Source organism: Kocuria marina (genome assembly GCA_014652975.1).
Lineage (GTDB): Bacteria > Actinomycetota > Actinomycetes > Actinomycetales > Micrococcaceae > Kocuria > Kocuria marina.
The window spans coordinates 287,857-384,672 of the sequence record BMZV01000003.1; the positions used below are offsets into that span (position 1 = coordinate 287,857).

General features: G+C 69.2%; 81 protein-coding genes, 2 tRNA genes, 1 rRNA gene and 2 riboswitches (1 of these 86 only partly in view). Of the genes, 36 read left to right on the top strand and 48 right to left on the bottom strand.

Annotation, left to right across the window (positions count from 1 at the left end; genetic code table 11):
* The 3 genes from IE157_RS09080 to IE157_RS09090 form a co-directional block, all read right to left on the bottom strand.
* A protein-coding gene (locus IE157_RS09080) for a BMP family lipoprotein (RefSeq protein WP_064847178.1) crosses the window boundary here: on the bottom strand, window positions 1-1,024 show its 5' portion. The gene continues 68 nt to the left of window position 1, outside the view; 1,024 of the gene's 1,092 nt are visible here — the first part of the coding sequence; it begins with the start codon at window positions 1,022-1,024; its stop codon lies off the left edge, out of view.
* A gap of 165 nt (window positions 1,025-1,189) precedes the next feature.
* Window positions 1,190-2,449: an amidohydrolase gene (locus tag IE157_RS09085; RefSeq protein ID WP_052160783.1), complete on the bottom strand. Its 1,260-nt coding sequence runs from the start codon at window positions 2,447-2,449 to the stop codon at window positions 1,190-1,192.
* A gap of 58 nt (window positions 2,450-2,507) precedes the next feature.
* Window positions 2,508-3,623 (bottom strand): mannose-1-phosphate guanylyltransferase, encoded by a 1,116-nt coding sequence (locus tag IE157_RS09090; protein ID WP_064847179.1) that lies wholly within the window; start codon window positions 3,621-3,623, stop codon window positions 2,508-2,510.
* A 540-nt stretch (window positions 3,624-4,163) separates the two neighbouring features.
* Here IE157_RS09090 and sdhC point away from each other — a divergent pair.
* The 4 genes from sdhC to IE157_RS09110 all read left to right on the top strand — a co-directional run bounded on the left by sdhC (window position 4,164) and on the right by IE157_RS09110 (window position 7,671).
* Window positions 4,164-4,541 (top strand): succinate dehydrogenase, cytochrome b556 subunit, encoded by a 378-nt coding sequence (gene sdhC, locus IE157_RS09095; RefSeq protein ID WP_082943437.1) that lies wholly within the window; start codon window positions 4,164-4,166, stop codon window positions 4,539-4,541.
* Window positions 4,542-4,545: 4 nt separating this feature from the next.
* Window positions 4,546-5,031 (top strand): succinate dehydrogenase hydrophobic membrane anchor subunit, encoded by a 486-nt coding sequence (locus IE157_RS09100; RefSeq protein ID WP_035963740.1) that lies wholly within the window; start codon window positions 4,546-4,548, stop codon window positions 5,029-5,031.
* 106 nt (window positions 5,032-5,137) lie between these two features.
* Entirely contained in the window at window positions 5,138-6,889 is a 1,752-nt protein-coding gene (sdhA, locus tag IE157_RS09105; protein WP_064847180.1) for a succinate dehydrogenase flavoprotein subunit, read from the top strand.
* A complete protein-coding gene (locus IE157_RS09110; protein WP_064847181.1) occupies window positions 6,889-7,671 on the top strand; it encodes a succinate dehydrogenase iron-sulfur subunit in 783 nt (260 codons plus the stop codon). Before sdhA ends, IE157_RS09110 begins: the two co-directional genes overlap by 1 nt.
* Before the next feature lie 68 nt (window positions 7,672-7,739).
* On the opposite strand, the gene IE157_RS09115 is transcribed toward IE157_RS09110, so the two are convergent.
* The 5 genes from IE157_RS09115 to IE157_RS09135 form a co-directional block, all read right to left on the bottom strand.
* The gene (locus IE157_RS09115; RefSeq protein WP_156523455.1) at window positions 7,740-8,933 is read right to left on the bottom strand and encodes a YihY/virulence factor BrkB family protein; all 1,194 of its coding nucleotides are present in this window, start codon (window positions 8,931-8,933) and stop codon (window positions 7,740-7,742) included.
* Window positions 8,920-9,492, bottom strand: coding sequence for a 2'-5' RNA ligase family protein (locus IE157_RS09120; protein WP_064847182.1), 573 nt, complete (start codon window positions 9,490-9,492; stop codon window positions 8,920-8,922). The genes IE157_RS09115 and IE157_RS09120 overlap by 14 nt, the downstream gene beginning before the upstream one ends.
* Before the next feature lie 86 nt (window positions 9,493-9,578).
* Complete coding sequence (gene trpS, locus IE157_RS09125) at window positions 9,579-10,616, bottom strand: tryptophan--tRNA ligase (RefSeq protein WP_231885637.1); 1,038 nt, start codon at window positions 10,614-10,616, stop codon at window positions 9,579-9,581.
* 79 nt (window positions 10,617-10,695) lie between these two features.
* Window positions 10,696-11,535, bottom strand: coding sequence for an exodeoxyribonuclease III (locus IE157_RS09130; RefSeq protein WP_064847184.1), 840 nt, complete (start codon window positions 11,533-11,535; stop codon window positions 10,696-10,698).
* Between the two features lie 35 nt (window positions 11,536-11,570).
* Window positions 11,571-12,104 carry a hypothetical protein gene (locus IE157_RS09135; RefSeq protein WP_064847185.1) on the bottom strand — a complete coding sequence of 178 codons (534 nt, stop codon included), beginning with the start codon at window positions 12,102-12,104 and terminating at the stop codon, window positions 11,571-11,573.
* Window positions 12,105-12,224: 120 nt separating this feature from the next.
* Between IE157_RS09135 and IE157_RS09140 the strand changes: the two genes are divergently transcribed.
* Together IE157_RS09140 and IE157_RS12935 are read left to right on the top strand one after the other, a co-directional pair.
* Complete coding sequence (locus IE157_RS09140) at window positions 12,225-12,719, top strand: MFS transporter (RefSeq protein ID WP_064847186.1); 495 nt, start codon at window positions 12,225-12,227, stop codon at window positions 12,717-12,719.
* Window positions 12,692-12,874: a hypothetical protein gene (locus IE157_RS12935; RefSeq protein ID WP_064847187.1), complete on the top strand. Its 183-nt coding sequence runs from the start codon at window positions 12,692-12,694 to the stop codon at window positions 12,872-12,874. Before IE157_RS09140 ends, IE157_RS12935 begins: the two co-directional genes overlap by 28 nt.
* Before the next feature lie 156 nt (window positions 12,875-13,030).
* On the opposite strand, the gene IE157_RS09145 is transcribed toward IE157_RS12935, so the two are convergent.
* Together IE157_RS09145 and glyA are read right to left on the bottom strand one after the other, a co-directional pair.
* Window positions 13,031-13,918 (bottom strand): bifunctional methylenetetrahydrofolate dehydrogenase/methenyltetrahydrofolate cyclohydrolase, encoded by an 888-nt coding sequence (locus tag IE157_RS09145; RefSeq protein ID WP_064847188.1) that lies wholly within the window; start codon window positions 13,916-13,918, stop codon window positions 13,031-13,033.
* 1 nt (window position 13,919) lies between these two features.
* A complete protein-coding gene (gene glyA, locus IE157_RS09150) occupies window positions 13,920-15,206 on the bottom strand; it encodes a serine hydroxymethyltransferase (RefSeq protein WP_193519784.1) in 1,287 nt (428 codons plus the stop codon).
* A 306-nt stretch (window positions 15,207-15,512) separates the two neighbouring features.
* On the opposite strand from glyA, the gene IE157_RS09155 reads away from it, so the two are divergent.
* Together IE157_RS09155 and IE157_RS09160 are read left to right on the top strand one after the other, a co-directional pair.
* Window positions 15,513-18,869, top strand: coding sequence for a beta-phosphoglucomutase family hydrolase (locus IE157_RS09155; protein WP_064847190.1), 3,357 nt, complete (start codon window positions 15,513-15,515; stop codon window positions 18,867-18,869).
* 155 nt (window positions 18,870-19,024) lie between these two features.
* Entirely contained in the window at window positions 19,025-19,585 is a 561-nt protein-coding gene (locus IE157_RS09160) for a gamma carbonic anhydrase family protein (RefSeq protein ID WP_193519785.1), read from the top strand.
* 146 nt (window positions 19,586-19,731) lie between these two features.
* Here the strand turns inward: IE157_RS09160 and purH are convergent, their stop codons facing one another.
* Entirely contained in the window at window positions 19,732-21,342 is a 1,611-nt protein-coding gene (gene purH / locus IE157_RS09165) for a bifunctional phosphoribosylaminoimidazolecarboxamide formyltransferase/IMP cyclohydrolase (RefSeq protein ID WP_085107029.1), read from the bottom strand.
* Window positions 21,343-21,399: 57 nt separating this feature from the next.
* Entirely contained in the window at window positions 21,400-21,993 is a 594-nt protein-coding gene (gene purN, locus IE157_RS09170) for a phosphoribosylglycinamide formyltransferase (RefSeq protein ID WP_193519786.1), read from the bottom strand.
* A gap of 96 nt (window positions 21,994-22,089) precedes the next feature.
* Here purN and IE157_RS09175 point away from each other — a divergent pair, with 96 nt between their 5' ends.
* Window positions 22,090-22,809: a DUF308 domain-containing protein gene (locus IE157_RS09175; protein WP_193519787.1), complete on the top strand. Its 720-nt coding sequence runs from the start codon at window positions 22,090-22,092 to the stop codon at window positions 22,807-22,809.
* Window positions 22,810-22,919: 110 nt separating this feature from the next.
* Here the strand turns inward: IE157_RS09175 and IE157_RS09180 are convergent, their stop codons facing one another.
* Window positions 22,920-24,716 (bottom strand): cell division protein PerM, encoded by a 1,797-nt coding sequence (locus tag IE157_RS09180; RefSeq protein ID WP_318281411.1) that lies wholly within the window; start codon window positions 24,714-24,716, stop codon window positions 22,920-22,922.
* Between the two features lie 118 nt (window positions 24,717-24,834).
* On the opposite strand from IE157_RS09180, the gene IE157_RS09185 reads away from it, so the two are divergent.
* Both IE157_RS09185 and IE157_RS09190 read left to right on the top strand, forming a co-directional pair.
* Window positions 24,835-25,998, top strand: a complete 1,164-nt coding sequence (locus tag IE157_RS09185) for a glycosyltransferase family 4 protein (protein ID WP_318281412.1) — start codon at window positions 24,835-24,837, stop codon at window positions 25,996-25,998.
* 111 nt (window positions 25,999-26,109) lie between these two features.
* Window positions 26,110-26,252: riboswitch (SAM riboswitch) on the top strand.
* Window positions 26,253-26,272: 20 nt separating this feature from the next.
* A complete protein-coding gene (locus IE157_RS09190; protein ID WP_035963768.1) occupies window positions 26,273-26,551 on the top strand; it encodes a hypothetical protein in 279 nt (92 codons plus the stop codon).
* Between the two features lie 114 nt (window positions 26,552-26,665).
* Here the strand turns inward: IE157_RS09190 and IE157_RS09195 are convergent, their stop codons facing one another.
* Both IE157_RS09195 and IE157_RS09200 read right to left on the bottom strand, forming a co-directional pair.
* A complete protein-coding gene (locus IE157_RS09195; RefSeq protein WP_318281413.1) occupies window positions 26,666-27,316 on the bottom strand; it encodes a BCCT family transporter in 651 nt (216 codons plus the stop codon).
* A gap of 290 nt (window positions 27,317-27,606) precedes the next feature.
* The gene (locus IE157_RS09200; protein ID WP_318281414.1) at window positions 27,607-30,687 is read right to left on the bottom strand and encodes a hypothetical protein; all 3,081 of its coding nucleotides are present in this window, start codon (window positions 30,685-30,687) and stop codon (window positions 27,607-27,609) included.
* 227 nt (window positions 30,688-30,914) lie between these two features.
* Between IE157_RS09200 and IE157_RS09205 the strand changes: the two genes are divergently transcribed.
* The 5 genes from IE157_RS09205 to purU all read left to right on the top strand — a co-directional run bounded on the left by IE157_RS09205 (window position 30,915) and on the right by purU (window position 37,831).
* Window positions 30,915-33,908 (top strand): DEAD/DEAH box helicase, encoded by a 2,994-nt coding sequence (locus IE157_RS09205; protein ID WP_193519791.1) that lies wholly within the window; start codon window positions 30,915-30,917, stop codon window positions 33,906-33,908.
* A gap of 252 nt (window positions 33,909-34,160) precedes the next feature.
* Window positions 34,161-34,769, top strand: a complete 609-nt coding sequence (locus tag IE157_RS12940; RefSeq protein WP_318281415.1) for a hypothetical protein — start codon at window positions 34,161-34,163, stop codon at window positions 34,767-34,769.
* Window positions 34,766-34,897, top strand: coding sequence for a hypothetical protein (locus IE157_RS12945; protein WP_318281416.1), 132 nt, complete (start codon window positions 34,766-34,768; stop codon window positions 34,895-34,897). The genes IE157_RS12940 and IE157_RS12945 overlap by 4 nt, the downstream gene beginning before the upstream one ends.
* Window positions 34,898-35,111: 214 nt before the next feature.
* Window positions 35,112-36,272 (top strand): VIT1/CCC1 transporter family protein, encoded by a 1,161-nt coding sequence (locus IE157_RS09215; protein ID WP_193519793.1) that lies wholly within the window; start codon window positions 35,112-35,114, stop codon window positions 36,270-36,272.
* Window positions 36,273-36,958: 686 nt separating this feature from the next.
* A complete protein-coding gene (purU, locus tag IE157_RS09220; protein ID WP_193519794.1) occupies window positions 36,959-37,831 on the top strand; it encodes a formyltetrahydrofolate deformylase in 873 nt (290 codons plus the stop codon).
* Window positions 37,832-38,035: 204 nt separating this feature from the next.
* Here the strand turns inward: purU and sucD are convergent, their stop codons facing one another.
* Entirely contained in the window at window positions 38,036-38,953 is a 918-nt protein-coding gene (gene sucD / locus IE157_RS09225) for a succinate--CoA ligase subunit alpha (RefSeq protein WP_064847200.1), read from the bottom strand.
* A 32-nt stretch (window positions 38,954-38,985) separates the two neighbouring features.
* The gene (gene sucC / locus IE157_RS09230; RefSeq protein ID WP_064847201.1) at window positions 38,986-40,155 is read right to left on the bottom strand and encodes an ADP-forming succinate--CoA ligase subunit beta; all 1,170 of its coding nucleotides are present in this window, start codon (window positions 40,153-40,155) and stop codon (window positions 38,986-38,988) included.
* Window positions 40,156-40,376: 221 nt separating this feature from the next.
* Between sucC and IE157_RS12950 the strand changes: the two genes are divergently transcribed.
* Window positions 40,377-41,258, top strand: coding sequence for a hypothetical protein (locus tag IE157_RS12950; RefSeq protein ID WP_241247064.1), 882 nt, complete (start codon window positions 40,377-40,379; stop codon window positions 41,256-41,258).
* A gap of 218 nt (window positions 41,259-41,476) precedes the next feature.
* Here IE157_RS12950 and pcrA read toward each other — a convergent pair whose 3' ends face one another.
* Together pcrA and IE157_RS09245 are read right to left on the bottom strand one after the other, a co-directional pair.
* A complete protein-coding gene (gene pcrA, locus IE157_RS09240; RefSeq protein ID WP_193519795.1) occupies window positions 41,477-43,933 on the bottom strand; it encodes a DNA helicase PcrA in 2,457 nt (818 codons plus the stop codon).
* A 59-nt stretch (window positions 43,934-43,992) separates the two neighbouring features.
* Window positions 43,993-44,721, bottom strand: coding sequence for an NHL repeat-containing protein (locus IE157_RS09245; RefSeq protein ID WP_231885634.1), 729 nt, complete (start codon window positions 44,719-44,721; stop codon window positions 43,993-43,995).
* Between the two features lie 107 nt (window positions 44,722-44,828).
* Between IE157_RS09245 and IE157_RS09250 the strand changes: the two genes are divergently transcribed.
* Window positions 44,829-45,530, top strand: a complete 702-nt coding sequence (locus IE157_RS09250; RefSeq protein WP_193519796.1) for a hypothetical protein — start codon at window positions 44,829-44,831, stop codon at window positions 45,528-45,530.
* Between the two features lie 223 nt (window positions 45,531-45,753).
* Here the strand turns inward: IE157_RS09250 and IE157_RS09255 are convergent.
* A tRNA-Arg gene (locus tag IE157_RS09255) sits at window positions 45,754-45,826 on the bottom strand.
* A gap of 75 nt (window positions 45,827-45,901) precedes the next feature.
* On the opposite strand from IE157_RS09255, the gene IE157_RS09260 reads away from it, so the two are divergent.
* Complete coding sequence (locus IE157_RS09260; RefSeq protein WP_064847206.1) at window positions 45,902-46,783, top strand: DUF4031 domain-containing protein; 882 nt, start codon at window positions 45,902-45,904, stop codon at window positions 46,781-46,783.
* Between the two features lie 185 nt (window positions 46,784-46,968).
* Here IE157_RS09260 and IE157_RS09265 read toward each other — a convergent pair whose 3' ends face one another.
* The 4 genes from IE157_RS09265 to IE157_RS09280 all read right to left on the bottom strand — a co-directional run bounded on the left by IE157_RS09265 (window position 46,969) and on the right by IE157_RS09280 (window position 50,738).
* On the bottom strand, window positions 46,969-47,256 hold the full coding sequence (locus tag IE157_RS09265) for a hypothetical protein (protein ID WP_064847234.1): 288 nt from the start codon (window positions 47,254-47,256) through the stop codon (window positions 46,969-46,971).
* Window positions 47,257-47,526: 270 nt separating this feature from the next.
* Window positions 47,527-48,621: an NlpC/P60 family protein gene (locus IE157_RS09270; RefSeq protein ID WP_193519797.1), complete on the bottom strand. Its 1,095-nt coding sequence runs from the start codon at window positions 48,619-48,621 to the stop codon at window positions 47,527-47,529.
* A gap of 232 nt (window positions 48,622-48,853) precedes the next feature.
* Window positions 48,854-49,465: a C40 family peptidase gene (locus tag IE157_RS09275; RefSeq protein WP_193519798.1), complete on the bottom strand. Its 612-nt coding sequence runs from the start codon at window positions 49,463-49,465 to the stop codon at window positions 48,854-48,856.
* A 3-nt stretch (window positions 49,466-49,468) separates the two neighbouring features.
* A riboswitch (cyclic di-AMP (ydaO/yuaA leader) is annotated at window positions 49,469-49,627 on the bottom strand.
* A gap of 400 nt (window positions 49,628-50,027) precedes the next feature.
* Entirely contained in the window at window positions 50,028-50,738 is a 711-nt protein-coding gene (locus IE157_RS09280; RefSeq protein ID WP_193519799.1) for a metal-dependent transcriptional regulator, read from the bottom strand.
* Between the two features lie 206 nt (window positions 50,739-50,944).
* On the opposite strand from IE157_RS09280, the gene serC reads away from it, so the two are divergent.
* Window positions 50,945-52,063 (top strand): phosphoserine transaminase, encoded by a 1,119-nt coding sequence (gene serC, locus IE157_RS09285; protein ID WP_193519832.1) that lies wholly within the window; start codon window positions 50,945-50,947, stop codon window positions 52,061-52,063.
* Between the two features lie 6 nt (window positions 52,064-52,069).
* Here serC and IE157_RS09290 read toward each other — a convergent pair whose 3' ends face one another.
* From IE157_RS09290 to IE157_RS09300, 3 genes are read right to left on the bottom strand one after another with little or no spacing between them, the layout of a single operon-like run.
* A complete protein-coding gene (locus tag IE157_RS09290; protein ID WP_193519800.1) occupies window positions 52,070-53,317 on the bottom strand; it encodes an MFS transporter in 1,248 nt (415 codons plus the stop codon).
* Window positions 53,318-53,373: 56 nt separating this feature from the next.
* Window positions 53,374-53,934 (bottom strand): DUF3027 domain-containing protein, encoded by a 561-nt coding sequence (locus IE157_RS09295; RefSeq protein WP_318281417.1) that lies wholly within the window; start codon window positions 53,932-53,934, stop codon window positions 53,374-53,376.
* The gene (locus tag IE157_RS09300) at window positions 53,927-54,310 is read right to left on the bottom strand and encodes a cold-shock protein (protein WP_064847236.1); all 384 of its coding nucleotides are present in this window, start codon (window positions 54,308-54,310) and stop codon (window positions 53,927-53,929) included. The genes IE157_RS09295 and IE157_RS09300 overlap by 8 nt, the downstream gene beginning before the upstream one ends.
* Before the next feature lie 149 nt (window positions 54,311-54,459).
* Here IE157_RS09300 and IE157_RS09305 point away from each other — a divergent pair, with 149 nt between their 5' ends.
* The 4 genes from IE157_RS09305 (at window position 54,460) to IE157_RS09320 (ending at window position 57,389) form a co-directional block, all read left to right on the top strand.
* Window positions 54,460-54,717 (top strand): hypothetical protein, encoded by a 258-nt coding sequence (locus tag IE157_RS09305; protein ID WP_193519802.1) that lies wholly within the window; start codon window positions 54,460-54,462, stop codon window positions 54,715-54,717.
* A gap of 84 nt (window positions 54,718-54,801) precedes the next feature.
* Complete coding sequence (locus IE157_RS09310; protein ID WP_035963961.1) at window positions 54,802-55,515, top strand: response regulator transcription factor; 714 nt, start codon at window positions 54,802-54,804, stop codon at window positions 55,513-55,515.
* A 4-nt stretch (window positions 55,516-55,519) separates the two neighbouring features.
* Window positions 55,520-56,992, top strand: a complete 1,473-nt coding sequence (locus IE157_RS09315) for a sensor histidine kinase (protein WP_193519803.1) — start codon at window positions 55,520-55,522, stop codon at window positions 56,990-56,992.
* Between the two features lie 106 nt (window positions 56,993-57,098).
* Window positions 57,099-57,389 carry a WXG100 family type VII secretion target gene (locus tag IE157_RS09320; RefSeq protein ID WP_064847213.1) on the top strand — a complete coding sequence of 97 codons (291 nt, stop codon included), beginning with the start codon at window positions 57,099-57,101 and terminating at the stop codon, window positions 57,387-57,389.
* A gap of 8 nt (window positions 57,390-57,397) precedes the next feature.
* Here IE157_RS09320 and IE157_RS09325 read toward each other — a convergent pair whose 3' ends face one another.
* The 4 genes from IE157_RS09325 to IE157_RS09340 form a co-directional block, all read right to left on the bottom strand.
* The gene (locus IE157_RS09325) at window positions 57,398-58,339 is read right to left on the bottom strand and encodes an RNase H family protein (protein WP_193519804.1); all 942 of its coding nucleotides are present in this window, start codon (window positions 58,337-58,339) and stop codon (window positions 57,398-57,400) included.
* Window positions 58,340-58,578: 239 nt separating this feature from the next.
* Window positions 58,579-60,213: a chaperonin GroEL gene (gene groL, locus IE157_RS09330; RefSeq protein WP_064847215.1), complete on the bottom strand. Its 1,635-nt coding sequence runs from the start codon at window positions 60,211-60,213 to the stop codon at window positions 58,579-58,581.
* Between the two features lie 256 nt (window positions 60,214-60,469).
* Window positions 60,470-60,796: a hypothetical protein gene (locus IE157_RS12955; protein WP_241181032.1), complete on the bottom strand. Its 327-nt coding sequence runs from the start codon at window positions 60,794-60,796 to the stop codon at window positions 60,470-60,472.
* 151 nt (window positions 60,797-60,947) lie between these two features.
* Window positions 60,948-61,172, bottom strand: coding sequence for a DUF3263 domain-containing protein (locus IE157_RS09340; RefSeq protein ID WP_035963809.1), 225 nt, complete (start codon window positions 61,170-61,172; stop codon window positions 60,948-60,950).
* Between the two features lie 59 nt (window positions 61,173-61,231).
* Here IE157_RS09340 and IE157_RS09345 point away from each other — a divergent pair, with 59 nt between their 5' ends.
* Window positions 61,232-61,915: a uracil-DNA glycosylase gene (locus tag IE157_RS09345; RefSeq protein ID WP_082943443.1), complete on the top strand. Its 684-nt coding sequence runs from the start codon at window positions 61,232-61,234 to the stop codon at window positions 61,913-61,915.
* A gap of 19 nt (window positions 61,916-61,934) precedes the next feature.
* The gene (locus IE157_RS09350) at window positions 61,935-62,786 is read left to right on the top strand and encodes a siderophore-interacting protein (RefSeq protein WP_193519805.1); all 852 of its coding nucleotides are present in this window, start codon (window positions 61,935-61,937) and stop codon (window positions 62,784-62,786) included.
* A 4-nt stretch (window positions 62,787-62,790) separates the two neighbouring features.
* Here the strand turns inward: IE157_RS09350 and IE157_RS09355 are convergent, their stop codons facing one another.
* The 9 genes from IE157_RS09355 to IE157_RS09395 all read right to left on the bottom strand — a co-directional run bounded on the left by IE157_RS09355 (window position 62,791) and on the right by IE157_RS09395 (window position 75,774).
* A complete protein-coding gene (locus IE157_RS09355; RefSeq protein ID WP_193519806.1) occupies window positions 62,791-64,908 on the bottom strand; it encodes a threonine/serine exporter family protein in 2,118 nt (705 codons plus the stop codon).
* 148 nt (window positions 64,909-65,056) lie between these two features.
* Window positions 65,057-66,139 carry a lipid II:glycine glycyltransferase FemX gene (locus IE157_RS09360; RefSeq protein WP_193519807.1) on the bottom strand — a complete coding sequence of 361 codons (1,083 nt, stop codon included), beginning with the start codon at window positions 66,137-66,139 and terminating at the stop codon, window positions 65,057-65,059.
* A gap of 88 nt (window positions 66,140-66,227) precedes the next feature.
* A complete protein-coding gene (locus IE157_RS09365) occupies window positions 66,228-68,135 on the bottom strand; it encodes an FMN-binding glutamate synthase family protein (RefSeq protein WP_064847219.1) in 1,908 nt (635 codons plus the stop codon).
* Between the two features lie 124 nt (window positions 68,136-68,259).
* Window positions 68,260-68,541 carry an HPr family phosphocarrier protein gene (locus IE157_RS09370; protein ID WP_035963817.1) on the bottom strand — a complete coding sequence of 94 codons (282 nt, stop codon included), beginning with the start codon at window positions 68,539-68,541 and terminating at the stop codon, window positions 68,260-68,262.
* A gap of 47 nt (window positions 68,542-68,588) precedes the next feature.
* Entirely contained in the window at window positions 68,589-70,322 is a 1,734-nt protein-coding gene (gene ptsP, locus IE157_RS09375) for a phosphoenolpyruvate--protein phosphotransferase (RefSeq protein WP_064847220.1), read from the bottom strand.
* 6 nt (window positions 70,323-70,328) lie between these two features.
* Window positions 70,329-72,557: a PTS fructose transporter subunit IIABC gene (locus IE157_RS09380; protein ID WP_193519808.1), complete on the bottom strand. Its 2,229-nt coding sequence runs from the start codon at window positions 72,555-72,557 to the stop codon at window positions 70,329-70,331.
* Between the two features lie 34 nt (window positions 72,558-72,591).
* A complete protein-coding gene (locus IE157_RS09385) occupies window positions 72,592-73,629 on the bottom strand; it encodes a 1-phosphofructokinase family hexose kinase (RefSeq protein ID WP_193519809.1) in 1,038 nt (345 codons plus the stop codon).
* Window positions 73,626-74,417, bottom strand: coding sequence for a DeoR/GlpR family DNA-binding transcription regulator (locus tag IE157_RS09390; protein WP_064847222.1), 792 nt, complete (start codon window positions 74,415-74,417; stop codon window positions 73,626-73,628). The genes IE157_RS09385 and IE157_RS09390 overlap by 4 nt, the downstream gene beginning before the upstream one ends.
* Window positions 74,418-74,499: 82 nt before the next feature.
* Complete coding sequence (locus IE157_RS09395) at window positions 74,500-75,774, bottom strand: Nramp family divalent metal transporter (RefSeq protein WP_064847223.1); 1,275 nt, start codon at window positions 75,772-75,774, stop codon at window positions 74,500-74,502.
* Between the two features lie 186 nt (window positions 75,775-75,960).
* Here IE157_RS09395 and IE157_RS09400 point away from each other — a divergent pair, with 186 nt between their 5' ends.
* From IE157_RS09400 to IE157_RS09410, 3 genes are all read left to right on the top strand, one after another.
* On the top strand, window positions 75,961-77,706 hold the full coding sequence (locus tag IE157_RS09400) for an ABC transporter ATP-binding protein (RefSeq protein ID WP_193519810.1): 1,746 nt from the start codon (window positions 75,961-75,963) through the stop codon (window positions 77,704-77,706).
* The gene (locus IE157_RS09405) at window positions 77,703-79,622 is read left to right on the top strand and encodes an ABC transporter ATP-binding protein (protein ID WP_131333356.1); all 1,920 of its coding nucleotides are present in this window, start codon (window positions 77,703-77,705) and stop codon (window positions 79,620-79,622) included. The genes IE157_RS09400 and IE157_RS09405 overlap by 4 nt, the downstream gene beginning before the upstream one ends.
* Window positions 79,623-79,700: 78 nt before the next feature.
* Complete coding sequence (locus IE157_RS09410; protein ID WP_231885636.1) at window positions 79,701-80,303, top strand: TIGR03085 family metal-binding protein; 603 nt, start codon at window positions 79,701-79,703, stop codon at window positions 80,301-80,303.
* A gap of 105 nt (window positions 80,304-80,408) precedes the next feature.
* Here the strand turns inward: IE157_RS09410 and IE157_RS09415 are convergent, their stop codons facing one another.
* Complete coding sequence (locus IE157_RS09415; protein ID WP_193519811.1) at window positions 80,409-80,942, bottom strand: ferritin; 534 nt, start codon at window positions 80,940-80,942, stop codon at window positions 80,409-80,411.
* A gap of 125 nt (window positions 80,943-81,067) precedes the next feature.
* Between IE157_RS09415 and IE157_RS09420 the strand changes: the two genes are divergently transcribed.
* Window positions 81,068-81,141, top strand: a tRNA-Thr gene (locus IE157_RS09420).
* Window positions 81,142-81,240: 99 nt separating this feature from the next.
* Here the strand turns inward: IE157_RS09420 and IE157_RS09425 are convergent.
* The gene (locus IE157_RS09425) at window positions 81,241-82,116 is read right to left on the bottom strand and encodes a DsbA family protein (protein ID WP_131333358.1); all 876 of its coding nucleotides are present in this window, start codon (window positions 82,114-82,116) and stop codon (window positions 81,241-81,243) included.
* 247 nt (window positions 82,117-82,363) lie between these two features.
* On the opposite strand from IE157_RS09425, the gene IE157_RS09430 reads away from it, so the two are divergent.
* The 3 genes from IE157_RS09430 to IE157_RS09440 are packed head-to-tail and all read left to right on the top strand — an operon-like array spanning window position 82,364 to window position 85,980.
* The gene (locus IE157_RS09430; RefSeq protein WP_193519812.1) at window positions 82,364-83,908 is read left to right on the top strand and encodes an alpha,alpha-trehalose-phosphate synthase (UDP-forming); all 1,545 of its coding nucleotides are present in this window, start codon (window positions 82,364-82,366) and stop codon (window positions 83,906-83,908) included.
* Window positions 83,901-84,698, top strand: coding sequence for a trehalose-phosphatase (otsB, locus tag IE157_RS09435; RefSeq protein ID WP_318281419.1), 798 nt, complete (start codon window positions 83,901-83,903; stop codon window positions 84,696-84,698). Before IE157_RS09430 ends, otsB begins: the two co-directional genes overlap by 8 nt.
* 1 nt (window position 84,699) lies before the next feature.
* Window positions 84,700-85,980, top strand: a complete 1,281-nt coding sequence (locus tag IE157_RS09440; protein ID WP_098055877.1) for a DUF4032 domain-containing protein — start codon at window positions 84,700-84,702, stop codon at window positions 85,978-85,980.
* Here the strand turns inward: IE157_RS09440 and IE157_RS09445 are convergent.
* The 4 genes from IE157_RS09445 to IE157_RS09460 are packed head-to-tail and all read right to left on the bottom strand — an operon-like array spanning window position 85,977 to window position 90,657.
* The gene (locus IE157_RS09445) at window positions 85,977-86,597 is read right to left on the bottom strand and encodes a TetR/AcrR family transcriptional regulator (protein WP_064846614.1); all 621 of its coding nucleotides are present in this window, start codon (window positions 86,595-86,597) and stop codon (window positions 85,977-85,979) included. The two genes, IE157_RS09440 and IE157_RS09445, sit on opposite strands and share 4 nt — an antisense overlap.
* Window positions 86,598-86,599: 2 nt before the next feature.
* Window positions 86,600-87,415, bottom strand: coding sequence for a ferritin family protein (locus IE157_RS09450; RefSeq protein ID WP_064846613.1), 816 nt, complete (start codon window positions 87,413-87,415; stop codon window positions 86,600-86,602).
* Between the two features lie 3 nt (window positions 87,416-87,418).
* Complete coding sequence (locus IE157_RS09455) at window positions 87,419-89,677, bottom strand: HAD-IB family hydrolase (RefSeq protein WP_193519813.1); 2,259 nt, start codon at window positions 89,675-89,677, stop codon at window positions 87,419-87,421.
* Window positions 89,674-90,657, bottom strand: coding sequence for a hypothetical protein (locus tag IE157_RS09460; protein ID WP_193519814.1), 984 nt, complete (start codon window positions 90,655-90,657; stop codon window positions 89,674-89,676). Before IE157_RS09460 ends, IE157_RS09455 begins: the two co-directional genes overlap by 4 nt.
* A gap of 97 nt (window positions 90,658-90,754) precedes the next feature.
* Between IE157_RS09460 and IE157_RS09465 the strand changes: the two genes are divergently transcribed.
* From IE157_RS09465 to IE157_RS09475, 3 genes are read left to right on the top strand one after another with little or no spacing between them, the layout of a single operon-like run.
* Window positions 90,755-91,537, top strand: coding sequence for an SDR family NAD(P)-dependent oxidoreductase (locus IE157_RS09465; protein ID WP_193519815.1), 783 nt, complete (start codon window positions 90,755-90,757; stop codon window positions 91,535-91,537).
* 4 nt (window positions 91,538-91,541) lie between these two features.
* Window positions 91,542-92,405: a lysophospholipid acyltransferase family protein gene (locus tag IE157_RS09470; RefSeq protein WP_286737795.1), complete on the top strand. Its 864-nt coding sequence runs from the start codon at window positions 91,542-91,544 to the stop codon at window positions 92,403-92,405.
* 28 nt (window positions 92,406-92,433) lie between these two features.
* Window positions 92,434-94,110 (top strand): FAD-binding oxidoreductase, encoded by a 1,677-nt coding sequence (locus IE157_RS09475; RefSeq protein ID WP_193519816.1) that lies wholly within the window; start codon window positions 92,434-92,436, stop codon window positions 94,108-94,110.
* A gap of 59 nt (window positions 94,111-94,169) precedes the next feature.
* Here the strand turns inward: IE157_RS09475 and IE157_RS09480 are convergent, their stop codons facing one another.
* Entirely contained in the window at window positions 94,170-96,185 is a 2,016-nt protein-coding gene (locus IE157_RS09480) for an acetoacetate--CoA ligase (RefSeq protein ID WP_098055885.1), read from the bottom strand.
* A 328-nt stretch (window positions 96,186-96,513) separates the two neighbouring features.
* Window positions 96,514-96,630 (bottom strand): 5S ribosomal RNA (gene rrf / locus IE157_RS09485).
* Between the last annotated feature and the right edge of the window lie 186 nt (window positions 96,631-96,816).

Sequence of the window (96,816 nt, forward strand, 5' to 3'; positions counted from 1 at the left end):
GGACCTGCTTGTCGAGGTCCTCGCTGACCTCGTCCTGCTGGTCGTGGTAGGGGGCCAGGCCCACACCACCGTTCTCGAGCGTGCCCACGTACTGGGTGTTGTCGAAGTTGCCGTCCGCGGCCTGCGTCACGACGTCCTCGACCGAGGTGGACATCTCCTTGAGCACGGACGTGAGCAGGAACTCCTTGCCGGCGTCCAGGGTCTCGTAGCCGTCGGTGTCCGGCCAGATCAGCCGGACGTTCTTGCCGCTGCGGTTGGCCTCGGTCATGGCGTCCACGGTGCCCTGGGCCGCCTGGCCGGCGACGGGCAGGACCACGTCCGCGCCCTCGCCGATGAGGTTCTGCGTGACGGTCTTGGCCTTGGAAGAATCCTGGAACGAGCTCAGGAACGTGCCGTTCTGGGAGTCCTTGTTCCACCCGAGGACCTGCACGTCCGCCTTGTTCTTCTCGTTGTAGTACTTCACCCCGTCCGCGAAACCGTCCATGAACACGGTCACGGTGGGGATGTCCATGCCGCCGTACGTGGCGACCTTGCCCGTCTCGGACGTGCCCGCCGCGAGGTACCCGGCCAGGAACGCCGCCTGGGCGGTGTTGTAGACGATGGGCTTGACGTTGTCCGCCTTGATCGAGTTGTCGTCCACGATCGCGAAGTGCTTCTCCGGGTTGGCCGCGGCCACCTTCTTGGTGGTGTCCGCGAGCAGGAAGCCCACGGAGACCGTGAGGTTGCAGCCCTGCTGCGCCATGGAGGTCAGGTTGGGCTCGAACTCCGTCTCGGACTGGGACTCGGCCTGGCTGATCTGGATGCCCTTGTGCTCCTCGGCGGCCTTGAGGCCCTCATAGGAGCTCTGGTTGAAGGAACGGTCCTGGAAACCGCCGTCGTCGGAGACGATGCAGCCCTTGAAGTCGGAGGCCTGGGCGCTGCTGTCGCCGGCGTTGTCCGGGGCGGCACCGCAACCCGCCAGGACCAGGCCGGTGACCCCGGCCAGGCCAAGCGTCCCCAGGGTGCGCAAACGTCGAGTAGTCATGAGGTCCTCCGGTCGGACTGGGATCAGATGTGGGTCGTGACCCGGGAACACAGTGCACGGGTCACCGGCCCGTGCCCCCGGGCGGTGACCCGTGCAGTGAGCCGGGTCATAGGTCAGCTCAGTGTAGCCCCGGAAGTACCCAGCAGTACGCTCACCGCGGGCGTGTCAGGACTGCGGGGCGTCCGGCGTCGTCGTCGCGTCCGCGAGCTCGCGCACGCGCAAGCGGATGGCGCGCAACGCCGTGGAGGCCATGACCTGCACGCCGCAGCCGATCGCCTCCTCCTGAGGGGCGTAGTCGGACTGGTGCAGGTCGTAGGTTCGGCCGCCGGGAGCCCGGGTCCCCAGGCGCATCATGGCGCCGGGGACGTGCTGCAGGAACCACGCGAAGTCCTCCCCGCCCATGGACTGCTCCACCAGCAGGATGCTCTCCTCCCCCAGCTCCGCTCGCGCGGCGATCTCCAGCAGGGTGGTCTCGGTCTCGCCGTTGACCACCGGCGGCACACCCCGGATGTGCTCGAGGTCCACGTTCACGCCGTACGGTGCGGCCACCTGCTCCACGACCTCGTCCAGCATGTCCCCGGCGCGCGACCACGCGTCCGCGTCCAGGCAGCGCATGGTCCCGGACATGAAACCGGACATGGGGATCGCGTTGGGTGCCACACCTGCGTGGATCTGACCCCACACCACGGCCACCCCGGAGCGCACGTCCACGCGGCGGGAGAGCACCGCGGGCACGTTGATCGCGATCTGGCTCATCGCGTAGACCAGGTCCTCGGTCAGGTGCGGGCGGGACGTGTGCCCGCCGCGTCCGGACAGCTCGATCCGGATGGTGTCCGACGCCGAGGTGATCGCCCCGATGCGCGTGCCTACCTGGCCCACGTCCACCTTGGGTTCGCAGTGCAGGGCGAACATCCGCGGCACGCCGGCCAGCACGTCCTCCTTGATGATGGTCAGGGCGCCGCCGGGCAGTTTCTCCTCGGCCGGCTGGAAGACCACGCGCACGGTGCCCGCGAACGGGGACGAACGGTGCACGTCGGCGAGCACGCGGGCCACCCCGAGCATGACCGTGGTGTGGATGTCGTGACCGCACGCATGCATCACGCCCTCGTTGACGGACGCGTAGTCCAGGCCCGTGTCCTCGAGGATGGGCAGGGCGTCGATGTCCGCGCGCAGGCCCACCATCACGGGCCCGCGACCCACGTCCACGTAGCACCCGGTGCGTTCGAAGCGCACGGGGTGCAACCCGGCGGCCTCGAGGGCGTGCACGATCCGGTCCGTGGTGCGGTACTCCTCGTAGGACAGTTCCGGGTGCTTGTGGATGTCCCGGCGGAAGCGCACGAGGTCCGGGAGGTAGTGCGAGAGCAGGGGGCCGATGGCCGGGGGCAGTCCGATGTCGTCGGCGGACGGCAGAGGCAGATCCAACATGTGTGTCACAGTACCGCCGGGACCCCGCGCGGTGATTCAGCGCGGGCGGAGGCGGGGCTCACAGGACGTCCGTGTCGCCGTTGCGCTTGAGGGAGTCCACCGCGTTCTTGACCCGTTGCGCGTGCTCGGCCGTGGTGACCAGCAGGGCATCCGGGGTGTCCACGACCACGATGTCCGCCACGCCGATCAGCGCGATCAACCGCCCCGTGTCGGACACGACGATCCCGGAGGACTCGTCCGTGAGCACACGGTTGTTCTGGCCCAGGATGGACACTGGCGCGTCCGTGCGCGGGTCCACCTTGTTGAGCCGGTTGATCGCCGCGAAGTCCCCCACGTCCTCCCACGTGAAGTCCCCGGGGACCATGGCCACGTCCCCGGCCGCGGCGGCGGGTTCGGCCACGGCGTAGTCGATCGCGGTCTTGGTCAGGGTGGGCCACACCTCGTCCACGACGGCGTCCCGCTCGGGGGTCTCCCACGCGTCCGCGATTCGGTCCAGGCCCCGCGCGAGCTCGGGTTCGCTGCGGCGCAGGTAGGAGAGCATGAGACCCACGGGCGCCACGAACATGCCCGCGTTCCACGTGTACTTCCCGCTGGCCACGTAAGCGCGCGCGGTCTCCTCGTCCGGCTTCTCCACGAACTGCTCCACGGCGAGTGCGTGGGGTGCCTGATCGAGTCCCAGGGACTGCCCCGCCTTGATGTAGCCGAAGCCCGTGGCGGGCGACGACGGCGTGATCCCGATCGTGACGATGCGTCCGGTGTCCGCCGCCCGCACCGCTTCCTTGACGACCTCCTGGAACGCCGAGGCGGGCTCCACCACGTGGTCCGCCGCGAACGAACCGATGATCGCGGTGGGGTCGCGGCGCTCGATGAGCGTGCACGCGAGGCCGATCGCCGCCGCGGAGTCCTTGGGGGACGGCTCGAGCACGAGGTCGTCCGCCGTGAGCTCGGGCAGCTGTTCCTGCACCGCCCCGGCGTGGGAGCGCCCGGTCACGACCATGACCGGACCGGCGGACAGACCCGCGAGCCGGTCGAAGGTGGCCCGCAGCAGGGACGAGCCGGAGCCCGTGAGGTCCAGCAAGAACTTGGGGGCATCCGCACGGGACAGCGGCCACAGCCGTGAACCCACCCCGCCCGCGGGGATGAACGGATGGAAACGTTGCAATGGCGAAGTCACGACGGTCAGTGTACGGCCCCCTCCCCCGGCGGCCCTGGATGCGTCACCCGTGACATCCCGGGGTACGGGCCGCACACGGGCCGGGTGTGCCCACGCACGACGCGGCCGGCCGGCCCACGGGGACTTCCCGTGAGCCTTCGCGGGCCCGACCCCGCACCCGGGCGAGAGGTTCCCTCGAAGGCCCCGTGAGACGTCGCCGGCGGACCCTACGCACGGAGGTCGTGGGGCCGCTCGGGCGCGTATCACGGGCCGCTTGGGGGCCGCTTGACGGCCGCTCGAGGGGCGTTCGGACGGCGCACGGCCGGAGCCGATTCAGACACAGAACAATGCGCTAATTCCGCGCTATTCCGGGGGGCACACTTGCAGACACGTTGTCAGGAAATGTGCGGGGGGCTGGTATCTTTGACGAGAACTACCGAATCATCCATGACAGAGCCAGCCAGGGCTCCGCCATCGCCGTGCACTCGCGCGAGAACGCTGCCTTCTTCTTCGACCATTCTTCGGTGCGCACGACGACGAGCGACACAGGGAGGACATTCCGTGGCGAACTCAACCAGGGGCACCCTTTACCGCGGCCAGTACGGCATGTGGTCTTGGGTCGCCCACCGTATTACCGGCGTGGCCATCTTCTTCTTCTTGCTGGTCCACGTCCTCGACACCGCTCTCGTGCGTGTATCCCCCGAGGCCTATAACGCAGTGATGGCGACCTACAAGAACCCCGTGATGGGTCTCGGCGAGGCCGGCCTCGTGGCCGCGATCGTCTACCACGCCTTCAACGGCCTGCGCATCATCCTGATCGACTTCTGGAAGGGCGGGACCAAGAACCAGAAGGGTCTGCTCTGGGGCGTCATCGCCCTCTGGGTCATCGTGATGATCCCGTTCCTCATCCGTCACCTCTCAGTCGTTTTCGGGGGTTAATTCCGTGAGCACTCCTCTCAAGACCAAGATCAGCGTCCCCCGCAGCCGGGACCTTCAGGTGGACGGCGTGAAGTACAACCGCGCCGGTTCGTCCCGCAGCAGCTTCGAGATGATCGCATGGCTGTTCATGCGCATGTCGGGCGTGGTGCTGCTCGTGCTCGTGTTCGGTCACCTCTACGTCAACCTCATGGTGGGGGACGGCGTGCACGCGATCGACTTCGGGTTCGTGGGCGGCAAGTGGGCCAACCCGTTCTGGCAGGTCTGGGACCTGGTCATGCTGTGGCTGGCCATGCTCCACGGCACCAACGGTATCCGTACCATCATCGACGACTACGCCGATCGCAACACCACCCGCTTCTGGCTCAAGGTGCTGCTCTTCGTGGCCTCGGGCTTCGTGATCCTGCTGGGCACCATGGTGATCTTCACCTTCGAGCCGTGCCCCGCCGGTGCGGACCCCGCGCTGCTGGCGTCCTTCTGCCCCGGAGCGTGATCGCGGCCACGGCGGAGCCCCCGGCTCCGCCGTCGTGCGTCGTCGCGGCCCGAGCGGCCGGGACCCGATACTTCTCCCACTCACCCACATAGAAAGAACATCTGGTATGCAGGTTCACAAGTACGATGTGGTAATCGTCGGCGCCGGCGGCGCCGGCATGCGTGCCGCCATTGAATCCGGCCAGCGCGCCCGCACTGCCGTACTGACCAAGCTCTACCCCACGCGTTCCCACACCGGTGCGGCCCAGGGCGGCATGTGCGCCGCCCTCGCCAACGTCGAGGAGGACAACTGGGAGTGGCACACGTTCGACACCGTCAAGGGTGGCGACTACCTGGTGGACCAGGACGCCGCGGAGGTCATGGCCAAGGAGGCCATCGACGCGGTGCTGGACCTGGAGCACATGGGACTGCCCTTCAACCGCACCCCCGAGGGCAAGATCGACCAGCGTCGCTTCGGTGGACACACCCGCGACCACGGTAAGAACCCCGTCCGCCGCGCGTGCTATGCCGCGGACCGTACCGGTCACATGATCCTGCAGACCCTCTACCAGACGTGCATCAAGCACAACGTGGAGTTCTACAACGAGTACTACGTCCTGGACCTGATCATGGTGGACACCCCGGAGGGCCGCCGCCCCGCCGGTGTGGTCTCCTACGATCTCGCGACCGGCGAGCTGCACGTGTTCCAGTGCAAGTCCGTGATCTTCGCCTCCGGTGGCGCGGGCAAGGTCTTCAAGACCACGTCCAATGCCCACACCCTCACGGGCGACGGCATGGCGATCGCGTTCCGCAACGGCCTGCCCCTCGAGGACATGGAGTTCGTGCAGTTCCACCCCACGGGCCTGGCGGGCCTGGGCATCCTGGTCTCGGAGGCCGCCCGTGGTGAGGGTGGCATCCTGCGTAACTCCGAGGGTGAGCGTTTCATGGAGCGCTACGCCCCCACCATCAAGGACCTGGCCCCCCGTGACATCGTGGCCCGTTCCATGGCCAACGAGGTCCGTGAGGGCCGCGGTTGCGGCCCCAACAAGGACTACGTCCTGCTGGACCTGACCCACCTGGAGCCGGCGCACATCGACGCCAAGCTCCCGGACATCACCGAGTTCGCCCGCACCTACCTGGGTGTGGAGCCCTACACTGAGCCGGTGCCCGTGTTCCCCACCGCGCACTACTGCATGGGTGGCATCCCCACCGACATCAAGGGCGAGGTCTTCCAGGACTCCGAGAACACGGTTCCCGGTCTCTACGCCGCCGGTGAGGTCGCGTGCGTGTCCGTGCACGGCTCCAACCGTCTGGGCACCAACTCGCTGCTCGACATCAACGTGTTCGGCAAGCGCTCCGGAATCTACGCCGCGGAATACGCGCGGGACGCCGAGTTCCTGCCGATCCCCGACAACGCCACCGAGCGCACCGAGGCGCTGCTCAACAACGCGCGCAGCCCGCACGGTGACGAGAAGGTCGCGGCCATTCGCAAGGACCTGCAGGACACCATGGACGCCAACATGCAGGTGTTCCGCACGGCCGAGACCATCCAGACGGCCCTGGACGACATCGCCGCTCTGGAGGAGCGCTACTCCCACATCTCCATCCAGGACCAGGGCAAGCGGTTCAACCTGGACCTGCTGGAGGCCGTGGAGCTGGGTTTCCTGCTGCAGCTGGCCAAGGTGATGTCCGTGGCCGCCCTGCACCGCGAGGAGTCCCGCGGTGGTCACTTCCGCGAGGACTTCCCCAACCGAGACGATGAGAACTTCATGGTCCACTCCATGGTGTACGAGGACCCGTCGTCCCCCACCGCGGGAATCCGGCAGGAGACCAAGCCGGTGATCATGACCCGCTACGAGCCGATGGAGCGTAAGTACTGATGTCCACTGCAGCCACCGAGAACCAGACCCAGGACGCTCAGAAGCCCGGCGACAAGGGCGAGGAGTCGATCCCCACGTACGACGTGGTGCTCAAGGTCCGCCGCTATGATCCCGAGTTCAGCTCCGAGGCGCACTGGGACGAGTGGAACCTAACCATGTACGGCACCGACCGCGTGCTGGACGCCCTGCACAAGGTCAAGTGGGAGCTGGACGGTTCCCTGTCCTTCCGCCGCTCGTGCGCACACGGCGTGTGCGGCTCGGACGCCATGCGCATCAACGGCCGCAACCGGCTCGCGTGCAAGACCCTTCTCAAGGACCTGGACCTGTCCAAGCCCATCCTCGTGGAGCCCATCAAGGGCCTCCCGTGCGAGAAGGACCTGATCGTGGACATGGAACCGTTCTTCCAGTCCTACCGCGAGATCATGCCGTTCCTGGTGAACGAGGACCACACCCCCACCGGAGAACGCTTCCAGTCCCAGGAGGACCGCGCGCGCTTCGACGACACCACCAAGTGCATCCTCTGCGCCGCGTGCACGTCCTCGTGCCCGGTGTTCTGGACGGACGGGCAGTACTTCGGCCCGGCCGCGATCGTCAACGCGCACCGGTTCATCTTCGACTCGCGTGACCAGGCCGGTGACATGCGCCTGGAGATCCTCAACGATAAGGAAGGCGTGTGGCGCTGCCGTACCACCTTCAACTGCACCGAGGCGTGCCCCCGCGGCATCCAGGTGACCAAGGCCATCGCCGAGGTCAAGAAGGCGGTCTTCGCCTCCGCCTTGTGACCCCTCGTGGCACGACCGCGGCCCCGGGATCCCTCGTGGATCCCGGGGCCGCGGTCTTTCCCGGGCTTTCAGCTCTCCGACGACGACGCCGCGGGGCCACTACCTACCGCGGGGCTGCTGCCCGCCACCGGCCTGTCGAAGCGGACGGGAGTTGCGTGTCCGAGGCCCCGAGCGGCATCGGGCAGGGAGGTCGCCGCCACGACCGTGACGGCCCGGTCCTCGCGCTCCGGCTGGGCGCGGGCCCCTCGGATGTCCGCCTGCACGAGCGCGCCCACGGCGGCCGCGAGCAACAGAACCTGCCCGTAGAGGTTGAACCACAGCAGTACACCCACGAGCACCGCGAACGAGAGCAGATAGGGGTTGTCCGCGCTGCGGGCGATGATTTCGCTGCCGCCGTAGCGCAGCACCTGCGAGCCCAGGGCACCCGTGACGATGGTGGCCAGCAGGGCCTTGCGATGCAGTTTGAGCTGGGCGACTCCGCTCACCAGAGCCAGGCTCATCAGGATGTCCACGAGCAGACCCACGCCGAGCGTGACCGCGGACTTGGCCCCGCCGTCCAACCACGGCTGCAGGCGCGTGAGACCGAGCTGACCGAGCCACCCCAGCACCCCGTCCACGGCGCCGGACGCGAAGACGCTCACGGTCGCGGAGGCGAGCAGCAGGATCCCGATCACCACGAGCCACGCGAGATCGCGCGGTACGGCCGCCACGGGCACCCCGGGGGCGGGCGGCAGTTCGAACATCCGCCGCGTGGCCAGCCGGATACCGGCCACCCAGCGCCACGCGGTGAACAACAACACCGCGAGCGCCACGGTGGAGGCCACGGTGAAGGGCCCCGTGTTCTCGAGCAGGCTCAGCGGGATGACTCCCCCGTTACCGTCCCCCACGTCCAGGAGTCCGGGGATGTTCTGCACCAGACCCGCCACGAGCGTCTGCTGAAGCGGCGAGTCGGTTCCCAGGAACGTGGCGAGTGCTGCGAAGCAGATCACCAGCAGGGACGAGGACGCGAAGAGCAATTGGTACGCGAGCCCGGCGGACATGAGCGGCCCGCCGTGGAACATGTAGTGCGCCACCACGCGCACGGGGAACACCGACATGAACCGCGCGAAGAACCACGCACCCAGGGCGCCGGCCCGCCTGCCCAGGGGTGCCCCCTCGGCGGCGAGCTGTCGGCGTACTTCGCGCAGGCGCCGGTGTTCCGCGTGCAGTCCAGTGCGGTCCGTGAGGGCGGGGACCACCGGGGGCGGGTCAGTGTGCGTCACGGTCGTCCGTGCCGGCCCCGCCGAAGGGGAGGCGGTCCCGCACGTGCCACGCACCGTGTTCGTCCCCCTCGTAGAGGTCGATGTGGTCCACCAGGAAGGACGCGTGGTACGTGCGCAGCACGTGCTGGGCGCGGTCCAGCCCCTCCTCCGTGGTGCCGTGGGCCAGCGTCACGTGGGGGTGGAAGTCGAAGGGGGACGCGGACTCCAGGTGGTGCTCGCTCAGATCGCAGTGCAACTGCACGCATTGGTCGTGACCGCCCTCGATGCGCAGGTAGACCACCGGGGTCACGGGTCGGAACGTCCCCGTGCCGCGGATCTCCACGTGGAACGGTTGCCAGCGGTCGGCAACCTCCCGGATGTGGGACACGAGGTCCGCCCAGTCCTCCCCGCGCTCGGCGATCATGAGTGTGATGTGCGCGGGGACCGAGCCCGCTTGCGCGTCCCCGAAGGACGAACGCCAGTCCTGCAACTCCTGGCCCATGGGTTCGGGCAGCCGGATGACCACACCCGCGTACACCCGGCCCGGGCGCACGGTGGGGGAAGGATGTCCCTCGCTCACACGATCCTCCTCAGGTCGGCCCCGTCCAGACTATCCCACGGCGTCTGGCGCCACACGGCGTGCCGCACGGGGCCCCGCCCGGCGGCTCACGCGCCGGGGAGGAAGCCCATCCGCTCGTAGACGTCCGTGACCGTGCGGGCCGCGATCTCCCGGGCCTTGTGCGCGCCCCGGGCCAGCAGCCGGTCCAGCTCGGCGGGATCGTCGAGCAGTTCCTGGGCGCGCTTCTGGATGGGGTCCAGGGTCTGGGTGACCACCTCGGCCAGGTCCACCTTGAGGTGGCCGTACATCTTGCCCTCGTACTCGGCCACGAGGGTGTCCACCGGGGTGCCCGTGAGGGACGAGTAGATGGTCAGCAGGTTGGAGATCCCCGGCTTGGCCTGGCGGTCGAAGCGCACTTCGGTGCCGTCGTCCGTCACGGCGGACTTGATCTTCTTGGCGTTGGATTTCGCGGGATCCAGCAGGCGGATGAGCCCGGCATCCGACGGCGCGGACTTGGACATCTTGGCCGTGGGGTTCGCGAGGTCGTAGACCTTCGCGGAGTTCTCGAGAATCTTGGCGTCCGGGACCACGAACGTCTCACCGAACCGGGAGTTGAACCGCTGCGCGAGGTTGCGGGTCAGCTCGAGGTGCTGGCGCTGGTCCTCCCCCACCGGGACCTGGTTCGCCTGGTACACCAGGATGTCCGCGGCCATCAGCACGGGGTAGGTGAACAACCCCACCGTGGTGTTCTCCGCCCCCTGCTTGAGGGACTTGTCCTTGAACTGGGTCATCCGCGCGGCCTCCCCGTAACCGGTGATGCAGTTGAGCACCCATGACAACTGCGTGTGCTCCGGCACCTGGGACTGGATGAGCAGCGTGGAGCGCTCGGGGTCGATGCCCGCGGCGATGTACTGCGCGGCCGTGACCCGGGTGCGCTCGGACATCGTGGCCGGGTCCTGGCCCGCGGTGATCGAGTGCAGGTCCGCCACGAAGAACACGCAGTCGTTGTCGTCCTGCATGTCCACCCAGTTGCGCAGCGCTCCCACGTAGTTGCCCAGGTGCAGGGAGTCCGCGGAGGGCTGCACGCCCGACACCACGCGGGGTGTGGGGTTCGGGGCGGTGTTCTGTTCGGTCACGGTCGACATCTTCTTTCGGTTCTCGGTCATGGGAGGCGGGGAGGTGCGGTGCGGGCAGCGGCGTCGTCGTCCGCCGACGCACGGGACCTCACGAGAGGCGGTAGTCCACCACGAGCGGAGCGTGGTCGGAGAAGCGCGTGTCGTACGCGGCGGCCCGGTCCACGACGGCACTCCGGGCGGCCGCGGCGAGCCCGGGGGTGGCCATATGGTAGTCGATGCGCCACCCGGCGTCCGTGTCGAACGCCTTGCCGCGGTAGGACCACCACGTGTAGGGCCCAGGGACGTCCCCGGCGAGGCTGCGGGCCACGTCCACGTAGCCCACGTCCCCGAAGAACTTGTCGAAGTACGCCCGTTCCTGCGGCAGGAAGCCTGCGTTCTTGACGTTGCCCTTCCAGTTCTTGATGTCCCGCTCGGTGTGGCCCACGTTGAGGTCACCCACCACGAGGGCATGATCGCCGCGCTCGGCCAGTTGCGGCATGCGGGTGAGCATCGCGTCCAGGAAGCGGTACTTGTCGTCCTGGCGGGGTGTGTCCACCTCGCCGGAGTGGACGTACGCGGAGACCAGGGTCAGTGTGGTGCCGTCCGGCAGGCGGACGTCGTTCTCGATCCAGCGCCCGGAGTCGTCGAAGTACTCGTCCCCGATGCCCACGCGGGACTCGGTGGGAAGCAGGGCGCCGTCGAACGCGTCGCGGCGCGTAGCGATCGCGACGCCCGCGCGGCCCTTGGCGGCGGCCTCGGTGTGCCGCACGTCCCACACGTCCTCGTCGAGCAGCTCGCGCGTGATCTTGTCCGGCGCGCGCACCTCCTGCAGGCACAACAGGTCGACGCCGCGCGGGGCGAGCCAGTCCGCCATCCCGCGCCGGTACGCCGCTCGGATGCCGTTCACGTTCACCGTGGCAATGCGCACCGTCTGCTGGGAATCCGCCATGTGCCTGTGTCTCCTCGCTCGTTACGGGGTGGTTCTCAGTCCACCACCGTACCGCTCACGGGCTTCGAGGAGTCCTTGAGGCTGCGCAGCCCGTTGGCCGCGGTCATGTCGATGGTCTCCAGGGCCCGCTGGATCTGCTCAGGATCGGGCTCGGCGCCGGAGAGCTGTTCCTTCACGACCTTGGACTGCACCAGGATCACCTGCATGCCGTGGGCGAGCTTCTCGTCCCGCAGGGACTGACCCGCGCCGGCGGACGCGGAGGCGGCGGGAGCGCGGCCGTGCTGGGCCTGGAACTGCTCCTGCGCCTGGCGCACCTGCTCACGGCCGTACGCCGCGGCCTTGCGCACCATGCTCAGCGCCCACACCGCGAGCATGAGCCAGCCCAGGGCAATCCCCGCGAGGATCCAGCCGAGCAGGGAGTTGGAGTTGGCGGCCTGGATCAGGGCCACCGCGAAGATCACGGCCAGGACGGCCAGCCCGATCACCGTCCCCCACAGGGCGGTGCGTCCGGTGCGGGGAGCGTCCGGGGAGTCGGTGGCGCGGGTGTGTGCTGATCCGATCGACTGCATGAACCCATTGTCTCAAACCGCGCGGGGCGCACCGAATCGGGCCGGTCCCCGGGGACCCGACCCGCCGGCGTCGCCCGAGCCCCTTGGCACAACCGGGCCCCGAGGGGGTATCAAGAGAGGGTGAGCACATCTTCCGCGGACTCTCCGCGCTCCCCCGGGGACGACTCCCCCGCACTGGACCCCGCCGAACGACGCCGCATCCTGTGGGTCCTGCTCGTTCCCCTGTTCATGTCCCTCATCAGCGTCTCGATCGTGAACGTGGCCCTGAGTTCCATCCAGCAGGAGCTGGAGGCGAGTTCCTCGGCACTCCAGTGGGTGCTCACCGGGTACGCGCTCGCGTTCGGGGTGCTGCTCGTGGCCAGCGGCCGCGCGGGGGACGTGTTCGGCCGCCGGAAGCTGTTCATCGCGGGGATCGCGGTCTTCGCAGGGGCCTCGCTGTTGTGCGGTCTCGCGCCCAACACCACGGTGCTCAACATCGGCCGGGTGATCCAGGGCCTCGGATCCGGGATGCTCAACCCCCAGACGGTGGGCATGATCCAGGAGTACTTCCAGGGTCGGGAGCGCGCCAAGGCGTTCGGGCTGTTCGGTTGGGCACCGCGATCGGCACCGCCCTGATCACGGCGGTGACCTTCGGTGTGCTCGCCCGCGCCGACTGGGATGCCGCGTTCACGGCGAGCTTCGCGGTGATCACTGTGATCGTGCTGATCGCCATGGGGATCGGGATCGCGGACATGCGCCGACACACCCCCGAGGAGCCATCCCGGGGCTGAGCCCCGCGCACCTCGTTCCCGGCACGTGTTCGGACCGCGGACTCCCGGGCTTTACGGCCGCCCGCGTGCCGCACAGACCCCGGGGACGACGACGCCGCGCGGCCGGCTCGAACGAACGAGACGGCCGCGCGGCGTCGTGACCGGAAGGCTACGGGATCAGGCCGACTCGACGGCCCGTTCGCAGGACTCCACCACGTTGACGAGCAACATGGCCCGGGTCATGGGACCCACGCCCCCGGGGTTGGGCGACAGCCACGAGGCGCGCTCGGCGGCGGCCGGGTCGATGTCCCCCGTGAGCTTCTTCTTGCCGGTCTCCGTGTCCTCGACCCGGGAGACACCCACGTCGAGCAGGACGGCACCCTGCTTGATCTGGTCCGCCCCGATCATGTGCGGGCGCCCCGCCGCGGCCACCACGACGTCCGCTTGCGCGAGCAGCTCGGGCAGGTTGCGGGTGCCCGTGTGGGCCAGGGTCACGGTCGCGTTGATCTCCCGGCGGGTCAGCAACAAACCGATGGGCCGACCCACGGTCACACCGCGGCCGATCACCAGCACGTGGCGCCCCGCGAGGTCCACCCCGTGACGCGTGAGCAGCTCCACGATCCCGTGCGGCGTGCACGGCAGCGGGGACGTGATGGGCTCGTTGACGTTGAGCACCAGCCGCCCCAAGTTCGTGGGGTGCAACCCGTCGGCGTCCTTCGCGGGATCGATGCGCTCGAGCACGGCGTTGGTGTCCATGTGCGGCGGCAGGGGCAACTGCACGATGTACCCCGTGCACCGGGGATCGTCGTTGAGCTCGTCGATGACGCGCTCGAGCTCCTCCTGGGACGCGTCCGCGGGCAGTTCCTTACGGATCGAGGCGATCCCCACCTGCTCGCAGTCGCGGTGCTTGCCCGCCACGTACGAGTGCGAGGCGGGATCGTCGCCCACGATCACGGTTCCGAGACCGGGCACCACGTCCCGCTCGCGCAGTGCGGTCACGCGCTCGGTCAGTTCTTCCTTGATCCGGGCCGCGGTCGCCTTGCCGTCGAGGACCTGGGCCGTCATCTCACCACTCCTCGAGGCCGGGGTACAGCGGGAACTGCTCGGTCAGGGCGTCCACGCGCGAGCGCAGGGCGGAGACGTCCGCACCGGGCTTGAGGGCCTCGGCGATCACGTCCGCGACCTCCTCGAACTCGCCCGCGCCGAAACCGCGGGTCGCGAGCGCCGGGGTCCCGATACGCAGCCCGGACGTGGTCATGGGCGGGCGGGGGTCCCACGGCACCGCGTTGCGGTTGACCGTGATCCCCGCCTGGTGCAGCAGGTCCTCGGCCTGCTTGCCGTCCAGCTCGGAGTTGCGCAGGTCCACGAGGACCAGGTGCACGTCCGTGCCGCCGGTCAGCACGGACACACCGTGCTCCGCGAGATCCGGGGAGTTCAACCGCTCGGAGAGGATCTGCGCGCCCTCGATCGTGCGCTGCTGGCGCTCGCGGAACTCCTCGGTGGCGGCGATCTTGAACGCCACGGCCTTGGCCGCGATCGCGTGCATGAGGGGCCCGCCCTGCTGGCCGGGGAACACCGCGGAATCGACCTTCTTCTTGAGGTCCGCTTCCGCGAGGATCACACCGGAGCGCGGGCCCGCGAGGGTCTTGTGCACCGTGGAGGTGGTCACGTGCGCGTGGGGCACCGGGTTGGGGTGCAGCCCCGCGGCCACGAGACCCGCGAAGTGGGCCATGTCCACCCACAGCTTGGCATCCACCTCGTCCGCGATCGAGCGGAACGCCTCGAAGTCCAGCTGGCGCGAGTAGGCGGACCAGCCGGCCACGATCACGTTCGGCCGGGCCTGCAGTGCCTGCTCGCGCATCTTGTCCATGTCGATGCGGTAGGTGTCCGGGTCCACCTCGTACGCGGCGATGTTGTAGAGCTTGCCCGAGACATTGATCTTCATGCCGTGGGTCAGGTGCCCACCGTGGGCCAGGGACAGCCCCATGAGGGTGTCACCGGGCTGCATGAGCGCGGCCATCACGGCGGTGTTCGCCTGGGCGCCCGAGTGCGGCTGCACGTTCGCGTAATCCGCCCCGAACAGTTCGCACGCGCGGTCGCGAGCGAGGTTCTCCACGACGTCCACGTACTCGCAACCGCCGTAGTAGCGACGGCCGGGGTAGCCCTCCGCGTACTTGTTCGTGAGCACTGAGCCCTGCGCCTCAAGCACGGCGCGCGGCGCGAAGTTCTCCGACGCGATCATCTCGAGCGTGGAGCGCTGGCGCCCCAGTTCGTCCTCGATGGCCCGTGCGACGTCCGGGTCCACCTCCGACAGCGGTTGATTGGTCACAGGGTGTCCCAGGGATTCCGTCATGCTCCACCTTCTTTGTGCGCGGGAGGGTCCGCTCCAGCATATCCGCGCGCCGCGGTGTTGCGCCTCAGCACGGCGGGGGCACGAGCGCGGCGATGCTCGTAGAGTTTCTGGATCGTCCGGGCCCTCGGCGGGCGGCTCCCGCCAGGGGAGCGAATGCGGGTAGCATGTGTACCCGTACCGCGTGCGTACCCCCTGCGCGCGGCAGCCGTCACAGCGCAGCCGGGCTGCCGCTCTCGCTCAGCGAGCGCGAGCATTCGCATCGTCCCGCCCCACGTCCTGATCCTTCGTGTTAGGAGATCTCGCGCCGTGAACGTTCTTCCCACCGCCCCGTTCACCGCTTCCATGCCGCGCATCACCGACGGCCAGTCGCCGCCGGAACCCGTGGACGTGGTGCGCACCCCGTACGCCGCCGTGATCTTCGACATGGACGGTGTGGTGACCGACACCGCCGGGGTGCACGCCCGCGCGTGGCAGAAGCTCTTCGACCGGTTGCTGACCGATCCCCGCCTCGAGCCCGTAGCTCCGGCCACCGAGGTGGACCGGCGCCCGTTCGACATGGGCGGTGACTACCGCACGTACGTGGACGGACGACGTCGCGAGGACGGCGTCCGCGCGTTGCTCGCCGCCCGCGGGACCATGCTCCCCGAGGCCCAGAGCCACGAGGACCCGCAGCCGGGTGACTGGACCGTGCAGGGCCAGGCCGCCGCGAAGGACGGCTTCTTCCACGAGGAGCTGCGCGAGCACGGTGTGCGCGTGTTCACGGGCACCGTGGCCCTGATCGAGCGGCTGCGCGAGGGCGGTGTGCCCGTGGGGCTGGTGACCGCGAGCCGCAACAGCGCCGTGGTCCTCGAGGCCGCCGGGTTGCAGCACTTGTTCGACCGCATCGTGGACGGCAATTGGGCCGCCTCGCACGACCTGCCGGGCAAGCCCGCCCCGGACACCTTCCTCGAGTGCGCACGCCTGCTGGGCGTGGCCCCCGGCGAGAGCGTCGTCGTGGAGGACGCCGTGGCCGGCGTCCAGGCCGGTGCCGCCGGCGACTTCGGCCTGGTCGTGGGGATCAACCGGGACGGTGCCCGGGAACGGCTCTACCGCGCGGGCGCCCACGTGGTGCTCAACGACGTCGCCGAGCTGGACCTGGGCGCGCGCCGGGACGACCCGTGGGCGCTCGTGTTCGACGGTTTCGACCCCGCCACCGAGCCCCGCCGCGAGGCCCTGCTGACCCTGGCCAACGGCTACATGGGCGTGCGCGGCGCGGCCTGTGAGTTCGCCGCGAACACCGTCCACTACCCCGGAACCTACCTGGCTGGCGTGTTCAACCGGGTGCTCAGCCACATCAACGGCCGGGACGTGGAGCACGAGTCCATGGTCAACGTGCCCAACTGGCTGCACCTGGACCTGCGTTTCGCGGAGGGCCAGTGGTGGTCCGAGGGCGGAATGAAGCCCTCCGAGGAACGCGTGGAACTGGACCTGCGCCGCGGTCTGCTGACCCGCACGCTCGTGCTCACGGAAGCGGACGAGGACCCCGGCGCGGACCAACCCCCGCGCAGCCTGGAGATCACCCAGCGCCGCCTGGTGTCCCTGCGCTACCGCCACCTGGGCGCCCAGGAGACCCGGATCGTCTCGCGTGGATTCAGCGGGCGGTTGCACGTGCGCACCGGTGTGGACCCCGCCGTGACCAACAGCGGCGTGGCCGAGTACCGGGAACTCAACGCCCACCACCTCGCGCTACTCGAGTCCACGACCCTGCCGGACGAGCACGAGACCCTGCTGTCCCTCGTGCGCACCTCCCAGTCCAAAATCGAGATCGCGATGGCCCAGCGCACGCGCATCGAGTCCGAAACCCCCGTGCGCGAGCGCCGCGAGGTGCGCCCCGGCGGGATCGAGTTCCGCCGCTACACGGTGCAGATCGACCCGCACAACCCCGTGCTCGTGGACAGCACGACCGCGGTGGTCACGAGCCGCGACGCCGCGATCGGTTCCCCCCGCGAGGGAGCGCTCGCCGAGCTGAACCGCACGCCGTTCGGGGTGCGCAAGCTGCTGGCCTCTCACGAGATCGAGTGGGCCCGGTTGTGGGACCGCTACGAGGTCACCCTGGAGGCCGCGGAGGACACCCCCGAGCACGTGGCCACCCAGCTCGCAGTGCGCACCCACCTGTTCCACGCGGCCCAGACCCTGGCCCCCCACCTGTCCCTGCGGGACGCAGGCATCCCCGCCCGCGGTCTGCACGGTGAGGGCTACCGCGGCCACATCTTCTGGGACGAGCTGTTCATCCTGCCCGTGATCAACATGCGTCAGCCGCACGTGACCCGGTCCCTGCTCTCCTACCGGTGGCGGCGCCTGGCTATGGCCCAACAGCATGCCCGGGACTTCGGTCTCTACGGCGCGGCCTTCCCATGGCAGTCCGGTTCCGACGGGCGCGAGGAGACCCCGCCCGAGCTGTACAACCACCACTCCCGGCGCTGGCTGCCGGACAACTCGTGGCGCCAGTTCCACGTGGGCCTGGCGATCGCGTACAACGCGTGGGTGTACTACGAGTCCACCGGGGACATCGACTGGCTCTCCGGCCACGGGACCGAGCTGATCGTGGGAATCACCCGCCTGTTCGCGTCCCTCGCGGAGTACGACTCGCACGACGGCAAGTACCACATCTCCGGTGTCATGGGCCCCGACGAGTACCACGACGGCCCCGCGGGCCAGCACGGTGGCGGGCTCAAGGACAACGCCTACACCAACGTGCTCACGTCCTGGCTGTTCCGTCACTCGGCCCACATCTTCCACGACATGGTCGAGCACCAGCGCGAGGACCTGGAGTCCCGCTTCGAGATCTCCCCGCAGGAGGTCCAGAAGTGGCTCAAGATGGCCGAGAACATGTACGTCCCGTTCAACGCGGACGGCACGATCGCGCAGTTCGAGGGCTACGACGAACTCGCCGAACTGGACTGGGACTTCTACCGCACCAAGTACCGCAACATCGGCCGCCTGGACCTGTTGCTCGAGAACGAGGGCGACCTGACCAACAACTACAAGCTCTCCAAGCAGGCGGACACGATCATGCTCGTGTACCTGCTGGGCCCCGAGGGTTTGATCGAGGAACTCGCGCGCATGGGCTACACCACGGACCTGGACGCCATCCAGCGCACCGTGGACCACTACATCGCGCGCTCCTCCAACGGTTCGTCCCTGTCCCGCGTGGTCAATGCCGCGGTGCTCGCGTGGCTCGACCCGGACCGCTCGTGGGGTTCGTTCCAGGACGCGCTCATGATCGACATGGACGACACCCAGGGCGGCACAACGGGTGAGGGCATCCACCTGGGTGCCATGGCCGGTTCGGTGGACGTGATCACCCGCGCGTACGCCGGGCTGCGCGTGCGGGGCCAGTGGCTTGAGTTCCAGCCCGCCCTGCCCCGCGAGTTGGACGCCGTGGACTTCACGGTCCTGTACTGCGGTCAGGTCATCGAGGTCTCGCTGGACCACGACATCCTGGAGCTCGAGGCGAGCTCGGTCAAGGCGGATCCGGTCACGGTGCACGTCAACGGCGCCGAGTACGTGCTCAAGGGCGGGCAGAAGATCGCGGTGTCACTGCGCCACCGCGAGTCCCGGCGTCCCGAGAAGGCCATGGCCGCCCTGCGGCGCCGGTTCATCTCCGACGCCGGCGAAGGCTGAGCCCCGCCCCGAACCGTGGCCGTACGACAACGCCGCGCGGCTCGGGTGCGCCTGCTCACCGGGCGCACACCGGGCCGAGCCCCGGCCACGCGCCGGGCGAGTGGCGGCTACCGGCGGCGTCGTGACGAGCGCGAGCGCGCACTATGCTATGGCTCATGACACAGTTCTCCGAGCCCACGGGCGCCGACGCCGCCCGCGAACCCCTGATCCTGCCCTACGGTCAGCACCGGCCCTCCGTGGCCCGCTCCGCTTTCGTGGCACCCAACGCCACGATCGTGGGTGACGTGGTGGTGGGTGCCGGGGCGGGCATCTTCTACGGCGCCGTGGTGCGCGGTGACCGCTCCCCCCTGCGGATCGGGACGAACTCCAACCTGCAGGACAACGTCACGGTGCACTCGGACCCGGACCACCCCACGACCATCGGCGAGCGCGTGAGCGTGGGCCACAACGCGGTGATCCACGGGTGCGTCCTGGAGGACGACGTCCTCGTGGGGATGAACGCCACCGTGCTCAACGGCGCCGTGGTGGGCCGAGGGAGCCTGATCGCCGCCGGGACCGTGGTACTCGAGGGCGAACGCATCCCGCCCGGTTCCCTCGTGGCCGGGGTCCCGGGCAAGGTCCGGCGGGAGCTGTCCGTGGACGAGCAGCATGCCGTGAGTCGCAACGCCCAGAACTACATCGAGCTCTCCCGGGAACACCGCGCCATGTTCTCCTGAGCCCGCCTGGACAACCGCAACACACGACGACGCGCGGCCCCGGAAGCCCGGGACCGCGCGTCGTCGTACGCCGGGTGAAAACGCGGTAGCCCGGCGGGAGCGGCTCAGTGAGTGTCGCCCAGTGGATGCGGCTCGGTGGATGCCGCTCAGTGGAAGAAGTGCCGCGCCCCCGTGAGGTACATGGTCACGCCCGCGGCCTGGGCCGCCTCGATGACCTCCTCGTCACGGATGGAACCGCCCGGCTGCACCACGGCGCGCACGCCCGCGTCCAGGAGCACCTGCAACCCGTCCGCGAACGGGAAGAACGCGTCCGACGCCGCGACCGCACCGCGGGCACGTTCGGCGTGATCCTCGGCGAGCGTGTTCGCCCGCTCCACGGACAGGCGGCACGAGTCCACGCGGTTGACCTGGCCCATGCCGATGCCCACCGAGGCACCGTCGTTCGCGAGCAGGATCGCGTTGGACTTCACGGCTCGCAGGGAACGCCATGCGAACTCGAGGTCCGCCAGGGTCTTCTCGTCCGCGGCGTCACCCGAGACCAGGGTCCAGTCGGCAGGGTCGTCGCCCTCGGCGTCGAGGCGGTCGGCCTGCTGGAACAGTGCGCCGCCGGAGATCCCGCGGTACTCCAAGGGATCGCGGCCGAAGCCCTCGGGCAGCGCGAGCAGGCGGATGTTCTTCTTGGCCCCGAGGATCTCGAGCGCCTCCGGCTCGAACTCGGGGGCCACGACCACCTCGGTGAAGATGGGCTTGAGGTTGCGGGCCATGTCCGCCGTGACCGTGCGGTTGGCCGCCACGACACCGCCGTACGCGGAGAGCGGGTCGCACGCGTGGGCCTTGAGATGGGCGTCCGCAATGGGGTCCTGCGCGCCGGGGGTGGCCACGGCCACGCCGCACGGGTTGTTGTGCTTGACCACGGCCACGGCGGGCTCGTCGTAGTCGAATGCGGCGCGGACGGCGGCGTCCGCATCCACGTAGTTGTTGTAGGACATCGCCTTGCCGTGCAACTGCTCGGCCTGCGCGATCCCGGGCGCCGCGGCGTCGTTCGTGTAGAGCGCGGCCTTCTGGTGCGGGTTCTCGCCGTAGCGCAGGGACTCCGCGCGCTGCAGCGCGAGACCCGCGTACGGGGGCCAGAAGTTCGCCTCGGGGTCGTGGTCGAACTGCTGGGCGGTCCACGTGGCCACGGCGGTGTCGTAGGCCGCGGTGTGGGCGAACGCCGCCGCCGCGAGCTTCTGCCGGGCCGCGAGGTCGTAACCGCCCTCCTGGGCCGCGCGCACCACGTCCGGGTAACCGGCGGGATCCACGACCACGGAGACCGCGGCGTGGTTCTTGGCGGCCGCGCGCACCATGGACGGACCACCGATGTCGATCTGCTCCACCACGGCGTCCTGCTCCGCACCCGAGCGCACGGTGTCCTGGAACGGGTAGAGGTTCACGATCACCAGGTCGAACGGCTCGATCTCGAGCTCGGTGAGCTGATCCATGTGTTCCGGCTTGCGCCGGTCCGCGAGGATTCCCGAGTGCACGCGCGGGTGCAGGGTCTTGACCCGCCCGTCCAGGCACTCCTGGAACCCGGTGACCTCGGAGACCTCGGTCACGGGGACCCCCGCGCCGCGGATGGTCCCGGCGGTGGAACCGGTCGAGACGATGCTCACGCCGGCGTCGTGGAGCCCTCGCGCGAGCTCCTCCAGACCGGTCTTGTCGTACACGGAGATCAGTGCGCGCTTGAGCGGCACACGGTTCAGGTCGGCAGTGTTCACGAGCTCTCCAGTGGGGACGAGGGTACGGACGGTAGGCGGGCCGGAGCCCGGTTCAGTCTACGACCGGGGCAGATCGGGGTCGGTGCTCGTGACGTCCCAGCTCAGTTTCGCCAGCGCGTTGACGAGCAGGGTGCGCTCGGCGGATTTGATCCGCTCGTGCAGCACGGATTCGGTATCGTCCTCGGCCACGGGGACCGCGACCTGGGCCAGGATGGGTCCGGCGTCCACGTCCGCGACAACCTCGTGCACCGTGGCGCCCGTGACCTTCACGCCGTAGGCCAGGGCGTCCCGCACGGCATGGGCACCGGGGAAGGACGGCAACAAGGACGGGTGCGTGTTGATGATCCGGCTCGGGAACACGGACACGAACTCCGCGTCCACGATCCGCATGAACCCGGCGAACACCACGCGGTCGGGGTGGTAGGACGCCACGCGTCGTTGCAGCGCACGGTTCCACTGCTCCCGGTCCGGGTACTCGGACAGCGGCACCACGAAGGTGTCGATGCCCGCGGCGCGCGCCCGGTCCAGACCGGCGCACTCCAGGTCCGCACCCACGGCGGCGATATCCACCTCCACGTCCCCCTGGTGCAGGGCGTCGATCATCGCCTGCAAATTCGTACCGGAGCCCGAGACCAGAACCACTAAACGCATGGGCCCACTCTATCCAGCGAGGCTGCCTCGATGGCGCCGCGGCGGTGCCGCACCCGCGGCGCTGCTCGGTCCGTCGGCTCGCCTACAGTGGTGGGTATGCACGATTCCCGCCACCGGTGCACGCCGCCCCACGCCACGCACTCGATGGATTCGACCTCCGGCGGCTCCCCCTCCGGGGGTTCCCACTCAGGGGGACCGCACTCCGGCGGCCCGCAGCACCGTGGCCCGCACGCCGGCGACCCGCGCGGTGAGAAGCCCTCACCTCGCGGCCCCCAGTCCGGGGACCCCTCCGACGGCGACGGCGCTCGGCTCCGGTTCGCCGCGGTGGCCGCGGCCCTCGCGGTGCTCGCCTCCGCACTCGTGGTGGGTGACGTGTGGTCCACCGTAGCGGGGCTCGTACTCGCCATCGCCGGGATCGTGCTGGGCATCATCGCGCTCGCGCGCTCCCGCGGTTCGTCCTCACGGGTCCTGATCACGGTGCTCGCGGTGTTGGCCATCGTGTGGGGTGTGATCAATGCACTGGGCGGTGGCACCCGATTGCTCGTGTGGCCGGCCACCCAGGTCTACCAGGAATGCACCGAGCGAGCCCTCACGCTGTCCTCGACCAGCCGGTGCGAGCAACAGCTCAACGACAACGTGTGGAAGCACTTCTCCGGTGCGCCCCTCGAGACGGGTGCGCCGCAGGACGATCCGACGGCCACCGCCACGCCTGAGGCCTCCCTTGTCACGCCCACGCCGAGCGCCTCGAACCCTGCCCCTTCGGGGAGTGCTACACCGGGAGCGACCTCGCCGACCTCCGCCGGTCCCGGGTCCTGAGACGCCCGTTCCCAGCGAGTCCATTGCTATCGAGAGCGGTTCGTCATCGGCCCAGTCCCACGTCCTGGGACGCCCGAGCCCGTCGGCGCCAGGATCGGTTCATCGTCGTCTCAGTCCCGCTCGTCGTCGAGGGCGGCCAGCCGCGCGGCCTTGCGCTTCTCGGACCTGCGCTGCGCACGACGACGCTTGGTCTCCTCACGGCGGGACAGTCCCGGTTCGTCTGCCGATCGTCCCACGGCCGTGGACCCGCCGCGGGGCTGGGACTCCCGCTCGGGCTCGGCGGCAGCGCGCGACGCGCGGCCCCGGAACAGACCCCGGACACCCCGAGCCGTGACCTCGCCGTCCGGGACGGCCGCCCCGGATCCAGGACGGCCACCGGGTGCCGTGCGAGCATCCTGCCCGGCGCCGGGGCCGGAAGCCGAGCGGGAACCGTGCGCGGCGCCAGCGGCGGGCAGGGCGTCGTGGTGGGCCACAGCGGCGTCGTCCTCCGGGGCCGGGGAATCCGACTCGGGGAGCTCGTCCGCCTCGGCGCGGGAGCGGGAACGGTAGCCCTCGCGTTCGAGCCAGGGCCCGGCCAGGCACCCCACGGTGGCGCCCACCGCAAGTTCGGCACCGAGCCACAGGAACACGTGCCACGCGTGCGGGCCGATGTCCGTGAGCCTGCCGATGCCCAGCGAACCGCTGGAGAGCCACGCGAGCGCGGTCACGAGGCCCGCCCCCACCGCGGCCATGAACACCGCCGTGAGCACGGTGGAGAGCACGAACGTGATCCAGCGCAGAGGCAGGCGGATGGCCATCCAGTCGTCCAGGTGGTTCTCACCCTCGCGGCAGAACCACCACCCCGCGAGCAGACCCGCGAGCACGGGCAACCCCAGGACCGCAGGGGCGTACAGCCACGGGTCACCGGTGGGCAGCGCGGCGAGCGCCGGGAACTGCGGCAGCGGTCCCAGCGTGCTCTGGAACGGCGACACCAGGGTCCCGGTGCCCAGCGAGAAGCCGGCACCGGTGGCCCACGTGAGCGCCCACACGACCATGTTGGGCAGGTACCCGAACTGCAGTGCCGTCAGGGCGGTGTCCCCCGCAGCGCCGGTACCGAGGTCCTGGTAGACCGTGATCACGCGGTCCCAGTTCCACGCGAGCGCCACCACGAACAACAGGGCACCGGCCGCCACAGCGGTGACCGCGGCGAGGAAACCGGCGCGGATCACGGCCCACATGTAGGAACCGGCCCAGCGTGAGTGCTGGCTCGTGCGCTGCAACCAGGACGCGACGTCGGCCCCGAGCACCGCGGCGAGCGAGCGCGAAGCGCTCCACCCGCCCACGAGGGTGCCCAACCCGGCCGGGACCAGGGGCAACAGGGCGGCCGCCACGAGGTCCACCGAGACTTGTTCGGTGCGGCTGAGCCAGCCCACGAGGGCACCGAAGAGCGCGTACGCGAGCATCCCGGCGAAGAACGGGATCAGGAACTGACCGCGCCAGCACGCCCGGGCGATCCGGCGGCCCGCGATCACCGCGAGGCCGAACGGGATCAGCGTGAGCCCTAGAGGCACGAGCGTGACCGTCCCGCCACCGTCCAGCGACAGGCCCTGGATGGCTTGGATCGTGAGGGGCACGCAGTGCGCGAGCAACCAGACCTGACCGGCGAGCTGCAGGCTCCCGCCCGCGCCCAGGGTCGCGAAGCCCCCCGCAGCCCATACCGCACCCAAGAGCACGGTGCCCAGCAACAGGCCCACCACGGCCACCGCGAGCAGCTCGATCACGCCCTGCAGCGCGAGCGGCATGGGCAGTCCCGGGGAGTCGTCCGGTTCGGGGCGGGGCACGTCGGCGGCGCGCACGGGGGACGAACCGCGCGACGTGAAGCGGTCGCGTACGCCCGAGACCACGCCGGGCAGTGAGGGAAGTTTCATCACCGGACATCTTTTCACGTTCACCCGCGCACCACGGGCAGCGAAGTTAGCCCGGACTTCACCTGCGGGCCACCCCCGGGTGACTCCCCCGTGAGGCGCCGGGCCCACAGTGGGAACCGTGAGAATCGCATTGGTGGCCGAACAGTTCCTCCCCCACGTCAACGGTGTCACTCATTCGGTGATCCGCGTCCTGGAACACCTGCGGGATCACGGGCACGAGGCCATGGTGATCGCCCCCTCCTACGAGAAGACCCTGTTCCTGGGCTCGGTGGACCACGTGGACGGCGTGCGGATCGAGCGCATCCCGTCCCTGCCGCTCGCGGGCTATCCCGAGGTCCGCGTGGCGAGCTGCACCCTGAGTCGCATGCAGCGCATCCTGGCCCGTTTCGCGCCGGACGTGGTGCACGTGGCGTCCCCGTTCGTGCTGGGCTGGCAGGCCATCCAGGCCGCCAAGGGTCTGGGCCTGCCGTGCGTGGCCGTGTACCAGACGGACGTGCCCGGTTACGCCGCCCGGTACGGGGCGTCCGTGCTGGAGACCGCCATGTGGTCCCACGTGCGTGCGATGCACAATAGTGCGACCCTCACTCTCGCTCCCTCCACGGCGTCGATCAGCCAGCTCCACGAGCACGGCGTCCAGCGGGTGCACATGTGGCGCCGCGGAGTGGACACGAGCCGGTTCCGTCCCGCGCTGCGCGATCACGCGTGGCGCGAGCGCGTGGGCGGCGGCAAGCGACTCGTGGGATACGTGGGGCGGTTGGCCCCCGAGAAGCAGGTCGCGGACCTCGCCGCGATCGACGCCCTGCCGGACACCCGGCTCGTGATCATCGGTTCCGGTCCCGGGAAGGAGTCGCTGCGCTCGGTATTGCCCAACGCGCACTTCGAGGGCTTCCTCACGGGCACCGAACTCGCCACGGCCATGGCGTCGCTGGACGTGTTCGTGCACCCCGGTGAGCACGAGACGTTCTGCCAGACCATCCAGGAAGCCATGGCCTCGGGGGTCCCAGTGGTGGCCGTGGGCCGCGGCGGTCCCCTGGACCTCGTGGACTCCTCGCGTAACGGGTGGCTCTACGCCCCGGGTGACCTGGCCGGGTTGCGCGAGCGCGTCCGGGACCTCGCGGGCGACGACGCCAAACGCCTCGCCTTCGCGCGCACCGCCCACCAGTGCGTGCAGGAGCGCACGTGGGGTGCCGTGTGCGAGCAGTTGCTGGGCCACTACGCGCGCGCTCGCACGGTCACCTCCCGGATGCGCGGCACGCGCCGCAGCGACCTGCGCACCCCATGAGAACCGCCGCCGGGTGCCAGATGTTACTCAACAGAAGCTTGATTAAGTTTTGATGACATTCTCGGTCCGCGCCTGGCTAGTCCCCCGAATCCACGGATAGGCTCGAAGCAGCTTCACGAGATGCGCCCGCGCAACGACAAGGACGTCACCGCGCGCCCAGAGCTCCAACTCGGCGTACGCCAACCCTCGGTTCAGGGGTGGATTGGATGACGAAGCGGCCGGGGCCACACGTGTGGTTCCGGCAAGCGACCGGAAAAATCAGAGGCCCGACAACATGAACACGACAACCCAGAAATCCCACCCCGACACCCGCGAACAGTGGGTGGACGTCACCGTTCAGGCGGACCCCGCCCGGCACGTGGTGTCCATCACGGGATCGGACGGTCACGAGCACGAGTACTTCGCGGACGACGCCCGTGAGGTCGCACTCGCCGCACAGCACACACGGGGGCGCGGCCAGTGGTGCGCCAAGTACAGCAGACTCCTGGTCCCCGGGGCGTCCCGGGTGACCGGCGGGGTGTCCTTCTACAAGCTGGAGCCCTTGCCCGCGTAGTCCTCGCGAGCACGGTTCCCGCGACCGCGAACTCCACGGTCGGGTGTGGCCCGGGTCCGGACGGACCCGGGCCACACCCATGTTCTCAGCCTGCTCGGTTCTTGGCGGCCGTGCTCACCGGGCGGTCGCGTCCCGGTCCTGGGCGATCAGCTCGGCGGCGCGTTCACCGCTCATGAAGACCGTGATGTTCGGGTTCACCGTCACGAGCTCGGGCATCACCGAGGCGTCTGCCACGCGCAATCCGCTCACGCCCTTGACGATTGCATCCAGCAGGAACGCCGTGCGCCCGGTGATGAGCACGTACAGCATGAGCCCGATCGCCAGGATGATGTTCAGCTCGGAAAGCCGCCGGATGCCCTTGTCCACGCCCAAGATGGTCCCCAGCAGCGCCGCGGTGTCCACGGCGTCGCCGGCGACCCCGTAGATGCGGCGCCCGATCAGGGGATAGAGCGCGGAGCGGATGCTCAACGGCATGTCGAAGCGGTAGGCGAAGTAACCGAACGCCATGCCCATCAGGGCGTACATGGCCCACCCCGTGAACAGGTTGAACTGGGGTTTCGCGTGGTCCGGGCCCATCTTGATCGTGCCGTGCCTGCTGTCCTCGACCAGGATCACGAACACGATTACGAGAGCGGCCGTGAGGATGTAGAACCACCCCAGCCGGGAGGCAACCCACGCGACCACGCCGCCGATCACGGCGTCGGCGTGCTCGGGTGCCTCCGTGGCCCAGGCGGACAGCGAGACAAGCAGGGTTGCCGCGGCCACGAAGACCCGCCAGTAGACGGGCAACCGGGGTGGCGCAGAGCGAGGGGCCCGGACGGGGCGGGCGGATCCGCGACGGGCGACGAGCCCGGGCGTGGGTGACGGATGGACGAGGAATCGTGTGTGGTCACGTCGGGGATGCGGGTCGGACGTCGGACGACCCGGGGTTGAGGCGCCTTACTACCAGCCGTTAGTCATGGCACGCCACCTCACTGTAGGGGAGGGCCGCGCAGCAGCCGAATGCAGCCGCGCGGCCCCACGAGCACACCCCCCGTTCGCCCGGGGCGGCACTGTCAGCCCAGCAGCTTGGCCACGAGGGCGCTCGCGAACTCCTCGGAGACGTCCCCGTAGTTCAGGGAGAAGTCCTCGTCCACGAGCGTGGGCAGCAGCCCCGAGCACAGCACCGTGGCGCGCGCGTACAGCCCCGGCAGGGCGGCACCGATGGGCACGGAGAGCAACCGCAGCTCGGGATCGTAGCTGACCAACGCCGTGCCGGTGTCCCGCGCCGCGAGGTGCTTGCCGAGCCCCGAGGACACGGGACGGGCGTGACCCGAGACCACGTCCTCCGCGGTGCGGTAGACGTAGCGCGTCTTGTGGTGGTGGTTGATCCGATACAGCCCCGCCTGGTTGCGGTCGTCCGTGGCCTCCCACGTGGCGTCCGCGGGCACGAAGCGTTCCGCGACCCCGTTGTACTGCATCTCCTTCAGGGGCAGCCCGGCGACGACCGAGGACAACGGGGGCAGGGTGTCGAGCATGACGGGCCCGGCGTCGTAGACCACGTCGCACAGCCCCTCGGGCAGCAGCTTACTCAGCGCGTCGAGGTCCACATCCTGGAGCATGGTGGTCGCGTGGTCCTCCGGGGACAGCACCACGACCTCACCACCCTGGGCCCCGACCGCCTGCGTCACGGCGTCCTCTTGGTCGGTCTTCCACCCGCCCGTGAGCAGGATGGAGCCGTCCACGAGCTGGGTCAGGGCCGGGGAGCACACCTGCCAGCGGCGCACCGTCCAGTTCTCGTCCCGGATCACCTCCAGGAAACCGAGGGCCTGCAGGTGACCCACGAACCATTCCTCGAAGCGCTCGGAGTCCTCGAGCTGGCGCGCCACGATGGACAGGCTCGACCGCTTGCCGCCACCCAAGAACGTGAGGATGTCCTTGAACGGCGCCCAGGACCCCGGGTACTCGCCCTCGTCCGGGCCGATGAACTGCAGTGCCTCGACCGAACCCGTCTGACCCACCGCCGAGAGCTTGGTGAGCCGGCCGGGGTAGCGCTTGGTGAGCCCGCAGAACTTGCAGCGCCCGAACACCCACGGCGCCTTGGCCTTGGGATCCATGGGGGGCAGGATCACTTTGTGCTTGCCCGTGACCATGCAGGACACGTCCGGGGCCTCGGGCAGCTCGTTGCTGCGCTCGGGGAACATCTGCCCCTCGGCGGACTCCCACCCGGCGACCTCGGGCACGGGGACCTCGTCCACGGCGGCCTCGTGGGGGTCCATGTTGTCGAACGAGCCCTGGACGTACTCATCCGGGATCTCGTCCCGCGTTACCGCGGTGACGGGCCACAACGGTTCCTCCGCGACGTGGACCATCTCACCGTCGTAGCCCAGGGAACGTTGAGTGATGTAGTAGGAACTGTCCCGCACGCGGAACTCGAGGCGCTGCTTCACGGTGCGCCCGGAACGCAGCACTAGCGTGTAGTCGTTGGGCTTGAGGTGGCCGTCCTCGCGGGCCAGTTCCGTACCGCCCAGGCTCACCTGGAACGGTGGCACCCGGGGTGCGGTGAGCTTGGTGCTCATGAGCTTGAACGAGTGCGGGTTACGCCACTCGCACTCCACGGACAGGGGGTCGTCGCTGTCGGACGTGACGGTCAACTGCGGGGGCCGCAGGGCCGAGAACCGGTCCACGTCCCCGGGGATCCGCAGCCCGCCGGACAGGGTGATTGCGGGGACCAGGCGGGGTACAAGGGCCGAGAAGTTGTCGTTGACGGTCAGCGCGGGGTCACCGGCACGCAGCACCTGGACGTCGTCGAACAGCACCCAGCCCTCGCAGACCCCGTTCTCCCCCGGGCCCACCACGCGGTAGTCGGGAGAGGCCGAGTCGTCCAGGATCGCGCGGATCTGATCCACCCATTCAGGTTGATTGCGCACCATGATCCGGCACGGCCACGCCGCGGGGACGTGGTCCACGGAGATGAACGTGTCCGAGTACGCGTCCTTGGCGAAGACCACCACGGGCCGTGGATTACGCGTGAGGGTGAGCTCCCCCGCGGTGATCTGCAGCTGCCCGGACAGCAGCGTGTCACTCGTCATGCGGGCGTTGTACGCGGAGATCCCCAGGAACGCGTCCCCGATGTAGGACAGGAACATGGTGCGCGGGCCGACCGTGGTCGCGAGATCCACCTCCCGACCGGGCACCAGCCGCTTGGGCACCACGAAACCGAGTTCGTAGATGGGGTTGCCCACGTAGTCCGTGCCGTCCGTGAGGGACAACCCGGGGCTGCGCGAGCCCAGGTGCCGCGTGCCGCGGGCGGCGGCCGCGGCGGCGTCGTCCGGGGCGGACTCCCACGCGTCCAACTGGGCGAGCGCGACCTGCAACGCGGGATCGCGCGTGAGGGGGTTGGTCCAGATGCTGCGCAGGCTCTTGGACACATCGGTGTCCGCGATGTCGAGCCAGAAGTCGATGTAGATCCCGAGCTCCGCCGCGCTCATCCCCTGCGCCGTGGTCAGTTCGAGGTCCTCGAACATCTGGTGCAGTTGCCGCAGCTCGGACGGGCCGAACAGGGTCTGGGACAGAGCGAGGCCCACGGGACGGTGGTTCACGGCGTACGCGGACGGCAACCCGAGTTGGCCGTCGAAGGCCTCGAGCCAATAGCGCAGCGCGTCCCAGTAGGTCTCGGAGTCCTTGCGCACCGAGGTCTCGAGCGCCTTGACGTTGTCCTGGCCCGCTTGCAGCAACACCGCGAGCGGCAGGTAGAACGTGGACACGGACTTCTTGCCCGTGCGCGCCGCGAGCGCGGACATGTGCCGCCCGGCCAGGGCGAACAGGGCCAACAGCGCCACGATGGGCGGCGGGCCAATCCTGGTGAGGTCCTCGAGCTGGCGCCGGGACGTCCGGTACCACGCCTCGGTGAGCTTGTTGAACGCGTCGAACACGGACCGGCGGGAGCCGTCCGTCACGAGCAGCGGCGTCACGGAGTCGGCAAGCGCACGCAGCGTGGCCGGGCCGTCCAGGCCGAATTCCGAGCCGATCTGTTCGAGCATCTTCTCGTCCAGGTCCAGGTGGACCAGTTCCCCGGCCCTCCTGGGGCCGAAGAATGCCCGCGCCACGGCGTCGTTCCAGCGCAGGTACTCGACTTCCCGGGGTCCGGATGCCATTGCGTGGTCCCCCGTGTGGAAACCGGCAGCGTCAGCCACAAATCCTCCGTCTGCGCCGTGCGGCGCGCTCGAAACACGACAATCCCTGTCGATTATAAGTTCCCGCCCGTCGGCGGTTCACTGCCCGATCCCACCGCGCCCCCGGTTTGCACGACGACGACGCCGCTGCCCCGGCCCTCGCCCACCGGCGCCCGGCCGTGTCCGCACCGGGCGGTACGGTAGGGGCCATGGATGGTGCTGCGCAGTTCACGGACGCCCGCGGTCCGGGTGCCGCCCCGGACTGGCGCAGCGAACTCTCCCGGATCGTGCCCGGCACGAGTCCCGACAGGGTCGTGGCGGACCCGGAATCCGGACCCACCGTGGCCCTCGAACTGGACCTGGCCCGGGTGCAGAACCGCACACCGAAAGCGTGGCAGGAATCACCCCGGGAGACCCCGCTGAGTCTCACGGCCCGTCCGGTGCTGCGCGGACAGCGCCACGGGTGGGTGCACACCGGCATCGACTGGGGCAACCTGGCCTCCCACGCCCGCTCCGGACACCTGAGCGCGGAGCAACTGGACTGGTTCGAGGAGCTGCGAGCGCTCTCCGAGTCGCACCGCGGCAGTTACGCTGCGGACCGGCACCAGCTGCACATGGAGCGCTACACCTCTCCCCTGTTGTGGCCCATCCTGGGGCGCGCCCGGGGGCTCGGGATCCCGCTCGTCTCCAAGGGCACGGGAGCACCCGTGATCGTGGATCGCGACGGCCGGTTCGAGGTGCGCGTGGATCCCGGCGAGCACGGCGAGCTCGCCCTGCACCCCCAGCTCATCGTGGGCGAGAACGAGATCCCCCTGCGCTGGACCCGGATCATCGGCCAGCCAGGTCACGGCCTGTTCTACCCGGACGCGACCCCCGCGGCCCTGGACACCGCGGAGGACCTCAACCAGTTCCCGTTGCACCTGGTCGCCCTGGGCACCCGCCTCAATCAGCAGCAGCGCTCGTTCCTGGACCGCGCCGAATCCCTCACGGTCCCGCATGACGGTGTGGAGGAGTTCTTCGACACCTACTTCCCCCGGTTGCACCAGAGCATGCACGTGATCGCGGGCGAGGACTCCCTGGTGCTGCCCCAGGTCGCGGATCCGCAGTTCGTGCTCACCATCCACCACGACGACCTCACCGAACGCGTGGAGTGGGAGTGGGAGTACCAGAAGGGTCGCGAACGGATCCGGCTGCCCTTCCGCCCCCTGGACCCTCTCGGGGACGAGCCCGTGGCCCGCGAGTCCCGGTGGGAGTCCTCCATGGTCCAGGCCGTGCACCGCCGGATCCCCGAGTTGGACTTCAAACGCAGTTCGTACGCGGCGCAGGACGCCCTGACCCTGTTGCGGGTGTGGTTGCCGCTGCTGCGCAAGATCCCCGACCTGCGCATCGTGGAGACCGGCGGGAGTCCCGCCTACCGCGAGGTCACCGAACCCACCGAGATCACGGTGTCCACCGCGCCCACCGAACACCACGACTGGTTCGGCCTGGGTGTCACCATCAGGGTCGGTGAGCACTACCTCCCGTTCTCCCAGATCTTTCAAGCGCTCGACCGCGGCCAGGACGTGATGTTGCTGCCGGACGGTTCCTACTTCTCCCTGGACCGCCCCGAGTTCACGCGGCTGCGCACGCTCATCGCCGAGGCTCGCACCCTGCAGGAGGACAAGGACGCGCCGCTCGCGTTGAACCGCTACCAGGCGAGCCTGTGGGAGCAGTTTGAGGACCTCGCCACGGACACCCGCCAGGCCGAGCAGTGGCGCGAGGGCGTGCGCGCACTGACCCACCTGCACGAAATCCCCTCTCCCCCGGCCCCCGAGGCCCTACAGGCCAACCTGCGCCCCTACCAGTACGAGGGCTTCCGGTGGCTGAGCTTCCTGTGGGACCACGGACTGGGCGGGATCCTCGCGGACGACATGGGCCTGGGCAAGACCGTGCAGACCATTGCCGCGATCCTGCGCGCCACGGATCGGGACCCGCAGCTGCCGCCCCACCTGGTGATCGCACCCACCTCCGTGGTGGCCAACTGGTCCGCCGAGCTGCGCCGCTTCGCGCCCTCCTTGGACATCACCGTGCTCAACCACACCAAAGACTCCGTGGCCGACGCCGCCGCGCATTCCCATGTGGTGCTCACGTCCTATGCCCTGCTGCGTCTGGACGCGGAGGCCTACCGTTCGGTCGAGTGGACCGGGGTGATCATGGACGAGGCCCAGTTCGTCAAGAACCCCCGGACCAAGGCCTACCGCGCCGTGAAGAACCTGCGGGCACGCACGTGTCTCGCGATCACCGGCACCCCCATGGAGAACAGTCTTTCCGAACTGTGGTCGTTGCTCTCGCTCACCGCCCCCGGGCTGTTCCCGTCCAAGAAACGTTTCACCGAGCACTACCAGCGTCCCATCGAACGCGCCATGGACTCGGACGCCCTGGCCCGGCTGCGGGCCCGGATGCGCCCGTTCATGCTGCGCCGCACCAAGGCGGACGTGGACCTGCAGCTGCCACCCAAGCTCGAGCACGTCCTGCCCGTGGGGTTGAACCCCGAACACCGCAGTGCGTACGACCGCCGGCTGCAGCGTGAGCGCGCCAAGATCCTGGGCCTGCTGCGCAACTTCGACAAGAACCGGTTCACCATCTTCCAGTCGCTGACCACCCTGCGGATGTTGGCGCTGGACCCCGTCCTGGTGGACCCGGAGTCCAAGGCGCCATCCTCAAAGCTGGACGTCCTCTTCGACCAGCTGCCCCAGCTCGTTCAGGAGGGCCACCGCCCGCTCGTGTTCAGCCAGTTCACGAGTTTCCTCAAGATCGTGGCCCAGCGCCTCGACGACGCCGGGATCGCCTACAGCTACCTCGACGGCAGCACGCGGGACCGCGCGGGGGCGCTCGAGAAGTTCCGCAGCGGCCGCGCCCCCGTGTTCCTGGTGAGCCTCAAGGCCGGCGGTTTCGGCATCAACCTCACCGAGGCCGACTACTGCTACCTCCTGGACCCGTGGTGGAATCCCGCGGCGGAGAACCAGGCCGTGGACCGCACCCACCGGATCGGGCAGACCAAGAAGGTCATGGTCTACCGCATGGTCGCGCAGGGCACAATCGAGGAGAAGGTCATGGACCTCAAGGCCCGCAAGGCGGACCTGTTCGGGGCCGTGCTCGACGATGAACGGTTCTTCTCCGCCACGCTCGACGCCGAGGACATCCGCGCGCTGGTTGGTGTCTGAGCGAACCCCGGGGTCCGTTGAGTACCCTGCACGGTCCCGATCACGCCGACGGTCGAGCTCGGGCGCACGCGGGAACACCGCGCGGGGTCCTTTCCGTGGAAGTCACACTCCCCCCGGCCTGTCGACCCGGCACGGTCAGCGGGTTAGCGTGAGCACAGATCACGCTGGCCCCGGCGCACCCGCACCGCGTGCGCGGACCCCTGACCCGATCCGTGGGTGTTGCGTGATCACGGTGTTGGGAGGCACTCGAGCATGTCACACAGCAGGACGCCGCACGGCCACGGTCCGAGTACCGAGGTGGCACTGCGGCGCGCCGGGATCGGTGTTGTGCTGGCCCGGGTTGCCTCCCCCGTCCCCGATCCGCCGGTCTGTCCATGGTCCCGGCTGGAGTCCGTCCTCACCAGGGCCATCGCCGGGATGCTCTGGAACGACTTCCTCATGGTCGAGTACGACTCACCGGAGGGCACCCCGGACGTTCCCGCCGCGTGGGTGCGCACGGGACCCCGCGGGGTGCAGTGCGCCCTGCAGCGCGTCGCGGGCCGTTCCGCGGCCGCCACCCACGGACCCGCCGAGTTCACCGGGCCGTGGTGTCCCGCGGAGCGGCTGAGGTCGTGGGGGTGGGACGATCCCACCGTCCCTGGACGGCCGTGGACGTGCGGACCGTGCCTGCCGCGGGCGGCCGCGCGCAGCGTCCTCGCCGGCATGCGCAGTCACCGGGCGTGCGGGGACCCGTACGAGTTCCACTGGGGCGTGGGGTCGCTCCCCGCCCCGGAGATCACCGCGAGCCGCCTGCTCGCGCTACCCTCAGCAACTACGAGTTCTCCGACGCCGTGGGCGCCTACGTGGTCGCCGCCCTCGTGAGTCTCGTGCTGGGCGCGACCGGGCTGTTCGGCAAACTCCTGGCCGCCGTACCCAAACCCATCACCGCGGGGGTGCTCGCGGGGGTCCTGTTGCCGTTCGCGACGCGGGTGGCTCCGGCCGTCGCCTAGCGTCCCGGTACGCTGAGCGGCCCACGGGCTGGATGGCTCCGCGGGCTGACTGGCTCCGCGGTCGATGGCGCGCAGAGCGTATTGCGGCGCAAACAGCGTTCGGCGCGGGTTCAGGTGCGAGCCAGGCGCGAGGCGGGATCCACGGCCGACGGCGCGCGAGGTGCTTCGGAGCCCCGAAACCACCGCCGGTGACCCGCGCGTAAAATTCGGGTACATGCCCGAGCACCACAGCGTTTCCTCCACCGTTCCCGAGTCACCGGAACCCACTGCCGCCCAGATCCGCAGGTGGCGTCACTACCTCGCGGACGAACTCGCCGAGGCCGCCACGTACGAACACCTGGCCCGCCACAGCTCGGGCCGCCATGCCGAGATCTTGCAGAGCGTGGCCGAGGCGGAGGGCCGCCACGCCGAACACTGGCGTCGTCTGCTCGGACCCCACGCCGATCGTCCGGCGAGACCCGCCCTGCAAGCGCAACTGCTCATGTTCTTGGCCAAGCACGTGGGATCCGTCTTCGTCCTGGCGCTGCTGCAGCGCGCCGAGTCCCGCTCCCCGTACCGCGAGGACCCGGATGCCACGGACGCCATGGCGGCGGACGAGGCCGTCCACGAGGAGATCATCCGCGCGCTCGCAACCGATGGCCGCACGCGGTTGTCCGGCAACTTCCGGGCCGCCGTGTTCGGCGCCAACGACGGCCTGGTGTCCAACCTGGCCCTGGTGATGGGCGTGGGCGCCACGGGCACGTCCAGTTCCCTGGTGCTGTTCTCGGGCATCGCCGGACTGCTCGCGGGTGCCCTGTCCATGGGAGCGGGCGAATACGTCTCCGTGCGATCCCAGCGGGAACTGCTGGACGCCTCCCAACCCACCCAGGTGACCCTGCGCGTGGCGCCGGCGTTGGACCTGAACGCCAACGAGCTCACACTGATCTACCGGGCCCGGGGCATGAGCGAGAAGGCTGCAGAGCACCGGGCGGCCGAGCGACTCGGACACTTCGACTGCGACTGCGATCCATCGCTGTCGTTCCAAGACGAGAAGGCGCGTCGTGTGCTCAACACGGAACCGGGCGAGGAGCTTCCCGCCACGGACGACAACCAGGCCCTGGGCACCGATCTGGGGGCGGCGGCGTCGAGCTTCTGCTTCTTCGCGTCCGGGGCGATCATCCCGATCCTGCCCTACCTCTTCGGCCTGGGCGGCGGAGTGGCCATGGCCGTGGGAATGGCGCTCGTGGGCATCGCGTTGTTGATCACGGGCGGTTTCGTGGGGCTGCTCTCCGGCGCCTCCCCGTTCAGGCGGGGACTACGGCAGCTCGGGATTGGGTACGGGGCCGCGATCGCCACCTACCTTCTGGGGCTCGCATTCAACACGACGGTCTCGTGAGTACCGAACGACGACTGTTCTCCGTGGGCAGAAGTGTGATTTGTGCGACATAAAAGTGGTGCGTGTCCACAATCAGGAGGCATTACTTGTCCCCTCTACGGCCTACAAGTGCAGTGAATATTGTTGAGATATTCGCTCATTAGCATTTGTTAACCCTCGCTCACTAGGCGAAAAACCCTGTTATTGCAGGTCAGAGCGGCTTTAAGGGGTCAATTTCCGGCTGATTTACACGCATAAATCGGTGGGCCGATTGGCGCGAACCACACTTCATGAAATTTCACCGGCTCCGAGTCATCTGAGAAATTCCGATATTCTGGGGGCGTGGTTCTACGAACCACCGCAACGGGAGACTTCGCACAGGGAAATCGCCACACATGCACTGGGGGGTGCTCTGTGGTTGATGCTGTGCGTCGGTAGCCGCTCAGCCCACGGCTTGATCCCGTTGAGGCGTTATCGCCTGCCGGTGGCTGCGGGTTCTCTCACAGAGGCGCACCTCTCCCCGCGCCGGACGGGCTCCTACCGTCCGCTCCCGCGGCCACCGGTCGTTAACGCCCCTTCCGAGATCCGGACCATCCCGCGCGCTGTGTAGCCCGGGGCGATAAGATCGTCTGCGGCCCCGGACGGATGACATCCCGTGCTCCGGGGCCGCTCCGTTCCCCGTTCCGCGATCCCAGGAGTATCCCCTCATGTCGGCCCAGCAGCCCACGTCCGATGAACACGTCCTGACCGTCCACTGCCCCGAGGCCTACGGTCTCGTGAGCGCCGTGGCGTCGAACCTCACGGAGCAGGGTTGCGACATCTTCGACGTCAAGCATTTCTCGGACCGGCACAACGACGAATTCTTCATCCGCTGCCACACCATGAACGAACCGGGCACCGTGACCACTGAGTCCCTGATCGAGGGGTTCCGCCCGGTGGCCGAGAAGCACGACATGCGCTTCCGTCTGGTGGACGCCCGGCACAAAACCCGTGTGCTCGTCATGGTCTCCAAGATCTCGCACTGCCTCGTGAACCTGCTCCACCGAGCGCGCGTGGGCTCACTGCCCATCGAGATCGTGGGTGTGGTGTCCAATCACACGGACCTGCAACCCCTCGTGGACTTCTACGGTGTGCCGTTCCACCACGTGCCCGTCACCCGGCACACCAAGCCGCAGGCCGAGGCGCAACTGCTCGAGATCGCCGCGTCCTACGACACCGAACTCGTGGTGCTGGCCCGCTACATGCAGATCCTCTCGGACGAGCTCACACAACAGCTCGCGGGTCGGTGCATCAACATCCACCACTCGTTCCTGCCCTCCTTCAAGGGCGCCAAGCCGTACCACCAGGCCTACGAGCGCGGGGTCAAGATGGTCGGGGCCACCGCCCACTATGTCACCCCGGACCTGGACGAGGGTCCGATCATCGCGCAGCGCGTGATCCCGGTGGATCACGCGCACACCCCGGAGGACCTCGTGGCGGTGGGTTCCGAGGCGGAGACCCAGGCCCTGTCCCGCGCCGTGAAGTGGCACGCGGAGGGTCGCGTGGTGATCTCCGGCAATCGGACCATCGTCCTGGCCTGAGTCCTGACCCGAGTCACGGTCCTCATCGCGCGCCCGCATCCCGTCCGGCCGGCGCTCGACTCTCACCACGACGAACCGCGCCGCTGTCCCTCACCGGCTGACGCTCGCGTCCGAACGGCACCACGACGAACGACGCCGCTCCTCCACCGAGGTGGGCGAGCGGCGTCGTCGTGGATGCACCGGCGGCGAAGCGCCGGGAGGGGCTTACTTGCCCTCGAAGATCTCCCGCATGAGCTGCGCGGTCTCCGACGGGGTCTTGCCCACCTTCACACCGGCGGCCTCGAGGGCCTCCTTCTTGGCTTGGGCCGTGCCCGAGGAACCAGAGACGATGGCGCCGGCGTGGCCCATGGTCTTGCCCTCGGGAGCGGTGAAGCCCGCGACGTAGCCCACCACGGGCTTGGTCACGTTCGCCTTGATGAACTCCGCGGCGCGCTCCTCGGCGTCGCCGCCGATCTCACCGATCATCACGATGGCCTCGGTCTCGGGGTCCGCCTCGAAGGCCTCGAGGGCGTCGATGTGCGTGGTGCCGATGACCGGGTCACCGCCAATGCCGATGGCCGTGGTGAAGCCCAGGTCCCGCAGTTCGTACATCATTTGGTAGGTCAGCGTGCCGGACTTGGAGACCAGGCCCAGCTTGCCCTTGCCCGTGATGTTCGCGGGGGTGATCCCCAGCAGCGACTCCTCGGGGGAGATGATGCCCGGGCAATTGGGGCCGATGATCCGGGTCTTTGGCTTGCCGTCCGCGCCGGTGTTCGCCTTGGCGTGCGCCCAGAACTCGGCGGAGTCCTGCACGGGGATGCCCTCTGTGATGACCACCACGAGCGGGATCTCGGCGTCGATGGCCTCGATCACGGCGTCCTTACAGAAGGCCGGCGGTACGAACACGATCGACGCGTTCGCCCCGGTCTCCTGCACGGCCTCGCTCACGCTGCCGAACACGGGCAGTTCGACGGCGTTGCCGTCCTTGTCCTGGTGGTTCACCGTGGTGCCCGCCTTACGGGCGTTGACACCGCCGAGCACGTTCGTGCCGGCAGCGAGCATGCGCGCGGTGTGCTTGGTGCCCTCGCCGCCGGTGATGCCCTGAACGATGACCTTGGAGTCCTTGTTCAAAAAGATCGACATGTCTTCTTCCTGATAGCTGTTCGCGTGGGCGATTACTTGGCGGAGTGGGCCAGCTCGGCCGCCTTGTCGGCGCCGGAGTCCATGGTGTCCGCGGAGGTGACCAGCGGGTGGTTGGCCTCGCGCAGGATCTGGCGGCCCTCCTCCACGTTGTTGCCGTCCAGACGCACCACGATGGGCTTGGTGGCGGAGTCACCGAGGATGTCCAGCGCCTTCACGATGCCGTTGGCAACGGCGTCGCACGCGGTGATGCCACCGAAGACGTTGACGAACACGGACTTGACCTGCGGGTCATTGAGGATCACGTCCAGACCGGCGGCCATGACCTCGGCGGACGCGCCGCCTCCGATGTCCAGGAAGTTGGCGGGCTTCACGTTGCCGTGCTTCTCACCGGCGTAGGCCACGACGTCCAGGGTGGACATCACGAGACCGGCACCGTTGCCGATGATGCCCACCTCGCCGTCGAGTTTGACGTAGTTGAGGTCGTTCTCCTTGGCCTTCTCCTCGAGGGGGTCCGCGGAGGACTTGTCCGCGAGCGCCGCGTGGTCCTCGTGGCGGAACTCGGCGTTGTCGTCCAGGGAGACCTTGCCGTCCAGGGCGAGGATCTCGCCGTCGCCGGTCTTGACCAGCGGGTTGACCTCCACCAGGGTGGCGTCCTCCTTGGTGTAGACCTCACCGAGCTTGACGAGCACGGGGACGACCTTCTCGGCGGTCTCGGCGTCGAACTTGGCCTGCTCCACGATCTCGCGGGCCTTGGCCTCGGTGATGCCCTCCGCGGGGTTGACGTCCACGCGGGCCAGGGCGTCCGGGCGCTCCACGGCGAGCTGCTCGATCTCCATGCCCCCCTCGACCGAGCACATGGCCAGGTAGGAGCGGTTGGCGCGGTCCAACAGGACGGAGAAGTAGTATTCCTCGGCGATGTCCGCGCCCTGCGCGATCATCACGCGGTGCACGGTGTGGCCCTTGATGTCCATTCCCAGAATCTGCTGGGCGTACTCGTAGGCCTCGTCGGCGGACTTCGCGACCTTCACACCGCCGGCCTTGCCGCGGCCGCCCACCTTGACCTGTGCCTTGACGACGGTGACCCCGCCGATCTTCTCTGCTGCTGCCTTGGCTTCTTCTGGGGTAGTGGCGACGATGCCGGCCAGCACGGGAACGCCGTGCTTCTCGAACAGGTCGCGTGCCTGGTACTCAAACAGGTCCACGGATAAGTGTCCTTCTGCGTCGAGGTGTGTCGTTCCGCACCGGGAACCCCCGGTTGGAGCGACCTGATGTGGGGGGATGCAGCGCAGCACTGCGCTCACAGAGCCCTCGCGAGCATTTTAGGCCATGGGCCCTTGATTCGCGTCACACCCGGCCCCCGCGGACACCGCGGGACCGGGCCCGGGATTCCCGCCCGCACGGCAGCGGCTGGTTGACTGGGGGCATGCGACGCATCGGACTGCCGGAGATCTGGGACGCCCGCGAGGCGGACCCGGGGTTCATGGCCTCGTTGGCCACCTTCTCGTTCGTGGCACTCGGGCTGGAGTTGGTGGTCAGCGGGACGATCCTGACCCTCACGGGTTCGGTATCCACCTTCTATCCCCTGGGCTGGCAGGTCGTGGAATGGGTGGGTCTCGGGGCACTGTGGGTGCTGCTCGCGCGCGCCCTGGTGGCCTGGTCCCGGCGCCGCGGGGTCGATCCGCTGCCGAGCGAGGAAGCGGGCGCGGGGCGCGACGACGCGGTCGACGGCCGGGACGACGCCGCCTCGGGCACGTTCACCGCGAACAGGAGCAATACAGGCCGGGCCGCTGTGGGACGGGGTGCCGCGGGTCGGGACGACGCCGCCGCGGGCCGAGTCGGCGTCGACGGCGGGGTGGACCACCGCCGCTGGCGGGAGATCCTGTTGTGCTTCGTCCTGGCCGTGGTGCTCGCGATCGTGCTGCCCGCATTGATCGGGGCGCCGTGGGGTCTGGCCCCGCTGGACCGCTACCTGCAACTGTTCCACGTGTACGGGCCCCTCGGGTGGCTGGCGATGGTCGCGTGGGTCTGCTACCTGGTGGGCCGCAGTTTCCTAGTCGCGGGCCTGCTGGCGTACTCGCACCGTGCCATCCGGGAGGTCCTCACGTTCCAGGGGTCCCGGTGGGTCCCGTGGGGCGGTCTCGTGGCGGGCCTCACGATGGGGGCCGTGGCCTTCCTCGCCGGCGGCCAGGCGGCCGCCGTGACCACCCTGTTGAGCTGCGTGCTGCTGGGCGTGATCCACGTCCGCTCCGGCGAGTCCCTGCGCGTGACCACGCTGTTCACCGTGCTCGTGTTGATCTTCGTCTGAGCGATCACCGCCTCTACTGTCCCCATGCCGGGAGCAACCCTGATCGGTTGCGCTCCGATCCCGCCGGGCCACCCGAACGGTTCGAGCATCCGGGTGCGTCTCAGCACACCGGGCTGCACCGGGCCGCCAGATGGGTTCGCCAGGCAGGTTCGAGCCACCCGGTGCGTTTCGGCGCACCGGACGACACCGCGCGCGGCGGGGCCGCGGCGTCGTACCCCTTACGAGACCTTGGTCATGGGCGCGTAACGCAACAAGAGCCGCTTCTCCTCCGCACCGAAGCGCACCTTGGCGACCGTCTTGTCCCCGGAGCCCTCCATGGCGACCACGGAACCGCGGCCGAATGCCTTGTGCTCCACCGTGTCTCCCACGCTGAGGGAAGGAATCTCCCGCTGGGGCTGCACGCGCCCGGCGGAGGCCGGTGAGAGCCTGCGGAAACTTGCCCCGGATCCGGCGCCCGCACCCCACGAGGAACCGCGCAACGGATCGCGGGCCTGGAATCCGGCGTGCACGGGCGAACCCCATCCGCCCGCGGCACTGGCGCCCTCGCGCTTCCACTCGATCAACCGCGAAGGGATCTCGTCCAGGAACGGGCTCGCGGGATTGAATTGGGACTGCCCCCACATGGAGCGGGACTCGGCGCGCGTGAGGTACAGCCGTTTGCGCGCCCGGGTGATCCCCACGTACGCGAGGCGGCGTTCCTCCTCCATGCTCGAGGCGTCGGCGAAGCTGCGCTGGTGCGGGAAGATCCCGTGCTCCATGCCCGTGAGGAACACGACCGGGAACTCGAGCCCCTTGGCGGTGTGCAGGGTCATGAGCGTCACGACCCCCTGGGAACGCGCTTGCGCGACCTGCTCCGCGATCTGCTGGGCACTCGCGCCGCCCTCGGGTTCGGGCTGGGTGGGGATCTGGTCCGCGTCCGCCACGAGGGCCACGTGTTCCAGGAACTCCCCGAGGCCCGCGTCCGGGTGGTCCTTCTCGAACTCGCGCACCACGGCCACGAGCTCCGCGAGGTTCTCCACACGGGACTCGTCCTGCGGGTCGGTGGACGTGCGCAAGGCCTCGAGGTACCCGGACTGTTCGAGTACAGCCTCGAGAACCGCGGTCACCGAGGCGCCCTGAGCGAGTTCCGCGAGATCGTCCATGAGCTGGGAGAACTTCTTGATGGCGTTCGCCGAGCGAGTGGCCAGGGCGGGTGCCTCGTCCAAGCGGTGCATGGCCTCGGAGAAGGAGATGCCTTCGCGGTCGGCGAGCGCCGCGATCGAGCCCTGGGCGCGGTCCCCGATCCCTCGCTTGGGCTCGTTGATGATGCGCCGCACGGTGATGTCGTCCGCGGGGTTCGCGATCGCGCGCAGGTAGGATATGGCGTCCTTGATCTCCTTGCGCTCGTAGAAGCGGGTCCCGCCCACCACCTTGTAGGGCAGTCCTACGCGCATCAGGATCTCCTCGAGGGAGCGCGATTGTGCGTTGGTGCGGTAGAACACGGCGACGTCGCCGGGGCGGATCCCGTGCTCGTCCTGCAGCGTGTCGATCTCCTCCGCGATGAAGCGGGCCTCTTCGTGTTCGTTCTCAGCGGCGTACCCGATGATGGGGGCGCCATCGCCTTCCGCGGTCCACAGTTTCTTGTCCCGGCGGTCCGCGTTCTGGGAGATCACGGAGTTGGCCGCGGAGAGGATGTTCTGCGTGGAGCGGTAGTTCTGTTCCAGCAGGATGGTGCGCGCGGAGGGAAAGTCCCGCTCGAAGTCCGTGATGTTGCGGATGTCCGCGCCGCGGAACGCGTAGATGGACTGGTCCGAGTCCCCCACCACCGTGAGTTCGGCCGGCGGGATCCCGGAGTCATCCGGGTGGTTCTCGGAACCGCCTCCCACGAGTTCCCGCACGAGCGCGTACTGGGCGTGGTTGGTGTCCTGGTACTCGTCCACGAGCACGTGCCGGAAGCGGCGTCGGTAGTACTCGAGCACCTGAGGGAACGCGCGGAACATGTGCACGGTCTCGCCGATGAGGTCGTCGAAGTCCATGGCGTTGGCCGCGCGCAACCGCTGGGTGTAGCCCCGGTAGACCCGGGCCACGGCGGACTCGAACGGGTCCGAGGAACTCGCGCGGGCCAGGTAGGTCTCGTCGTCCACGAGCTCGTTCTTGAGGGCGGAGATCTTGTGCTGGATGGCCTTGGGCGCGAACCGCTTGGGGTCCAACTCATGCTGCTTGGCCACCTGGGTGATCAACCGCAGGGAGTCCGCGGAGTCGTAGATGGAGAAGTTGGTGGACAGCCCCACGGTCTTGGCCTCGCGGCGTAGGATCCGCACGCACAGCGAGTGGAACGTGGAGATCCACATGGAGCGCGCGGACTCCCCCACGAGATCCACGATCCGCTCCCGCATCTCCGCGGCGGCCTTGTTCGTGAACGTGATCGCGAGGATCTCCCCCCGGCGGGCGCGGCCCGTGGCCAGCAAGTAGGCGATCCGGTGCGTGAGGACCCTGGTCTTGCCGGAACCGGCACCGGCCACGATGAGCAGCGGGGAACCCGCGTGCTCCACGGCGGCGCGTTGGGGGTCGTTCAGTCCCTCCACGAGTTGAGCCCCGGATGCCGGGGTGGGCTGGGAGAACTCGTCCGAGTCGGGCGCGTTCGCCGAGCGCACCGAGGCCGCGGACAGGAGGGGATTGTCAGAGAGGAAGTCCATGGTGGCACCAGTTTAGCCAGCGGTGGGGACGCCCTCACCGGCCCGTGGACAACCCCGGATCACACGTAGCGCGGTTCCAACAGGTGGCGCCCGTTGGCGTCCTCGACCCACAGGTGCGAATCCGCGACGGTGACCCGCGCCGGGGCCTGCAGCACGACGTCTTCGTCGAGGTCGTCCCCGTCCTGGTCGGGCCCGCCGTAAATGGTGAAGACCTCCCCCGCGGAGGGGTCCAAATGGCGGATGGCGTCGTTGCCGGTGTCCGCGACCACCACGGAACCGTCGTAGAGGATCTGCAGGTCCTCGGGGCGGGCGAGCTTGGCGTCCGCCGCGGGGCCGTCCTGGTACCCGGCACCGTGGCGGCCGATGACCGTGACCACGTGGGGATCGCCGTCGGGCCGGTCCGTATCGATCGCAATGTAGCGCAGCGCGGAGGAATCCTTGTCCACGAGCCACAACTTGCCGTCACCGGCCTCGGTGATCGAGACCGTGGCCGCGAACTTGGCCTGAGCGATCTTCCCGTCCCGGCGGCCGGGCTCACCCGTGCCGCCGTACTCCTGGAGGGCGTCGGTGTACGGGTCCCAGCGGAACAACTGGTTCTTGTCCGGAACGGCGGCGATCACGGCGGAGAGCTTGTGGGACCACACGATGTCCGCGATCCGCGCGCCCTCCAGGACGGAGCAGTTGATCCTGCGCCGGACCGTGGTGTGATCGGCCTCGTACAGGGTGAGCTCCGTGCCGTCACCCGCGCTCATGAGCAGTCCGTCCGGCAGGCCGATGGAGAGTTCCATGACCATCACCACCCTTCCGCAGTGCCCGCGGGGCACCTGTTCACCACCTCGTCATCGAGCGTGGTACCCGTAGTCATTCACAGTACAACCCGGGGGATAATGGGGCCATGGGTATGACCAGAGCGCAGAAGGCCAGGAAGTACGGGGAGAACGCGGGCTCCGCGAAGGCGGGGTCCTCGCCCGCTCGTGCACCCCGAGTGCGCCCCGCGAGCGTCCACGAGATGCGCTCCGGTGAGCTCGCCGCGGAACCCACCAAGGCGTCGTCGGCCGGGATCCTGGTGGGCGTCGCGTTCTTCGTGGGTGCCGCGCTGTGGCTCTACTACCACCTGCTCGTGCTGCAGGGCGTCTCCGGAAACCTTGCCGGCGGCGTCACCGCGCCCGAACTCATGGCCGGCGGTTTCTCCCAGGGCCACCTCGCGGACTTCGCCCGCGGCCTGGGCGCGGACGGCCGCACCGAGTACGAGGGCGTGCACGCGACCACGGGGCTCTTCACTCCCCTTCTCATGTGCCTGGGCTGGCTGCTGTTCACCGGGCTCAACACCCCGCAGCGCGCCCGCAAATGGGTGTACTGGGCGGTCATCCTGGTCTACGCGGTGGTCTTCCTGGGGGGCAACACCGTGCTCGACGCCGCCGTGGCCGACCCCGCGGACGCGTCCGCCGTGGCACTCGCCTCGGGGCTCGTGATCGCGCGGTGGGTGTTGTTCGCTCTGCTCGTGCTGATCGCCGTGATCGTGGCGGTATCCGTGACGCGCCGCAAACTCGACGACTTCTCCGAGGGCAAGCTGCCGGGCCAGCGCCCGCGCGCCTGAGCTCGGGGATACACCCCTCGCGCTTCCCCACGCCGCGATTCAACTGAGCTGACGCAGGTCTCAGGGCCACGGGCTGCTTTTACTCCACTCATGCATCCCCGTTGATGTGCGGGGTCGGCCATTCTCACCGGGCGGGCGGGTTTCGCTGGGCGGGTCGGCCGGTTGTGGGAATGCACTGCGGGAATGACGACGTCCCGCCCGATATCAGGCGGGACGTCCTCGGTGCCCCCGATTGGATTCGAACCAACGACACCGGCTTTAGGAGAGCCGTGCTCTATCCCCTGAGCTACGGGGGCAACACTGCACCACTGTATCGGCGGCGCGTTCCCCCCGCGAGTTGAGAGCACATTGGAACAGCGCACAATGGAGCCATGACCGTCTACATCGATCCACCCCGATGGCCCGCGCACGGCACGGTGTTCTCGCACCTGATCTCCGACACCTCCCTGGCCGAGCTGCACGAGTTCGCCCGCGCCCTGGGGGTCTCGGAACGTGCCTTCGACCGCGACCACTACGACGTCCCCGCGCACCGCCACGCTGACGCTGTGGCCGCGGGTGCCCTCGCTGTAGACGGCAAGAAACTCGTCCGTGTCCTGATCCACAGTGGCCTGCGGGTCCCCGCACGACGCCGCCCGGCCAAGCTCGCGGTGACCCTCACGCGCCGCTGGGCGCACCACTTCCCCGAGCATCCCGACCTGGGTGCCAAGCTGCTGACCCGCTGGAGTGAACCGCACCGCGTTTACCACGGTCCTTCGCATCTGCTGAACGTGCTGGAAGGCATTGACCGGCTCACCCACGGCGCCCCGAGCGCGGAGCTCGTGCTCGCCGCGTGGTTCCACGATGCCGTGTATGACGGGCAAGCAGGTCAGGACGAACGGGACTCGGCCGAGCTGGCCCGGCAACGACTGTCAGGCCCGGAGTGGCCCGCGGCCATCGGGCGCCGCGTGGCGGAGCTCGTGCTCGTGACCGTGGACCACCGCCCGGATCCGAGCGACGTGGACGCCTGTCGACTCGTGGACGCGGACCTGTCCGTGCTGGGCGGCAGCGAGAACGAGTACGAGCGGTATCGGACCACGGTGCGCCGCGAGTACGCCCACGTCCCGGATGAGCAGTTCAGGGCGGGCCGCGCCGAGATCCTGCGCGGACTCTTGGAAAAAGACACGTTGTTCCACGATCCTCGTGCGGTGACGTTGTGGGAGGCCCGCGCCCGGGAGAACCTGGAACGGGAGATCACGCAGCTGATCACGGCCTGAGCCGACCTTCGAGGTCGATTGGAAGTAACGGGGACGGAGAGAACTCACCGCCGCGTGGAGCTCGGGGCCGGGCTGGACGGCCACGCGGACCCGTACGAATACCCAGCGACGTCGACCCGGCTCTCCGGTGGGTGGGTCTGCGACGAGGGCCGACAGCGGCGTGCCGGGTCCCCGGTGGGACGGGCTCAGCTGCGGCGATCGGCGACGTCGTCGCCCGGCGCTGCGGGCGAGGTGGGCTGGGCTGCCCGGGCGGCCGCGCGGCGTCGCCGGAAGACGACCGTGGCGACCACGAGGCCGATGATGATCCCCACGCCACCGAAAACCGACAACCACATGGCGGCGTGACCCACGAACGCGGCCACTATGAACCCCACGACGATCCCCGGGATGGCACCGGCAACCATGCCCACGGCGTAGTAGGTGAATTCCTGGTCCTGCGGGGTGCGTGCGGCGGTGGAGAGATCGGAGGGCATGGCGTCCATTCTACGGGCCGGGGCTGCGCGATCGCTGGGGCCGATCCGCGATCGACGCCTGCACGACGGGGATCGGGTGCTAGGAGGGCTGAGTGATCACCGCTGCCGGTCCACGTCCGGGTTCCGGGCACGAAAAAACGTACGGACCCTGCGGTCAACAGGGTCCGTACGTTCTCTATCGCTCTCATCGGGATCGGGTACACAACCGGTCCCGACTCGACACGAGGTGTGGCGCCGCGCGGATCAGCGCTGTGCCGAACTCGATCCGGTTCAGCCGACGCGGATGAACTCGGGGCCGGAGCCCACGTAGGCGCTGGTCTTCACGGTCTGGTTACCGTTCCAACCGCCGTGGATGGCCTGGCCGTTACCGGCGTAGATGGCCACGTGAGCCATGCCGGAACCGCCGTTGGCGTAGTAGGCGATGTCACCGGCGCGGGCCTGGTCCGCGGAGACCTGGGTGCCCAGCGACTTGTAGCTGGCCGGCCAGCCGTGGTGGTTGATGCCCACGGCCTTGAGGGAGTTGGTCACCAGCATGGTGCAGTCCTGGGTCACACCGATCTGAGCCTCGGCGGCACCCAGGATGGCCTGGCCCTTCGCGGAGCCGGACACGGAGGAGGCCTTGGCGGCGGGAGCAGCCTGAGCCTTCGCCTGGGTGTTGGACTGCGTGGTCACCTGGGTGGCGGCGGGAGCAGCCTCGGCCTTTGCCTGGGCGTTGGACTGCGTGGTCACCTGGGTGGCGGCCTGAGCCTGGGGGGCAGCCTGCGCCTTCGGGGCGGCCGGGGCCTGCGGAGCCTTGTAGGACGCGGGCTGGGCGGCAGCGGCACCCTGGGCGGGGGCGTAGTTCGGGATCACCGGGGAAGCCACAGCGGCGCGCTGCTCGGCGGCGGCCTCCTTGGCAACGGTCTGAGCGGTGGCGGGAGCGGCGTGGCGGCCCTGGGCCACCGGAGCCTGCTCGGCGACCGAGGTGACGTTCTCGGAAGCGGTCACGACGGTGGGGGCTGCACCCGGAACGGCGGGAGCCTGCAGCGGGGTCACGTCGGCCACGGGAGCGGCCTGGACCACGGAGGGCTGAGCGGGAGCCTGAGCGGCGGGCTGCGCCTTCTCGGTCTTCGCGGCCTTCTGCTCCTTGGCAGCGTTCTCCTGGGCCTTGTCGGCCTTGGCGGCGGGTTCCGCGGAGACGGTGTTGTCGGAGGCGGGGGCCTCGGACACAGCGGCGGCGGGGGCCTGCTCGGAGGCATTCTGCGTGGCCTGCACGGACACGGTGGTCGCGAGGGCCAGACCTGAGAAGGCTGCGACGGCGGCGACGGTGCGGGCCTTACCCGCGAAGAGGCCCTTGGCGGCGTGAGGAGCGGTTTCGTTCGACATTCGTGTGGTTTCCTAACACGTTCGTGTCCACCCAGGGCACGGAGGTGTGCGGTGACCGGCACATCCGTCAGGACGCAGCAGCGGTGCACGGATTTGGGCGGGAGATTACTTTCGGTTTTCAGGTGGTTCCGGCGCGGTGTGCCGACCGAGGTCCGGGGACCCGGCCAGCACACCCGACCGCAATGTGGCTCGGTGTGGACCGCGCATCATGCTCGGGCGCGGTGTCACCGGGTCACCGGAAGGTGTAGTAACCATCCAGCTGCATGGCATTCACGGAGTGAACCTGAGTGCCCTGCGAGGGATTGAGAGCGGAGATCATCTGGCCGTTGCCGATGTAGATCCCCACGTGGGAGCCGCCGTTCTGGGAGACCAGATCGCCGGGCTGCGGGTTGGAGGTGGGGGTGCCAGCGGCGAACTGGGCCCAGGTGGTGCGGGGCAGGTTGATGCCGTTCTGGGCGTAGACCCACTGGGTGAAGCCGGAGCAGTCCCAGGCTTTGAAGCCAACGCCGCCCCAGACGTACGCGCCGCCGATGCCCTGGTAGGCGGTGCCCACCAGACCACCCGTGGAGCGGTTCGACTGGGTGCTCACGCTGGCGGCGGACCCCACGGTGTTGGTGGTCTGCATGGTGTACGACGCGGTGTAGGCCTGCACCGAGGAGGTGGACGCCTGGTAGCCGTAGGACGCCGTGGAGCCCAGATCGATGAGACCGCTCGAGGCCTGCGCGGGGGCCGCGAGGCCGACCACGGCGGCACCAGCGACGACCGTACCGATAGCGGTGTTACGCACGAGGTGCGACTGCGTCTCGGCGCGGTGCCGGGCAGAGTTCTGCTTCATGAAAGACATGTGTGTTCCTCCCTGCGCCTACGAGGTGAGCTGTCGGGTTCGGATGGGAGACATCCGGCCGCACGCACCTAGGTGCCGTGCTGGCTTGACCCCAAGGACCCGTCGGATGGCAACGAGCCCGGAAGTGGTTCCCCCGCTTCTGCCATGCGGATGTTCTGTGTACGGGTCCCGGAGCGCATGGCAGAACTCGGCGAACGCTCGGGAGTGGCGATCCGACCAGTGATCGGCACGGGCATGACTGTACAGGATGGATAACGAAAATGTCACGTTTTGATTACAGCCGGTCACGCATCGGGCATCGGTCGCTATGAATCACCGCGAATTACCACGACCGTCGATATCAATCGGCCGCCTCAGCACGCCCGCCCGCTCGAAAGCCCACACCGCGGAAAAGCCTCCTGACCTGCGGTCATACAGGGCTCACCCAGTGAGCGAAGGTCGAAACCGCGCCGATCACCCGTGATTGTCCACACAGTCGGAAGATCACGGTCAACTTCTCGAAGATCACGGCGCGTCGCGTTCCGACGTCACCGGAAGCAACCGCGGAGAGACGCAGCGGCGATCAGGCCTCGGCGGCGGCCACCCGAATGGCGCGCGCGGTGGCGGAGTCCAGGTCCAGGGACACTCCCGAATCGACCCGGGTCACCACGACCCGGTTCTCGTCCCCGGGGTTGATCTCGGCCGTGACCCTGGAGCCCGTGAGGATGCCCGCGGAGCTGAGCATCTCGATGAGTTCCTGATCCGCCTGCACCACTTCCGGCAGCAACCGGACCACGTACTCCGTGGAGTCCTGGGTCCCGGCGACCTCGAGCAGGGTGAGGCCGTCGAAGACCTCGGCCGCGGCACCGGTGCCGTGGTGCTCGCCCCGCCCCGGGATGGGCGTGCCGTACGGGGAGTTCTCGGGATCCCCCAGGAGGTTCACGAGCCGCTGTTCCACGCGCTCACTCATCACGTGTTCCCAGCGGCAGGCCTCCTCGTGGACGTGCGCCATGTCCAGGCCCACCACGTCCGCGAGGAGTCGTTCGGCGAGCCGGTGCTTGCGCATCACGGACACAGCGGTGGTGCGCCCGGCCTCGGTGAGTTGCAGGGAGCGGTCCGGCGCGACCGAGAGCAGGCCGTCGCGCTCCATGCGGGAGACGGTCTGAGACACGGTGGGGCCGGAGTGGTGCAGGCGTTCCACGATGCGGGCTCGCATGGGGGTGATCCCCTCTTCCTCCAGCTCCAGCACCGTGCGCAAGTACATTTCGGTGGTGTCGATCAGATCGCCGCTCATGGTTCGTCCTCAGATTTCTGCGCACCACAGCGCGCGGGTCAACGACCCCCGGTGGGGGCTGCCGTTCAGCCTAGTCTGAATGATTCAGGATAATTATAGCCAGTGGGTGTCCTGGCGGCAGGCGTCTCGAACGCGCCATCGACTCCCCGGGCGGGCACAATGGGGGACACACCCGACCGCCCGCCAGAGGAGCCTTCGTGACCAGCATGCCCGTGATCCCCCCGTCCCTGTTGCCCACGGATGGCCGTTTCGGCGCGGGCCCGTCCCGGGTGCGGGCCGAGCAGGTGGCCGCGCTCGAACGCGGTGGCAGCACGCTGCTGGGTACGTCCCACCGCCAGGCCCCGGTCAAGAACCTGGTAGCGCAGGTGCAGGAGCGCCTCGCCGAGTTCTTCGCACTGCCCGAGGGGTACGAGATCGTGCTGGGTCTCGGTGGGTCCAGCACCTTCTGGGACAGCGCGGCCTTCAGCCTCGTGTCCCGGCGCGCCGAGCACCTCAGCTTCGGGGAGTTCGGCGCCAAGTTCGCGCACGTGACGGATCGCGCACCGTTCCTCGAACCCTCCGTGGTCATCGAGGCCCCGGCCGGTTCGCGCCCCGAGGGGCCTCGCGTGGCGCCCGGGGTGGACGTCTACGCGTGGCCCCAGAACGAGACCTCCACCGGCGTCGCCATGCCCGTACAGCGCGTTCACGCGGACGACGGCGCTCTGACGGTCATCGACGCGACGTCCGCCGCGGGTGGGATGGCGGTCGACCTCTCTGAGACCGATGTCTACTACTTCTCCCCGCAGAAGAACTTCGGCAGTGACGGCGGGATCTGGTTCGCCGCCTTCTCCCCCGCCGCGCTCGAGCGGGTCGAGCGCATCGCCGCGTCCGGTCGCTGGATCCCGGACGTGCTGTCCCTTGCCACGGCCGTGGAGAACTCCCGTAAGCACCAGACCTACAACACCCCCGCACTCGCGGGGCTCGTGATGCTCAACGAGCAGGCGGGCTGGCTCAACGCCCAGGGCGGTCTGGACTGGGCATCCCGCCGCACGGCCGAGACCTCGGGGCTCGTCTACGACTGGGCGCAACGCAGCGACGTCGCCGCCCCGTTCGTCACGCTGCCCGAGCACCGCTCCCCCGTGGTGTGCACGGTGGACTTCGACGACGCGGTGGACGCCGCCCGGATCGCGGCCGTCCTGCGCGCGAACGGCGTGGTGGACGTGGAGCCGTACCGCAAGCTCGGGCGCAACCAGTTGCGGATCGCCACGTTCGTCTCCGTACCGTCGGAGGACGTCCGCGCCCTGTTGGAGTGCATCGACTGGACCGTGGCGAACGGCCTGGACTGAGCGGACTCAGCCGCGCGACGTCGTCCCCGGCGCCGCCGTGGACGACGTCGCGAGCTGCCGTTCCCGGCGCAGTCGCCACGCGAAGCACGCGCCGATCAGCGCGCCCACGACCCCGGCGAGCACCGCCGCACCCATGCCCCACCGCGCCCCGAGCGTGTCGGTCAGCCACCCCACGGTGGGTGCGCCGATCGGCGTACCGCCCATGAAGATGGCCATGTAGAGACTCATCACGCGCCCGCGCATCGCAGGTGCGGTGGTCGTCTGGACATAGGCGTTGGCGGTGGTCATGATCGTGAGCGACGCGATGCCGCACGGGATCAGCCACAGCGCGAAAACCCACAGCGTGGGGGCTGTGGCCGCACCCAGGCACGTGATCGCGAAGGCCACGCAGCCTAAGAAGATGTAGCGCAACCGCGCCCGCGCGCGGCGGGCGGAGAGCAACGCCCCGGTCAGGGTGCCTACTGCCAGGATCGAGTTGAGGACGCCGAACTCCTCGGAGCCGCGCCCGAACACGGAACCACCCATGGCCGCGAGGAACACGGCGAAGTTCATCCCGAACGTGCCGATCATGAAGATCGTGCTCATGACCGCCACGAGGTCCGGGCGGTGGAGCACATAGCCGATGCCCTCCCGGATCTGCCCGCGTGCCCGCCGCGCGCGTGGAGCGGGACGCAACTTGGCGGCGTCGATCAGCACGATCGCGCAGATCATCGCGGCGAACGTGAGGGTGTTGATCATGAAGACCCACCCCGTGCCCACGGCGGCGACCAGCACACCGGCGACCGCGGGACCGATCAACCGCGCCGAGTTGAACGATGTGGAATTCAGGGCCACTGCGTTGGACACGTGGGTGTCCGGGACCATCTCCGAGACGAACGTCTGCCGGACGGGGGCGTCGAACGTCGCGACGATCCCCAGGCCCAGCGCGAACGCGTATACGGTGGGCAACTGCGCGACGTCCAGGAGCAACAGGATGCCCAACCCCAGGGCCAGCAGTGCCATGACACCCTGCGTGATCACAAGGATCCGGCGCCGGTCGTAGCGGTCCGCGAGCACCCCCGCGTAGGGGGCGAGCAGCAATTGCGGAACGAACTGCAGGGCCATCACCACGCCCATGGCCGTGGCGTCCTGATCTGTCAGTTCATCGAACACGAGCCATGACTGGGCGGTGCGCTGCATCCACGTACCCACGTTGGACACGAGCGCACCCGTGAACCACAGACGGTAGTTACGGATGCGCAGGGACCGGAACATCCCCGACTCCGGGACCGCCGGCGGCGGGGTCCCGGGGGCGGCGGCCGGTCCGCTGCCTACGATGCTGCGCCGTCCTCGGCATCTTCCGATGCAGCGTACTCGTCCTCGGTGCGGGAGGTCTCCCCATCGGTGGAGGTCCCCTCGGCGGGTGCGGTGTCACCGTCACCGGCGTGCTCGGCGTCGGCGGAGTCCTGCCCGTCGCCCGGGTGCTCGTCCCCCTCCGCCGGGGAGTCGTGCTCGTCCTGCGCCTCCTGCTCCTGGAGCGCCTGCATCCGCTCCTCCCACGGCACCCAGTCCGGGGCCAGGAGGGAATCAGGACCCGCCATGAGGCCGGTCTCGCACACGGTCACGTGCTTGCTGCGCGGGGCCCGGGCCACGGTCGCGTACCACGCCCAGCCAGGGTAGCCAGCCAGGCGACAGTCGAAGAGGTGGGTCAGCAGCCGGTCCTCGTGCACGGTGACACCGAGGTGTTCCCCCACCGAGGACGCGTCCGTCACGGGGGCCAGCACAGCCTCCCGCGCGAGATCCACCGCGCCCGTAAGCACCGGGTCCTGCTTGGGTGTGCGTGTACGCCCCGCGGGTCGCTGCGGAGCGGTCTCCGCGGTGGTCTCAGACATCGAGCTCATCCGCCACGGTGCGCAGGATGGTCGCGATCTTCTTGCCGTGCGAGTGGTCCGGGTAGCGCCCCCGGCGCAGTCCGTTGGACATCCCGTCCAACAACCGGATGAGGTCCTCGGTGAGCACGGCCATCTCCTCGGGGGGCTTGCGCGTGTTGCGAGCCACGGACTGCGGCTTGCTCAGTAAGGTCGCGGACAGGGCCTGCGCACCGCGCTTGCCGTCCGCGATCCCGAAATCCATGCGGGTCCCGGGCTTGACCGTGGTGACCCCCTTGGGCAGGGCGGACGAATGCAGGAACACTTCCTGGCCGTCGTCGGTGGCCAGGAAGCCGAAACCCTTGTCTGCGTCGAACCACTTGACCTTGCCCGTGGGCACGCGGATCACCTCAGTCTCTCGTCGCCGTGTCTGCGCGGCCACCGACGGGAACGCGGGCGGCTCGCGAAGTCAATAGTTTAGCCCCCTCATGATCGCCCCGGGCCCGGATTCAACCCACCGCGTAACCGGTCCTTGCTACCGTGAGGACCATGTCCGAACCCACCGTTCCCACCGCATCCGGCCGCACCTCCCCGAGCCCTCGCCGGGGCATGTCCCCCCTGCTCGTCGTCGCACTGGTCCTCGCGTTCGCGTGCGCGCTGTCGCTGGTGGCGGTGCTCGTGGCGGCTGCCGGAGGGCACGTGATCTGGGGCGGGTTCACGGTCTTCCCCGCGATCTTCCTCCCCGTGGCCTTCCTGCTGATGTGCGTGGAACTGTTGCGGGGCGCGCGACGGCGCTCGGCCCGCTGAGGCGCGCGCAGCGGCGTCGCCCTTCCAGATAACGGACGGCCGGAGAACAGAATCCATTCAGGAAACTTGGAGATACTGGCGGGCGTGAACACGAAAACACCCGAAGCAAAACTGCTCGTCGTCGACGACGAACCCAACATCCTGGAACTGCTGGCCACCTCCCTGCGATTCGCGGGCTTCGAAGTGGTCACCGCGGCGAACGGCCGGGACGCCCTGCTCAAGGCCGAGGCCGAGGACCCGGACCTCGCCGTGCTGGACGTCATGCTCCCGGACATCGACGGATTCTCCGTGACCCGCAAGCTGCGCGCCGCCGGACGCCACTTCCCCATCCTGTTCCTCACCGCCAAGGACGACACCGACGACAAGGTCGCCGGCCTGACCGTGGGCGGTGACGACTACGTGACAAAGCCGTTCAGCCTGGACGAGGTCGTCGCCCGCATCCGCGCCGTGTTGCGCCGCACCCAGCCGCTCGAGGAAGAGGACTCCCGGCTGCGCGTGGACGACCTGGTCCTGGACGACGACGCCCACGAGGTCTTCCGCGGCGGGCGCGAGATCGACCTGTCCCCCACCGAGTTCAAGCTGCTGCGCTACCTCATGCTCAACCCCAACCGGGTGCTGTCCAAGGCCCAGATCCTGGACCACGTGTGGGAGTACGACTTCAACGGGGACGCCTCCATCGTGGAGTCCTACATCTCCTATCTGCGCCGCAAGATCGACAACGACCCCGAGCAGCCGTCCCTGATCCACACCAAGCGCGGCGTGGGTTACCTCTTGCGCTCGGCGGACAAGCGCCACTGAACCGTTGAACGTCCTCACCCGCCGGTTCCGCTCCGCATCCCTGCGTTCCCAGCTGATGGCCCTCACAGGGCTGTTGCTGGCCATCAGCATCTCGGTGACCACGCTCGTGGCCGTGTCCGTGCTGCGCGACTCGCTCGTGACCAGCATGGACCAGGAACTGCGCGGGTCCGTGAACACCGTGGCCCCGGTGCTCACGGGAGCGCTGCAGGGTGACGTGACCACACCGGTGCCCAATTCGGGGTACCTGCTGGATCAGAACGGCAACGTGGTGGCGAGCGCTCGCAGCGGTACCGGCACGTCCCCGGACAGCTCGAGTCCAGATCTGAGCGGGATGACCCTGGACTACGTCATGGCCCACGACGGCCAGGCGGAGACCGTGGGATCCGTGGGCGTCCCCGAGCGCAAGTGGCGGGTGGTGCCCACCAAACTCGCGGCGTTCGACATGTCCGTGGTCGTGGCCGAACCCCTGGACCGCACCAACGCGATCATCTCCGGCGTGGGGTTGCTGACGTTCAGCTTCGGCCTGGCCACCCTGCTCGCGGCCATGACCGTGGGCTGGGTCATGGTCACCCGGGCGTTCCAACCGTTGCGGCAGGTCGAGGCCACGGCCGCCCGGATCGCGGAGGGGGACCTCTCCCAGCGCATGGAGGGTTACAACCCCCAGACCGAGATCGGACAGCTCTCGGGCTCGCTCAACGCGATGCTCGGCCACATCGAGGACGCGTTCGACGCCCGCACCCGCTCCGAGATCAAACTGCGGCGGTTCGTCGCGGACGCCTCCCACGAGCTGCGCACCCCCCTGGTGTCGATCCGCGGGTACTCGGAGTTGTACCGCCACGGCGCGCTGCAGACGCCCGAGGACGTGGGCAAGGCCATGGAACGCATCGAGTCCGAGTCCAAGCGGATGACCCAGCTCGTGGAGGACCTGCTGACCCTGGCCCGGTTGGACGAACGCCGGGTCGCCACCACGCGACCAGTGGACCTCTTGCACCTGGCGTACGACGCCGCGTCCGACGCCCACGCCACGGCACCGGACCGCACGGTGCGGGTCGTGGGGCTGCACGACTCCCAGCCCGAGGCCGCGTGGGTGCACGGGGACGAGTCCAAGCTGCGCCAGGTCGTGGCCAATCTGATCACCAACGCCCTGCGCTACACCCCCGCGGGATCGCCGCTCGAACTTGCGGTGGGTCTGGAGAGTGCCGTGGACGGCGGGTTCACCTCCGTACTGCAGGTGCGCGACCACGGGCCCGGTATCGACCGGGAGGACGCCGAGCGCGTCTTCGAACGCTTCTACCGCGCGGATTCCTCCCGCACCCGCGAGACCGGCGGCACGGGGCTGGGCCTGTCCATCGTGGCCGCGATCATCGCCCAGCACGACGGCGCGGTGAAACTCGAGGAGACCGACGGCGGCGGGGCGACCTTCACCGTGCGGATCCCCCACACGAAACCTGTGGACGAGGACTCCGAGGACGCCTGAGTCCCCATCCCCTCCCTCTCCGGGGCGTTGCGCGGCACGAGCTGCCTAGCGTGGATCGGGCCCGGCAACCCACCGGCCACCGCATCCGCTCCAGGGAGGAAACACCATGGCCCACTTCGTCGTGGACAGTGACACCATTGCCGCCAAGTCTCAGCAGGCCCACGGGCACATCGAACGGCTCAGCTCCGAGGTCAACGGCATGAGCGCCACGCTCGCCGATCTCCAGGCCTCGTGGACCGGCACCGCCTCGGCCAGCTTCCAGGAGGCCTTCCACTCCTGGCGCTCCGCGCAGGCCCAGATGGAACAGGCCGTGGCCCAGATCAACCAGGCGCTCGCGACCGCGGGCACCCAGTACGCCGAGACCGAGGCCGCGAACGCGCGGATGTTCGCCGGGTGAGCCCGGGCTCAGACCTCCGCCGTGACCTGGTGGTACCGCAGTAGCCATGGGCCCATGTCGTGGTGCTGGTCCTCGCGGACCCACACGGAACTGCGCCGGGTCACGACGGATGTCTCCTCGAGCCGGTAGCTCACGTGGTAGGCGTGCGCGCCCAGGGCCGTGACCCGCAGCTCCCGGGGCTCGCACCCTGCGGCTTCGACGATGCTCAGCACGGACTCGGGGGCTGCCGTGGCACCTCGCCGGTCCACGCACACCAGGTCGGGGTGCAGGGACTCCCCCGGTCCACCGGGAGCATTCCCGCGGCCGAGAACCGTGGCCTCACGCGAGGCCGCGTCCGAGATGAGATGCTCGGGGGTGCCGCCGGAATCCGGGGAGTCCGTGGACCCGGCGTGACCCGCCGGAAGGTCCTCCGAGGAGGCCCACGCGGAGAAAAGATCCGGTTCCACGTCTCCCGCCTCGATTCCGCGGCCCGCGTCGTCCCGGAAGCCCGGCCCCGCGGGCATGTCCTCCGGCGCGGTGCCGGACTGGTAGGCCGTGGCCATGGCGCGGGCGCGCTCGTCCGCGGCCTCGTTGAGCTCGTGACCCGCGTGCCCCTTGACCCACTCGAAGCTGACGTCCCGACCGGAGAGCTCGCGGTCCAGCGCCTTCATGATCTCCATGTTGAGCACGGGTTTGCCGTCGCGCTTCTTCCAGCCCTTCTTCTTCCAGCCCGGCATCCACTTGGTGACCGAGTTGATCACGTACTGGCTGTCGCACAGCACCCGCAGCGGTTCGTCCGCGCGGTGCCGGGTGGAGCGGAGCAGATCGAGCACCGCGGTGAGCTCGCCCATGTTGTTGGTCCCGTGGGCCCAACCCCCCGCGCGCCACGAAGTGGGATCGATGTACCAGGCCCACCCCGCGGGTCCGGGGTTGCCGAGTGCGGAGCCGTCCGCGGAAGCGATGATCGTCATGCGCTCATCCTCGCAAAACCTCCCGACACGTTGAACCACCGCCGCTGACAGGCGATCGTCCGGTCCCGCATTGGCCCGCGGTTCAGCGGACCACCCCGGGGCCACCACCCGGGCGCGCGAAGAGCACCCGGGTGCGCGAGCGCTCCCGGAGATGCGAGAACCCCGGGGACAGCACGTGTCCCCGGGGTTCTCGAAATGCCCACCCGTGTAGCGGGCGGAACTCACTCAGAAGAGCGAGATCACATCATGCCGCCCATGCCACCCATGGGATCGGCACCCGCGCCCGCACCGGCGGCCTCGGGCTCGGGCTTGTCCGCGACCACGGCTTCCGTGGTCAGGAACAGCCCGGCGATGGACGCCGCGTTCTGCAGGGCGGAACGGGTCACCTTGACGGGGTCGTTGATGCCCGCGGCCATGAGGTCCTCGTACTCGCCGGTGGCGGCGTTGAGGCCCCAACCGGTCTCGAGCCCGCGCACCTTGTCCACAACCACGCCCGGCTCGAGACCGGCGTTCAGCGCGATCTGCTTGAGCGGCGCGTCGATCGCGACCTTGACGATGTTGGCACCGGTCGCCTCGTCCCCGGACAGCCCGAGGGACTCGAAGACCTTGGCACCGGCCTGGATCAGGGCCACGCCACCACCAGCGACGATGCCCTCCTCCACGGCGGCCTTGGCGTTGCGCACGGCATCCTCGATGCGGTGCTTGCGCTCCTTGAGCTCGACCTCGGTGGCGGCACCCGCCTTGAGGACGGCCACTCCGCCGGCCAGCTTGGCCAGCCGCTCTTGCAGCTTCTCGCGGTCGTAGTCGGAGTCGGAGTTGTTGATCTCCGCGCGGATCTGGGCCACGCGACCCTCGATCTCCTCCTGCGTACCGGCGCCGTCCACGATGGTGGTCTCGTCCTTGGTCACCACGACCTTGCGGGCCTGGCCCAGCAGGTCGATCGTGGCGGACTCGAGCGACAGGCCCACCTCTTCGGTGATGACCTGGCCGCCGGTGAGGATCGCGATGTCCGCAAGCTGCGCCTTGCGGCGGTCACCGAAGCCGGGGGCCTTGACGGCCACGGACTTCACGGCACCGCGCATCTTGTTCAGCACGAGCATGGCGAGCGCTTCGCCGTCCACGTCCTCGGCGATGATCAGCAGCGGCTTGCCGGCCTGCATGATCTTCTCGAGTACGGGGACCAGGTCCTTCACGGCGGAGATCTTGGAGTTGACGATCAGGATGTAGGGGTCCTCGAGGACGGCTTCCTGACGGTCGGCGTCGGTCACGAAGTAACCGGAGAGGTAGCCCTTGTCGAAGCGCATGCCCTCGGTCAGCTCAAGGTCCAGCCCGAAGGTGTTGGACTCCTCGACGGTGATGACGCCTTCCTTGCCGACCTTCTCCATGGCCTCGGCGATGAGCTTGCCGATCTCCGGGTCCGCGGCGGAGATGGACGCGGTCGCGGCGATCTCCTCCTCGGTCTCGATCTCCTTGGCGGAGGACAGCAGCTGCTCGGTCACGGCGGCCACGGCCTTCTCGATGCCACGCTTGAGGGACAGCGGGTCCGCACCGGCGGCCACGTTGCGCAGGCCCTCCTTCACGAGGGCCTGGGCCAACACCGTGGCTGTGGTGGTGCCGTCACCGGCGACGTCGTCGGTCTTCTTGGCGACCTCCTTGACGAGCTCGGCGCCGATCTTCTCGTACGGCTCCTCGAGCTCGATCTCCTTGGCGATGGACACGCCGTCGTTGGTGATCGTGGGGGCGCCCCAGGACTTCTCGAGGACCACGTTGCGTCCGCGCGGGCCGAGGGTGACCTTGACGGCGTCCGCGAGGGTGTTCAGGCCCCGCTCGAGGCCGCGGCGGGCTTCTTCGTCGAATGCGATCATCTTTGCCATGTGTTTCGTCCCTCCTGGACGGTTGACAAACAAGACTTGTCATCACGATGCCCGCGACGGACGGTGCCGCGCCGCGATCCTCACCGCGCCGCAACCACCTCACCGTGATGTCACTCGTCCGCCGCGCGACCACCACCGGACCCGGTTAGCAGTCCACGCGACTGAGTGCTAATCCCATAGTGGCACTCGTCATGCCGGAACCGCAAACGCCCTGCGTCCAGTGGACTCAGGTTTCGTCCCCGGCTGAACGGGCGGGTCAGGCGGCCGCGGGGGCTCCGGGCACGACGTCGCTCGCGGCCGTCCCGAGCGCCACGGCACCCACCGCGGAGGCACCGGCCGCGGCGTCGTCGTCCGGGGACACCGCAACGGCTGCGGCGGGGAGGGCGAGCGCTTCCTGGGCCGTGCGCGGGGCGTTCACGAAGGCCACCGCCCCCAGGACGAGGGCGAGCACACCGGTCACGAGGATGACCAGGAACTTGCCCCGGGACCCCGCTCGGGCATTCGGGTTATGGCCTCGGTGGGCACCCTGCCTGGCGCCGTCCTCGGGGACGTCGTCGAACTCGTCACGGGGGTACTCGCTCATGCTGTGGCTCTCCTCAACGAACGGCGGGATCAGGGGCGCCGACCCGCGGGTGCCGGGACCGTGGGACGGCGTGCGCCCCGCCTGCCGGACCCGCGGCGGTCAGGGGTCCGCGGTGCGCTGCCCACTATCCCACGCGCACCCGGGGACCCACTCAGCGATTGCGCGCGCGGCGCAACCGGGAGATCAGCATGGGGGCGTGGCGCGCGGCGGCCTCTGAGGAGATCAGGGCGTTGAGCCGCTGATAGTAGTGCACGGGGCTCAACCCCAGGCGGGAGCGGATCGCGGACTCCTTGGCGCCGCGGTACTTCCAGTGCTCGGACTCCAGGTCCAGGATGGCCCGGTCGAGCTCGTCGAGGCCGTCGCCCGTGGTAGACATGGGCTCAACCCTAACGCTCCGGGCGGTACCCGGAGGCCGCACGCCCTGGAGGTCGCACCGTGAACACCCCGCCCCCGTTGCACGAGATCATGAACGAGGAGTGGGCCCGTGCCTTGCAACCCGTGGAGCCGCAGATTCGGGCCGTGGGCGAGTTCCTGCGCGGCGAACACGCCGAGGGCCACCACACCCTGCCCGCTGGGGACCACATCTTCCGCGCGCTTCGCGAGCCGATGTCCGCGGTCAAGGTGTTGATCGTGGGCCAGGACCCCTACCCCACCCCGGGCCACGCGATGGGCCTCTCGTTCTCGGTGGCCCCGGACGTGCGCCCGATCCCGCGGTCCCTGCAGAACATCTACAAGGAACTGCACTCCGATCTGGGGATCACACCGCCCGCGCACGGGGACCTGTCCTCGTGGGCCGAGCAGGGCGTCATGCTGCTCAACAGGGTCCTTACGGTGCGCGCGGGCTCCCCCGCGTCCCACCGGGGCAAGGGCTGGGAAGCGGTCACGGAGTGCGCGATCCGCGCGCTTGGGGCGCGCGAGCAACCCCTCGTCGGCATCCTGTGGGGTCGCGACGCCCGCGGCACCAAGGACTGGCTGGGTGGGGCGCCCACCGTGGAATCGGTGCACCCGTCCCCGTTGTCCGCGTCCCGGGGGTTCTTCGGTTCCCGCCCGTTCTCCCGCGCCAACGAGCTGCTGCAACAACAGGGCGCCCAGCCCGTCTCGTGGGAACTGCCCGCGTAGCAACACCTACGCTGGACGCATGGCACAAACTCCGGCGCGACCCCGCAAACCCCAGCTCAACCTCACGGTTACGGACCGGATTCAGCTCTCCCCGGGCATGGTGCGCGTGGTGTGCAGGATCGAGAACGCCGAGCAGTTCCAGGACATGGAGGCGCCGGAGAAGTACGTCAAGCTCGTCTTCTTCTCCGCAGCCACGCTCGCGGCGACCGCGCCCGGCGCGTTCCCCGACTACTGGGCCGCGCGCGAAAACGCCGCACCCCAGGACCAGCCCGTCACGCGGCACATGACCCTGCGCCACACGGAACCCGACGCCGAGACCGTATGGATCGACGTCGCCCTGCACGGCACCGAAGGCTATGCGGGGCCGTGGGCGGATGCCGCGTCCCCCGGCGACCGGATCGTGGCGCTCGGCCCGGGCGGCAAGTGGCTCCCGGATCCGGCCGCCGCGTGGAGCGTCTTCGCTGGCGACGACGCCGCCGTCCCCGCCGTGCTCGCGAACCTCGAGGCGCTGCCCGCCTCGGCGCGCGGAGAAGCCGTCCTGGAGGTCGAGGACGCCTCCCACGAACTCGACCTCACCGATCTCGCGATCCCCGAGGGCGTCCGGGTGCGCTGGGTGCACCGCGCCGCTCAGCAGGACGGTGAGCGCGCCCTCGTGACGGGACTCGCGAACGCCGCGTGGCCCGAGGACACCGCGGGTGTGCAGGCGTTCGTGCACGGCGAGCGCGAGACCATGAAGGCTGCCCGGAAGGAACTGCTCGACGTCCGCGGGCTCGAGCGTTCGCAGGTATCCCTGTCCGGGTACTGGGCGGCCGGGCGGGCCGAGGAGACGTTCCAGGCGGAGAAGAAGCTGCCCGTGGGCAAGATCCTCTGACCGGTCAGCGGCGGCGGTTGCGCCGCTGGGAGAGGTACTGCATCCGCTCGATGAACGGGCGCATGAGGTACTTGGCGAGCACCACGCCCGCCGCGAGCAGCACGATGGACACCATGGCGTTGACGAGTCCCGTGATGCCGTTCCCCGTGGTCTCGTTCTCCACGGTGATCGCGTACATTCCGCGGAACAAGCTCAACCCGGGCAGCAGGTAGGTCATCGCGGGGATCGCGAGGATCGCCTGCGGGATCTTGGCCCTCGCCGCGAGCAGCGCGGCCACACAACCGCTCGCCACAGCCCCCACGCCCGTGGCCAATCGTGTGCTGGGATCGAAGCTGCCGATGCCGTGGTAAAAACCGAGGCCCACGAGGGCCGCGGCCACGGCAGGCAGCAGGTGACGCGGCTTCGCCTGCATGGTGATCGCGATCAGAGCGGTGGAGATCAGCATGAACACTGTGTTGGTCACGGCTGCCGCGGGTGTGAACCCGGACTGGGAAACGTCAATCCGTGGGACCCCCAGGTGCGCGGACAAGGTGATCCCCAGGGCGATCCCGGCCACGATCCCCAGGAACGCCATGGCGGTGGACAGTAGTCGTCCGGCCGCGGTCACGGGGAAACCGTTGATCGCGTCCTGCATCGTGGAGACCATGCGGGTGGTGGGCAACAGCATGATGATCCCACCGGCGATGACCCTGGGCGGGGACACCTCGACCCCCACCGCCGAGATCAACAGGGCACCGAGCGTGACCACCAGGGCGTTGGCCGCGAGGGAGAAGAACTCCGGGATGCGCCACGCCCCCAGTTTCGCCGTGACGGACTGCACCACCACGGAGGAGACCACGGCCACGAGCGCACCGGCCGGGCTGCCGCCGATCGCCAGCGTGATGGTCCCCGCCGCGATCACCGTGGCGAGCCACACGACCCACTTGGGGTAGGGCTTGGGCCGGGCGTTGATCCGGGCGAGCTCCCGTTCGGCGTCCCGCAGGGGCGTGTTGCCCTCGATGATCCGGGTTACGAGCTGATGGGAGTCCGCGAGACCCGAGTAGTTGTCGGTCCATGAACGCACCACGCGCATCACGGTGTGGCTCGAGGTCGAAGAATCGCCCCACGGGTCCTGGCCGGTGCGCGGCGCGGAGCTCCCGCGCTGTTCCCCCGTGGTCCCGGGTGTGCCCGCCAGGGCGGTCGCGGGGTGGGCGGAGGAACCGGTGTCCTCGGTGACCCGCCGCGGGGCCTCGCCGGCGGCGGTGAGTTTGCCCGTGGCCGTGGTCTCCGCGACGTAGTTGATGGTCACCGACTGGTTGGTGATGTCCACGTCCAGGTTCTCCACCCCGTACGTGGCGCACACCGCGATGATCGCGTTCTCCACGTCCAGCGCGTCCGCGCCGTAGTGGAACATGGTCTCGGCCAGGCGCAGCGCGAAGTTCAGGGTGCGCCGGGCCTGGCGGTCCGTGCTGTCCCCGAACTTGCGCAGGTGCTGGAACGGTGTGGCGGTGAGCCGGTCCACCACACGCATGGGCGCGGTGGGCGCGGCGTCCCCCTGCACGAGGGAGCGCAACAGTGCCTTGGGTGCCCGCGACGGTTTGACCCGGGTGGCCGGGTACACGCCCCGCGAGATCGCGGTGGTCGCGGGCGCCGGCTCGTGCGCCACGGTTTCCGGGCGCTCCACGGGTGAGCTCGCGGGGGCGGTGCCACGCCGGGACGGGCTGCCGATGGGTTCGGTCAATGCCGCGGGAACCGCCGCCCGGTGCCCCTGGCCCGCGCGGTCGGCGGCGATCTGGCCCGGTGTGAGGACGGGCAGGGAGGAGACCTGCGGCGTTCCGGTGCCGGTCGCGGGACCGCGCCCGGCGCTGCGGGGACGGACGCCGGGGACCCGCAGCTGCGACGTCGTCCGGGTGTCGGTGTGCACGGGCGCGCTACGCAGTTCCGCCCGGGCGGCCTGTTCCTCGGTGGGGCGCGGTGCGTAACGCGTACGACGCCCCGGACTCGTGTGCTGCACGGCGTCGCGCAGCGCGGTGTCCCCGGCGGGACCGAACGGTTCACCGTCCACCGCGTGCGGGCCCGTGCTCTCACCCGAGGACGGGTAGCCCTGGTGCGCCAGACGCGTCAATTGCTCGCTCACGCTCACGTGGGATCACCCTTCCCTGCCGCCGCAGGCACTGTTCGACTCCTGTGTGCTGGGGTGCGGCCCACACGCATCCGCTCGCGCGCCCGTGCTCGCCCACGTCCTCGCCTGCGGGCGAGCGGGGGCCGGGTGGAGGGGCCGCGGCCGCCTGTCAGTAGAAGGGCTGACCCGTGCGGCGCACCCACAACTGGCGCTGTACCTTCTCCGCCACGTTGTTCCACACAGCGTATTTCGCGCGGCTGAGTGGCTGATCCCAAACGCCCACGTAATCCACGACAGTCTTGGTGAAGCTCGTCTTGAACAACCCCAGACCGTAGTAGGGGTGCTCCTTGTTCTTGAGCTGGTCGGAGGGCGGGGTCCCGCAGAAGTCGTACTGGGTGATCTCGTGGTCCTGCTTCAGGTCCGTGATGGCGCTCCACTGCACGAGGTGCGAGTCCCCGTACTGCTTGCGCCGCGGCTTGGAGCCGCCGTCCTTGTAGGTGCCCTTGCGCCCGTAGGAGATCACGTAGGCACCCACCGAGGGCTTGCCGTCCTCGTACGTGAAGTAGAGCCGGCCCTGACCGCGATCGGCGAAATTGTTCCAGAACGCCCGGTAGTACTCGTAGGAACGCAGGGTCACCTTGGCGTGACCCTGACCCACGGAATCCATGAGCGCGTACATCGCGCGCATGTTCTCCTCCGTGAGCGGGACCTGGTCCACCTCGCAGCCCTCGCGGGTCGCACGGCGCACCGCGTTGCGACCCCGCGAGTGCAGGGACTTGAGCAGGGCCTTCTCGTCCATGTCCGTGTCCAGCACGGCGGTGGAGTCGTTGGGCTGAATCTCGAAGGACTTCACGAGTCCGCTGCGCGCCATCACGCCCGCGGCGTAGTCGGAGGCCACGATCTCGGGTTCGTACTTGATCGCGAACACGCCGCGCGCGGGACCCGACACGAAGCGCTCGTTGGCCGCCACGATGCCGGGGATGTCGTCCACGCTCGCCACGTCCGGACCCTTGATCATGTACCACAGCCTGCCCAGGGCGGGCACGGACTTCTCGAGCACCAGGTTATAACTGGGCTGCGAACCGTCCGTGGGTTCGTACACCACGTACTGCGGCTTCCACCCGTGGTCCTTCTTGACCAGCGCGAACGCCTCCGACTGCAACAGGTTGCCGCCCGAGGGGTTGGCCGTGACGTGGGAGTCCCACTCGGCGATTTCCTGATCGGTGGCAAAACGTGCCGTGAATTCTCGCAAGGCTCTCTCAATCCTGTACAGGGGGGCACTGACGATGTGAGGCGGTGCCGCGCTGTCGCGGCACCGCCTCACATGGTATCCCTCGGGCTCAGGCGAGCCCGGGGTTGCGGGTGCGTGAGTCGTCGGAGGGGTCCACGTGATCGGAGTCCGGGGACGGGTCGCTCGTCGTGTGCTGGGCACCGGCCGCGTTGCCAGGCTGCCCCTCGGGACGCCGGCTCGTGCCCGCGGTGGACTGCCCGGGGTTCGCCTCGGAGGCCTGCCCCGCGGACGGCCCGCTCGTGCGCGGCGTGGCGGACTCGGTACCGCGCTCGCCGCCGCGGGCACCGGACAGCGCCGGCTCGCGATCGTCCGCCGGCATGACGTCGCCGGGTTCCAGCGGGCTGCGGCCCTTGAACACGTACTTGCCCGGGTGACCCGGGGTGAACTTGTCCGGATCGGCGTAATCCCAGTCCTCACCCCAACCGCCTTCGACGCCCTCGAACAGCTCGCCCGGCGTGAGCCAGCGGTAGAGGGTCTCGTACGAGATGCTCTGGGTGGCCGTGACCTTGCGGCGCAGCATCTGACGCGTGAGCTCCTCGGGGTGCTCGCAGCCCATGGTGGAGATGATCTGGCCCGCTTCCTCCACGGTCAGGCGGTGGTAACGCTCCACGCGGTCACCCTTGTCCTCGATGTCCAGGGCCTTGTAGAGCTTGGGGTTCTGCGTGGTCACGCCCACGGGGCACTTGTTGGTGTGGCACGCCTGGGCCTGGATGCAGCCCACGGCCATCATCATGGCGCGCGCGCTCATGCAGAAGTCAGCACCCTGGATGATGTGGCGCACGATGTCGTGGCCCGAGGTGATCTTCCCGGCGGCGCCAATCTTGATCCGGTCCCGCAGTCCCGCACCCACGAGCGCGTTGTGCACCAGGATCAGACCCTCCACGAGCGGGGTGCCCACGTGGTCCTGGTACTCGAGCGGTGCAGCACCGGTGCCGCCCTCGGAACCGTCCACGATGATGAAGTCCGGGGTGACCTTCTCCTCGATCATGGCCTTGCAGATGGCCAGGAACTCCACGCGCGAGCCCACGCACAGCTTGAAGCCGATCGGCTTGCCGTTGGACAGTTCCCGCAGGTGGGCCACGAACTGGATCAGACCGCGCGGCGTGGTGAACGCCGAGTGGCTGGCCGGGGAGATGCAGGTCTGGCCCACGGGGACCATGCGCGCCTCCGCGATCTCCTCGGTCACCTTGGAGCCCGGCAGCACGCCGCCCAGGCCCGGCTTGGCGCCCTGGGAGAGCTTGATGTTGATGGCCTTGACCTGCGGCAGGTTGGACTTCTTGCGGAAGGCCTCCGGGTCGAAGTTGCCGTTCTCGTCACGCGTGCCGAAATACCCGGAACCGAACTCCCAAATGATGTCGGCGTCGTGGGCGAGGTGGTACTTGGTCAGCCCGCCCTCACCGGTCTCCTGCGCGAACCCGCCCATGGCCGCGCCCTTGTTCATGGCGAGCACGGCGTTCTTGGACAGGGAGCCGAAGCTCATGGAGGAGATGTTCAGCAGCGATGCGTCGTACGGCTGCTTGCAGTCCGGCCCGCCCAGGCGCACGCGGTGCTCGCTCTCCGGGGCCGCCTTGGGCGCCACGGACTGGACGAAGTACTCGTAGCCCGGTTCGTTCACGTTGAGCTCGGTGCCGAACGCCTTGTCGCCCTTGAAGCCCTTGGCCCGCGAGTACACGAGCGAGCGCTGGTCACGGTTGAACGGCTTGCCGTCGTAGTTGCGCTCGATGAAGTACTGCTGGATCTCGGGGCGGATCTTCTCCATGAAGAACCGCGCGTGCCCGAGCACGGGGAAGTTGCGCAGGATCGAGTGCCTGCGCTGCGTCGCATCGCGGATGCCCACGAGCAACAGCAGGAAGAAGATGACTGCGAGGATCCACCATCCCCAGGGACCGAAGACCGCTGCGAGAACCGTGGCAATCGTGGCCACGACCAGACCTGTCAGAATGAGAAACCGCACCATGCGATTCACCGTACTCCTCGCCCTGGGCCCCGACCCCGGTCACCGGAATGCGACGATCACCCCCCGGGAAAGCGCCGACGCCGGGTGCCCACACAGGGGCGCCCGGCGCCGGCGGTGGGGAGGATCACTCGGCGTCGAGGTCCGTCTCGATGATCGAGGCGAGGTGCTCGAGGGCTTCCTCGGCGCCGTCGCCGTCGGCCGCGAGGACCACCTTGTCCCCGTGGGCCGCGCCCAGGGACATCAGGGACAGCACCGAGGACGCGTCCATGCCCTCCTCGGCGTCCTCGCCCTCGGCGCGGATGGTGATCTCCAGGTTCTCGTACTCGCCGGCGGCCTCCGCGAAGATCGCGGCGGGCCGGGCGTGCAGCCCCACACGGGAGGCCACGGTGGCAATGCGTTCTGACATGTCAGCTCCTTGCTGGGTCGGTTCGGGTGACGCTGGTTCGGGCGGGGTCACAGCCCCAGTTCGTGCAGCACGGGCAACTGTGCCCGCACGGCTTCCTTGGCCTCGCGCGCGCTCGTGGCGGACACGGCGAGTGCGGCCAGCCGCTCGGCTTGGGCGGTGTCCACGCGGGCGAGCACGGCGGCGACGGCGGCGAGCGAGCGTGCGCTCATGGACAGGGTGTCCACCCCGAGCCCCACGAGCACCACGGCGAGCGCGGGGTCCGCGGCGGCCTCGCCGCACACGCCCACGTTCTTGTGTTCACCGGACGCGTCAGACGCCGCTCGCGCACCCGCCGCGGTGCGCTCGATCATGCGCAGCACGGCCGGTTGCCACGGGGAGTTCAACTCGGCGAGTGCACCCAGCATGCGGTCCGCGGCCATCGTGTACTGGGTGAGGTCGTTGGTCCCGAGCGACACGAAGTCCACGCGCTCGAGGATCTGCTCGGCGGTGATGGCCGCGGCGGGTGTCTCGACCATGACGCCGGTGACCTGCAGCCCCTCGGCGCTCGCGAGTTCGTGGAACCGGGCGGCCTCCTCCGCGGTGGCGATCATGGGTGCCATGACCCACACGTGCGCACCGGTCTCCCGGGCCGCCGCCGCGATCGCCTCGAGCTGGCGCTGCAGCACGCCCGGGGTGGTCCAGTCGGTGCGGTAGCCGCGCACACCGAGCGCGGGATTGGGCTCGGTGGTGTCCGTGAGGAAGGGCAGGGGCTTGTCCGCCCCGGCGTCGAGCGTACGCACGACCACCTTCTTGCCCTCGAACGCCGCGAAGATCTCGGCGTACGCCTGGGTCTGTTCGGCCACGGTGGGTTCGCTGTCCCGGCCCAGGAAGCAGAACTCGGTGCGCAACAATCCCACGCCCTCGGCGCCGGCCTCGGCGGCCGCGCGGGCGTCGTCGCCGGTGCCCACGTTGGCGAGCAGCGGGACCTCGGTGCCGTCCGCGAGCGCGCCCCGGCCGTCGAAGGAGGCGAGTTGCGCGGCCGCGCGCTGCCACGCGGTCACTGCCTCGCGTTCGTGCTCTGCCGGTGCCGCGACGACGGCGCCCTCGGCACCGTCCACGAACACGGGCGTCCCCGCGGGGACCTCGAGGATCCCCTCGACGGCCACGGCAGCCGGCAGCCCGAGGTTGCGCGCGAGGATCGCCGTGTGGGACTGGGGTCCGCCGGAGGCGGTCACCAGCGCCACGACGACGTCCGGATCCAGCACCGCGGTGTCCGCCGGTGCGAGGTCCTCGGCCGCGAGCACGAACGGCTCCTTGCGCTGGGGCACGCCCGGGGCGTCTTCCCCGCGCAGTCGGGCGACGATGCGCGCGCGGACGTCCTCGATGTCCGCGGCACGTTCGGCCATGTAGCCGCCCATGGCCCGCATCTGGTCCGCGTACGCGGTGGCAGCCTGCCACAGCGCCCGCTCGGGGCTGAGCTGCTGATCGGTCACGAGCTTGCCCGCGTTCTTGATCAGGGCCTTGTCCCCCGCCATGAGGGACGTGGCCTTGAGTACCTCCGCCGCGGATTCCGAGCGCGCCCGAGCGGCCCTTTCCTTGAGCTCGGCCTTGACCTCGAGCGCCGCTGCCTTGAGGCGGTCGATCGCGGCCTCGGCGTCCCCTGTGAGCGGCTCGCCCTCGGGCGGCTCGCTCACGGCGGGTGCCATGTGCACCACGGGGGCGATCACACGCCCGGGGCTGACCCCCACACCGCGCAGTTCCACGCGCTGCTGTGCGGCACCGGTCACGTCGTTGTCAGTCATGATGTCTCACACTTCCACGGTTTGTTGTGTCTGCGGAACCCCGGGGACCTCGCCCACGTGCTTTTTCACGTTGCCGATGCGCTTGAACAGGGTGACCAGCACGGCGGTGACCACGGTGCCCGCCAGGATGGCGGCCACGAAGCCCCAGCGTCCGTCCACGACCGGCAGGATCCAGATCCCACCGTGCGGGGCAGCCGAGGTCACGCCCCACGCCATCGTCAGGGCACCGGTGATCACGCCACCGGCCATCGAGGCGGGGATCACGCGCAGCGGATCGGCCGCGGCGAACGGGATGGCACCCTCGGAGATGAAGGACACGCCGAGCAGCCACGAGGTCTTGCCGTTCTCACGCTCCGCGGCGCTGAAGTACTTGCGGCCCAGAACGGTGGAGGCGAGCGCCATCCCGAGCGGGGGCACCATGCCCGCGGCGATCACGGTGGCCATGATCTCCTGCGGCGCCGTGTTGGTCACGGTCGCGGCACCCAGTCCGGCCACGGCGAAGGAATAGGCCACCTTGTTGATGGGACCGCCCAGGTCCGAGCACATCATCAGACCAAGCACGGCACCCAGGGCCACGGCCGAGGCACCGCTCATCCCGGCGAGCAGGCTCGTGAGCCACGTCATGAACGCGGCGATGGGCCCGCCGATTAGCAGGAACAGCAACCCGCCGGCGAACAGCGTGGCGAGCAGCGGGATGATGACCACGGGCATGAGTGATCCAAGCCAGCGGGGCAGCCGGGGCAGCGTCAGCCAGTACGCGCAGATGCCGGCCAGCAGACCGCCCACGATGCCGCCGATGAACCCGGCGCCCATGAAGTTGGCCACGAGACCGGCCGCGAAGCCGGGGGCGATGCCCGGACGGTCCGCGAGCCCGTAGGCGATGTAGCCCGCGAGCGCGGGGACCAACAGGCTGATCGCCAGGTTGCCGGTCTTGAACAGCACCGCACCCAGGTACATGGCCAGGGACACGTCCCCCAGGTTGCCCAGGGTGGTGGTGGCCAGGATGTCGTCGGCCTGCTGGGCCACGAGCACCGGGTCCGCGATCATGAACGCGATCGCCATGAGCAGACCGCCCGCGGCCACGAACGGGATCATGTAGCTGACACCCGTCATCACGGCCTTGCGGATCCGCGTGCCCCACCCCTCGCTGCCGGTCACGGCGGCGGAGATCTCACCGCCGTCGCCCGTGACCTTGGGCGCCTGGGGATCGTCCGCGGCCTCGAGGGCCTCCTGGATCATCTCGCGGGGTTCGTCGATCCCGCGCTTGACCGCGGACGCGATGTACGGCAGACCCGCGAACCGCGAGCGCTCCCGCACGTCCACGTCGGTCGCGAAGATCACGGCCTCCGCCTGACCGATCACGGCCGGGTCCAGACGCGTGGCGCCCGAGGAGCCCTGGGTCTCGACCTGCAGGTCCACTCCCATTTCCTGGGCGGTGTTGGCCAGGGCGTCCGCGGCCATGTAGGTGTGGGCGATGCCGGTGGGGCACGCCGTGACGGCCACGAGCCTGCGCGGACCCCGGGCGCCCGCGTCATCGGGCGCCGTCGACGTCGCGGATTCGGTCAGCGGCGCGTGCGTTCCGGTGGGTGCCTGCGTCCCGGCGTTCGACGCCGCGGTCGCACCGCTCGCACCAGCTACGGCTGCGCCGGCAGCGGCACCGCCGGTTCCCGTGGCAGCGGACCCGTCGGCACCGGTCGCGGCGGGACCGGTCGCGGCGGAGGATCCCGTGGCCGCGGTTCCGGTCGCCGCGGTGGGTGCCGCAGCGGCGTCGTCCGGCTGCGGAGCGAGACCGAGGGCCGTGTCCACGATGTCCACGACCTCCTCCGGCGACTGCGCTGCGCGCAGGGACGCCACGAAGGGCTTCTTCATGAGGGAACGTGCGAGCTTGGACAGCAGCTTGAGGTGCTCCTGGTCCGCGCCGGCCGGTGCGGCGATGAAGAAGACGATGTCCGCCGGTCCGTCCTTGGCCCCGAAGTCCACGGCGGGGGCGAGCCGCGCCATGACCAGGGTGGCCTGCGTGACGGCCTCGGAGCGGCAGTGCGGGATGCCGATCCCGCCCGGGATCCCGGTGGCGTTCTTGGCCTCCCGGGCCAGGGCGTCCGCGGCGAGGGAATCCGCGGTGCTCGCGCGGCCCTCCCGGTGGACGGTGGCCGCGAGTGCACGGATCACACTCTCCGTGGACTCGCCCAGGTCCCGGTCCAACAGGACCAGGCCGGGATTGATCAGATCTGACATGTCGGTGCTCCTTGGCTACGGGGCGGTGGGTGGATCAGGTCCGGGGCTGCGTCTCGCGGGGCGCGGCCGGGTTCGGCGTCGGGACGTCCGGTGTCGCGGCGCTTTGCCGTGCGGACGTCAGCTGCGTGGCCCGCACGGCGTCGGGCGTGGTCTGCGCGACCGTGGGCATCTGCGTCCCGGGCAGGGCGGCGGCGGCGGAGCCGTGGGCCACGGCCCGGCGCAGGCGTTCGGCCGGGGCCTCCCCGCGCTGGGCGGCCACGAGGTACCCGGTCAGGGCGCTGTCGCCGGCGCCCACGGTCGAGCGCACCGTGACGGGTTCGTGCACGGCGTGCCACGCGCCCTCGGGCGTCACGAGCACGGCACCGTTGCCGCCCAGAGTGCACAGCACGGCCCCCACGCCGCGGGCCACGAGCTCCCGCCCGGCGTCCGCTGCGGCGCGCGGATCGGCCTCGAGCGCATCGCCGTCGGTGCGGCCCAGCAGCTCCGCGAGTTCGTGGCCGTTGGGTTTGATCACGTCCGGCAGTACGGTGACACCCGGGGCGAGAGCCGCGCGCAGCACGTCCCCGGAGGTGTCCAGCGCGAACGACGGCGCGGCCGCACCGAGCGCGCCGCTCACGCGGGCGGCCAGCACGGCGTAGACGTCCGGGGCGGGCCCGGGCGGCACGGACCCCGCGAACACGAGCCACTGCGCACCCGCGCCGCGGGAGACGATCCGTTCCACGATCCGGTCCACGGTGTGCTCGTCCAGCGGGGGGCCGGGCTCGTTGATCTTGGTCGTGGTCCCGTCCGGTTCGGTCACGGTGATGTTGGATCGCACGGGCGCACCGATGGACACGCTGTCGTAGCGCACCCCCGCGGCGTCGAGCGCGGTGAACAGCGGATCAGTGCCGTCCCCCGGGACCACGGCCACAGTGTCCACACCGCTCGCGGCCAGCGCGCGCGAGATGTTCACACCCTTGCCCCCGGGGTCCTGGCGGGTGTCGCTCGCGCGCTGCACGCGACCGCGGGCCAGCGGGCCGGGCAGGTCCACGGTGCGGTCCACGGAGGGGTTGAGGGTCACGGTGATGATCATGCGAGAACCACTTCCACGTCGGCGTCTTCGAGGGCTTGGGCCAGCTCCCCCACGGGAGCGCGGTCGGTGATGAAGGTGTCGATCTGTTCGAGCGAGCAGAAGTGCGTGAGGGTCTCCTGGTCCTGCTTGCTCGCGTCGCACAGGACGACGACGCGGCGCGCGGCCTGCACGATCGTCGCCTTGACCACGGCCTCGATGGGGTCCGGGGTGGACAGCCCGAAGGAGGCGTGGGCGCCGTTGCAACCCACGAACGCGAGGTCCGGGCGCAACTGGTCGTAGTGCTGGGCGGCCCGCGAGCCGGTGGCCGCCCACGTGAGTTTGCGGATCCGCCCACCCACGAGCTCGAGCCCCACACCCTCGGCGTCCGCGAGTTTCGCCGCGATGTGCAGGGCGTGGGTGATGATCAGCTGTTCCTGCCCGCCGGGCAGGTGGTTGTCCCGGGCCAGCAACAGGTCCGCGAGCGCCTCGACCGTGGTGCCGGCATCCAGGACCACGGCACCGGCCTCGGCATGTTCGAGTACCTCGAGGGCTTTGCGGGCGATGGCCCGTTTCTCATCGGCCGCGAGGCGCGATCGGGAGTCCATCCCCTGTTCGCCGCTCGTGGACTGGTCCACGGACACGGCACCGCCGTGCACACGGCGCAGTTTCCCCTGGGACTCGAGCACGGCGAGATCCCGGCGGATCGTCTCCATGGTCACACCGAACCGCTTCGCCAGTCCCGCACCGTTGACACGGCGCTCGTGGCTCACGGTGCGTGTGATCTCCTCGTGGCGTTCTGCAGCGAACATCTTCACCTCACGGACCGGGGTGTCGGCGGTGAAACCCCTGTGTGATGTGAGCTTATGTCTGTTTATGTGGTTTTGCTAGCCCCTAACCCACATTTCCCACGCCCATGACGAGCAGGACCACGTTCAGCACCACCACGATCGCGGCGCTCACCCACCCGATGGCCGCGAGCACCGGGCCATTGCGGAAGCGGCCCATGAGGGAGGCCCTGCCCGTGGCGCGCACCAGGGGGATGAGCGCGAACGCGATCCCGAAGCTCAGCACCACTTGACTCCCGACCAAGGCTGCAGTGGGTTCCGCGCCGAGCGCCAGGATCACGACGGCGGGGATCACCGTGATCAGCCGCCGCGCGAGCAGCGGGATGCGCCACCGCAACAGACCCGCCGTGACCACGTCCCCCGCGTACGCACCCACTGCGGTGGAGGCGAGCCCGGAGGCCAGCAACCCCAGGGAGAAGACGACCCCCACGGCGGGCCCGAGCGCGTCGGAGATCGCGTGCTGCGCACCCTCGATCGTGTCCGTGCCCTCCACGCCGTAGAGGTTCCTGGCCGCGAGCAGGAGCATCCCTATGTTCACCGCACCGGCCACCACGAGTGCCAGCACCACGTCCACGCGGGTCGCGCGCAGGAGTTGGGAGACGCGCTCTGGGGCGTGGCCCATGCCGTGACGGTCCCGACTCAGTGCGGAGTGGATGTAGATCGCGTGGGGCATCACGGTGGCACCCAGCATCCCCGCCGCGATCACCAGGGACTCGAAGCCCTCCAGCCGCGGTACCAGACCGTCGAGCACACCCCGCGGATCGGGCGGGCCCACCACGAGTCCCCCGAGAAACCCCACCGTGATGATCCCGAGCATCCCCAGGATCACGGTCTCGAACACGCGCTGACCGCGGTGGTTCTGGAGCGCGAGCACGAGCATGGACAGCGCGGCCACGATCACCCCGCCCAGGGGCAACGGGATGCCGAACAGCAACCACAATGCGAGCGCCCCGCCGATCACCTCGGCGACGTCCGTGGCGATCGCCATGAGCTGGGCCTGGGCCCAGTAGAGCACCCGGGTACCGGGCGGCAGCGAATCGCCTAGGACCTGCGGCAGGGACAGCCCCGTCACGATCCCGAGCTTGGCGGAGAGGTACTGGATGACCATGGCCATGAGGTTGGCGAGCACGAGCACCCATACGAGCAGGTAGCCATGCCCCGCACCCGCACTCACGTTCGCGGCCACGTTGCCGGGGTCCACGTAAGCGATCGCGGCCACGAACGCCGGACCGAGTGCGGCGATGGTCCCGTGCGACGACGCCCGCGCCGTCGTACCCCCCGCACCGGTCGCGTCCTGCGGCGCTGGATTGCCCGACGTCATGGTGGCCTCCTGCTCAGGTCCACCGTCCCGCGCACCGCGTGGAACGGCAAGTTTCGGTGCACCGAAACTTTAGCGCGTGACACCCGGATCACCCGGGGTGCCCCGGTCCGTTCAGCGTGTCCCGGCCCGCGCGTATATTGGGCGCGTATTCGGCTCCCTCCGTGCTCGACGTCAGGATCGACCGTCATGCTGCTGAGTTTGTTACGCACTTTCACGCGCCCCTACGTCCCGTGGGTCGTGGGCGTTCTCGTGTTCCAACTGGCGGCCACGATCGCTACGCTCTATCTCCCGAGCCTCAATGCCCGGATCATCGACAACGGCGTGGCCCGCGGGGACACCGACTACATCTGGTGCGCCGGCGCCGTGATGCTCGCCGTGGCGTTCGCCCAGGTGATCGCTGCCGTCGTGGCCGTGTGGTGCGGTGCCCGCACGGCGATCGGTGTGGGCCGGGACCTGCGCCGGGACGTCTACCGCCGGGTCGGGCAGTTCAGCGCGCGCGAGGTCGGGAAGTTCGGGGCGCCGTCGCTGATCACGCGCACCACCAACGACGTCCAGCAGATCCAGATGCTCACCCTCATGGGCCTGAACTTCATGGTCATGGCGCCCATCATGTGCGTGGGCGGGATCGTCATGGCCCTGCGGGAGGACCCGGGGCTGTCGTGGCTCGTGTGGGTGTCCATCCCTGTAATGGGGGTGCTGCTGGGCCTCGTGGTCTCCCGGTTGATGCCGTGGTTCCGGATCATGCAGGAACGCATCGACGGGATCAACGGGGTGCTGCGCGAACAGATCACCGGGATCCGGGTGATCCGCGCCTTCGTCAAGGAGCCGTTCGAGACCGCGCGTTTTCGCAGCGCGAACCAGGACCTCACGGACATCTCCCTGCGCATCGGGGCGCTGTTCGTGCTGATGTTCCCCGTGATCAACATGGTCATGCACCTGGCCACCGCGGCCGTGCTGTGGTTCGGCGGCCACCGCGTGGACCAGGGCCAGATCCAGGTCGGGGCGCTGACCGCCTTCCTGCAGTACATGCTGCAGATCCTCATGGCCGTGATGCTGGCCACGTTCATGTTCATGATGGTCCCGCGCGCGGTCGTGTGCGCCGAGCGGATCGGGGAGGTGCTCGACACCCGCCCCACCATGCACCCGCCGCAGCGACCGGCCGTAGCACCGCACCCGGTGGGCCACGTCCGGTTCGAGGACGTCACGTTCCAGTACCCCGGCGCGGAGAATCCCGTGCTGTCCGGGATCGACTTCGCGGCGGGACCGGGACGCACCGTGGCCGTGGTCGGGGCCACGGGTTCCGGGAAAAGCACACTTATTAGCCTGATCCCCCGCTTGCTCGATCCCGTGACCGGCCGTGTGCTGCTGGACGGGGTGGATCTGCGCGACTACGCCCCGGACGACCTCGCGGGCCGGGTGGGCCTGGTCCCGCAGCGGCCGTTCCTGTTCTCCGGGACCGTGGCGTCCAACCTGCGCTTCGGCCGCGCGGACGCCACCGACGACGAGTTGTGGGAGGCCCTGCGCGTGGCCCAAGCGGACGACTTCGTCCGCGAGATGCCCGAGGGTCTGGACGCCCCCGTGTCCCAGGGTGGGACCAACGTGTCCGGGGGTCAGCGCCAGCGGCTCAGCATCGCCCGCGCCCTCGTGGCCCGCCCCCGGGTCTACGTCTTCGACGACTCGTTCTCGGCACTCGACGTCGCCACGGACGCCCGGTTGCGCGCCGCCCTGCGCCCCGTGACCCGGCACGCCACCGTAATCACGGTGGCCCAGCGCGTCTCCACCATCACGGACGCGGACCTCATCCTGGTCCTCGAGCACGGCCGGATCATCGCGCGCGGCACCCACGAGGAGCTCGTGGCCGCGAGCGACACCTACAGGGAGATCGTCACGTCACAGCTCTCGGCCGAACAGACCACAGGAGGCGAACGGTGAGCGAGACACAGGAACCGGCTCGGAAGCCGCAGCGCTTCTGGGCCTCGGCCGGGCGGCTCGTGAAGCTCATGGCCCCGCACAAGGCGGCGCTCGCCGTCGTCGTCGGGGCCGTCGTGCTGTCCGTGGTGCTCACGGTGTGGGCCCCGCGCGTGCTGGGACGCGCCATGGACGTGATCTTCGCCGGCGTCGTCGGCAGATCCCTGCCAGCGGGCGCGAGCCAGCAACAGGTCGAGGCCGGGCTGCGTGCGCAGGGCCAGGACACGCTCGCGGACATGATGTCCGCCATGACGCTCGTCCCGGGACAGGGCGTGGACTTCACCCGACTAGGCACCCTCATCCTCGTGGTGCTCGGCATGTACACCGTGGCCTCGGTGCTCATGTGGTTGCAGGGCTACGTGCTCAACCGCGTGGTCATGCGGGTCGTGTACGACCTGCGCGAGGAGATCGAGCGCAAGGTCAACGCCCTGCCCCTGAGCTACTTCGACGCGCGCCAGCGCGGGGACGTGATGTCCCGCGTGACCAACGACGTGGACAACATCCAGACGGCGCTGCAACAGACCTTCGCGCAGCTCGTGCAGAACGTGCTGACCGTGCTCGGCATCATGGTCATGATGTTCATCGTCTCGTGGCAGTTGGCGCTCGTCGCGCTCGTGGCTCTGCCGTTGTCCGCCGTGGCGGCGGGGATCATCGGCACCCGCTCCCAGCGGTTGTTCAAACAGCAGTGGCACGCCACGGGTCAGCTCAACGGGCACATCGAGGAATCCTTCTCGGGCCACGAGCTCGTGCACGCGTACGGCCGACAGCGTCAGATGCAGCAGCAGTTCGACGAGCGCAACGAGGAACTGTACCGGGCGGCGTTCGGGGCGCAGTTCATGTCCGGGACGATCATGCCGGTCATGCAGTTCATCTCGTACCTGTCCTACGTAGGCATCGCCGTGCTGGGCGGGCTGCGCGTGGCCACGGGCCAGCTGACCCTGGGGGACGCCACCGCGTTCATCCAGTACTCCCGGGAATTCACCCAGCCGCTGTCCCAGGTCGCGGGCATGGCCACCCAGTTGCAGTCCGGCATCGCCTCCGCGGAACGCACCTTCGAACTGCTCGACGCCCCCGAACAGGAACCGGAGACGCCCACCGCCCACCTGCCGGGCACGCTGCGCGGTGAGGTGCGCTTCGACCACGTGAACTTCTCCTACGACAAGGCCGCCCTGGCCCGGGGTGCCGAGCCCCTGATCGAGGACATGTGCCTGCACGTGGCTCCGGGGCGCACCGTGGCGATCGTCGGACCCACGGGCGCCGGGAAGACCACGCTCGTGAACCTCATCCTGCGCTTCTACGAGATCGACGCGGGCCGGATCAGCTTGGACGGGATCGACATCCGGGACCTCTCCCGCCACGAACTGCGTTCACAGGTGGGCATGGTGCTCCAGGACGCGTGGTTGTTCAGCGGCACCATCCGGGAGAACATCCGCTACGGCCGTCAGGACGCCACGGACGAGGAGGTACTGGCCGCTGCGCGCGCCACGTACGTGGACCGTTTCGCGCGCGCCCTGCCGGACGGGTACGACACCGTGATCTCCGAGGACGGCTCCTCGGTCTCGGCCGGTGAGAAGCAGCTGATCACGATCGCCCGGGCGTTCCTGGCGCAACCGTCCCTGCTCATCCTGGACGAGGCGACCTCCGCGGTGGACACCCGCACGGAGCTGCTCGTGCAGAAGGCCATGGCCGCGCTGCGGGAGCGCCGCACGTCCTTCGTGATCGCCCACCGGCTCTCCACCATCCGGGACGCGGACACGATCATCGTCATGGAGTCGGGGCGGATCGTGGAGCAGGGTTCCCACGACGAGCTGATCGAGGCGGACGGGGCCTACGCCAACCTCTACAGGGCGCAGTTCAACGCGGCGGACCCCGCCTCGTGAGCGCGCGCGGCGGTGGCAATCACCGCGGCGCCCGTCTACCGTGGACGTGACGGTCCACCCCACAGAATGGATGTTCACGTGACCAACTTCGCCAATGTCGAACGTCGTCATCTTGCCGCGCTGCTGCGCCGTGTGGGGCCGGACGCCCCCACCCTGTGCGAAGGCTGGGACGCCCGGGACCTCGCGATCCACCTGGTCATCCGTGATTCCCGTCCGGACGCGGTCGCCGGGATGCTCTCCCCCAAGCTGCCCGTGCTCGGGCGCCACGCCAAGTCGGTGGACGCCGACTACCGGGAGATGCCGTGGGAGAAGCTCGTGGACCTCGTGGAGCGCCCCCCGCTCTTCTCCCCGGGTCGCTGGTCCCCGATCGACAAGCGGATGAACACCGGGGAGTTCTTCATCCACCACGAGGACGTCCGCCGCGCGCAGCCTCAGTGGCACGCCCGGCAGTTGCTCAACGACGAGCAGAAAGACCTGTGGAACGTGCTCAAGCTCATGGGCCCGGCACTGCTGCGCAAGAAGTCCGAGTCCGTGGTGCTACTCGCGGGCGGTTTCGGTGCGGTGCGCGGCGGCAAGAAGTCCGCCCGGCGCGTGGAACTCGTGCGCGGTGAACCGTCCGAGCTGCTCTTGTGGGCCTTTGGCCGCGAGGAGCAGGCGGACGTGGAGAGCACCCAGGAGTAGTACCCGCCATGCAGGAAGAACCGGCCCCGCTCAAGCGGGGCCGGTTCTTCCGTGTTCTTCCTTGTTCGGGCGTTTTCCGGGTCGCCCGGACCGGGCAAGGTGCGCTCAGTCGGCCCGGACTGGCCGGGAACCCAGTTCGGAGTCCAGGCGCAACAGGCCGGGCCCGTCGTTGTGGACCAGGCGCACCTGGTCGCAGATCTCCTCTACGGTGGCCTCCTCCTCGATCTGCTCGCTGATGAACCAGTGCAGCAGGGGCATGGCATCGATGTCGCCTTCTTCCTGCGCCAGCCGGTACAGGTTGCGGATCGATTCGGATACCTTGCGCTCGTGCGCAAGCGCGGCCTCGAAGCAACCCAGGACGGATTTGTCGGCGATGATCGGACCGGCCATATCCCCGATCTGCGGATCACCGCCGCGGTCCACGATGTGGTCGATGAACTTCTCGGCGTGCGTGATCTCCTCGGCCGCCTGGGCGCGGAACCACTGCGAGAAACCGGGCAGACTCGCCACGTCCATCTCAATGGACAACTGGCGGTAGACCACGGTCGCCTGCAGCTCCATGGTGATCTGGTCGTTGAACGCTTCTGCCATTCTTCCCTTGATGTCCATGACCCCATCGAAGCAGTTTTTCTCCGGCATGGGTAGGTAGCACGCCACCGCATGACGGGTCCCGCCGCCCCGACCGGTTCCCGCGCGCCGGGTGCCCGCCCTTGGCGCGTCGTCCAGTACCATGGAGCGGTCCCGTGATCGCACTGGGCAGCAGTGCCTCCTTAGCTCAGATGGCCAGAGCATCTGTCTTGTAAACAGAGGGTCGCCGGTTCGAATCCGGCAGGGGGCTCCGAACCCGGGCACGGCGCCGTCGTCCCCGCGTGACAGACGATGAGAGCCCCGGTCGGGATGACCGGGGCTCTCATCGCGTCGGGGGGCATCGCCCGCGTCACTTCTTCTCGTCGACCGCCTTCTTCAGTGCGTCCTGGAAGTTGCCTCCCTCGTAGCGCTTGCCGTCGATGAAGATGGTGGGCGTCCCGGCCACACCGTTGTTGATGGACTCGCGGGACATCACGTTGACCATGGGGCGGTAGGTGTTCTCACCGAGCTGGCCCGCCGTCACGTTCGCGCCGTGCTTGTTGGCGATGTCCGCGATCTGCTGGTTGCTCAGGCCGCCGGTGCCCTGGTGGCTGAACAGCTCCTGGGCGAACTCCATGTACTGGTCGCTGTCGACCTGCTCGGCGACCACGTAGGCCGCGTTGGCGGCGCGGGACGAGTACTGATCGCGGGTGGCCCGGTCCAGGAAGTTGAGGTTGCGGTACTCCACCTGCACGTCACCGGCGTCCACGGCCCGCTTGATCGCGTCCGCGTTCTGCTTCTCGAAGTCGGCGCAGTGCACGCACTCGAAGTCCTGGAAGATCACGACCTGCACGGGCTTGCCGTTGCTCGCGGCCTGGTCCTGGTCCACGACCCCCGGGGGCGTCTTGGAGGTGTCCGCGGTGGCAGCGGGCTCGGGCTCCTGGGAGAGGTCCCGTTCCTGGACGTCCGAGCTGTTCTGCACGATCCCGTCCTTCGTGACCGTGATGCCGCCGTACTGGTTAGCGCTCGCGGGCACGGGGCCGGCGTCGGGGATCCTGGCCCTGTTGTTCTGCCACACGACCACCCCGATGATCAGCGCGATGATCACGAGCAGCGCGATGACGGCGGCGATCAGCCCCACGGGTTTACCGTTGGAGCGGCGGGACTGCCGGTCTGCGATCTGGCGTGCCCGCTCCCGGGCCTGGTCCGAGGACGAGGAACCGGCGGTGTTGTTCTTGGAAGCCATGGGGGCCCGGGTTTCCTTCCGATGTGCTACACGGGTGTCGGTCTTCGTCCCCAGATTACCCGGGCCCGGCGGGGCCCCGATTCAGCCCGTTCCCAGCTGCCGGGGACGATGCCGCTCGGGCCCCGTCGCGGCCGCCCCGCACCGGCGTGGCGTCGTGCTCCCGCCCCGGCGGCGACTTCTCCCCCGGTGCCGGTGGTACGCACACTTAGGATGGGGGTGAACAGCCGCCCCGGGGAAGGAAGCGATCGTGTCCGCAGACCAGTCTCTTGAGAAGGTGCCCGTCCCGCAGGACGGCTACGACTTCGTGGTGGTGTCCAACCGTCTTCCCGTGGACCGGGACGTGGACGAGGACGGCAACAGCACGTGGCGCCGCTCCCCCGGCGGGTTGGTGAGCGCCCTGGCACCCGTGATGGCCCAGCGCGGCGGCGCGTGGGTGGGGTGGCACGGCGCCCCGGACGAGACGCTGGAGCCGTTCGACCACGACGTCTTCCATCTCGTGCCGGTGAGCCTGTCCGAGCTCGAGGTCAAGCGCTACTACGAGGGCTTCTCGAACGCCACGCTGTGGCCGCTGTACCACGATGTCATCGCGCCGCCCGAGTTCCACCGCACGTGGTGGTACGCCTACCGTCGCGTCAACGAGCGCTTCGCGCGCCGGGCCGCGGAGACGGCCTCCCAGGGTGCGACCGTGTGGGTCCAGGACTACCAGTTGCAGTTGGTGCCGCGCATGCTGCGTCGGTTGCGCCCGGACGTGACCATCGGGTTCTTCAACCACATCCCGTTCCCGCCCACCGAGATCTACTCCCAGTTGCCGTGGCGCAAGGCCGTGCTGGAGGGTCTCACGGGTGCGGACCTGATCGGCTTCCAGCGCCCCGGGGACGCCCAGAACTTCCAGCGCTGCGTGCGCAAGTACCTGGGGGTGCAGTTCACCAAGGGCAGCGCCCGGTTCTCCGAGGACACGGCGGACGGCGAGAGCACCGAGTGGGCCGTCAACGCGGGCTCGTACCCCATCTCGATCGACGTGGAATCCATCAAGGAACTCGCGTCGGACCCGCAGGTCCAGGCCCGGGCGCGGGAGATCCGCGAGGAGCTGGGCAACCCGGACACCGTGTTCCTGGGAGTGGACCGCCTGGACTACACCAAGGGCATCCGGCATCGCATCAAGGCCTACGGCGAGCTGCTCGAGGACGGGGAGATCTCCGTGGAGAACTCGGTGCTCGTCCAGGTCGCGAGTCCGTCGCGCGAGCGCGTGGACTCCTACCGGCAACTGCGCGAACTCGTGGAGGGCATGGTGGGGCGGATCAACGGCCAGTTCGACACCATTTCCCACACCGCCGTCCGCTACCTGCACCACGGCTACCCGTTCGAGGAGATGGTGGCCCTGTATCTCGCCGCGGACGTCATGCTCGTCACGGCCCTGCGGGACGGGATGAACCTCGTGGCCAAGGAGTACGTCGCGGCCCGGCAGGACCGCTCGGGTCGACTCGTGCTCTCGGAGTTCACCGGCGCCGCCGAGCAGCTCAAGCAAGCGGTGCTCGTCAACCCGCACGACATCGACGGGCTCAAGTCCGCCATGCTGCACGCGCGGGACATGTCCGACGCCGAGGCCCGCAAGCGCATGTCCTCGATGCGCCGGCAGGTGCTCACGCACGACGTCGTCGACTGGTCCCACCGTTTCCTCGACGACCTCGCCGCGCACGCCCCGGAGCTCGAGCAGGGCACCGCGCCCGGGCGGGATTCCGCGCACGACGACGGCGTCGCGGCCGACACGACGCCCGGAGCGGATCGTGACTGACTCGCTCGCGGACGCCCTCGCCACCGCGGCCACGGCCGACACCATGTTGCTGGCCCTGGACTTCGACGGCACCCTGGCACCGTTCACCGAGGACCCCGCGGATTCCCGGCCGCTGCCCGCCGCGCGGGACGCGCTCGACGCGCTCGCCGGACTGCCCCGCACCACGGTCGCGATCATCTCGGGGCGGCCCCTCGAGTTCCTGCGCACCGTGGTGGACCCGCGGCGCCGCATGGTGCTCTCCGGTTCGCACGGCGCGGAGCTGGACCTCGGCGCCGCGCCCGGCTTCGGTGCGGACACCGAGATCGAACTGACCGAGGACCAGTTGGCATTGCTGGACCGGGCGATCGATGCGACGTACGGGTTCGTGCAGCGCTACCCGGGCTCACGGGCGGAACTCAAACCCGCGGGGGTGGCCTTCCACACGCGTCCCATGGAGGACCCGGACACCGCCCGGCGAGCGCTGGACGAGATGACCGAGGCCTATGCCGCGATGCCCGGCCTGCGATTGACCCCGGGTCAGCAGGTCATCGAGTGCTCGGTGCTCAGCGCGACCAAGGGGGACGGTCTCACGGCCATCCGCGGAGCCGTACACCCGCAGGTCACGGTCTTCGCCGGTGACGACGACACCGACGAGGACGCCATGGCGATCCTGGGACCCCACGACGTGGGGATCAAGGTGGGCACCAAGGACTCCGCGACCCCGTGGCGCGTGGCGGATCCGGACGAACTGACCCGGCTGCTCACGGAATTCGCCCGGCAGCGGGCCCGTGCGGTGACTAGCATGAACTGACATGACCGCCTCCCCGCCCCCCGAGCCCGCGGCGCCGAGCCCCCCGCCCGCTCACCGCGGTGTCTCCATCAACACGGCCTTCCCGGAGCCGGGCCTGCTGGAACTGCCGTGGGACACGCCCCTCGAGGACTGGCCTGAGCAGGTGCTCGCGGCGTACCCGCGCGGGATCTCGCGCCACGTGGTGCGCTTCGCGCGGGTCGGGGAGAAGGTCGTGGCGGTCAAGGAGACCACTCAGTACTATGCCCGGCGCGAGTACGGGCTGCTGCGCAAGCTCCAACGCATGACCACGCCCTCCGTGGTCCCGGACTCGGTGGTCACGGACCGCTACTCCCCCGACGGCGAGTTGCTGCCCGCCGCACTCGTCACGGAACACCTGAGTTTCTCGTTGCCCTACCGCACGATCTTCGAGCAGGTCCCCTCACCGGGGACCATCGACCGGTTGGTGGACGCCCTCGCGTCCCTGATCGTGCAACTGCACCTGTCCGGTTTCTACTGGGGGGACGTGTCCCTGTCCAACACGCTGTTCCGACGCGACGCCGGGGAGTTTGCCGCCTACCTCGTGGACGCCGAGACCGGCGAACTGCACCCACAGCTCACGCGGGGTCAGCGCGAGTACGACATCGAGCTCGCCAGGACCAACGTGGCCGGTGAGGTCATGGACCTGCTGGCCGGGGAGCACATGCAGCAGCGCCTGGCCCAGGCCGGGGTGGATCCGGCCTCGGTGGACCCGTTCGCGGTCTCGGAACGGCTCGTGGACACCTACACCGGGCTGTGGGACGAGCTGACCGCGACCGAGATCTTCCCCGTGGGTGACCGGTGGCGGGTCCAGGCGCGCGTGCAACGGCTCAACGACCTGGGCTTCGACGTGGAGGAGGCCTCCATGGACGCGGACGAGTCTGGTCAGGTCCACCTGCGCCCGCGGGTCGTGGAACCGGGCCACCACGCGCGCAGGTTGTTGCACCTCACGGGGTTGAACACCCAGGAGAACCAGGCCCGGCGCATCCTCACGGACATCGACCAGTTCGGGCACGCGCTCTACCCCGGTCTGCCCGAGGACCTCACCGCCCAGTTGTGGATGCGCGAGATCTTCGTGCCCATCATGGCGGCCGTTCCCGCCGGGTTGCGGCGCAAACGGGAACCGGCGCAGATGATCCACGAGGTGCTCGAGCACCGCTGGTTCATGTCGGAGAAGGCCGGCAAGGACGTCCCCACGCAGGACGCCGTCCAGGACTACGTGCAGTCCTACCTGACCGAACGCCCGGACGAGAAGGACGTGTTCTAGTCCGCCGCGGGTCGCGTGGTGATCAGGTCCGTGACGGCGCGGTGCACCCGCGCGGTCCAGTTCTCGTCCAGCGAGCCGTAGCGCGCCACGTGCGCGTACGCCGCCCCCAGGATGAAATCCACGACCATGTCCAGGTCCACGGTGTCCCGGATCAGTCCCCGGTCCTTGTCCCGTTGCAACAGTTTGCGCAGCGCATCCAAGCGTGGGCGCACCACGGTGGCCCGCAGCACCTGCGCAGTGGCCGAATGTGGTTCCTGCAGCAGGGTGATGGCCACGCCGAGTCCCATGTCCCGCAGGAGAATGTCCACGGCCGCGGTGAGCGCCTGCTCCCACGTGGCGTCCGGCGCCAGCGGTGCGGTCGCGGTGACCGTGTGCTCGAGCGCGGCCTCCAACAGTTGCGTGCTGTTGGCGTAGCGGCGGTAGATCGAGGTCTTGGCCACGCCGGTGCGGGCGGACACCGCCTCGATCGTGACCCGCCGGGGCCCGCCCTCCCGGAGCAGGCGCAACGCCCCCGCCACGATCTTGCGATCGGTGCGGGCCGTGCGGGGGTCCACGGAAGCGGCGTCGGCGCGTTCGGGCGCGGACGCGGATCGCGAACCAGCGGGGTGCGCGTTCATGATCAGGCGGGGACGGTGTCCCGGACGGGCGCCTCGCGGGCCGGCGCCGTGGCCCTGCGGAAGATCTGCAGTCCCGCCATACCGGGCAGTCTGGCGATGTTCGCGTCCAACCGGTCGATCTCGTGGGCCCCGCCCCCGCCACCGAAGAGGTGGCGCATCACGTGGCCCACCTCGCGGTCGTCCATGACCCCGGAGCCCACGGGGGCCCAGAACTTGCGCAGGGCGAAGCGCGTGAGGCGCTGGGCCTTGCGGGACGCTTCCAGGCGGCGTCGTGCCTGGGTCGCGTAGAAGGCCACGTGGCGGGACTCCTGGTGGGCGATCCGCTGCAGCAGCACCGCGAGCACCGGGTGCTTCTCGAGGGACGCCATGCGCCGGTAGGCCGCCACGGCGGACCACTCGTTGGCCGCGCCCCACGCCATGTGCGTGGCGATGAAGTCCACGCCCACCATGTTGGACAGCAGCGACTGCTTGAGAGGCTTGAGCGACTCGGACCAGCCGAGCTTCATGCGCTTGGCCTTGATCTCGTCGTAGTCCACCACGATCCCGTGCATCCCGAGCACCTCCGCGAGTGCCTCACCGTGCCAGTACTCCTCGCGGTTCCACATGGTCATGAAGGTGGAGACGTCCTGGTCCTGGTGGGACGGCGTGACGAGCATGTCCCGCATGTAGCACACGGTGTGGTATTCGACGTCGCACATGTAGCGCAGGCAGCGCAGCGAGTCCTCGGACAGCGGGTTGGTCAGAAACTCGTCCATGTCCAGGTCCGACCACTTGACCCGCGCCGAGGTCTCCGCGAACTTGTCGATGTTGAACGCCATGACTCAGACCTTCCTCCAGTCCTCTACGGGCCAATGGGCCTTCTTGGCACGCCGGTACAGGGGCAGGTCGGGGTTCACCGCGTACGGGTGGCCCACGAGGGACAACCAGCTCACGTCCGCCACGGAGTCCCCGTACCCGTACGAGCGGCTTAGGTCCAGGCCGTGGTCCTGCGCGTAGCGCTTGAGCCACTGCGCCCGGGCCTCATCCACGAGCGGCGGGGCCGCCAGGTACCCGGTCAGCACGCCGTCCACCTGGTCCATCCGCCCGGCCACGACGTCGTCGAACAGTTCAGCGACGGGGCTCACGAGCAGGTCCAGGGACCCGGTCACGAGCACCGTGCGGTGCCCCGCACGCCGGTGTTCCTCGATCCGTTCGAGTGCTCCCGGGCGGATGCTGTTCTCCACGACCCGGCCGAGCGACCCGTTCATCAGTTCCTCGACCCGCGCCACGGGCACGCCCGCGTAGCGGCGCAGGAACGCCCGGATGAACTCGCCCCGATCGCGCCGTTCCGCCTTGATGTAGGTGGGGGCGTTGCCGAACAGTTCGGTGAGTTCCGCGGGCCACTGCAGCGGGCTCAGCTCCCGGCGGCGCAGTTGCGCGTACTGGGTGATGATGTTGCCCGAGGCCACGGTGCCCTCGAGGTCGAACACGGCCACGACGTCCGTGCCCTCGTTCAGTCCCCGACTGCGCACGGCCCGCTTGCGCGACGCCGCCTTGGCCCGGGTGTACGCACGGGTCATCTCGGTCAGTGCGGGCAGGTGCACTCTCTGCCAGTAGTCCCGCCAGTCGATGGCCCGCACGTCGAAGTGCTGGTCCTCGGGCGTGCCCTGCGGCAGGGAGCGGTCCAGTTGCCGCGTGTGGGTGTCGTCGAAGATCATCTCCGTGCGCGTGTAGTTCTGGTACAGGTCCACGTAGGTGCGCAGCGAGCCCAGCCCGGTCTGCATCCGGTGCAGGGAATTGGTCCACTCGCGTGTGCGCGCCGTGGCCGGCAGCACCGAGCTCAATCGGCTCCCCGCGGCGGCCAGTTTCTCCTTGACCGCGAGCCCGCGTTCCATCGAGTTGTTCGCGGGGAACTTCCACTCGGGCACCGCGATGGGATTGCCATGGGAGTCCTCGAGCGGGCGCTCGCGGAAGTACGAGCGCACGCTCTCATACATCTGGTGGAACGGCAGGGGGTTCGAGGCCCCCGAGCACACCTGGTAGTACCGCGCTGCCGGATCCTGGGCGTCCCGCAGCGTGGGTGCCCCATTGGCTTCCCGGTGCCCCTCCCTCACGAGGGCCACGATCGCGTTGACCACGAAGTCCACAGGGATCACGTCCAGCACCGAGTCCGGCAGGCCCGGGAACTCGGGCAGCGCGCCCTTCGCGTACGCCATGATGAGCGGGTCCGCGACCTTGTAGCCGTCGATCCACCCCGGGAAGGGGTGACGCAGGGCGGACTCGATGATGGACGGGCGCACGATCGACAACCGGTGCCCGGCCCCGGCCCACTTCTGCTCCGCCACGCGCTCGCCCAGGGCCTTGGTGAACGTGTAGATGTCCGTCCACCCCAGGGACTGCGCGCGCGTGCGGCCGTGGTCCACGAGCCGGGAGCGCACCCACTCCAGGCGTGCTTCCTCGGCGGCGCGGGCCACGGACTTGGGCCCCTCCTTGCCGCGCGTGCTCGTGGCGCGCCGGATGAAGGACTCGAGACGCTCGGGTGAGCGGGACTCCACCTGGGCGGTGTCCGCGGCGCGGACGGCGGCGTCGTACTCCACCTGCCAGTCCACGTCGTGATCCACCGAGGCCTCCGGGCGCAACCCCTTGGCGATCCCGCCCACGTAGCACGTGGACACGTGGATCACGTGGGGGTCCTGACCTGTGCTGCGCAGCGCGTCGTAGAGCCCCACGGCGCCACCCACGTTCGTGCGGAACGCCTCGTCGATGGGCGGGTCGAACGAGACCGTGGACGCGGAGTGCACCACCACGTCGAAGGGTTCCGCGATCTCCCGCAGCCCCGTGAGGTCGCCCTCGAGCACGCTCGTGCGGGCGTCGAAGATCTCCTGAGCGCGTTCCGGGCCCACGGCGTCCCGCCAGGTCTTGAAGGACGGCTTGCGCAACAACTGCTTCAGGCGCGCCTCACCGGACTGCGTGCCCTTGGGTCGGACCACCGCCGTCACGTGGATGTCGTCCGAGCCGGAGAGCAGGCGCTCGAGGACGGCCTGGCCCAGGAAGCCCGTGGCCCCCGTGAGCAGGACGCGAGTCGTGGTGGTCTGGGTCAACGGGATCCTCCGGTGCTTGGGAACGGGTGCGCCGTGGGCGCGGTGGCCACCCGCGCCGACCGCGACGCGGGTGGAAGGGTCTGGTGGGGAGCGTATCGACTCAGTCGCCACTCGCGTTCCACGGCCCGGCGCAGGGGTTCGCTGCCCGCGGTGCCCGGCGTGGCCTGCAAGGGCTCGTCCGCGAGCGCGAACAGTTCGCGTCGCTGCGCGACCGTGGGCGCCAGGTCCCGCAGGAACCGGCGCGCGTGGGCGTGGGACAGGCCCACGGGCCGCAGCGGGTGGAATGCGAAGGTCAGGTAGGCGCGGGCGAAGCGCTGGGCGCGCGGGTCGGTACGGACCCGCGCGGTGGCCTCCTCGGCGAAGAAGCGTTCGTGGGTGGCCTTCACCTCGGCCACGCGCCGCAGCAGCGAGGACAGTTCCGGGTGCCCGGCGCGGCGTACGAGCATCCGCAGGACCGCGCGGGTGCTCGCTTCCTGGGACCAGCCGCGCGCGGTCTGTCCCGCGACCACGGCCTCCCCGGAGAAGTTGGTCCACACGGAGTCCACCATGGGCGAGAGGTTGTCCAGGGCGGTCTCGACCCGCTCGACCCACGAGTGCTCGGGCGGCTGGGGAGCCCCGGCGTGCGGTCCGTGGGCGTCCAGGACGGCTTGATAGGCGTCCGCGATCCAGTGCCGCTCGTACGCCCACGTGGTCAGGAACGCGGCGACCCGCGACTCCTTGTTGGTGTAGCTGACCACCACGGAACGCACCTGGCCCATGGTGGAGCGTTCCATGTCCCGCAGGTAGCGCAGGTCCTCGAGCACGGCCGGGTCCAGGGGTGCGCGGTCGAAAGCGGCGAGGTCCAGCTGGGGTCGGAGGCTGCCCTGCGCGCGGTACGTGAAGTCCTTGACGTCGAAGCCCGAGCGCAGCACGATCGGTTGTTCCACGGGCCCGTAGAGCCGGCCCTGGCGATGCCGGGCGAGGTAGGACTGCTGGCTCACGGGACGCTCCTTCGATACTCCGTCATGGCTCGCCGAGGGGCGCTCACGCCGGGCCGGGGGACGCTGCGCTACGCCTACCGTAGTGTATCTTAGTGGCATGCTTACCGCTCTCGTGACCGGTGGGACGTCAGGCATCGGTGCCGCGTTCGCACGTTCCCTCGCCCGCAGAGGCTTCAACCTGGTCCTGGTGGCCAGGGACACGCAACGGCTCGAGAGCACCGCCCGGGAGCTCGGCGCCGCACACGGGATCCACGTGGAGACACTGCCCGCCGATCTGGCCGAGACCGAGGACCTGCTGCACGTGGCCGAGCGGCTCGAGGACCCCGATCGTCCCGTGGACATGCTCGTGAACAACGCGGGCTTCTCGGTCAAGGTGCCCTACACCGCCCAGGACTTCTCCCAGCACGAGGCCGGTTTCCAGGTCATGTGCGCGGCCGTCGCGCGACTCTCGGGGGCCGCGGCCCGTGCCATGACCGCCCGCCACTCGGGGTGGATCGTCAACGTCACCTCCACCTCGGGCTGCGTGACCATGGGCGACTACTCCGCGATCAAGGCCTATGCGACCGCCATGACCGAGTCGCTCGCCGTGGAGCTGCACGGCACGGGGGTCCACGTGACCGCCCTGCTGCCCGGGTGGGTCCGCACCGAGTTCCACAGCCGCGCGGGCATCACCGGCTCCTCGATCCCCGACTTTATGTGGCTCGACGCGGACCGGCTCGTGGAGGAGGCCCTCGCGGACGTGGCCCGCGGCAAGGTGATCTCGGTGCCCACGCTGCGCTACAAGGTCATGGTCACCGCGCTGCGCCACCTCCCGCGCCCCACCGTCCGGTGGATCTCCCGTCAGATCTCGAGCGTCCGACGCCGCGAGCTCCAGGCCTGATCCCATGCCACCCCAGGATTCCTCCCCGCAGCACGACGGCACTCCCGCCCGGCGTCCGCGCGCCGCGTCCCGCCAACGCCCCGGCTCCACGCCTCGGTCGACCCCGGAGCCCCACCCTCGCGTGTTGGACTCCCTCGAGGGCCACACCGGTCGGCAGGAACCCGATCCGCCCGCTCCCCCGGCGGAGTCCGCGGATCTCACGGCGACCCACTACACCCAGCCCGTGCGCCGGATACTGCGCCGGATCACCCAGACCGTCTTCTTCCGGGGGATCGTCAACCGCACGATCACCCGCACCAACGTGGTGGATCCCGCGGCCTACGGGGTCAAGGGCACGTGCGTGGTCGTCGCGAACCACTCGAGCCATCTGGACGCCCCGCTCGTGATGAGCGGCGTGCCGCACTACATCTCCCGCGATCTCGCGACCGGGGTGGCCGCGGACTACTTCTTCACCGCGTGGCACAAGAAACTGTTCACGCAGCTGATCTTCAACGCGTTCCCCGTGGATCGTCGCGGTGAGGGCGCGAACAAGGGCCTGTCCAAGAAGCTGCTGGCCGCGGGTGTCCCGCTGCTGATCTTCCCGGAGGGGACCCGCTCGAAGACCGGGAAGATGGCCCCGTTCAAGGTGGGAGCGGCGTCATTGGCGCTGGCGATGCAGGTGCCGGTCGTGCCCGTGGCCCTGATCGGGGCGCACGAGGCCATGCCGCGCGGTACGAGCTGGCCCCGCCGGGGCCGCCCGCCGGTGGTCGTGGCCGTGGGTGCACCCCTGCGAGCGCGGGGCAACGAGAACGCCTACAGCTTCAACGAGCGCATCGAGGCCGCGGTGCGTGCGCTGTACGCTGCGAACCGGCACAGAATCCAGGACTAGTCGGACCCAGGAAAGAGGTTGTCCCTCAGTGGCACACGTGAAGCATCAGAAGTGGTGGGGCTGGGGCGAGGAAGGCGTGTTCTTCGACTACCAGAACAAGCCGGCCTTCGCGCCGTTCGTCAAGAACGCGATCGGGGTGTCCCTGCGGCCGCGCGAACGGGACACCGTGGACTTCGCCACGGCGCGGGTCCCGGCGTCCACCGCGTCCGAGGACGTGCTGACCGTCCTGCGCGGGATCAGCGGCGCGGAGCACGTGTCCGTGGACGACGAACTGCGCATCGTGCACTGGGCCGGCAAGTCCGTCCTGGAACTGATGCAGACACTGCGCAATGATTTCGCGCGCGTCCCGGACGCGGTGGTCTACCCCGGCTCCGAGGACGAGGTCACCGCGATCCTCACCGCCGCCGTGGAGCACGACCTCGTGGTGATCCCCTTCGGGGGTGGCTCGAGCATCTCGCGCAGCCTCCAGGCCGAGGCGGACGAGACCCGCTGCATCGTGTCCGTGGACATGGGCCGGTTGAACAAGGTGCTCGAGATCGACGAGACCTCCGGGCTCGCGACCATCCAGGCCGGCGTGCTGGGCCCGGAGATGGAAGAACAGCTCAACGCCCGCGGGTGGACCCTGGGCCACTTCCCGGACTCGTTCGCCCACTCTACGCTCGGCGGCTGGGCAGCCACCCGCTCCTCCGGCATGCAGTCGGACAAGTACGGGGACATCGCGGACATCGTGCGCGGCCTGCGCATGGTCCGCCCGTCCGGCACGGTCGTGCTGCGCTCCCTGCCCTCGACCTCCACCGGGCCCAGCCTGCGCGAGATGATCATCGGCTCTGAGGGCCGGCTCGGGATCATCACCGAGCTCACCGTCCAGGTGCACCGGTTGCCCCAGGAGCACGAGGTCATCGCCTACATGTTCCCCACGTGGCAGCAGGCCCTGACCGCGGTGCGCCAGTATACCGAGGCGGAGATCCCCCTCACGTTCGCCCGCGTGTCGGACGCCCACGAGACCGCGTTCTCCTTGGCCACGCAGAAGGCCGCGACCTCCGTCAAGGGCAAGCTCGCCGCCAAGGGCCAGGACGCCCTGTGGGCCGTGATGCGCAAGCGCGGGTGGGACACGGACGCCATGTGCATTTCGTACGTGTGCTTCGAGGGCACCCCCAAGGACGTCGCCGAGCGCAAGAAGGCCGTCGCGAAGATCGCCAAGGCCCAGGGCGCCGTCGTCCTGGGGTCGGGGCCGGGCGCGCTCTACGACCAGAAGAAGTTCGACACCCCGCACCTGCGCGACTTCCTGCTCGAGCAGAACACGGTGGGGGACGTCTCCGAAACCGCCGCGCCGTGGTCGCGCCTGACCACGGTCCATAAGGCCGCGTACGACGCCGCTCAGCGCGCCTACGAGCGGATCGGCAAGACCGGCTGGATCATGTCCCACATGTCGCACTCGTACCACTCGGGGGCGTGCCTGTACTTCACGTTCGCCTACGTGTTCGACGACGAGAAACCGTACGAGGAGTACGAGATCGTCAAGTCCGCGATCCAGCAGTCCTTCGTGGACTCGGGTGCCACCCTGTCCCACCACCACGGCGTGGGCGTGGAGCACCAGCCGTGGATGGAGCAGGACGTCTCCCCCGAGGGTGTGGCCCTCATGAAGGGGCTGTTCCACGCGGCGGATCCGGGAACGAACTTCAACCCGGGCAAGATCGTGTCCTGATCCGACCCACCCATGCCGCAGGCCCCGCTCCCGGTTCACCGGGGACGGGGCCTGCGCCGTCAGGCCCCCGAGGTGTACTTTCGGGCCGCTTCGGCGTACCAGTCCAGGACCTCGGCGTCCTCCGCGGTCGCGCGGTTGACGCTGCTCGGGTCCGCGCCCTGGAAGAGCCTTTTGACGGGGATCTCCAGCAGCTTGCCCGTACGGGTGCGGGGAACGGCTGGGGCCTCGATGATCTCGTCCGGGACGTACCGCGGGGAGATCTTCTCGCGGATGGCCCGCACGATGCGTTCCTCGAGCTCCTGCGTGAGCCGCGTGCCCGGTTGCGGGACCACGAACAGGGGCATGTAGTAGTCCCCGTCCGCGAGCTCCGCCCCGATCACCATGGACGCCGCCACGCCGTCCACCTGGTCCACCACATGGGTCAGATCGGCCGAGCCCATCCGGATCCCCCCGCGGTTGATCGTGGCGTCGGATCGCCCGTGCACCACGAACGGGCCCTCCGAGAGCTGGGTGACCCAGTCCCCTTGCCGCCACACGCCGGGGAACATGTCGAAGTAGGCCGCGTGATACCGGGAGCCGTCCGGATCGTCCCAGAAGAACACGGGCATGCTCGGCATGGGTCGGGTGATCACGAGTTCCCCCACCTGGTCGTACACCCGCCGTCCCTCGCGGTCCCACGACTGGGCGTCCACTCCCAGGTACGGGCCCATGAGCTCGCCCTTGTACACGGGTTGATATGGGTTCGTGCCGATGAACGCGCTCGTGACGTCCGTGCCGCCCGAATCGGATCCGAGACGCACCGTGTCGGACACGGATTCGTACACCCAGTCCCACGTGGCATCGGGCAGCGGTGATCCGGTCACGAGGATCGATTTCAGCGCGGAGAGGTCCATGCTCACATTGGGGACCACGCCGGCGCGCTGCATCATGGCCAGTACGCCCGCTCCCGTCCCGAAGAACGTGGCCCCGTTGCGCGCCGCCAGCTCGAGGGACTTCTCCGGTCCCCCGTACACGGGTGAACCGTCGTAGGTGATGATGCGGGAGCCGGTGAGCAGGATGCCCACGAGCATGTTCCAGACCATCCACGTGGTGGCCACGGCGTAGTACGCGATGTCCTCCGGTCCGAGACTGGCGTGCAGCCCCAAGGCCTTCAGGAACTCCAGGACCACCCCGCCGTGGGAATGCACAATCCCCTTCGGTTTACCCGTGGTTCCCGAGGAGTAGAGGATCCACAGGGGATGGTCGAAAGGGAGCTGCTCGTACCGCGGCGTCACGTCGTGCCCGCTGATCTCGGAAAAGCGCAGCGACCCCTCCGGCAGGGCGCCCACCTTGTCCCGCGGTTGTTGGTCAACCACGATCAGTTGCTCCACGGTGGGCAGGACCTCGAGCAAACCGGCGTAGCTCCCGGTCATATCCCGCAGCGACCCGCCGAACTCGTAGCCGTCCACCACGAACAGCACCCGCGGTTCGATCTGCGCGAAGCGGTCCGCGACCCCGGACGGCCCGAAGTCGGTGTTCACCACCGACCACACGGCACCCACGGACGCGGTGGCCAGCATGGCGATCGCAGTTTCCGGAAGGTTGGGAAGTACAGCGGCCACCCGGTCCCCCGGGACGATCCCGAGATCACGCAATTGTTGCGCCACGGAGGCCACTCGGGCTTCCAACTCACCCCAAGTCCAGGTGTCCGGTGCACGTGATTCGTGCTCCCCGATGATGGCGACGTCGTCCGGCCGGGTGCGGGCCGCCCGTAGCGAGTTCTCAGCGTAGTTGAGGCGTGCACCGGGGAACCACTGAGCGCCGGGCATCCCCGTATGCGCCTCCGAGCTCTCGGAGGTACTCAGTGCCTGTTCCCCCGGCCGGGAAGCCACGACGTCGAAGTAGTCCCAGACGCCCTGCCAGAACTCGTTCATCTGCTCCACCGACCACGCGTGCAGTGAGGGATAGTCCGGGAGCTCGATCCCGTGCCGGCGTTCTGCCCACCGGGCGAAGTCGAACATCCGCGAGCCACGAATGGAGTCCTCCGAGGGGGTCCACAGTGGCGTTCTCAGGCTGTCATTCGATGAGGTGTTCATGGCCCCATCGTTGCATCTGCGGTGAGCGGCGTCACGCAAGGCGTCACCGGGATGCGATGTGGCGACAACGGGAATCCTTCGTTGAATGCCCATTCCCGGAACGGAAGGAGTAAGGACTCAGAGAGGCTCCCCATGGGACACATGGAAAAAGCCCCCGGGCTGGGGGCGTGTGCTGGTGATCGTGCGTGCATCGGTGCTCGCGAGTGGGCTTCGTGTTCGTGGGTGGGCTTGGTGTTCGCGCCGGTGCTCTGGAATGGGCGTGTTAAATGGTGGGAGGCCGCGCCCCCTAAGGGGGTGCGGCCTCGACCACTTCTTTCTTTCATGTTAATCCCGGCGGTGTCTTACTCTCCCACACCCTTCCGAGTGCAGTACCATCAGCGCTGTGGGTCTTAGCTACCGGGTTCGGGATGGGACCGGGCGTTTCCCCCACGCTATAACCACCGGAAACCCTGCCACCAACCCCTACACGGTGACTACCAGCAACCATGCGTGAGGCGATGAAACCATGAGGGTCCCGTGTTTCGTGGACCAAGCTCTATTATGTTACCAACCACTACCCCCAGCCCACCCCATACACCAGCCTGCGCGGCCGGGTAGCGGGGTGGGGGGTTGTTGGTGGTCAACCACATGG

Coding starts and splice junctions, on each gene's coding strand:
- IE157_RS09085 (WP_052160783.1), bottom strand. CDS start 2,449: ATGTTGGATCTGCCTCTGCCGTCCGCCGACGACATCGGACTGCCCCCG.
- sdhA (WP_064847180.1), top strand. CDS start 5,138: ATGCAGGTTCACAAGTACGATGTGGTAATCGTCGGCGCCGGCGGCGCC.
- IE157_RS09110 (WP_064847181.1), top strand. CDS start 6,889: ATGTCCACTGCAGCCACCGAGAACCAGACCCAGGACGCTCAGAAGCCC.
- trpS (WP_231885637.1), bottom strand. CDS start 10,616: ATGTCGACCGTGACCGAACAGAACACCGCCCCGAACCCCACACCCCGC.
- IE157_RS09130 (WP_064847184.1), bottom strand. CDS start 11,535: ATGGCGGATTCCCAGCAGACGGTGCGCATTGCCACGGTGAACGTGAAC.
- IE157_RS09135 (WP_064847185.1), bottom strand. CDS start 12,104: ATGCAGTCGATCGGATCAGCACACACCCGCGCCACCGACTCCCCGGAC.
- IE157_RS09145 (WP_064847188.1), bottom strand. CDS start 13,918: ATGACGGCCCAGGTCCTCGACGGCAAGGCGACCGCGGCCCGGATCAAG.
- glyA (WP_193519784.1), bottom strand. CDS start 15,206: ATGACGGAATCCCTGGGACACCCTGTGACCAATCAACCGCTGTCGGAG.
- IE157_RS09160 (WP_193519785.1), top strand. CDS start 19,025: ATGACACAGTTCTCCGAGCCCACGGGCGCCGACGCCGCCCGCGAACCC.
- purN (WP_193519786.1), bottom strand. CDS start 21,993: ATGCGTTTAGTGGTTCTGGTCTCGGGCTCCGGTACGAATTTGCAGGCG.
- IE157_RS09175 (WP_193519787.1), top strand. CDS start 22,090: ATGCACGATTCCCGCCACCGGTGCACGCCGCCCCACGCCACGCACTCG.
- IE157_RS09180 (WP_318281411.1), bottom strand. CDS start 24,716: ATGAAACTTCCCTCACTGCCCGGCGTGGTCTCGGGCGTACGCGACCGC.
- IE157_RS09190 (WP_035963768.1), top strand. CDS start 26,273: ATGAACACGACAACCCAGAAATCCCACCCCGACACCCGCGAACAGTGG.
- IE157_RS09200 (WP_318281414.1), bottom strand. CDS start 30,687: ATGGCATCCGGACCCCGGGAAGTCGAGTACCTGCGCTGGAACGACGCC.
- IE157_RS09205 (WP_193519791.1), top strand. CDS start 30,915: ATGGATGGTGCTGCGCAGTTCACGGACGCCCGCGGTCCGGGTGCCGCC.
- IE157_RS12940 (WP_318281415.1), top strand. CDS start 34,161: ATGTCACACAGCAGGACGCCGCACGGCCACGGTCCGAGTACCGAGGTG.
- IE157_RS09215 (WP_193519793.1), top strand. CDS start 35,112: ATGCCCGAGCACCACAGCGTTTCCTCCACCGTTCCCGAGTCACCGGAA.
- purU (WP_193519794.1), top strand. CDS start 36,959: ATGTCGGCCCAGCAGCCCACGTCCGATGAACACGTCCTGACCGTCCAC.
- sucD (WP_064847200.1), bottom strand. CDS start 38,953: ATGTCGATCTTTTTGAACAAGGACTCCAAGGTCATCGTTCAGGGCATC.
- IE157_RS12950 (WP_241247064.1), top strand. CDS start 40,377: ATGCGACGCATCGGACTGCCGGAGATCTGGGACGCCCGCGAGGCGGAC.
- pcrA (WP_193519795.1), bottom strand. CDS start 43,933: ATGGACTTCCTCTCTGACAATCCCCTCCTGTCCGCGGCCTCGGTGCGC.
- IE157_RS09245 (WP_231885634.1), bottom strand. CDS start 44,721: ATGGAACTCTCCATCGGCCTGCCGGACGGACTGCTCATGAGCGCGGGT.
- IE157_RS09250 (WP_193519796.1), top strand. CDS start 44,829: ATGGGTATGACCAGAGCGCAGAAGGCCAGGAAGTACGGGGAGAACGCG.
- IE157_RS09260 (WP_064847206.1), top strand. CDS start 45,902: ATGACCGTCTACATCGATCCACCCCGATGGCCCGCGCACGGCACGGTG.
- IE157_RS09265 (WP_064847234.1), bottom strand. CDS start 47,256: ATGCCCTCCGATCTCTCCACCGCCGCACGCACCCCGCAGGACCAGGAA.
- IE157_RS09270 (WP_193519797.1), bottom strand. CDS start 48,621: ATGTCGAACGAAACCGCTCCTCACGCCGCCAAGGGCCTCTTCGCGGGT.
- IE157_RS09275 (WP_193519798.1), bottom strand. CDS start 49,465: ATGTCTTTCATGAAGCAGAACTCTGCCCGGCACCGCGCCGAGACGCAG.
- IE157_RS09280 (WP_193519799.1), bottom strand. CDS start 50,738: ATGAGCGGCGATCTGATCGACACCACCGAAATGTACTTGCGCACGGTG.
- serC (WP_193519832.1), top strand. CDS start 50,945: ATGCCCGTGATCCCCCCGTCCCTGTTGCCCACGGATGGCCGTTTCGGC.
- IE157_RS09290 (WP_193519800.1), bottom strand. CDS start 53,317: ATGTTCCGGTCCCTGCGCATCCGTAACTACCGTCTGTGGTTCACGGGT.
- IE157_RS09295 (WP_318281417.1), bottom strand. CDS start 53,934: ATGTCTGAGACCACCGCGGAGACCGCTCCGCAGCGACCCGCGGGGCGT.
- IE157_RS09305 (WP_193519802.1), top strand. CDS start 54,460: ATGTCCGAACCCACCGTTCCCACCGCATCCGGCCGCACCTCCCCGAGC.
- IE157_RS09320 (WP_064847213.1), top strand. CDS start 57,099: ATGGCCCACTTCGTCGTGGACAGTGACACCATTGCCGCCAAGTCTCAG.
- IE157_RS09325 (WP_193519804.1), bottom strand. CDS start 58,339: ATGACGATCATCGCTTCCGCGGACGGCTCCGCACTCGGCAACCCCGGA.
- groL (WP_064847215.1), bottom strand. CDS start 60,213: ATGGCAAAGATGATCGCATTCGACGAAGAAGCCCGCCGCGGCCTCGAG.
- IE157_RS12955 (WP_241181032.1), bottom strand. CDS start 60,796: ATGAGCGAGTACCCCCGTGACGAGTTCGACGACGTCCCCGAGGACGGC.
- IE157_RS09340 (WP_035963809.1), bottom strand. CDS start 61,172: ATGTCTACCACGGGCGACGGCCTCGACGAGCTCGACCGGGCCATCCTG.
- IE157_RS09350 (WP_193519805.1), top strand. CDS start 61,935: ATGGCACAAACTCCGGCGCGACCCCGCAAACCCCAGCTCAACCTCACG.
- IE157_RS09365 (WP_064847219.1), bottom strand. CDS start 68,135: ATGGTGCGGTTTCTCATTCTGACAGGTCTGGTCGTGGCCACGATTGCC.
- IE157_RS09370 (WP_035963817.1), bottom strand. CDS start 68,541: ATGTCAGAACGCATTGCCACCGTGGCCTCCCGTGTGGGGCTGCACGCC.
- ptsP (WP_064847220.1), bottom strand. CDS start 70,322: ATGACTGACAACGACGTGACCGGTGCCGCACAGCAGCGCGTGGAACTG.
- IE157_RS09380 (WP_193519808.1), bottom strand. CDS start 72,557: ATGTCAGATCTGATCAATCCCGGCCTGGTCCTGTTGGACCGGGACCTG.
- IE157_RS09385 (WP_193519809.1), bottom strand. CDS start 73,629: ATGATCATCACCGTGACCCTCAACCCCTCCGTGGACCGCACCGTGGAC.
- IE157_RS09390 (WP_064847222.1), bottom strand. CDS start 74,417: ATGTTCGCTGCAGAACGCCACGAGGAGATCACACGCACCGTGAGCCAC.
- IE157_RS09395 (WP_064847223.1), bottom strand. CDS start 75,774: ATGACGTCGGGCAATCCAGCGCCGCAGGACGCGACCGGTGCGGGGGGT.
- IE157_RS09400 (WP_193519810.1), top strand. CDS start 75,961: ATGCTGCTGAGTTTGTTACGCACTTTCACGCGCCCCTACGTCCCGTGG.
- IE157_RS09415 (WP_193519811.1), bottom strand. CDS start 80,942: ATGCCGGAGAAAAACTGCTTCGATGGGGTCATGGACATCAAGGGAAGA.
- IE157_RS09425 (WP_131333358.1), bottom strand. CDS start 82,116: ATGGCTTCCAAGAACAACACCGCCGGTTCCTCGTCCTCGGACCAGGCC.
- IE157_RS09440 (WP_098055877.1), top strand. CDS start 84,700: ATGACCGCCTCCCCGCCCCCCGAGCCCGCGGCGCCGAGCCCCCCGCCC.
- IE157_RS09445 (WP_064846614.1), bottom strand. CDS start 86,597: ATGAACGCGCACCCCGCTGGTTCGCGATCCGCGTCCGCGCCCGAACGC.
- IE157_RS09450 (WP_064846613.1), bottom strand. CDS start 87,415: ATGGCGTTCAACATCGACAAGTTCGCGGAGACCTCGGCGCGGGTCAAG.
- IE157_RS09465 (WP_193519815.1), top strand. CDS start 90,755: ATGCTTACCGCTCTCGTGACCGGTGGGACGTCAGGCATCGGTGCCGCG.
- IE157_RS09470 (WP_286737795.1), top strand. CDS start 91,542: ATGCCACCCCAGGATTCCTCCCCGCAGCACGACGGCACTCCCGCCCGG.
- IE157_RS09480 (WP_098055885.1), bottom strand. CDS start 96,185: ATGAACACCTCATCGAATGACAGCCTGAGAACGCCACTGTGGACCCCC.